Genomic DNA, 114,429 nt, shown 5'->3' with positions numbered 1-114,429 from the left:
CGCCCGCGTCTCCAGCGCCGAGATCAGATCATCCGGCAGCCCTCCGAGCCCATCCAGCGCGCCCAGCGAACCTGCGCCGGGCGACCGCCTGCCCAGAAGTCCCGACAACAGCCCGCTTGCAGGGGCGATCACCGGCGTCAGCACCTTCTCGCCATAGCGGGCGCGGAGCGTCGAGCGGAGGTCGCCGATCCCATCGGCCAAGCCGAGCGTGACAGAGGTTTCGCCGGCCCAATATTCGCCGGTAAAGAGGAAGTCGTCGGCGCCTTTCAGCCGCGCTCCCCGGCTCTGCTTGACCAGCGCGATGAAGATCTCGTGGATCTCGCGCTGGATCGTCTTGAGCCTCGCCACCTCTTCGGGCTTCTCGGGCAGGAACGGATCGAGCATCGCCTTGTGCTCGCCCGCGGTATAGAGCCGCCGCTCGACGCCGATTTTGCGGATCAGTTCCTGGAAACCGAAGCTGCCGCCGACCACCCCGATCGAGCCGAGGATCGACGACGGGTCGCAGAAGATCTCATCACCCGCACAGGCGATCATGTAGCCGCCGGAGGCCGCAACATCCTCGACGAACACCAGGACCGGCAGCTTCTTTTCGGCGGCGAGCTGCCGGATCCGCAAATAGATCTGGCGCGACTGCACCGGCGAGCCGCCAGGCGAATTGATCACCAGCGCCACCGCTTTGGCATTGCGGATCGCGAATGCGCGTTCGAGCGTTTTCGCGATACCGGTGAGCGTCATGCCGGGCCGCAGCGGCGTCACCGCGCCGATCACGCCCGACAGTCGCACCACCGGCACCACGGCCATGCCGCGCCGCAGCCGCGCCGGGAGCCAGCCCTCGAGCCTCTCAAGGAGACCCGGCAGTCCGGGGCGATCAATTCTTTGTTCACTCATTCCCGTTACCTCGAATTAACCGTTTTTTATCCCGCCACTGTCATCCACTGGTGGTGGAACGCCGCTTGCCTCGCGGTGTTCTAGCTGCAATCGCGCAGCGGAGAGCAAGATGAAAATCTATCTGCTGATTTTGCTGATCGGTACCCTGCTCGCGGCGGTCCACTTCACCGCGACACCCGAACGGCAGTCGGATACGCTCCCGCAGCAGTAGAGACCACGTCCGCGGCCCAGCACAGCATCCTCACTCGGCGAGCAGCAATATCCCCTTCCCCATCAGGCTCTCCTGAACCTCTTTAATAGGCACGCCTTGCTCGTCATTGAGCACCAGCGCGGCATGAAGTCGCGTCGGCGCACGCCCGCCCTTGACCGCGCGAACGAGGATGCGGCCGGCCACCGCGGTCACATCGGCGTGAACAGGAAGGATCTCAAGGCTGCCGAATCCGCGATCGAGCGCGGCCAGCACCTCGGCAATGCCATCGGCACGCCAGATCAGCGTCAATCCTCCACCCGATTTCAGGATGCGCCGCGCGGCATGGGTCCAGCCCTGCAAGGTCGTCACTGAGGCCACATGCGCGACCTCGCGCGCCCGGTCCGGCGAAGCGCGGTGGCGCCTCAAATCATTAAACGGCGGATTCATCAGCACGACATCGACGCTGTCAGGCGGCAGGCGGGCGGCGGCAAACGCTTCCGCCGATGCTTCGACGTCGAGCACGATCACGTCGGCGGCAATCGCATTGGCGGCGGCGTTCGCGCGCGCCAGTGCCGCGAGCTGCGCGTCGATCTCGATCAGCATCAGGTCGATGCCGGCAACGCGTTTGGCCACTGCAAGGCCGGCGGCGCCGACGCCCGCGCCGAGGTCGGCCACGCAGTCGCCCCGACGCGCGCGCGTGGCGGCAGCGAGCAGCATGGCGTCATGTCCGGCGCGGTGGCCGGACTTGGGCTGTCGGAGCAGCAATCGTCCGCCGAGAAATGCGTCCTCGGTGATATCTTCACTCATCGGCGCGCAATTCATGCGCGTAACCCGCATCGGCGAGCAGCTCGCGCGCCGCGCGGTTGTCGTCCTCATGGACCAGGATGCGCCGCGGGAGGATACCGAGCGACCCCTCGATGATGCTCATGTTCTGGTCCAGCACCAGGTGGTGGATATTGGCGCCGTCGAGCAATGCGGTGATCGCGGACACCAGCACCATGTCGTTGGTTCGGATCAATTCCCGCAAGTGTTCGTTCTCCATGTTCAGCCCAGCGCAGACCATGCGACAGATGTCAACAGGTTCATACTCTTGCCGCCCCAGCGCGCAGTTTCTATTGTAGTCTTCAGGCGCAGTGATCGATTTGCCGGATCACGCCCTAGGATAGTGTGATTTCGGCAAATTTGGAGACCAGCGTGGCGGTTATTGTCCCCTTTGAAAACCCGTCAAACGCTTCGATAGACCCGCTGGTCGCCCTGGTTGCCACCGACATGGAACGCGTCAATGCGACCATTCTGGCGCGGACCGGCTCCGAGGTCACCATGATCCCGGAGGTCGCCAACCACCTGATCTCCTCCGGGGGAAAACGCCTGCGGCCGATGCTGACATTGGCGATGGCCCAGCTCTCCGGCTATTCCAGCGACGGTCACATCAAGCTGGCGGCGGCCGTCGAGTTCATGCATACCGCGACGCTGTTGCATGACGACGTGGTCGACGAAAGCGAGCTCCGGCGCGGCAAATTGTCGGCGCGGATGCTCTGGGGCAACGAAGCGAGTGTCCTGGTGGGCGATTTCCTGCTCGGCCAGGCCTTTCGCATGATGGTCGAGGTCGGCTCGCTGCGCGCGCTCGACATCCTCTCCTCCGCCGCTGCCACCATCGCCGAGGGCGAGGTGATGCAGCTTGCCGCCGCCAAGAACACCGCCACCACCGAGGATGAATATCTCGCCGTGATCCGCGGCAAGACCGCGGAATTGTTCGCCGCCGCCTGCGAGGTCGGCCCCGTCATCGCCAACCGGCCGAAGGCGGAGCAGACCGCGTGCCGCTCGGTCGGCATGAATCTCGGCATCGCCTTCCAGCTCGTCGACGACGTGCTCGACTATGGCGGCAAGTCCGCCAAGCTCGGCAAGAACGTCGGCGACGATTTCCGCGAAGGCAAGATCACGCTGCCGGTGGTGCTCGCCTTCCGCCGCGGCAATGACAGCGAACGCGAGTTCTGGGTCCGGGCGCTGGAGCACGGCGAAATCCGCGGCGGCGATCTCGACCACGCCATCGGCTTGATGACGAAGCACCGCACGCTCGAGGACACTTTGACCCGCGCCCAGCACTACGGCGCCATGGCCGTCGACGCGCTGGCGCTGTTTCCGGCCTCGCCGATGAAGACCGCCCTCGAACAGGTCGTGGCGTTCTGCCTGGCGCGGTCGCACTGAGTGACGCGCAGGATGGTAGAGCGCAGCGAAACCCATCATCGTGCCGCAAGTACCGATGGGTTTCGCTTCGCTCCACCCATCCTACAAGTTGTCAGCTCAATAGGCCCGAATGCACCCACCACAACGGGTGCTCGCCGCGAAGCTTCTCGGCCGCGCGCTGGGCGTCGGCGGTGTTCTCGTAGATCGCAAAGCATGTGGCGCCCGAACCGGACATTCGCGCGAGCCAGGCACCATTGGTGGCGTTGAGCGCCGCGATCACCTCGCCGATCACGGGCTGAATGCGTACCGCCGGCGCTTCCAGATCATTCGAGCTGGCGGCAAAGGCCTCGACCCACTCATCGAGCGAGCCGCCCTGCTCCGGCCAGGGCGGCGCCTGCAACACCACGTCGGTGGCGCCGACCAGGAGGTCGCCAGGACGCAAGCCAAGCTCCGCGAACACGTCCTTGGTGGCGACGGGAATCCGCGGGTTGACCAGCACGCAAGGCATCTTCGGCAAGTTCAACGGCATCAGCGTCTCGCCGACCCCTGTCATGTCGCAGGCGTACGAGGCGACGCAGACCGGCACGTCGGCGCCGGTTTGCAGCGCGACGTCGCGCAGGCGGTCGTCGTCGAGGGCGAGACCGTTGAGGCGCGCCAGCAGCCGCAACGCCGCTGCGGCATCCGCCGACCCGCCGCCGATCCCGGCGGCCACCGGCAACACTTTCTCCAGCGCAAAGCGGCCGGTCTTCAGATCGGGAACGCGCTCGCCGAGCAGCCGCGCGGCCTTCAGCACGAGATTATCAGCGGTCTCGCCGCAGGCCTCCGCCATCGGCCCCAAGGTCGTAAGCTCGAGCTCTTCGCCGGGCGTCAGCGTCAGGCGATCGGCGCAATCGGCGAATGCCACAACGCTTTCGAGGTCGTGATAGCCGTCGACGCGCCGCCCGACCACCCGCAGCGTCAGGTTGACCTTGGCACGCGCGTCTTCAACTAGCGCCGGCATCGGCTAACTACCCCCAGAAGCAACCACCAACCGATCAGCCTCATCCGCCGCCCTTGCCGTCTTCTTTCTTCTTCTCGACGGCAGCAGCGTTATTAGGGGTGTCCTCCGGCAGGCCGTTCTCGAGCTTGGCTTCGATCTTCGGCAGTTCTTCGGCCTCGGGCTTGAGGTCGCGCGCATGTGCCCACTGGAACTTGGCTTCCAGCGTCCGGCCGACCCGCCAATAGGCGTCGCCGAGATGGTCGTTGATGGTCGGATCTTCCGGCTTGAGGTCGATCGCCCGCTCGAGCTGCTTCACCGCCTCGTCGTAATTGCCGATGCGGTAATAGGCCCAGCCAAGGGAATCCACGATGTAGCCGTCGTCGGGGCGCTGCTCGACGGCACGCTTGATCATCTTCATGCCCTCGTCGAGATTGATGCCCTGATCGATCCAGGAATAGCCGAGATAGTTCAGCACGTGCGGCTGCTCGGGCTGCATCTCCAGCGCCTTGCGCATGTCGGCTTCGGCCTTGCTCCACTGCTTGGAGCGCTCCTCGCAGATGCCGCGATAGTAGTGGGTGACCCAGGCGTTCTTGTCACTCGCCGCCGGCATCGCGTCGATTGCCTGCGTATAGGTGCCAGCGCAATCGGCGAATTTCTTGCGGCCACGCTCGATATTGCCGAGCGCCATGATGGCCTCGATGTCCTTTGATTCGGCGGTAAGCTCCTTCAGGATCTTGATCGCCTCCTCGCTGCGGTCGGCGGCATCGAGATCGGTGGCAAGCTGGATCTGCGCGTTGCGCTTCAGCGGCGATGAGGCCGGCACGCGCTCATAGATCTTGATCGCCATCTGCGGCTTCTTGACGCTCTCATAGAGGTCCGCGAGCGAGAGCAGCGCCAACGGATGGCTGGGCTGCAGGTACAGCGCAAGCTGCAGATAGACCAGCGCCAGATCCTCGCCACCGCGGCGCGTCAGCGTCGCGCCGATGCCGTAGAGCGCTTCGGCCGCACCGGCCTGCGCTGAATCGACCAGCGGCGACAGTTTCTTGCCGGCCTTGGTCTGGCGGATGCCCTCCTGCACCAGCGGATGGCGCGGCAGCTTCTTGTCGAAGGCCTCATAGAGGGACGCGGCCGCAGCCGCATCCTTGTTGCGCGACGACCAGCGCGCATATTCGTCCACGATCCGCAGCATGGAATCGTCGAGCTTGTAGGCGCGCTCGAAGCGGGTGCCGGCGTCCTTCTCCTTGCCAGCGAGCTCCAGGATCATGCCGGCGTGGAGATCCTTGAACAGCGGATACCATTCCGGGCCGGTGAGCTTGTCGATGTTGGCGACTGCCGCCTTGGAGTCGCCGGCGCCGTAGCTTGCCCAGCTTGCCAGCAGCGTCGCAACCAGGTCGGTGATCGGTCCGCGGATCGACTGGTTGACGTTGATCTGAGCGGCCGTGTATTTCTTCAGCTTCAAATCGCGTACGCCGACGACAAGCCGCGCCACGCGGTTCGACTTGTCCTGCGCGAGGATGCGGTCAGCCAGCTTGACAGCCTCGTCGATATCGCCTTCCGCCAGCGAGGAGATGAAGGCGCGGTCGAGCAGCTCGTTGTTCTTGGGATCTGTGCGGAGCGCTGAGCGGTAAAATGCTGCAGCGGACGCGGCATCGCGCTCGACGCTGGCGTGGCGGGCGGCGAGATAGCTGCCGGACGTAGTCAGCGATTTCAGGTCGTTCTTGGTCGGAAACTGCGCCGTGTTGTCTGAAGGATGATCCGGCGTCTGCGCATGGAGTACGCCAGGTGCGGCGAGCATGGCCAGGCTGAGAGCAGCAATCGTCCAGCGGTTAAAGCGTGTAGAAAGCATCACGGTTCGCCTTGCTCCAAGGGATTACGGCAGGATTTACGGCGGCGATCTCTTCGGATCAGTGTCGAATGCGAACCCAAGCGGCGGCATCCCGGCCAGCGACAATGCCGCTTTTGGCCTTCAACCGCAAGGATACGGGTGGCGAATCAATCAGCAGATTAGCCCTCAAAGCCACCGATTTGACCAGCAACACCGGAAACGCCTCCAGTGTGGCGGTATCGTGGCCGCTCCTCTCGGTTTATCGGGGTGTCCACTCACGCAATCGTGGTCGGAACGCCTCTCTGTTACATCGCCTCGTAATTGGGCCCTCCGCCGCCCTCCGGCGGAACCCAGGTGATGTTACCGTTCGGGTCCTTCACGTCGCAGGTTTTGCAATGGACGCAGTTCTGCGCATTGATCTGGAAGCGCGGACCTGAGGATTCCTCGACCCATTCATAGACGCCGGCCGGGCAATAGCGGTTGGAGGGGCCGGCATAGACGTCATGCTCCGACGTCCTCTGCAGGTTCATCTCAGCGACCTTGAGGTGGACCGGCTGGTCCTCCTCATGGTTGGTATTGGAGAGGAACACCGAGGACAATTTGTCGAACGAGATCTTGCCGTCCGGCTTCGGGTAGGCGATCGGCGTGTGCTGTTTCGCCGGATCCAGCGTCTTGCGATCGGGCTTTGAGTGCGACTGGGTTCCGAACAGCGAGAAGCCCAAGGTGTTGCACCACATGTCGAAGCCGCCAAGCGCAACGCCGACGATGGTGCCGAACTTCGACCACAGCGGCTTGACGTTGCGAACCCGATGCAGGTCCTTGCCGACCGCGGAATCGCGCCAGGCATTTTCGTATTCCACGAGCTCATCATTGGCGCGGCCGGCAGCGAGCGCCGCCGCCACATGCTCGGCGGCAAGCATGCCGCTGCCCATCGCATTGTGGACGCCCTTGATGCGCGGCACGTTGACGAAGCCGGCCGCGCAACCGATCAGCGCGCCGCCCGGGAAGGTCAGCCGCGGCACCGACTGGTAGCCGCCCTCGGTAATGGCGCGCGCGCCATAGGCGAGCCGCTTGCCGCCTTCCAGCACCGAGCGGATCGAGGGATGCGTCTTGAAGCGCTGGAATTCGTCGAACGGCGAAAGATATGGATCGTCGTAATTGAGATGCACGACGAAGCCGACGGCAACGCGGTTGTCATCGTAGTGGTAGAGGAACGAGCCGCCGCCGGTGGAATTGTTGAGCGGCCAGCCGAAGGAATGCTGGATCAGGCCCTTCTGGTGTTTGGCGGGATCGATCTGCCACACCTCTTTCAAGCCGATGCCGAATTTCGGCGGCTCGCTCTTCGCATCGAGCTGGTATTTCGCGATCAGAAGCTTCGACAGGCTGCCGCGCGCGCCTTCGGCGAACAGCGTGTATTTGCCGAGGAGCTCCATGCCGCGGGTGTAGGAGTCCTTGTGTGAGCCGTCCCTGGCGATGCCCATATCGCCGGTGGCGATGCCGCGCACGTTGCCGTTGTCGTCATAGAGCACTTCGGCGGCGGCAAAGCCCGGATAGATCTCAACGCCCAGCGCTTCCGCCTTCGGTGCCAGCCAGCGACAGACATTGCCGAGCGAGCCGATATAGCAGTGATGGTTGTTCATCAACGGCGGCATCATGAAGTTCGGCAGCCGGATCGCGCCGGCAGCCGTCATCCAGTAGAAGCGGTCGTCCTTCACCTGGGTCTTCAGCGGACAGTCGGCGTCCTCGCGCCAATCCGGAATCAATTTGTCGAGCGACACCGGATCGATCACCGCGCCGGAGAGGATATGCGCGCCGACCTCGGAACCCTTCTCCACCACGACGATGCTGAGATCGGGATTGAGCTGTTTCAGCCGGATCGCAGCCGAGAGGCCCGACGGTCCGGCGCCGACGATCACGACGTCGAATTCCATGGATTCGCGGGGCGGTAGTTCTTCGGTGCTCATGGTCTCTTCTCAGCCCGGTTGAGAACGCTTCTAATCCGTTAGGCTGCCTTGTTTCCGATTTTTGCGGCGAGGACAACCATTGAAATGCATTTCGCGATGGCGCGATGCATCCTAAATTGCGGGCGGAGGACTTGTATCCCACCATGATGCCCGAGCCTGCTCCTACCTTGAAGCAATTGCTGGCCTTTTATCTCGAGGCCGGGGTCGATTGCGCGCTTAGCGACGAACCGGTCAACCGGCTCGCGGAGCTTGAGCCTGTTCCCGCCGCACCGCCGCGCGAGGTGGCGCCGCTGCCGCGGGCGCAGCGGGATATGCCGCTTGCGGCGCCGGCAGTTCCGCGCAGCGAAATCACCGTCGCACCCGATGCGGCGATTGCGTCTGCACGCGAGGCGGCACGGACCGCGCCGACGCTGGAGGCGCTGCGGACCTTGCTCGAGAATTTCGACGGCTGTGCGCTGAGGCATACCGCGACGAAACTGGTGTTCGCCGACGGCAATCCGGCGGCGCGGGTGATGTTCGTCGGCGAAGCGCCCGGCCGTGACGAGGACATCGAGGGGCTGCCCTTTGTCGGCCGCTCCGGCAAGCTCCTGGACCGGATGATCGCGGCGATCGGGCTCGACCGCAGCAAGGCCTATATCGCCAACGTGATCCCGTGGCGGCCGCCCGGCAACCGCACGCCGACGCCGCAGGAGACACAGGTGTGCCTGCCCTTCATCCAGCGCCAGATCGAGCTCGTGAATCCCGACGTGCTGGTCACGCTCGGCAATCCCTCGACGCAGGCGCTGATCGGCACGCGCGAGGGGATCATGCGCACCCGCGGGAAATGGGTCGACTACGACACCGGCACGCGAGTGATCCGCGCCATCGCCACCTTCCACCCCGCCTATCTCTTGCGTTCGCCCTCCTACAAGCGGATGTCATGGCAGGACCTTCGCGCCATCGCGAAGGTGCTGGGGCAGCAAAGCTCCCCCTCATCCTGAGCGGCCTGCCTTACGGCCCTTTCGGCCGCACGATGGCCCAGCCGATCCGCAGCAGCGGCTGCCGGCCGTTGACCAGCCACTCGAAGGAACGCGGCACTTCCGGAACCAGGCCGGGGAAACGTTGCGCGATCTCCGGCGGCGGCGCGCCCGACGTATCGGACGCGCGCCAGACGATCAGCCCGCCGGTCTCGTTGAACTTCGCCGGCGAGAGCCAGGGCGTCCGCGGCGTTCCTTCGAGCAACAGATGCGGGCGCTGCGGGTCCATCGCGACCAGGCGCGCCAGTTCGGGATCGCCGGTCACCGCGCGCAGCCGCTGGTTGGTGCGCCGCTCGAAACTGTCAGCGAAGAAATGCGCGATTGCGGTCGCCGGCATCGAGGTCCGCACTTCGGCCGTGCTGACCCAGGGCACGAGCAGTGTCGCCGCAACCACCGCGGCGGCCGGCGCGGCAATCGCCGCCGCCCAGGCCGAGCGCAACAGCCGCTGACGGTAGAGGTGGATGAGATCGCCGGCGTTGACGATCACGGCCAGTCCCGAGAGCAGCAGCGCGACGCCCGCGCCGCCGACCACGTGGTCGAGCTTGAACAGGCCGGCGAGCAGGCTGCCGATCAGCGCCGGCGCGAAGGCGAAGAAATAGACGAACTGCCGTCCCAAGGGATCGACCGGCGGCCGGTGGATGATCGGCGCCTCCTCCGCCTTCCGGGCGAACCAGGGGGAGTTGAGGACCAGGAGCAGCGCGATGCCGGCCATCGACACCACCAGCCCGCCGAGCACGACGCCGGAGCGTATCGTCCGCGCGCCCAACTCCGTCAGTGCCGGCAGCGGCGGCAGCGTCAGAACATCCAACCGCATCAGCCAGACCAGGTAAGGCAGCGCCAGCACGATCACCACGAGCAGCGCGAACAGCGGATCGAACGACGCCAGCGTGCGCCGTCCGCGCGCGGTCGCCAGCGCAAAGACCAAGACCAGCAGGATCATCCCGATCGCCACCGGCGTTGTCAGCAGCAACAGGCCGCAATCGATCGACCAGGCGAACCAGGCGCTGCGCCGGTTCTGGCCGAACAATTGCCAGGAATGCAGCAGCAAAAGCGCCCAGAGCGGGCGCGCCAGCACGAGCGGGCCGAACTCGAGGCCGGGCGACGAGAAGGCCATCACCGTCATCGTGAGCAGCACCGCGAGCACGGCCTGCTGTCCGCCGACTATGGCGCGGCCAAGATGATAGAGGCTGACGAAGGTCGCGACCGCGCAAATCTGCGCCAGCAGATAGACGCCGAAAACGTGATTGCCGGCGGCGCGGAACGCGATGTCGGCCAGCCAGAACGCGAGCGGCGGGCCGAGATCGGTGCCGACCTGATATTCCCGGCCAAAGGCGAGCACGGTCGCAACGTCGCCGGGCGGGCTGCGATAGACCAGAAGCGGCACCAGGAGCCACAGCGCCGCCTGCGCCAGCACCACGATCCAAACCACCAGCCGCGGCCGGGCGCGGATCAGTTCGACGACCAGGGAGGTGAAACGCATGCGCCCAAAATGCCCAGAATCAGCCCTGTGTGCGGCCTCATTTGATTCCGAGATTTGATAGAGGCCGCACGCGATGGAGGCAACAGCGCTAGAGCATGATCCGGAAAAGTGTGAAGCGGTTTTCCGAAAAGATCATGCTCAAACAACAACCTAAAGCGCGATGATGATTCATCCTGATCGCATCGCGCTTCAGGCGGCCGTCGCTTCGGCCTCGATTGTCGGGTCGACCGTCTCGGCCGTAGGGTCCACCGTGAAGAGATCGGGGTCGATCGTTTCCGGGAAATGCTTCTGCCGGGCGGCGATCACGGGCGCGAAGAAGCTGCGGTGATGCGCGCTCGGCCCCAAGCGATCCAGCGCCTCCAGATGTTCCGGCACCGCGTAACCCTTGTGCTGCTCGAAGCCATAGCCCGGGCAATCCAGCGCCAGCGCGCGCATCAGCCGGTCCCGCGTCACCTTGGCGATGATGGAAGCGGCCGCGATCGACATCACGATCCCATCGCCGCCGATCACCGCCTCGCAGTCGCAGGTTACGGCGACCTTGTCGCGGCCGTCGACGAAGACATGCTGCGGCGCTTCGGGCAGCGCCTGCACGGCGCGCGCCAAGGCCCAGAGCGAGGCGCGCAGGATATTGTCGCGATCGATTCGCGCCGGCGAGGCGAAGGCCACCGCGAACGCCGACGTCGCGCAGATCTGCTCGAACAGCTCTTCCCGCCGTTCCGCCGTCAGCCGCTTCGAGTCATCGATGCCTTTCGGAATCCGCTTGGGATCCAGCACCACGGCCGCGGCGACCACGGGACCGGCGAGCGGGCCGCGCCCAGCCTCGTCGCAGCCGGCAACCGGCCACACCCCGCGCTTGATCAGCGCGCGCTCGCGCCGAAAGCTCGGCGGCGCCACTGCGATCACGCCCTTCGCCGGTTTGACCGGCTGTTTCTTCTCGGACTTGTCCCGAATCATGGGCGCGACTGTGCTGAAGCAGCCGCCCCGGCGCAACGGGGAACCCTACACTCGTCCCCATTATTCAATGAAGGTGTTTAGAACAGGCTCAATTGCTCGCCGCTTTGCTTCGGCTTGACGAAATGGTCGGTCGTCAGCTTCGAGCGGCGCTTGTTCAGGCCGAGTTTCTCGCAGGCGATCTCGAATCTGCGGCCGATCATCCAGGCCATCGGCCCGGTGCCCTTCATCCGCGTTCCCCACTGCGAGTCGTAGTCGCGCCCGCCGCGCATGTCGCGGATCAGGGTGAAGACGTGGCGGTAGCGGTCGGGATAGTTCGCGAGCAGCCACTCCCGGAACAGGTCGCGCACTTCCAGCGGCAGCCGCAGCAACACGTAGCTCGCTTCCTTCGCCCCGGCATGCGCCGCCGCATCGAGGATGCGCTCGATCTCGGAATCGTTCAGCGCGGGGATCACGGGCGCGACCATCACGGTGGTGGGAATGCCGGCATCCGCCAATCGCTTGATTGTTTCCAGCCGCTTCGGCGGCGTCGAGGCGCGCGGCTCCATGGTGCGCGCCAGCTTGGCATCGAGCGTCGTCACCGACAGCGCGACCTTGACCAGGTTCCGTTTCGCCATCCGCTGCAGGATGTCGATGTCACGCGTCACCAGTGCCGATTTGGTGACGATGCCGACCGGATGGCCGGCACGCTCCAGCACTTCGAGGATGCCGCGCATGATCTTGTATTCGCGCTCGATCGGCTGGTACGGATCGGTGTTGGTGCCGATCGCGATCATGCGCGGCTCATAGCCCGCCGCGGCCAGCTCCTTCTCGAGCAGCGCTGGCGCATCGGGCTTGGCAAGCAGCTTCGATTCGAAATCCAGTCCCGGCGACAGGCCGAGATAGGCATGCGTCGGCCGCGCGAAGCAGTAGACGCAGCCATGCTCGCAGCCTCGGTACGGATTGATCGAGCGATCGAAGCCGATATCGGGAGAATCGTTGCGCGCGATCACCTTGCGCGAGGTGTCGAGCGAGACGGTGGTCTTGAACGGCGGCAGTTCTTCCAGGCTCTGCCAGCCGTCGTCGAAGCTGACGCGCGCCTCGGCCTCATAGCGGCCGCTGGAATTGGATTGCGCGCCGCGGCCGCGCCGCCGTTCGCGCTCGATTGCGACCGCGAGTTCGGGAAACGCGGAAGGCGCACCCGCCGGTGTGGAGGGCGCCGTCACCGGCGGGTGCTTGAGGGCATGAGAGGATGCTCGGCTCATGTTCCCAAGCTAGCACGCCGCGAGAACAAATCAAGAACATATTTGCAAAATTCCACAGCCGCGCTGCCGCAAAAAACTGCACCCTCAGGCTGTTTTGATTGTGACAAGGTGATAACAGTTTCCAAGCTTTTCACCACTTTGAGCCAACGAAGCCTCAGATAATGCTGAGCGTGATTATTCCGACCGAGGGCGACGAGCGGGCTGCGGTCGCCACCCTTGCGGCGCTGGTTCCTGGCGCCGCGGCCGGAATCATAAAGGAGGTGCTGCTGGTCGATCGCGCCAAGGATCGCGCCAGGTCCGACGTGATCGAACGCGTCGCCGATGTCGCCGGCTGCCGCTTCATGGCGTTCGACGGCACCCGCGCCGCTGCGCTGGCGGCCGGCGCCCGCCAGGCGCGCTCGCCCTGGCTGATGTTCCTGCATCCAGGCGCAGTGCTCGACAACGGCTGGATCGAGGAGACCACCCAGTTCATCCAGGGCGTCGCCATGAGCGGCCGCCCACGGGCCGGCATCTTCCGCTACGCCCGCTCGCCCTATGCCGACACCCGCCTGCGCGACGGCTTCAAGTTCGTCGCCCGCATGCTGACCGGCCCGACCGCCGAACAGGGCCTCCTGATCTCACGCGATCATTACGAGCGGCTCGGCGGCTACCGGCCGGATGCCCGCCGCTCCGAAGCGAGGCTGCTGCGCCAGCTCGGCCGCTCCTCCCGCACCATGCTGCGCAGCCGGATCATGGTGGCGTAGGACGCCTCCCTCGTCATTCCGGGATGCGCCATAGGCGCAGGCCCGGAATCCATCGGGCCGCAACCCATATGGAGGAATGGATTCCGGGTTCGCGCGGAGCCTGTCATCGGGCCGCGCTTTGCGCGGACCCGTTGGCGCGCCCCGGAATGACAGTTCTGGCTGCATGTCTGATACTTGCCAAAGTCAAATAATTATTTGACAATAGCAACTATCGAGGTGCGCACGATGTCAGAGCCGGATACCGAAACCCAGGTCGCCGCGGTGCGGGCGTTCAACCGCTTCTACACCCGCAAGCTCGGCATGCTCGACCAGCATCTGTTGAAAAGCCCGCTCTCGCTCAGCGAGGCGCGGGTGCTCTATGAGCTGGCCCATCGCGAGGAGATATCGGCGAAGGAAATCGGGACCGAGCTCGGGCTCGATCCCGGCTATCTGAGCCGCATCCTCCAGAAATTCGACGAGGATGGGCTGCTCACCCGAACACCGCTGGCCTCCGACCGCCGTCAATACCAGCTCGGCCTCACCGCGAAGGGACGGCAGGCCTTCGCCAGGATCAACCGCGCCTCACATGACGAGGTTGCGGCGATGTTGATGCGGCTTGCGCCGGACGATCGCGTCCGCCTGACAGGGGCGATGGGCACCATCGAGCGGCTGCTCGGCGAGGCCGCAGCCCCCCGCGCGGTGCTGCGCGACCCGCGCCCGGGCGACATGGGTTGGGTGGTGCAGAGCCATGGCGCACTCTATGCCAGCGAATACGGTTTCGATTCAGGCTTCGAGGCGCTCGTCGCCGAGATCGTCGCAAAATTCCTGACCTCGTTCGACGCCTCGCGCGAGCGCTGCTGGATCGCCGATCTCGATGGAATGCCGGTCGGCTCGGTGTTCCTGGTCAGGCACTCCGACGACATCGCCAAGCTCAGGCTGCTCTTGGTCGATCCGGCCGGGCGCGGACAGCGCGTAGGCAAGCGGCTGGTCGACGAATGCATCACCTTTGCCAAGGCCTGCGGCTATCGCAAAATCACCCTCTGGACCCAGAGCATCCTGATCGCCGCGCGGAAAATCTATCAGGACGCCGGCTTCGTGCTGGTGAAGAGCGAGCCGCACCGCAGCTTCGGACAGGATCTCGTCGGCGAGACCTGGGAGCGGGCGCTGTGAAGCCGAGGCGTCGCGATCCACCGCGGCGCGTCACGCCGGAACGTCTCGCCTTCCATATCAGGCGCGCGCACGCGCTCCGGGCCGAGTGTTATCAAAGCATGGCGCGCGCCTTGTGGGCGCGGCTGATGAGGATCTTTCACAAGCGCTGATGTCGCCACCGGCGTCATTCCGGGGCGCGCGAAGCGCGAACTATGATGTGCAATTGCACATCAGAGAATCCATTTCGCCGCCTGCGCAAATGGCCCAATAGATTCCGGGCTCGCGCTTCGCGCGCCCCGGAATGACGACCGTGGTGAGACTAGGCCGTCGCGCCTTGCGCCTTCGGCCGGCGCAGGTGCTCGTCCAGCCGCGGCATGATCTCGACGAAATTGCAGGGGCGCGTGCGGTAATCGAGCTGGGCGGCCAGAATGCCATCCCAGCCGTCGCGGCAGGCGCCGGGCGAGCCCGGCAGGCAGAAGATATAAGTCGCTCCCGCCACCCCTGCGGTGGCGCGACTCTGGATCGTCGAGACGCCGATCTTGGCATGGCTCAGCATGTGGAAGGCGATCGAGAAGCCGTCCATCCGCTTTTCGAACAGCGGCTCGATCGCTTCGGGCGTGACGTCGCGGCCGGTGAAGCCGGTGCCGCCGGTGGTGATGATCGCATCGACACCCTCGTCGGCAATCCAGCGCTTCACGACGGCCCGGATCGCCTCGATGTCGTCGGTGACGATCTCGCGCGCCGCAAGCTTGTGGCCGGCGGCGGTGATGCGATCGGCCAGCGTCATTCCGGACCTGTCATCGGCGAGCGAGCGCGTGTCGGAAATCGTCAGCACCGCGATGTTGAGCGGAATGAACGGTTTTGATTCTTCGATCGACATAACGTTTCTCTCTCTGCTCCCTCTCCCGCTTGCGGGAGAGGGTCGGGGTGAGGGTATCTCAGCATTGGGACTCCCCGTGAGGAGAGAACCCTCACCCGGGGCTCATGCGCCGACCTCTCCCGCAAGCGGGAGAGGTGAGAGCTGTCCAACTCTCACAGCGCCCCCTGGCCAAAGGTGTTGCAGGCCGACACCGTGCCCTTCTGGTAGCCGGTCATGAACCATTGCCGCCGCTGCTGCGCCGAGCCGTGGGTGAAGGAGTCGGGCACCACCCTGCCCGTCGTCTGCCGCTGCAGCGTGTCGTCGCCGATCGCGGTTGCGGTCCTGAGCGCCGCGTCGATGTCGCCGGCCTCAAGGAAGCCCGGCCGCTTCTTCTCTTCGCGATTGACCCAGACGCCGGAGAGGCAATCGGCCTGCAACTCGACCTTCACCTGCAGCGCATTGGCCTCGGCCTTGTTGTCGGCCGCCTGTTGCAGCCGCGTCACGCGCGGGATGATGCCGAGCAGGTTCTGCACGTGATGGCCCGCCTCATGGGCGATAATATAGGCCGCGGTGAACTTGCACGCATTGCCTGAGCAGCCGCGGAAGCGCGTCTCGACCTCGCGGAAGAAGCCGGTGTCAAGATAGATGGTCTTGTCCGGCGGACAGTAGAACGGACCCATCGCCGACTGCGCCATGCCGCAGCGGCCGCCATTAGTGGCGTTGCGGAACAATACGATCTTCGGACCGGCGAAGGTCTGCCCGCTGTCCCGGAAGATCTCGCTCCAGCGATCATCGATCTCGCCCAGGATGCCGGAGATCATGCTGCCCATTTCGTCGGTCGGCGCGCCGCTCTTGCCGGACGCGGTGCGGCGGTCGGTCTGGTAGGTCGGCGCCTGTCCGCCGCCGGTCAGGATTTCGGCGCCGCCGATCAGGATGCGCGGGTCGATGCCGAAGGCATAGCCGAGCAGGCCAAGCACGATGATGGTGCCGATGCCGAGCCCGCCGCCGCCCATGGGAATGCCGAAGCCGCCACCTCCACCGCCAGATCCGCCCTCGTCGCGACGATCCTCGATATCGTCGCTGCGACGGAAATCATCGTAACGCATGGCGGTTTCCCCTCAGTCCTATCCTAGGTAAACGCGGAACAGACGTAAAATTTCCATTCCGTTAATCAATAGCCTGCCCGGCAAATATTGCCTAGTGCGATGCCGAGCCATCCGCGCATGGCTGATGCTGCGACGTCATCACGAATCGCGTGAGCTTCCCGGCGAACTCGATTCCCAGTTCTGATTCCGCCGTAGCTGGCGCAATCCGCATAATGCATGCTGCGAGGCAGCGCACGATTTCGAATCCGAAAATGCGCAATTGAGAAAACGCGCAATCGAAATGCGCAGAACTTGTCGTGCGGTATTTTCGATTAAGTCGATTTTTACTTTGGCCCGTCATGGTGTCGCCAGTCGGTTGTTTGGTCCCGCGTCGCCGACAGCGTCGCCTGAGTCAGAGTCTTGAGTCATGGTTGAGTCGCGTCGCGGGGCGTCTGCAAAGGCGCCCCGCACTAAATTTGAGTCCACGGCATCTGCTCGTATCGTCTTAGGCGATTGCGTCGCAGAGATGTCAAAGCTTGCAGCCGGCTCGGTCGATCTGGTCTTCGCAGATCCACCGTACAACCTGCAACTCAAGGGCGATCTCAAGCGTCCGGACGAATCCCATGTCGATGCCGTCAACGACGAGTGGGACAAGTTCTCCTCCTTCGCCGCCTATGACGATTTCACCCGCGCCTGGCTGCTCGCCGCGCGCCGCGTCATGAAGCCGTCGGCGACGATCTGGGTGATCGGCTCCTATCACAATATCTTCCGCGTCGGCGCGATCATGCAGGACCTCGGCTTCTGGCTCCTCAACGATATCGTCTGGCGCAAGTCGAACCCGATGCCGAATTTCCGCGGCCGCCGCTTCACCAATGCGCACGAGACCATGATCTGGGCCGCGCGTGATGAGAAGGCCAAGGGCTACACGTTCAATTACGAAGCGCTGAAGGCAGCGAACGAGGACGTGCAGGCGCGTTCCGACTGGCTGATCCCGCTCTGCACCGGCGAAGAGCGCCTCAAGGGCAAGGACGGCAAGAAGGTGCACCCGACGCAGAAGCCCGAGCAGCTTCTCGCGCGCGTGCTGCTGTCGTCGTCGAGGCCCGGCGATCTCGTGCTCGATCCCTTCAATGGCACTGGCACCACCGGCGCCGTGGCAAAACGTCTCGGCCGCCGCTACCTCGGCATCGAGCGCGATGCCGCTTATGCCGTCGCTGCCGAAGCGCGCATCGCCGCCATCGAGCCGCTGCCGCAAGAAACGCTCGCCCCGTTCATGACCGCACGCGAGGCCCCGCGCGTCGCCTTCTCCGAACTGATCGAGCGCGGCATGATCATGCCCGGCGCCAAACTGGTCGACGCCAAAAAGCGGGTCGGCGCCCTCGTGCGCGCCGACGGCGCCATCATGCTCGGGGACAAGGTCGGTTCGATCCACCGCATCGGCGCCGTCGCCCAGGGCTCGGGCGCCTGCAACGGCTGGACCTTCTGGCACGTCGAGACCAAGAACGGCCTCAAGCTGATCGACGAGCTGCGCGCCGAAATCCGCTCCGAGATGGCGGCGGGTTGAGCTCTTCTCAAATCCCTCCGTCATTCCGGGGCTCGCGCAAGCGAGAGCCCGGAATCCATTTCACCACTTGCGCCCGCGGCCCAATGGATTCCGGGCCTGCGCCTGTCGGCGCATCCCGGAATGACAAGGGAAGTCCTGCTCACTTCCGTTATGCCTCGGCGGAACAGAAAGCTACGCCTCACCGGACGTCACGATGACGCCGTGTTGAACGCTTTCGCCTTGATTCGGCGCCAACGCGGGGCTTACAATTCCGCCATCGGTCGCTGTTTCGATTGGATTGCTCGATGCGCAGACAATCCGAGACGTTGCTGCTTGTGCCGTTGTTGCCGATCTTCCTGATCGGCATGTTTCCGATATTGCTGATTGGCCTGCTCGGCTTTTTCGGCCTTGCCATTTTCGGGGTGCTGCTGGTCTCGGTCGGCCTCACGAGCGCGCTTGAAGCGCATAGCCACTTCACCGAGGACATCATCACGCACGGCTATGGACGGAGCAGCGAGCGTGCCGTCCAGGCCACCGATCTGCAAACCGCAACGCGCTTCGCCGTGCTCCTGGACGTGGTCGGCGTAGCCCTGATCCTCGCCAGCGTAGTCAGCTTGATCTATTTCGGCTGATCGCCAAGCGCCAGAGGCGCCCTTCATAAATTCATCGCTTGCGCGCCCTGCCGAATTCGGCGCATGAGTGCGGCCCGGGGTCCATCAGTCGGCAACAAAACAAACGGAGCCTTTCAAATGCTCAAGTTCTACTTCAATGGCGCACCGAACCCGAACAAGGTTGCGCTCTTCCTAGAAGAGTCCGGCCTGCCTTACGAACCTGTACCGCTCGACACCCGCAAGGGCGAGCAGTTCAAGCCGGAATTCCTGAAGGTCAATCCGAACGCCAAGGCGCCGGCGATCGACGATGACGGCGTGTTCGTGTTCGATTCCAATGCGATCCTGCTCTACCTCGCCGAGAAAACAGGAAAATTCCTGCCCGCCAACACGCCCGCGACCCGCGCGCAGACGCTGTCATGGCTGATGTTCATCGCTACTGGCCTCGGTCCCTATTCCGGACAGGCGGTGCATTTCAAGCATTTCGCGCCGAAGGACCTCGAATACGCCAACAACCGCTACCAGTACGAGGCGAACCGCCACTACAAGATCCTCGAGGATCACCTCGCCAAGAGCCGCTACATGGTCGGCGACAGCTACAGCATCGTCGACATGGCGTTCTGGGGCTGGGCACGCATGGCGCCGTTCGTGCTCGGTGACGAAGCTTACGCGAAATACCCGAACGTCAAGCGCCTCGTCGACGAGATCTCGGCGCGCCCGGCAGCCTCACGCGCGATCGCACTGAAGGACAAGTTCACCTTCAAGGCCGAGATGGACGAGGAGGCGAAGAACTTCATGTTCGGCCACCTCAAGACCAAGGTGGCGTGATCACATCATCTTCCGTCATTCCGGGGCTCGCGAAGCGAGAACCCGGAATCCATTTCACCACCTGCACATGCGGATCAATGGATTCCGGGCCTGCGCCTAATGGCGCATCCCGGAATGACGGAGGACGCTTCAACCCGCCGCACGAACCTGTGGCGCAGGGAACTGTCCCAGCGCCTTCTCGGTCAGCACTGAGTCGCAGTATTCCCTGATCTCCTTGATCTTGCCGTCCTCGAGCCGGAACACCAGGCAGTAGTCGTTGTCGTAGCGAACGCCTTGCTTGGTGACATTGTCGCCCTTGGCTTCGACCACGACATGGTCACCGTCGGCGATGAAACGATGTGCGACGGTGCGCGCCCGTTCTGCCAGCAGCGAACGAACATGACCATGGAGATCGTTGAGGATCGATTGCTTGCCTTTGAAAGTGCGCGACCAGGAATACTGTCCGGTCACCGTCCATGTCGCATCCTCGGCGAGGCTCGCGGTGAACAGCGCGCGGTCGCGCGCGGCGGGATCGGGATTTCCGGCGGCGGCAAAGATCTGCTGCATCAGTTTCTTGTTGTCGGCTGCGCTCATGGCGGCTTCTCCGGTTGCTGGTTGACTACGCCTTAGTTGTGCCGCGACGCAGATCATTCTTCAAATCGATAGCCAATATGATATCTATTCATGCGATGAATTTGAATTCGCTTGACCTCAACCTCCTGACCACGCTCGACGCGCTGCTGCGGGAAGCCAGTGTCAGCCGCGCCGCGATGCGCCTTCGTCTGTCGCAGCCGGCCGCAAGCCACGCGCTGCAGCGCCTGCGCGATCTGATCGGCGATCCGCTCCTGGTGCGGAGCGGCGCACGGATGGAGCTGACGCCGCGGGCACAGGCGTTGCGCGCGCCGCTGGCGCAGGCGCTCGACCAGGTGCGCTCGCTGTTCGTTCCCGACGCGTTCGACGCCATCAGCAGCGACCGGCATTTCCGGCTGATGATGCCGGACCTCGCGGTCGAACTGCTGATGCCACCGTTGATGGAGAAGATCACACGGATCGCGCCGCACGTGACGATCGACGTGGTGCCGTGGCGGGGACCTGCGATCTTCACCGCCGAATTCGCGCGCACCGTCGATCTCGTGATCTCGATCGGCGACGCTTTCAAGGGCTTCCACCGCCAGCGCCTCTATGTCGACTGCGACGCGCTCGCGGTGCGTCGCGGTCACCCCGTCGGCGCGAGGTTGAAAAAGCGCGAGGCGTTCCTCGCGGCAAGGCATGTCGCCGTGGTGATCCGCGGCCAGAACGAGGACCTGATCGATAGCTGGCTGCGCTCCAAGGGCATCGAGCGGCGCATCGCTCTCGTTGTACCGGGCTATATCGAGGCGCTGCATGTCACAGCCCGCACCGACCTCGTCGCCTTCGTGCCGCGCCGCCTGATCACAGCCCTCGCCAGGCAATTGTCACTGCTAACTGTGACGCCGCCGCTCGATCCCGGCATCGACGAGCAGCACATGTTCTATCCCACGCGCGCCCAGATGGACCCCGGCTCGATCTGGCTGCGCCAGTTGATGCTGGAAACGGGACGAGAACTGGGTACGCTGAAAACGTAGATTCGCGCGAAATGGATTCCGGGTGCGATGCTTCGCTTCGCTCCAGACGAATTCCTCATCCCGAGGAGTCGCGTTAGCGGCGTCTCGAGGGATGGGCTCCCCACTCTCCGTCATTCCGGGGCGCGCGCAGCGCGAACCCGGAATCCATTTCGCCGCATGCTCTGCGGTTGGATGGATTCCGGGCTCGATGCTTCGCATCGCCCCGGAATGACGAGTCGCGTTCGCGGAAATTTCTCCAATCCAATCAACGTGATTTGCCCTGTCCAGCCTTACGGCGAAAAACATTCCGCTTCCATCGTCGGGCAAATCAGTGATTTAACTCCGCGCGTCTCATCCAAATGAGGGGCGGCTCGCGATCGTCACGAACGTTGCGGTGAGATGCGGTGGACGCGGGTGTTGCGACTGACGAGCGTGACTATCCGTGGACGGCGAAGTCGTGTGGTTCTGGCGCCCCGACGCTGGCGCTAAGTTTTTTGCGCGAAGAAATTTGCGCGAGAGACGACGGTGGCAAGAAAGCCCGGTCACCGGGAAGAGCACGAAGTAAGCTGTAAACCACTGCGCAGGGAAAGCCGGTGTTGCTCCGGTTGACCTGTGGTCCTACCCCCGTGCTTTTTGTTGCACGGGGCCCACGGGTGCAACCGGCACCCGGCTTTCCCTGCGCCCTCACTTCAACGAGAGGGTGGAAGGTGACGCAAAGCTCGGGCGCAAAGCGCCGCGAGAATGCGGACTCACATCCCCTCCGCTGTTTGACAATTGAATCAGATCTATCCCCGCGTCCCGGGCTCCGTACTCCACTCTATCCCCTTACCCTGAGGAGGCCGCTCCGCGGCCGTCTCGAAGGGCGAGGCCACCGGTGGGGCCTCATGGTTCGAGACGCGCGTGCCGCGCTCCTCACCATGAGGGTCTCGCGATGGCGCAACCCGGTTAGTGCAAAGCGCTCACGCCTCCGCGTCGAGCACCTTCTTCACTGCAGGCCGCGCGGCCACGCGGTTGCGGTGATCGATCACTCTCGGCAGCGCCGCGAGATCGACGCCGTCGCCTTCGAGCCACTGCGCGATCGTGAACAGATAGATGTCAGAGATCGTGAAGGCCTCGCCCATCACCCACGGGCCTTTCAGCATGTCGCGTTCGATCAGCGCAAAGCTTGCGCCGACCGTTTTCGGGATCATGCGCTTCATGTCGGCAAAAGAGGACTCCTCTGTCGCCCAGCGATAGCCGCGCATCTTGTGGGCATGCGCGACATGCACGGTCGAGCAGAGATAGCTGTTGAACGCCTGCACTTGCGCGAATGCGAAGATGTCATCGAGCGGTGCCAGCTTCGCCTTCGGAAAACTCTGCGCGATGAAGGCGAGCACCGCGGGCGTCTCGGTGAGGACGCCCTGGTCGGTGACCAGCGCCGGCACTCGTCCCTTCGGGTTGATCTTGAGATAGTCCGGGCTGTTCTGCTGGTTGGTCTTGAAGTCGAGCCGTTCGACCGTATAGGGCGCGCCCGACTCTTCGAGCGCGATGTGCGAGGCGAGCGCGCAGGTGCCGGGGGCATAGTAAAGCTTGAGCATGTTCCATCCCTCGTTCAGAAGGACGCGAAGTTAACGGCGCGCTCTTGCCGCGTCCACCCCGCTCGGAACAAGGGAGATCAGCGAACGGCCTTCGCCGTCTCCACCAGGCGTGCGCTGGTCGATGCCGTGGCGAGCACGGCGCCGTCTTGCGCGGTCAGCCTGCCTTCGACAAAGGCGACGGTCTTGCCGAGCTGGGTGACTTTGGCCTCGCCGGTGATCGGTCCCGGCTTTGCGGGCGCCAGGAAATTCACGGTCATGGTGATGGTCGCGGTGTAGAGCTTGCCTTCGGTCATGACGAACACCGCAGGGCCCATGGTGTCGTCGAGCATCGCCGACAGGATGCCGCCCTGGATGAAGCCGGCCGGGTTGCAGAACTCTTCCCTGCCCTCGAAGCCGATTCGGATCCAGCCTTCATCCGGGCGCGCGTCGAGCAGCTGCCAGCCGAGCAGCTTGGCGCAGGGTGGCGTAGCGAGACGGTCAAGCGCGGTCGCGATCATGGGAGCCTCCGTTGGCTCCTACCTAACGCAGGCCTGCTGCCAGCATGCTGTCAGCAGCTTCACATGCCGAGCCCATGCGCAACCACCTTGCGCATCACGTTTGGAAACGCCTCATCGGCAAGGGTCGCGACCGGCACCCAGCGCATCCCCTCCGGCGCTCGCGTGCGCGCCGCAACGGTCGCGGTATAGACCGCCAGCTCGAGCGGAAAATGGGTGAAGACGTGGGTGACGACGCCGGCCTTGCGGTGCCAGCGCGCAACGCCCTTCAGCGGTGGTGCCTGCTCAAGCGCAGCCACATCGTCCTGCCCGGCCAGCCATTCGGAGGTCGGCACTTCCGTCATGCCGCCGAGCAGGCCCTTGTCGGGACGGGTGCGGACCAGCAGCTCATCACCGCGGGTGACGACGAACGCCGCACCGGAGCGCAGCGCGCCGGTCTTCTTCGGCGCCTTGCGCGGAAAGCTCTCCTGGTCGCCGCGGGCGCGCGCCGCACAGTCGTCATTGAGCGGGCACAGCGCGCAGGCCGGCTTCTTCGGCGTGCAGATCGAGGCGCCCAGATCCATCAGCGCCTGCGCGCTATCGCCGGCGCGACACTTCTCGTCGCCGGCGCGGGAAGGGCCAAGCAAAGTGCTCGCCAATTGCTGGATCAGCGGCTTGGCCTGTGGCAACGCCTCCTCGACCGCGAACAGCCGCGACACCACCCGCTCGATGTTGCCGTCGACTGGCATGGTGCGGCGGTCGAAGGCAATGGCCGCGATGGCGGCGGCCGTGTACGGCCCGATTCCCGGCAGCGTGCGAAGCCCCTCCTCGCTGTCAGGAAAGACACCACCATGGTCGCGCAGCACGGCGACGGCGCAGGCATGCAGGTTGCGCGCGCGGGAATAGTAGCCGAGCCCCGCCCACATCCGCAGCACGTCGCCCAGCGAAGCGCGCGCCAGCGCGGCGACGTCTGGCCAGCGGGAGACGAATTTCTCGAAGTACGGCCCGACCGCCTTGACGGTGGTCTGCTGCAGCATGATCTCCGACAGCCACACCCGGTACGGATCAGCCGGTTCACCCGCCGGAGCCCGCCACGGCAGACGGCGGCGATGCCGGTCATACCAGGCAAGCAGCAGGGCAGGCCGTGCGGCGGCTGTGTCAGGCGATGCATCACGTGGCTTGGTCCTGGCGGCTGCGCGAGAGCTCATGAGCCCATCTTAGTGTCGGAGCGCAAATCTCTCCACGTCGCGCCCGGGCCTGTCGCAGCCATCCACGTCTTTATTCCTGGGATCGTTGCGAAGTGATATGACAAACCATGGCAAAACCCGGTCCGATCAGCGCAAAGCCGCTCTCCATCCTGCTCAACGACGTCTTCTCGGACGCGTATGCCAGGCAGGGGTTCGCCGCGCGCGAACTGGTGACGCGGTGGGCGGAGATCGCGGGGACCGAGATCGCGCGGTTTTCCGAGCCGATGAAGATGCAATGGCCGCGGCCGGTGGAGGGGCAGCCGCAGGAGCCGGCAACGTTGGTGCTCCGGGTCGAGGGGCCAATGGCGCTGGAGATCCAGCACTCGTCGGACCGCATCCTCGAGCGGGTCAACCGTTTCTTCGGCTGGCACGCAGTCGGCCGGCTGGCGCTGCGGCAGGCGCCCCTCTCGCGCCGGGAGCGCCCGGCGCGGCCACGGCCGCCGGACGCCAGGGCGGTGGCGGCGGTCGAAAAGACCCTGTCCGCCGTGGAGGACGAAGCGCTGCGCTCCGCGCTTGCGCGATTGGGAGCCTCGATCAAGCGAAATTGAGGCTTTTTCGCGTGATTGGTATTCAAGCGCAGCATTGCCACAATCCCTATTTCAAGCTAGCGAAAGCTCGCTTTTTTCGACCTCTTTGGGCGTGACCGCGCCAATTCGGGAGCCGACCTTGATCATCACGCGCCGCGCCTTTACCGCTGCCCTGTCGCTGACCGGACTTGCCGCCCTGATCGGTCTTTCGCCGCTGCGCCTGATTTCTGACGCGATGGCGCAGAGCGCCGCCGATGTCGCCAAGCCGCAGTCGCTGCCGGACATGGCGCTCGGCCCGCAGAATGCCCCGGTGACCATCACCGAATACGCCTCGATGACCTGCCCGCACTGCGCGAATTTCAACGAAACAGTGTTCCCGAAGATCAAGTCGGAATACATCGACACCGGCAAGATCCGCTACGTGTTCCGCGAGTTCCCACTCGACATCAAGGCCGCCGCCGGCTCGATGCTGGCGCGCTGCATCTCCAAGGATGACGCGCCGAAATATTTCGCGGTCATCGACCTCTTGTTCCGCCAGCAGAACGACTGGGTGATGAAGAACACCACGGAGACGCTGACGCGAATCGGCAAGCAGGCCGGCCTCAGCCAGCAGCAGGTCGAGGAGTGCCTGAAGGACCAGGCGCTGCTCGACAAGATCGCCGCCGACCAGAAATACGCCAACGACGTGTTGAAGGTGAATTCGACGCCGACCTTCTTTATCAATGGCGAGATGCTGAAGGGCGAAACCTCGTTCGACGAATTCAGCAAGCGCATCAATTCATTGTTGAAAAGCTGATTCGTCCACAGCTATTCGAAACATCGGATAAACCAAGCAAAAGCCTTGGGAAAAGCCCGGGGCGGCGGTTGCCGGTACGCCCCGGCCTCGCCATTGTCGCGGCCATGAGGGCCGCAGCGAGCGGACCGCCTAGATACCGACATTGCCTTCCATGGTATTGTCACGGCAGGGAGATTCGCGCCCGGCTAACAGAGATTTGTGTTCATGAAGCTCACGCGCCTACGCCTCCACGGTTTCAAGTCGTTCGTTGAACCCACCGACTTCATGATCGAACCGGGCCTCACCGGCGTGGTCGGACCGAATGGCTGCGGCAAGTCCAATCTGGTGGAAGCGCTGCGCTGGGCGATGGGCGAAACCTCGCACAAGTCGCTGCGCGCCGCCGACATGGACGCGGTGATCTTCGCCGGTTCCGGCAATCGCCCGGCGCGCAACCACGCCGAAGTGGTGATGACGATCGACAACGCCGATCGCACGGCGCCGGCCGCGGTCAACGACAGCCAGATCCTGGAAATCTCCCGCCGCATCGAGCGCGAGGCGGGTTCCGTCTATCGTATCAACGGCCGCGACGTGCGTGCGCGCGACGTGCAGCTCCTGTTCGCTGATGCAGCGACCGGTGCAAGGTCGCCGGCGCTGGTGCACCAGGGCAAGATCGGCGAGATCATCCAGGCCAAGCCGGAACAGCGCCGCCGCGTGCTGGAAGATGCTGCCGGCGTCGCCGGCCTGCATGCCCGCCGCCATGAAGCGGAACTGCGGCTTAAGGCGGCCGAGACCAACCTCACCCGCGTCGAGGACGTGATCGGCCAGCTCTCCGGCCAGATGGATGGGCTGAAGAAGCAGGCGCGGCAGGCGATCCGCTACCGCGAGGTTGCGGCCAAGGTGCGCAAGTCCGAGGCGATGCTGTTCCACCTGCGCTGGATCGAGGCCCACGCCGACGTCAACGACGCCGCGCAGACCCGTGAACTTGCCGTCCGCGAGGCGGCCGAACGCACCCGCGAGCAGGCGGAATCCGCCCGCATCCAGGCGATCCGCGCCGCCGAACTGCCGGCGCTGCGCGAGGCGGAAGCGCGCGCGGCGGCGGGCCTGCAGCGGCTTAACAATGCGCGCGAAATGCTCGACCGCGAGGAGCAGCGCGCCAAGGAACGTGTTTCCGAGCTCGACCGGCGCCTGGCGCAGTTCGTCGCCGACATCGCGCGCGAGCAGCAGCAGACCGCGGACGCCGACGTCGCGCTGCAGCGGCTCGACTCCGAGGATGCCGAGCTGAAGGAAGAGATCAAGTCGCGGGTCGAGCAACGCTCCGGCGTCGACGAGCGCGTCGCGGAAGCGGAAGCCATTCTTGCCGAGACCGAGCGCCGGTTCGCCGAGCTGACCACAGAACTTGCCGACCTCACCGCCAAGCGCAACCAGCTCGAAGCCGGCGTGCGCAGCCATCGCGACCGGCTCGCCCGGCTGGACCAGGAGATCGCCAGCGTCCAGGCCGAGGAGCAGAAGCTCGCAGAAGAGACCGGCTCGCTCGGCGACATCGATGTGCTCGCTGCCGCGGTCGAGACCGCGCAGCAGACGCTCGCCGAGGCCGAAGCCACCGTGCAGGCGAGCGAGACCGGTCACGTCGTGGCCCGGCAGACGCTGGAAGCCTCCCGCAGCCCGCTGACCGATGCGGAAAAGCGCGTGCAGCGGCTCGAGACCGAGGCGCGCACCATCTCGAAGATCGTCAATGGCGAGACCAAGAACCTGTGGCCGCCGATCATCGACGGCATCACGGTCGCCAAGGGCTATGAGAAGGCGATTGGTGCCGCGCTCGGCGACGATCTCGATGCGCCCGTCGATCCCTCGGCGCCGATGCGCTGGACCAACGTCCCCGCCGGCGAGGACCCGGCGCTGCCCGAAGGCGTCGATTGCCTCGCCAACCATGTGCAGGCGCCGTCCGAACTCGCGCGGCGCCTCGCCCAGATCGGCGTGGTGACAAAGGAGCGCGGCGCGGAGCTGGTGTCGCAGTTGAAAACCGGCCAGCGGCTGGTGTCGCCCGAGGGCGATGTCTGGCGGTGGGACGGCTTTGTCACCGCCGCGCATGCCCCGACCGGCGCGGCGCGGCGCCTCGCCGAGCGCGCCCGCCTCGTCGATATCGAGCACGAGCTCGAGCAAGCCCGCGCCGAGGTGATCACCAAGCGGCAGGCGCTGGAGAATGCAGAAGCCGAATTACGCGCCGCTTCCGCAGCCGAGACCGCCGCACGCGAGGCGGCGCGAGCCGCGCGCCGCGAAGCCGATGCCGCGCGCGAACGCCATGCCGCCGCCGAGCGCGAGATCAACCGCCACGCCGCGCGCAAATCCGCGCTGACGGAAGCGCACAACCGCCTTGCCGCCGACCGTGCCGAAGCCGAGGCCGCGCAGGAGAATGCCACTGCGGCGCTCTCCGAACTGCCGGCGAGCGTGGAGACCGAAGGCCAGCTCGCCGCCGTCCGCGCCGAGATCGACCACCAGCGCCGCGTGGCCGCCCAGGTGCGCGCCGAAGCGCAGGCGCTGGCCCGTGAAGCCGAGCTCGCCGACCGCCGCGTGCAAGCGATCCTCGCCGAGCGCAACGAGTGGCAGAACCGCAAGGCAAGCGCCGCCTCGCAGGTCGGAACGATCGAGGCCCGCATCACCGAGGTCACGGCGGAGCGCGAGGAACTCGCCAATGCGCCGGAGGTGTTTGCGGAGAAGCGCAGCGCGCTGATCAGCGAGATCGAGTACGCCGAGAACGATCGCCGTGCCGCGGCCGACGCGCTCGCCGCCGCCGAGTCCGCGATGGCAGAGACCGACCGCGCCGCCAAAGCCTCGCTCGAAGCGCTCTCCAGCGCGCGCGAAGCCACCGCCCGCGCCGAGGAGCGGATGGAAGGAACTCGGCGTCGGCTCACCGATATCGAGCGCGAGATCCATGACATGCTCGAGGTCGAGCCGCGGGCGTTGGCCGGTCTTGCCGAGATCGAGCCGGGCGCCGAACTGCCGCCGGTCGGCCAGGTCGAGGAAGAGCTCGAAAAGATGCGCCGCGATCGCGAGCGCCTCGGCGCCGTCAATCTGCGCGCTGAGGAAGAGCTGCGTGAGGTGGAGACCCAGCACACCGCGCTCACCACCGAGCGCGACGACCTGGTGGAGGCGATCAAGCGCCTGCGCCAGGGCATCCAGAGCCTCAACCGCGAGGCGCGCGAGCGGCTCCTCACCTCGTTCGAGACCGTCAACAACCACTTCAAACGGTTGTTCGTCGAGCTGTTCGGCGGCGGCGAGGCTGCGCTGCACCTGATCGAGAGCGAAGATCCGCTCGAGGCTGGCCTGGAGATCATCGCGAAACCGCCGGGCAAGAAGCCGCAGACGCTGTCGCTGCTCTCCGGCGGCGAGCAGGCACTGACGGCGCTGGCGCTGATCTTCGCGGTGTTCCTGACCAACCCCTCGCCGATCTGCGTGCTGGACGAGGTCGACGCGCCCCTGGACGACCACAATGTCGAGCGCTTCTGCAACCTGTTGGACGAGATGACGTCGTCGACCGAAACACGCTTCATCACCATCACCCACAACCCGATCACCATGGCGCGGATGAACCGGCTGTTTGGCGTGACCATGGCTGAGCGCGGCGTGTCACAACTGGTCTCGGTCGACCTCGAAGGCGCGGTCGGTATCCTGGATCAGCACGTGGCGTGATCTCGCCCGACCTTCCCGTCGAACTCAAAGCGGCACTCGACGCGAAGCTGCAGGGCTTCTCACGCACCGAAGCGGCAAACCGCGCCGCCACAATCTCGCGGACCTACCGCGACGGCGGCGGCTCGGGCACCATCAAATCCGAGGCCGATGCACTCGCCTACGTCCTGGCGCGGATGCCCGCGACCTATGCCGCCGTTGTCGCCAGCCTGAACGCGCTCGTCGAGATCAAGCCGGATTTCGCGCCGACGTCGCTACTCGATATCGGCGCCGGACCGGGCACAGCGAGCTGGGCGGCGGCGCAAGCCTTCTCGTCGCTGCAACGGTTTGCCCTGCTTGATGCCAACCCCGCGTTGCGCGCGCTGGCGCTTGAGCTCGTCGGCACGCGGCTGCGCGATGCGCACTACGAGCTCGGGCCGGCCCGAAAGCTGCTCGCTGATGCGCAGCCGGCGGACCTCGTCGTCGCGAGCTACATGGTCGGCGAGATCGATGAGGCCGAGCGAACCGCGCTTGCCAGGCTGATGTGGGAGAAGACAAGCGAGGCGCTTGTGATCGTCGAACCCGGCACGCCTGCAGGCTATGCGCGCATCATCGCACTGCGGGCGCAACTGATCGCAGCTGGCGCGCATGTTGCGGCCCCCTGCCCGCATGACGAAGCATGCCCGCTCGAGGCGCCGGACTGGTGCCATTTCAGCCAACGGCTCTCCCGCTCGCGCGCGCATATGCAGGTCAAGGGCGCAGAAGTGCCGTTCGAGGACGAGCGCTTTTCCTATGTCGCGCTGACGCGGACGCCTAGCGCGAACCACCCGTCCCGCGTGCTGGCGCAGCCCGTCGTCGGCAAGGCGGAGGTGACCGCAAAGCTCTGCACTCCAAACGGCCTCTCGATTGCAAGGATCCCCCGCCGCGCCAAGGCTGACTACGCCCGCGCCCGGCGCTGGCGATGGGGCGACACTGTCACGGGCACTTGAACTAGTTCCCTGCCTGGCCCGACCAACGCATGCCGCCCGCTGGAGGCGGGCTGACGCGCGGCGCCATTTATCTCTTTGTTTGAGCATGATCTCCGCGCAAACGCTTCGCGTTTGTCGCGAGGGAAAACCGGTTTCCACTTTTCCGGATCATGCTCTAGGCTTTGCGTGTTGATCGCATCAGGAGTTTTTTCATGTCAACCGGTTGGATCGTTCTCGGCGTCATCGTCGCCCTCGTGCTGTTTGCGTTTGCCGCCTACAACCGGCTGGTCGCGCTGAGCCAGCGCGTCAACCAGGCCTTTGCCGACATCGACGTGCAGCTCAAGCAGCGCCATGACCTCGTCCCGAACCTGGTCGAAACTGTGAAAGGCTATGCGGCGCATGAGCGCGGTACGCTCGACGACGTGATCAAGGCGCGCAACTCCGCGATATCAGCACAAGGGCCGGCGCAGGTCTCCGCCGCCGAGAACCAGCTAAGCGGCGCGCTCGGCCGGCTGATCGCGCTGTCGGAAGCCTATCCGGACCTGAAGGCCAACGCCAATTTCCAGCAGCTCGCAAGCGAGCTCTCCGATCTCGAGAACAAGATCGCCGCCAGCCGCCGCTTCTTCAACAATGCGGTCCAGGAATACAACACCGGCATCCAGCAGATGCCGGCCGCTTTGTTTGCCGGAATGTTCGGCTTCACGCGCAAGGAGTTCTTCGACCTCGGCGCCAGCCGCACCGAAGTCGAGACCGCCCCGAGCGTAAAGTTTTAAGCGAGATGGCGCTTCATCTTCTCTGCTATTCCGGGGCGCGCGAAGCGCGAGCTATGATGTGCAATTGCACATCCGAAAATCCATCGTGCCGCAGGCGATGCGGTGAAATGGATTCCGGGCCTGCGCCTTGCGGCGCATCCCGGAATGACAGTGGTTAGCGGACATACATCATGGCCGCTTACGGTCTTTACACCCATATCGCATCGAACAGGTTCCGTTCGACGCTCCTGCTCGCCGGGCTGTTCGTCCTGATCTACGTGCTTGTCTATGCCGGCGCACTGGTCGCGGAAGTCATGATCGACCGCGGCCGCTCGGCCGACGATTATCTGATGCGGGCGCTGCACGACCTGATCTCGGCTTTCCCCTATGCCACGATCGGCGCGGCGCTCTGGATCGTGATCGCCTATTTCTTCCACCAGAACATGATCGACGCCGTCACCGGCGGCGAGAGCGTGACACGGCAGCAAGAGCCGCGGCTCTACAATCTCCTGGAAAACCTCTGCATCTCGCGCGGCATCCCGATGCCGAAGCTGAAGATCATGGACAGCCCGGCACTGAACGCCTTTGCGAGCGGGCTGAACCAGCGCCAATATTCTGTCACGGTCACCACGGGCCTGCTGCGGGCGCTGAACGACCAGGAGATCGAGGCCGTGCTCGGGCACGAGCTTACCCATATCCGCAACGGCGACGTGCAGCTGATGGTGATCGCGGTCATCATCGCCGGCGCAGTCGGATTCTTCGGCGAACTATTCTTCCGGGTGTTCACCAACCTGTCGTGGAATTCGACCGGCGGCTGGTCGTCCTCCTCCTCTTCATCGTCGTCGTCCTCCTCGTCTTCGTCCGATCGCAAGGGTTCGGGTGGCGGCGCGATCATCGTGATCATCATCGCCATCGTCCTGATCGTGCTGGCCTGGCTGTTGTCGCAGGTCGTCAAGCTGGCGCTATCGCGGTCGCGCGAGTACCTGGCCGACGCAGGATCGGTCGAGCTGACCAAGAATCCCGATGCTATGATCTCGGCCCTGCGCAAGATCGAAAACCGCGGCGAGTTGCCGGGCGCAACGTCGGCAGTGATGGAACTATGCGTGGACAACCCGCGAGAGGGCTTCGCAGATCTGTTTGCGACGCATCCGTCGGTGCAATCCAGGGTGGATGCATTGGTGAGGTTCGCCGGCGGCCATGATCCCGGGCAAGACCCCACGACCACTGCCGAAGAAGGTGCACAGGAACCGTCGGCGCCAGGCGAACTGCCGCCTTCCGTTCCGCGCGGCCCTTGGAGTGGGCCAGCCGAGCCAGCCAGCCCACAGCGGCAACCGCCGATTCAAGGTCCATGGGGCCGACATTTTTGATTGGCGTCACGCCCTTCAACTCATTAAGAAAATCCCTACCAAGCGCACTGCTTTGCGCTCAAGGAATTGAATTCTCCCTTGTTTCTGCCATGTTCGCGCCCAAAGCAGGAATGGGGACTTGCCGATCGCACCTGCGCGGTCGGGAGCGAGTGTCTTAAGGGATTTCCATGGCAAAGCCGGTCGTGATTGTGGTGGGCGCGGACAAGGGCGGGGTCGGCAAGACGACCGTGTCGCGGACGCTTCTGGACTATTTCAACGCGAACAACGTCGGAACTCGGGCCTTCGACACCGAATCCCCGCGAGGAACGCTGAAGCGCTTCCATCCGGAGATCACCGAGATCGTCGATATGACGACGACCTCGGACCAGATGAAAATCTTCGACACGCTGAACGCCGGCTCCATGGTCACCGTGATCGACGTCCGCGCCGGCCTGCTGTCGCCGGCGCTGGCCTCGCTCCGCGACATCGGCTTTCTGGATGCGGCCCGGTCCGGCCAGATTACCTTCGCCGTATTCCATATCCTCGGCCCGTCGATCGCCTCGCTGGACGAGATCGCCGAGACCGCCAATTTCATGAGCGGTGCGAAATACTTCCTGGTGAAGAACTTCATCAACGACACCCAGTTCTTCCAATGGGACCAGGCGACCTACAATTCCTATTTCCACCGGATCAAGGATGCCACCGACCTGACCATCCCGAAGCTCAACGAGATGGCCTATGAGCAGGTCGAGGTCGCTTCCGTTCCGTTCCTCAAATTCGTCGCCAACAAGGGCCCGCACGACGAAGCGGCGAACTATTCTTTCGTGCTGCGCGGCTATGTCCGGCACTGGCTCGCCAACGTCTGGAGCGAGTTCGACCGCATCAAGCTGACCGACCTGGTCGGCGCCAAGTCGGTCACGCGCGGCAGCGAAAAATAGTCGCGCCACCCGGGCATGCGGGGCTGGATTGGGCACGAAAATCGCCTGATATAGCAGGCGATGTCAGCCACGCCCATCTACATCATTTGTTCGCCTCGCCCCCAGGTCGGCAAGACCCTGGTCGCGCGGCTGCTCAGCGAATTCTTGCTGCTGAAGAACGGCGACGTGGTTTCCTTCGACATCAATCTGAAGGAGCCGTCGCTGCTCGACTACCTCCCCAGGACCACCGAGACGGCCGACGTCATCGACACCTATGGCAAGATGCAGCTGATGGATCGACTGATCATCAATGACGGGGTGGCGAAGGTGATCGACCTCGGCTTCCACGCCTTCGACGAATTCTTCAAGATGATCGACGAAATCGGCTTCATGAAGGAAGCGCTGCGCCGCCACGTCGCGCCGGTCATCCTGTTCGTCGCCGATATCGACCGCGTCTCCGCGCGCAGCTACGAGATGCTGCGCCGGCAGATCCCGCCACGGGCACTGATCACCATCGACAACGAATTCGTGGTGCGCGGCGAAGTGCCTGCGGCCATGGGTCACGGCCAGGTGCTGCGCTTCAGCGCGCTGCCGGTGTTCCTGAAGACCTACATCGACCGGCTGAACTTCTCCTTCACCGGCTATCTCCGGCACGAGAAGGACTCTTCCACCGAGTTGCATCAGTGGATCCGGCGGAATTACACGATCTTCCGCGATCTCGAACTGAGCTTGATGCTGCAGCGGTCCTGACTCTGCTCCCTCTCCCCGCTCTTCGCGGGGAGAGGGTCGGGGTGAGGGGCTGCCCCCGCGAATTCGATGGACGGGAGTATGCGGTGAGACCCCTCACCCGGCGCGGCGCGCCGACCTCTCCCCGCAAGAGCGGGGCGAGGTGACCTCTAATGCCCCTCGAAGGCCATTAGCGTGCGGACGGGAACGTCCATCGCGCGCAGCTTGGCGGCGCCGCCGAGTTCGGGCAGGTCGATGATGAAGCAGGCGGCGACGACATTGGCACCGATCTGGCGCAAGAGCTTGACCGCGCCCTCCGCGGTGCCGCCGGTGGCGATGAGATCGTCAACCAGGATCACGCGCTCGCCGGGATGCACGGCATCGGCATGCATCTCCATCTCGTCGAGGCCGTATTCGAGCGAGTAAGCGATCCGCACGGTGGTGTGCGGCAGCTTGCCCTTCTTGCGGATCGGCACGAAGCCGGCCGAGACCTGGTGCGCCACCGCGCCGCCAAGGATGAAGCCGCGCGCCTCGATGCCGGCAACCTTGTCGATCTTCGAGCCGGCCCAGGGATGCACCAATTCATCCACGGCGCGGCGGAAGGCGCGGGCGTCCGCGAGCAGCGTGGTGATGTCGCGGAACAGGATGCCGGGCTTCGGATAATCCGGAATGGTACGAACGGCGGCCTTCAGGTCGAGGTCAAACGTCATTGGTGTCTCGCTTTCGTCCTTACGAATCCGCATCCAGACGGAATGCGTTTTCCACGATGCGCAAGCCGACTTCGCCGCCGAGCGACATCAGCGATTCCGGGTGGAACTGCACGCCACCGACCGGCAGGCTCTTGTGCTCGATCGCCATCGCGATGCCGTCCTCCGTGGTCGCCGTCACCGACAATACATCAGGCACGCTCTGGCGCTCGACATAAAGCGAATGGTAGCGGCCGATCACGATCTCGTTCGGCAAATTTTGCATTAACCTGCCGCCCCGCACCTGGATGCGCGAGGGGCGCCCATGGGCGGGTTGGCCGAGCTGGCCGAGCTGGCCGCCGAAATATTCGCCGATCGCCTGCACGCCGAGGCATACGCCGAAGATCGGCAGCTTCTTCTCGATCGCGGCGCCGATGGTCTTCGAGATGCCGAAATCCTCGGGCCGCCCTGGACCGGGCGAGAGCACCAGCAAATCCCAGCTTTTCTGCTTCAGCATCTCCTGGGCATGGACGTGCCGGACCACAGTGACGGCGGCGCCGACCTGACGGAAATAGTCCGCCAGCATATGCACGAAGCTGTCGTCGTGGTCGATCAGGAGCACCTTCTTGCCCGAGCCGGTGGCATCGGGGGCGATGCTCGACAGCCGCTTCGGCGGGTCGCCGCGCAGCGCCTGGAACAGGGCTGCGGCCTTCACCTGGCATTCGCGATCTTCGGCCGCGGGATCCGAATCGAACAGACAGGTGGCGCCGACACGGACCTCCGCGAGCCCATCCTTCATGCGGATGGTGCGGATGGTCAGCCCCGTATTGATGCTGCCGTCGAAATTCACGCAGCCGATCGCGCCGGCATACCAGCGCCGCGGCGAGCGCTCGTGATCTTCCACGAACTGCATCGCCCACAATTTCGGCGCGCCCGTCACCGTCACCGCCCAAGCATGGGTGAGGAAGGCATCGAGCGCGTCGAAGCCGGGCCGCAACATGCCTTCGACATGATCTACGGTATGGAACAGTTTCGAGTAGGTCTCGATCTGCCGACGCGCCAAGACCTTGATGGTGCCGGGCACGCAGATGCGCGCCTTGTCATTGCGGTCGACGTCGGTGCACATGTTGAGCTCGAACTCATCTTTCTCCGAGTTCAGGAGCTGGCGGATTTGCTCGGCATCGCCGATCGCGTCCGAGCCGCGCGCGATCGTGCCCGAGATCGGACAGGTCTCCACGCGCCGGCCATCGGAACGGACGAACATTTCTGGCGATGCGGACACCAGGAATTCGCCCTCGCCGAGATTCATCAGCGCGCCATAGGGCGAGGGGTTGATACGGCACAGCCGCTGAAACACTTCCGCTGGAGACCGCTCGCAAGGCTCGGCGAACAGCTGGCCCGGCACCGCCTCGAACAGATCTCCGCGGGCGAAGGCGGCGCGCGCGACCTCCACGGTCGCCTGGTACTCGCCGGGCGCGTGATCGGCAAAACCTTGACGGTCGGTCTGGAGATAGCGGCTCTCGGCGGTCTCGCGCGGCAAGCCTTCGGTCGATTGGCCGTTCCAGGCGAAATCGTAAGTCAGCACCACGCCGCGGCCGGTGGCGCGGTCATAGGCGAGCAGCCGATCGGGCACGTAGAGCACGATGTCGCGTTGGTCGGCCTCGCGCGGCCGCTTCTGCACGAGGTCCTCGATCTGGAACACGAGGTCGTAGGCGAAGGCGCCGAACAGGCCAAGCAAGGGATCGGCGTTGGCGGAGAACGCTGCCACGAGATCGCGCACCAGCGACATCACGCTGGCGCGCCGGGTGCGCTGGTCTTCCTCGACCGGCGCTTCGCCGCGGACGATATGGCCCACGAGGCGCGCCGCACTCTTCTCGGTGATGACGACGCAGGGCTCGCGCAGGACCTCCGCGAGGAAGGCGATCAACACTTCGCCGCGCTGATTCAGCGCGGTCAGCGAGAAGTTCGTGCCGGCCGTTTCCAGCACCAGCGGCGGATCGGAGAAGCCGAGATCAAAGCTCTCGTACCGCCCGGGTACGGTCGTGCCCGAGGACAGCACAACGCCACGGCGGCGGTCGAGCAGATCGATGAGGTCATCGAGCCGCCCCGCATTGCCGGTGAACTGTTCGACCACGCGGGTGACCGCAAGCCCGCCATTGGCGCGGTATTCGCTTTTCGCCGGCAGAGAGAAGACTGTCCTGTTCATGTGTTCCTCTTACGAGACTTGACGAGGGAGCGCCACACAGGACAACCGAAGGGACCGTCGCACTGCGATGGCGACCTTCGACGATATTTTGAATGAAATCGCACCGGCCACCTATGAGAAGGTGGGCCACCAAAGACAGGATGGACGGGCAACGGTGTTCATGGGTCGCTAAACACCATCCGCCGGAGCCGATGTCAAGGGACGGGCGCGGCTGCTGGCCTGCCCAAAAATCCATCTTTTGGGTTTGAAGGCCCGCGAATTCGCGTAAGTTTGGCCCCAAGAGCATGATCCGGAAAAGTGGAAACCGGTTTTCCGAAAAGATCATGCTCAAACAAAGAGATGAGATCATGATTCGATTCCGTCTAATCGGATCATGATCTCAGAAGTGGCGGACCAACCGCTCCCGACGGACAACGGTGGAGGCGCATATGGGGCTATTAGGTCTCGGATATGCTGGGTTCGGCGCGGCCGAACTCGATGACTGGCGGGAGTTCGGCACCACCCTCGTCGGTCTGCAGGCGGTCGAGCGCGGCAACTCCCTGCTCGCCTTCCGGATGGACGACCGCAAACAACGCATCGTGATCGACCGCGCTGCTCCGGAAGGATCGCGCTTCTTCGGCTGGGAGGTCGCGGACGCGGCGGCACTGGGTGAACTCGCCGCCCGGCTTGAGCAAGCCGGCATCGCGGTGACCGCGGAGCCGCAAGCCCTCGCCGATGCCAGGCATGTGCGCAGCCTGATCTCCTTCCACGATCCCGAAGGCAACCGGCTGGAAGCGTTTTATGGCGCCGAGATCGACGCCACGCCGTTCAAACCAGGCCGTGCGATCTCGGGCTTCCGCACCGGCCCGCTCGGCCTCGGGCATGCCGTGCTGACGGTGCAACGCATCGATCCGATGATGGCGTTCTACGTCGACGTGCTCGGCTTCGGGCTTTCGGACTATATCTTAAAGCCGTTTCGCGCCTATTTCTTCCACGTCAACCCGCGCCATCACAGCCTGGCGTTGATCGAGACCGGGCAGAGCGGCATCCATCATCTGATGGTCGAGATGTTCTCGCTCGACGATGTCGGGCAGGCTTACGACGTCGCGCTCAACCAGCCCGACCGCATCGGCACCTCGCTCGGCCGCCACACCAACGACTTCATGACCTCGTTCTACGCCAGGACGCCGTCATCCTTCATGATCGAATGCGGCTGGGGCGGCCGCGAGATCGATCCGGCGACGTGGCAGCCCTACGAAATGCAGGACGGCCCGAGCCTGTGGGGTCACGAGCGCGTCTGGTTGCCGGCCAAGGACCGCGAGCTGGCCCGCGAGATGCGGATGCACGCCGCCGCCCAAGGCCGCCGCGCGCCGGTGCAGGTGATTGAGGGCAATTTCAAGCTGATGTCGGGCACCTGTCCGTGGTGGGACGGGATGAAGACGGAAGGGTGATCCTCCGCGTCGTCCCCGCGAACGCATGCGCACGCAGGGACCCATAACCACAGGCTGTAGTAATTTGGCGATATGTCCGTCTGCGTGCCACTTCCAACGGCCACGGAGTATGGGTCCCCGCGTTCGCGGGGACGACACCTGTGGTGATCGCAGCCAGTCTCAGCCCAAATGCTTCTTGAAGAAGTCCGTCGCCCTGCCCCACGCAAGCTCGGCGGCCTCGCGGTCATGCACCGACATGCGCTGCTCGTTGGCGAAGGCGTGCTCCGCGTCATAGCGGAAAATCTCGAGCGACTTGCCGGCGGCCTTCATGGCCTTCTCGAAGGCGTCCACCACCTGCGGCGTGCACCAATCGTCCTTGTTGGCGAAATGCGCCTGCAGCGGGATCTTCACGTCGGCCGGCTTTGCCGCCTGCTCCGGCGGGATGCCATAGAACGCGACGCCGGCCGTCAGTTCCGGAATCTTGGTAGCACCGATGATGGTCACCGCGCCGCCGAGGCAGAAGCCGGTGAGACCGACCTTGGCGCCGTTCCGCGCCAGATACTGCACGGCGCCGCGCACGGTCTGCGTGGTTGCATCCATGAAGTCGAGCGAGTTCATCTCGCGACCGGCAGCATCGGTGTCGTGATACGGCACCACCGTACCCTTGTAGAGGTCGGGCGCCAGCGCGTCGAAGCCGGCCCGCGCGAAGCGGTCGCACATGCCCTTGATCTGGTCCTGCAAGCCCCACCATTCCTGGATCACGACCACGCCCGGTGCATCGCCGCGCGACGCGTTGGCGAGATAACCGCCTGCGTCCTTTCCGTCCGGACGCTTGAAGGTGATGGTGGTGCCCATGAATTCCTCCGGGATGCTTCTGAGGGATTGACCGCCATTGTGACGGCTCAACGCGTGCGACGCAATCGCGCCAACAAAAAAGCCCCCGTCGTGGGGGCTTTTTCAATTCACGTTGCCGACAGCGCAATCAGTGCGCGTTGGCCCAGACTTTCTTCTTGGTGAAATACATCAAAATCGAGAACAGGATCAGGAATACGAATACCTGAAGCCCGAGCCGCTTGCGCGCTTCCATATGCGGTTCCGCAGTCCACATCAGGAAGGTCGTGACGTCGTGGGCGTATTGCGCGACCGTGGTCGGCGAACCATCGCTATAGGTGACCTGGCCGTCGCTCAGCGGCTTCGGCATCTTGATGGCATGGCCCGGGAAATACTTGTTGTAGTAGGAGCCCTCGGGAATGGTCACGCCGGCCGGCGGATTCTCCTCGAAGCCTTCCAGGATCGCCATGACGTAATCCGGGCCCTGCTCCTGGTACTGGGTGAAGAAGTCGAAGACGAACCAGGGGAAGCCGCGCTTGTAGGAACGGGCCTTCGTGATCAGCGACAGGTCCGGCGGGGCCGCGCCACCATTGGCCGCACGCGCCGCCTGCTCGTTCGGGAACGGCGACGGGAAGTAGTCGGCCGGCCGGCCCGGACGCTCGAACATCTCGCCCTGGTCGTTCGGGCCATCCTTGATCTTGTATTCGGAGGCGAACGCAGCGGCCTGCGCCGGCGAATAGCCGGGCCCGCCGGCATCGGCGAGGTTGCGGAACGCGACATAGGACAGGCTGTGGCAGGTCGAGCAGACCTCCTTGTAGACCTGCAACCCGCGCTGCACCGCGCCACGGTCAAACGTGCCAAAAGGGCCTGAGAACGACCATTTCTGCGCCGGCGGCGACGCCTGGCCCTCCTCGGCCTTGGCGCTTTGCGCACCGCCGACCAAGAGCCCGCCCGCAACCATGATCGCGATCACGGTCGAGACCATCGGTGCGGCCTTGCTGCCGGTCTTCGCCAGCACATCGTCGGCGATCGAGTTCGGCACCGGCCTCGGCGTCTCGATCCGAGAGAGCAGCGGCAGCACGATCAGGAAGTACGCGAAATAGCAGACCGTCAGGATGCGGCCAGCGATCACATAGATGCCCTCCGGCGGCTGCGCGCCGAGATAGCCGAGCAGGATGCAGACGACGACGAACATCCAGAAGAACTGTTTGGCCAGCGGACGATACTTCGACGACCTGGTCTTGGCGCTGTCGAGCCAGGGCAGGAAGGCCAGCACAAGGATCGCCGAGAACATCGCCATCACGCCGGCGAGCTTGTTCGGGATCGAACGCAGGATGGCGTAGAACGGCAGGTAATACCATTCCGGCACGATATGCGCCGGCGTCACGCCGGGATTGGCCGGAATGTAGTTGTCGGCCTCCATCAGATAGTTCGGCATGTAGAAGATGAACCAGGCGAAGAAGATCAGAAAGCAGGAGACGCCGAACAGATCCTTGATCGTCGCGTAGGGCGTGAAGGCGACCGTGTCCTTCTCGGTCTTGGCCTCGACGCCGGCCGGATTGTTCTGGCCCGCCACATGCAGCGCCCAGACATGCAGCACGACCACGCCGGCGATCACGAAGGGCAAGAGATAGTGCAGCGAGAAGAAGCGGTTCAGCGTCGGGTTGCCGACAGCGTAACCGCCCCACAACAGCGTCACGATGCTCTCGCCGAAATAGGGCACGGCGGAGAACAGATTGGTGATGACGGTGGCGCCCCAGAAGCTCATCTGACCCCACGGTAGTGCGTAGCCCAAGAAGCCGGTCGCCATCATCAGGAGGTAGATGATGACGCCAAGGATCCACAGCACCTCACGCGGCTCCTTGTACGACCCGTAATAGACGCCGCGGAACATGTGGATGTAGACGGCGAAGAAGAACATCGACGCGCCGCTGGCATGCATGTACCGCAACATCCAGCCGTAATTGACGTCGCGCATAATCAGCTCGACCGAGCGGAACGCGAGATCGGCATGCGGGGTATAGTGCATCGCCAGGATCACGCCGGTCAGGATCTGCACCGCCAGCATCATCGAGAGGATGGCGCCGAAGGTCCACCAGTAGTTCAGGTTGCGCGGTGTCGGATAGGCCACGAAGGAGGAGTGGATGAGGCCAAAGATCGGCAGTCGCCGTTCGATCCACTTCAAAGCGGGGCTGGTCGGCTGATAATCGGATGGTCCGCTCATTGATGCGTTCCTGAGAAGAAAGACGACGCAATCGGTCAAAGTCTCGGCAGCGCCGAAACTTAGCCGATCTGGATTTTGGTATCGGAAACGAACTGATACGGCGGCACCGCCAGGTTGGCGGGCGCGGGCCCCTGGCGGATACGACCGGAGGTGTCGTATTGCGAACCATGGCAGGGGCAGAAAAAGCCGTCGTAATTACCCTCATGGGCGATCGGGATGCAGCCGAGATGGGTGCAGATGCCGACCACGACCAGCCATTGCTCATGGCCGGACTTGATGCGGGCCTCATCGGTCTGCGGGTCGGGCAGGCTCGCGAGCGGAACGCTGCGCGCCTCCTCGATCTGCTTCTTGGTGCGGTGGCTGATATAGATCGGCTTGCCGCGCCAGAACACCTTGATGTCCTGACCCTCGGCAACCGGCGTCAAATCGACCTCGATCGGCGCACCGGCGGCGATGGTCGCCGCATCCGGGTTCATCTGATCGATGAATGGCCAGACCGTCGCCGCTGCACCCACTGCAGCAGCAGCACCCGTTGCAACAAAAAGGAAATCACGGCGTGTCGGATGGTCCGCCGAAGACGCTGTCGTCACGATTCCAAGCCCTTTCTTGTCTGCAGCCGGTGGAACCGCCCCGGCGGCGCCCATTGCGACCGGGAGGCCTGCCGGCGCCCGCGGCCCCCGCGGCGGCAGAAGACCATCGTCCCTCCTCCCTAACGGCGGAACGGCAGTCCAGAATCGTTCTATTGGCACCCTTGCCGGACGAGCGCAAGCCCGCTATCGGCTCGCAGGCGTGCAATGCACTAAATGAGCGACGAACGTTGTTTTCTTGAGACATTTCGTCGGGACTTAACCAAGCGCTACGGCCATGCAGATCGCGCTCTTCCAGCCCGATATTCCCCAGAACACCGGCACCATCCTGCGGCTGTGCGCGTGCCTGGATGTAGCAGCCCATATCATCGAGCCGGCGGGCTTTCCGACCTCCGACCGGCATTTCCGCCGGGCGGGAATGGACTATCTCGACCACGTCCGGTTGATGCGCCATGATTCCTGGACGAAATTCGAAGAATGGCGTCGCGAGGCGGGCTATCGGCTGATTCTGTTCACGACCAAGGTTGCCGGTTCCTACCTCGATTTTCGCTATGCCGCTTCCGATATTCTGTTATTCGGGCGCGAATCCGCAGGGGTCACCGACGCGGTGGTGGCCGCGGCCGATGCGCGGCTGGCGATCCCGATCAAGCCGCCCTTGCGCTCGCTCAATGTCGCGATGTCGGCAGCGATGGCGATTGGCGAGGCCTTGCGGCAGACCCGCAGCCTGCAGCTGAAGGAGTTTCCGTGAGCTACGCGGTCAAGGAGATTTTTCTGACCTTGCAGGGCGAAGGCGCGCATGCCGGCCGCGCCTCGGTGTTCTGCCGCTTTGCCGGCTGCAACCTGTGGAGCGGCCGCGAGCAGGATCGCGCCAGCGCAACCTGCCAATTCTGCGACACCGATTTTGTCGGCACCGATGGCACGCTTGGCGGGCGCTATGCGAGCGCCGCAGCGCTCGCCGATATCATCGCCGAGCAATGGACAGGCGATAATGTCGGCCGCTATGTCGTGCTGACCGGCGGCGAGCCGCTATTGCAGGTCGATGCGGCACTGATCGAGGCCCTGCATGCGCGCGGCTTTGCCATCGGCGTCGAGACCAATGGCACGATTGCACCGCCAGACGGGCTGGATTGGGTCTGCGTCAGCCCGAAGGCCGGCGCGGAGCTCGTGGTACGGAAAGGGAACGAATTGAAGCTGGTCTATCCTCAGGAGCACGCCGCGCCGGAAGATTTCGTCGATCTCGATTTCGAGCGCTTCTCGCTGCAGCCGATGGACGGACCTGACGCGATTGAAAACACCGCGCGCGCTGTCGCGTACTGCTTGCGACACCCGCAATGGCGGCTGAGCGTGCAGACGCACAAAACGCTGGGTATCAGATAGGAGCTGGACTTTCAGGATGTGGGAATTGACGAAATCATTCCGCTTCGAGGCTGCGCATGCGCTCTCCGGAACGACGCTTGGCGCGAGCAGCGAGGAGATCCATGGCCATTCGTTTCGCGCGGAAGTGACTGTGCGCGGCACGCCGGACCCAGCAACCGGCATGGTGCTCGACCTCGGCCTGCTCGAACGTTCGATGGCCGAGGCGCAGAAGACGCTCGACCATAAGTTCCTCAACAAGATCGAGGCGCTTGGACAACCCACCCTCGAAAACCTGTCGCGCTTCATCTTCGAACTGGTGCAGCATGCGGGCAAGGTCACGCGCGTCAGCGTGCACCGCGACAGCTGCAATGAGAGCTGCACCTATTTCGGACCGGAAGCCTGAAGTCATGGAAAAATCCGCCATCGAACAGCGCAAGGCGCGTGCAAGAACATGGTTTGAAGTGTTGCGTGACGATATCTGCGCAGCCTTCGAGCGGCTGGAGGACGACGCGCCTGCTTCGCTCTATCCCGGCGATGCCGGCCGCTTCGCGCGCACGCCGTGGGAACGCACCGACCACACCGGCAAGCCCGGTGGTGGCGGCGTGATGGCGATGATGCGCGGGCGCCTGTTCGAGAAGGTCGGCGTGCACTGCTCGACCGTGCATGGCGAGTTCGCGCCCGAATTCCGCGCCCAGATCCCGGGCGCGGCGGATGATCCGCGGTTCTGGGCTTCGGGCATCTCGCTGATCGCGCATCTGCACAATCCGAATGTGCCGGCGGTGCATATGAACACCCGCTTCGTCGTCACCACCAAGGCTTGGTTCGGCGGCGGCGCCGACCTCACACCGGTCCTGGACCGGCGGCGCACACAGGGCGATCCGGATACGCTCGCCTTCCATGCGGCGATGCAATCGGCCTGCGATGCGCATGTGCGGATCGCAAGTTACGAAAAATACAAGAAATGGTGCGACGACTATTTCTACCTGCCGCATCGCAAGGAAGCGCGCGGCATCGGCGGCATCTTCTACGATTGGCACGATAGCGGCGACTGGGACGCCGACCTCGCCTTCACCCAGGATGTCGGCCGCGCGTTCCTGAAGATCTATCCCGAACTGGTCCGGCGCAATTTTGCGACGGCATGGACCGCTGACGACCGCGAGGAGCAACTGATCCGGCGCGGCCGCTACGTCGAGTTCAATCTGCTCTACGACCGCGGCACCATTTTCGGCCTGAAGACCGGCGGCAATGTCGATTCGATCCTGTCGTCGATGCCGCCGCATGCGAAGTGGCCGTGAGATCGCCATCGTGACCAAATTTCCCCGCGCCATGCTGATCGACATGGACGACACCATCCTGTCGGCCTATGGCCGGCCCGAGATCGCCTGGAACACGATCGCGGCCGAATTCGCCGATGAATTGGCGCCGCTTGATCCGCCGGTGGTTGCAGCGGCGATCCTCGCTTTCGCTCGGAAATTCTGGTCCACGGCGGAGCCGATCTGGCGCCTGAAGCTCGATGAAGCGCGCCGCGAAACTGTCAGGGGCGGCTTGGCCGCGCTTCATGCGAGCGGCCACCGGTCCCTCTCAGACGATCTCGCGATCCGGATCGCCGATCGGTTCACAACGTTTCGCGAGGAAAGCATCTTCGTCTTTCCCGGCGCGCACGACGCGATAGACGGCTTGCGGGCACTCGGCATCAAGCTCGCGCTCGTCACCAACGGCGCCGCGCTGATGCAGCGCGCCAAGATCGAGCGCTTCGCGCTGTCGCACCGCTTCGATCACATCCAGATCGAAGGCGAGCACGGCTTCGGCAAGCCGGAAGAGCGCGCCTATCGGCACGCGATGGATGCGCTCGGTGTCAGCGCGCCGGACACCTGGATGATCGGCGACAATCTGGAATGGGAAGTCGTGGCGCCGCAGCGGCTTGGCATCTACTCTATCTGGATCGACGTGCACAGCGACGGTCTTCCCGCGGGATCGATCGTCAGGCCGGATCGGATCATCCGTGCCCTGACGGAATTGCTTCCCGGCGCGGATCGGTACGACGCTTGCGCTTCGCCCCGCAACCAATCCCCATCAAAATCCGATAGCGGCGGTAGTCCGTGATCGGACTGTCATGACAGCTCTGTAGCTTGCCCGCGTCAATCAAGGAAGGGTGAACCATGGAACTGAAGCCAGGCGATGTGGTGATGCTGAAATCGGGTGGGCACCCGATTACGGTGGCCGAAGTCAACGAGGACTCGGTCGAGTGCATTTGGATGGGTATCGACGGCGATCTGTTTCGGGAAACGCTTCCCCTCGCCGTCCTCGAAGCCGCCAATCCCGATGACGAGGAAGAGGACGACGACGAGGAAGAGGAAGAGGAAGAGGAAGAGGAAGAAGACAACGACGAGGACGAAGACGATCGCCGCAAGGGCAAGGTCGCATAAGCCTGCCTGCGATGCGGCCTGGCTCGCAAAACCGGGCGGCGTCGAAGTTTTGGCGCTCAGGGAAGGTGAGCAACCTTGTATCCCGGGTGGAGCGCAGCACAACCCGGGCTACTACGTTGCGTCAGCACCGATCAGATCATCACCATACCGCCCGTGACCACGGCGGTATCACAATCGGTTGTCGTGGGTGAAACGGGCGACGGTCTCATCGGCGATCGCCGAGAGCACGGTGCGGTCGAGCGGAAACTCCGCGGCAAGCCAAGCCTGCTCGGCCTGCGTCAGTAGATGGCCGAGCGCAGGCCCTTCGGCAATCCCGCGCGCAATGAAATCGGCCGCCTTCAGCGGAAATTTCGGCGCCTGCCAACGCTGCGGCAGGCGCGCCAGTTCGCGCCAATGACCGATGTCGTGGCTATCGCTCGTCCGCGCCCAAGCGAGCATCAGCCGGTCGAGATAGGCCGCCTCGCCGAGATGGTAGAGCCAGCGGCGCGCCGACGTTTCGTCGATGCTGGCGAGCTGCCACCAGCGATCCGCCATCGCTTCCAGCGCCTTCGCCTCCGCATTGGTGAGCCGCAGTTTTGCGGCCACGCGCCTTGCGTCCTCGATGATGGCGAGTGCGAGCGCGCCCAGCCGGCGGACCGCACTTGCCTCGAGGCCGAGCTCGCGCTCGGCCGCGATCATCGCTGCGAACGGCCCGGTATAGCCGACGCCGCCGAGGATCATCTGCAAGAGACCGCCATCGGCCATCGCAGTGACCGCGACCACCGCGCCATCGGCGATCACGAGCTTGAGCATTTCCATTCGCACGCGCTCCGCCGAAAGCTGCGCCAAACCGGCACGGCCTGCGATGCAGGCGAGATAACCGGCGCGATCGGGGTCGCCGGCGCCGTAAGCTGCATGCATGCGGAAGAAGCGCAGGATGCGCAGATAGTCTTCGGCGATGCGCTGACCGGGATCGCCGATGAAGCGCACGCGGCGAGCGGCGATATCGTTGAGCCCGCCGACATGGTCGTGCACCACGCCCTTGGCATCGACCGAAAGGCCGTTGATGGTGAAATCGCGCCGCTCGGCATCGCGCGCCCAGTCGCGGCCGAACGCGACCTTGGCCTTGCGGCCATAGGTTTCGGTATCCTCGCGCAGGGTCGTGACCTCGAACGGATGCTTGTCGACGACCAGCGTCACCGTGCCGTGCTCGATGCCGGTCGGCACGCTCTTGATCCCGGCGACCTTGGCGCGGCGCATCACCTCCTCCGGCGGCGCCGTAGTCGCGAGATCGATGTCGCCGATCGGTCTGTGCAACAGCGCGTTGCGCACGGCACCGCCGACCACGCGCGCTTCCTCACCATCGGCATTGAGCAGCGCGAGCACGCGCGCCGTGGGTCCCGATCTCAGCCATGGCGCCTGCTCAAGCGCGGGTGCGTGGGTCATTTCTCGGCTCCGGGCACGAGCTTGCCATTCTCGATATGCGCAGGGATATAGGTCGAATTCGGCGGCGCGCCCGAGAAGTGCGCGAGCATCATGAAACTGGCCACGACCAGGAGCAGCGCTCCCAGCGCCAGTTTCGCGATCAAAGGCAGCGGCCAGGAAGACTTCGCGAAGACGCCGGAGCGCGTTGCAATGAGGAACAAGGCATAGACCGCGAAAGGGATCAGGAAAATTCCGATCTCGGTCAATACCGGACGGATCATGGCATGTAGATCCGTTCGTACAACACGCGCAAGATCCCGGCTGTGGCGCCCCAGATATAGCGCTCGGCAAAAGGCATCGCATAATAGGAGCGCTCGATGCCGCGAAATTCCTTGCTGTGGAGCTGGTGGTTCGCCGGATTCATCAGGAACGAAAGCGGCACCTCGAACGCGTCGACGACCTCGCCCTCGTTGATCTTGAGCTTGAAGCCGGGCTTCACCCGCGCCACCGTCGGCAGGATGCGAAAACCAAATGCGGTGCCATAGAGATCGAGATAGCCGATCGGCTCGATGAAGTCGCGCGTGAGCCCGACTTCCTCGTCGGCCTCGCGCAGCGCGGCATCGAGCGGAGAGGTATCCGTCGCATCGATCTTGCCGCCGGGAAACGAGATCTGGCCGGCATGGCTGCTCAGATGCTCCGAGCGCTGCGTCAGCAGCACCGTCGGCTCATCGTGATCGACCACCGGGATCAGCACCGCGGCCGGCCGCACTGGCTGTTCGCGCGCGACGATCTCGAGCATGCGGTCGTTGCCGGAGTCGCCGGTCTTCGGAATGATGTTGGGATCGACCAGGCCGGGGGGGACGTCGAAACTCAGCCGCGCGCGGCTGCGCGCGAAAAACTCCGCCGAGTTGATCGCCGCCGGCTCCGTCTTCAGCATCGGCTCGTTCAAAGCGCGTCCCTCACCTCTTTCGCGTCCGCCATCGCAAAGAACGCGCCGCCAGATTCGATTCCGAACATCGGATGACCATCGACCATCCGCTCTTCCCCCATGTCAACAAGATCGTAGTAGAGCGGACGGGTGACTTTGGCCCAGAGATCGGCGCGGACATGCAGATATGGCGTGAGCCCGCCATCATCGGCCGGCTCGAAACGAAGGGCGTGGGCGGCGTCGCAATCAACCCAGTCGTCGACATTGGTACGGAACCTGAGCAGCCGCCCGCGCGTGTCCTTGTCCTTTTGCATCTCGACCGCAAGAAACGGCGCATCATCGACGCGGATGCCGACCTTCTCCACCGGAGTCACCAGGAAGTACTTGCCGTCCTCCCGTTTCAGGATGGTAGAGAACAGGCGCACCAGTGCCGGCCGGCCGATCGGTGTTCCCATGTAGTACCATGTACCGTCGCTGGCGATTCGCATGTCGAGATCGCCGCAGAATGGCGGATTCCATAAATGCACGGGGGGAAGACCCTTGCCTCCGGCGGATTTTGTGTTCGCGGCATTGGTGGCCGCGGCGGTCAGCCCTTCCAGGCCCTGACGGCTTATTTGCCCTTCGTTCGCCATGGTTTGCCTTAAGGTTGAGGGCCTTAATCTGGCACGATTGGTGCACGTACCCCAGATGTGCGCGGGATGCGGTTCTCGCCACATCGTGATGGCGTTCATACCCTGAAAACCCGTTAAGGTGGGGATAGTTTAATTCAACGAATACATGGCCTTCACTTATGCTTAGCATGGGGCCGATGACGTGACGACGCGAGGTTGCATCGTCAAGAAGGAGCACGGAATGGCTGGTGCAGAGAGTGTCGAAAAGCTGGAAGACGTGATCGTCCGCTCGGCCGAGCAGGTGGCTGGACAGATCCGTACGGCGAAAGAGGCGATTTCGACCGTTATTTTCGGCCAGGACCGGGTGATCGAGAACACCCTGGTGACGATCCTGTCCGGCGGACATGCGCTGCTGATCGGGGTTCCTGGCCTTGCCAAGACGAAGCTCGTGGAGACGCTCGGCATCACGCTCGGCCTCGATAGCAAACGCATCCAGTTCACGCCGGACCTGATGCCGTCGGACATCCTCGGCGCCGAGGTGCTCGACGAGAGCAGCGCCGGCAAGCGTTCGTTCCGCTTTATTGCAGGTCCGGTATTCGCGCAGCTTCTGATGGCCGACGAGATCAACCGCGCCAGCCCGCGTACCCAATCGGCGCTGCTGCAAGCCATGCAGGAGCAGCACATCACGGTTGCGGGCGCGCGCCATGATCTTCCCAAGCCGTTCCATGTGCTGGCGACGCAGAACCCGCTGGAACAGGAAGGCACCTATCCCCTGCCCGAAGCGCAGCTCGACCGCTTCCTGATGGAGATCGACGTCGATTATCCCGACCGTGAGGCCGAACGGCGCATTTTGTTCGAGACCACCGGCGCCGAAGAAACGCTGGCGAAGGCCGCCATGAACGCGGAACTCCTGCTCAGCGCACAGCGGCTGGTGCGAAGGTTGCCGGTCGGCGATTCCGTCGTCGACGCCATCCTGTCGCTGGTGCGCGCCGCGCGGCCCAATCCCGAAGGCGAGAAGCTGATCGCCTGGGGACCAGGCCCGCGTGCCAGCCAGGCCTTGATGCTCGCCGTCCGCGCCCGCGCCCTGCTCGACGGACGGCTCGCGCCCTCGATCGACGACGTGCTGGATCTCGCGGAGCCCGTGCTCAAGCACCGCATGGCACTGACCTACACCGCGCGCGCGGAAGGCCGCACCATTCCTGACGTGATCAGGCAATTGAAGACGCGGATCGGTTGATGGCCGCTGAGAACAAGCGCCTAGGCGAGGAGATTGTCGCGATCCGACGTGCCGATGGCGAAAGCCGATCGCTCGCCGTATCGCTGCCGCGCCTGGTGCTCGAGGCTCGCCGCATCGCCAACAATGTCATCCATGGTTTGCACGGCCGGCGGCGTGCCGGGGTCGGCGAGAACTTCTGGCAATATCGCCGCTTCGTCTCCGGCGAGCCGTCGCAGAACGTCGACTGGAGGCGCTCGGCGCGCGACGACCATCTCTACGTCCGCGAGCAGGAGTGGGAGGCAGCGCACACCGTCTGGATCTGGCCCGACCGCTCGCCTTCGATGGCATTCGCGTCCAAGCAGGCGCGCGATTCCAAGCTCGAGCGCGGCTTGATCGTCGCCTTTGCGCTGGCCGAATTGCTGGTCGCCGGCGGCGAGCGCGTCGGCATCCCGGGCCTGATGAACCCGACCGCGAGCCGCAGCGTGATCGACAAGATGGCGCAGGCGATGCTGCATGATGATGCGACCCGCGCCAGCTTGCCGCCGTCCTTCGTGCCGTCGGCGCTTTCCGAGATCGTGGTGCTGTCGGACTTCTGGTCGCCAATCTCGGAGATCAGAACCACGCTCGCCGGGCTGTCGGCCTCGGGCGCGCACGGCACGGTGATCCAGATCGTCGATCCCGCCGAGGAAACCTTCCCCTATTCGGGCCGCGTCGAATTCGTCGAACCGGAAGCGGGCAGTATGATCACCGCGGGCCGCGCCGAGAGCTGGGCCAGGGACTATGTCGCGCGCGTCACGCTGCATCGTGACGAGATCCGCGCCGAGACCAACCGGCTCGACTGGCTGTTCTCGATCCACACCACCAACCGCTCCGCGGCGGAGCTGCTCTTGTTCCTGCACAACGGCATGACCGTGAGCAAGGCCAGCGTACGGTCCACCGTGAAAGTGGGGCTCGGCGCATGATCGCAGGCCTGCCGCTGTCCTTCGCCGAACCGATGCTGCTGCTGGGCCTGGTGAGCCTGCCGGCGCTGTGGTGGCTGCTCCGCGTGATGCCGCCACGGCCGAGGCGCATCGAATTTCCGCCGACCAGATTGCTGTTCGATATCCAACCCAGGGAGGAGACGCCATCGCGCACACCGTGGTGGCTGACGCTGCTGCGCCTTGCCGCCGCCGCACTCGTCATCTTCGCCGCGGCCGGGCCGATCTGGAATCCGCAGACCGGGCTTGCCTCCTCCAAGGGGCCGCTCGTGATCCTGCTCGATGACGGCTGGAGCTCGGCCTCAAGCTGGGACGCACGGATCAGGGCCGCCGACGAATTGATCGCCAGTGCGGACAACGACCGCCGCGGGGTGGCGCTGGTGCCGCTATCGGAATCGCAGCGCGACATCGCGCTGATGCCGGCCGGCACCGCGCGCGTCGCGCTGCGGCAGTTCGCGCCGAAGCCCTATTCGATCGACCGCGTCGAAACGCTGCCCGCCATCGGCAGGTTCCTGAAAGCGACCGGCGACTGCGAGATCGCCTGGCTGTCCGACGGTGTCGACACCGGGCGCGGTCCGGAATTCACCGAAGGCCTCGGCAAGCTGATCGAGAACCGCACGCTGACGATCTACGAGGGCGGCGCGCCGTCCGCGCAGGCCCTCGTTGCCGCGGAGAATGCCGCAGCCAAGATGACCGTGAAAGTGCTGCGCACCGAAACCGGCATCACCTCCGGCACGGTGCGGGCGCTGGATGCCAAGGGCGCGCCGATCGGCGAGGCGCGCTACACCTTCGCCCCGCAGGATCGCGAGACCGAGGCATCGTTCGATCTCCCGGTCGAACTGCGCAACGACATCGCCCGGCTGGAGATCGCCGGCGAGCGCTCCGCTGGCGCGGTGCAGCTCCTCGACAAGAGGTGGCGGCGCCGTGCTGTCGGCATCGTCTCCGGCGCCACCAACGACACCGCGCAGCCGCTGCTCGCCTCGACCTTCTACCTTTCCCGCGCGCTGTCGCCATTCGCTGATGTGCGTCTTGACCGCGGCGCGCCGCAGCAGGCGATCGCCCAGTTCCTCGACCAGCGATTGCCGATGATCGTGCTGGCCGATGTCGGCACGCTGTCGCCGGAAATTCGCGAGCGGCTCAATGCCTGGATCGATCAGGGCGGCGTGCTGGTGCGTTTCGCCGGCCCGCGGCTGGCGCAAGCCGATGACGATCTGGTGCCGGTGAAGCTACGCCGCGGCGGCCGCATTCTCGGCGGCAGCCTGACCTGGGAGAAGCCGCAGCATCTGGCGTCGTTTACCGCCGACGGCCCGTTCGCCGGTCTTCCGGTGCCCAAAGACGTCACCGTGAGCCGGCAGGTGCTGGCCGAGCCGGATGCCGTGCTCGCCACCAAGAGCTGGGCGTCGCTGGAAGACGGCACGCCGCTGGTCACCGGCGAGCATCGCGGCAAGGGCGTGGTCAGCCTGTTCCATGTCGGCGCGGATTCGCGCTGGTCGGATCTGCCGATGTCCGGCACGTTCGTCGAGATGCTGCGGCGGCTGGTCGACATGTCCGGCTACACCTCGAAGCCTGGCGCGGGCGTCGCCGGCGAAGTCAAGGCCGAGACCGTGGCGCCGCTCCGCACGTTGGATGGCTTTGGCGTGTTCGGCCCGCCACCCTCGACCGCCAAGCCGATGCCGGCCGACTACCGCGACCGCGCAACGCCGGATCATCCGCCCGGCTTCTACGGCCCGGCCGACTCCCCGATCGCCGTCAACACGCTCGCGACTGCCGACCGCATCGCCCCGCTCGACACGTCCAGCCTGCGTGCACGGCGGGCAAGCTACACCAATGCCGAGCCGCGCGATCTCCGCGGCATCCTGCTGTCGTCGGCGCTCGGTCTGTTCCTGCTCGATGCGATCGTGGTCGCCATGCTCGGCGCCGGCCTTGCCGCGCTGTGGCGACGGCGCGCCGCTCCGGCCGTGCTGGCGCTTGCTTTCCTGCTGGCATTGATGGTGCCGTCCGCCACGCGCGCCGAGAACAGCGACGACTTCGCCATGAAAGCGGTTTCGCAGACGCGGCTCGCTTATATCGTCACCGGCAATGCCGATGTCGACTCCATCGTGAAAGCCGGCATGTCCGGGCTGACGCTGTTCCTGGCGCAACGCACCGCGCTGGAGGCCGGCGATCCCATCGGCGTCGATCCTGCACGCGACGAACTCGCCTTCTTCCCGCTGATCTACTGGCCGATCGTGCCCGGCGCGCCAAAGCCGCCGCAGGACGCCATCAACAAGATCGACGCCTATATGAAGCAGGGCGGCACCGTGCTGTTCGACACCCGCGATGCCATCGAGGCGCCGGCCGGCGACAATGGTGCCTCGCAGACGCCGGGCATGCAGACGTTGCGCGAGATCTTGTCCTCGCTCGACGTGCCCGAGCTCGAGCCGGTGCCGCGCGAACACGTACTGACCAAGACATTCTACCTCCTGCGCGACTTCCCGGGCCGCTTCAACTCTGGCCAGACCTGGGTCGAGACGCTGCCGCGCGAAGACGATGACGAGGCCGCGCAGCGGCCGGCGCGCGGCGGCGACGGCGTATCGCCGATCATCATCACCTCCAACGATCTTGCCGGCGCCTGGGCGATCCGGCCCGACGGTCAGCCGATGCTGCCGCTCACCCCCGGCGAGCCGCGCCAGCGCGAATTCGCGTTCCGCGCCGGCGTCAACATCGTGATGTACACGCTGACCGGCAACTACAAGGCCGACCAGGTGCACGCGCCGGCCCTGATCGAGCGCCTGGGACAATGACATGAATTACGGCATTGCCTTCACGCCGCTGGTACCCTCGCTCGTGCTGTGGCTCGGGCTTGCGGCGATTATCGTTATAGCGGCGCTGCTGTTGTTTTCACGCTCCCGCGGTGCATGGATACGCGTCGGGGCGCTGACGCTGATTTTGCTGGCGCTTGCCAACCCGTCCTTCACGCGCGAGGACCGTGAGCCCCTCTCCTCGGTCGCCGCCGTCGTGATCGACAAGAGTCCAAGCCAGAATTTCGGCACGCGCAACCAGGAGACCGCGAAGGCGCAGGAAGCGCTCGTCAACAGCCTGAAACAGATCAAGGGCCTGGAAGTGCGCGTTGTCGATGCCGGTCAGGCCGACGGCGAGACCGACGGCACCAAGCTGTTCGGCGCATTGTCCTCCGCATTATCAGACGTTCCGGTCGATCGTGTCGCCGGCGCCTTCCTGATCACCGACGGCCGTGTACACGATATCCCGGCGGGCGCCGCCGCCCTCGGCTTCCAGGCGCCGGTGCACGCGCTGATCACCGGACGCAAGGACGAGCGCGACCGACGGATTGCCATTTCGGCCGCGCCGCGCTTCGGCATCGTCGGCCAGACCCAGACCATCACCTACCGGCTCGACGACCAGGGCGTGACCGGCCAGAGCGCCAGGATCACCGTGCGTCGCGACGGCGAGGTGATCAACGAGCGCACCTTGCAGAGCGGTCAGACCGCCAATGTCGATATCGACATCAAGCATGCCGGTCCCAACATCGTGGAGATCGAGGCGTCGGCGCTCGACAATGAACTGACGCTGGTCAACAACCGCGCGGTGGTTGCGATCGACGGCGTTCGTGACAGGCTGCGCGTGCTGCTGGTTTCCGGCGAGCCACATTCCGGCGAGCGCACCTGGCGCAACCTCTTGAAGTCCGACGCCAGCGTCGACCTCGTGCATTTCACCATCCTGCGTCCGCCGGAGAAGCAGGACGGCACGCCGATCAACGAATTGTCGCTGATCGCGTTTCCGACCCGCGAACTGTTCCAGCAGAGGATCAACGACTTCCAGTTGATCATCTTCGACCGCTACGCCCGGCAGGGCGTGTTGCCGATCGCCTATTTCGACAACATCGCGCGCTATGTCCGTTCCGGTGGCGCGGTGCTGGTCTCCGCCGGGCCCGACTATGCCTCCACGACCAGCATCTGGCGGACGCCGCTCGACTCGGTGCTCCCGGCCGAACCCGTCGGCGTCACCGAGAAGCCGTTCTATGCGCATCTTTCCGAGGCGGGAAAGCGCCATCCGGTGACACGTGGGCTGGAAGGCTCGGGCAGCGAGCCGCCGCACTGGAGCCGCTTCTTCCGCGCCGTCGATACCCGCAACGCTAACGGCCAGCCCGTGATGACCGGTGCCGACGGGAAGCCACTGCTGCTGCTGTCTCGCTACGGCGAAGGCCGCGTGGCGCTGCTGCTCTCCGACCACATCTGGCTGTGGGCGCGCGGCTATGAGGGCGGTGGTCCGCATCTCGACCTGCTCAGACGGATGTCGCACTGGCTGATGAAGCAGCCTGATCTGGACGAGGAGGCGCTGCGGCTGCAGATCCAGGGCCACGATCTCGCCGTGGTGCGCCAGACCATGGGCGACAGCGTCCCGCCGGTCACCGTGACCTCGCCGAGCGGCGCGACGCGCGAATTGACGCTGACCCAGGGTGAGCCCGGTGAATGGCGTGCGACGCTTCCGGCTAACGAGCTCGGTCTGTGGCAGGCGACCGACGGCACGCTGAAGGCGCTGGTCAATGTCGGCCCGACCAACCCGAAGGAATTTTCGGAAGTCACGTCCACGACCGAGATGCTGAAGCCGCTGGCGCAGGCGACCGGGGGCGATGCTCGCCGCGTGGTCGATGGCGCCAGCCTGGACATGCCCCGCATCGTACCGGTGCGTGCGTCGAGCGTGTTCCGCGGCGAGGGCTGGATGGGCGTCAGAATGCGTGACGCCAGCGTCGTCAAGGGCGTCGGCGTGCTGCCAATGTTCGCAGGGATCATCGGCCTCTTGCTGCTGCTCGGTGCATTCGCCGCCACCTGGCTACGCGAGGGACGGTAAGCGAACACGCCATCGAAGCCGGCCACTGTCTCCCCCTCATCCCGAGGAGGCCGCACCGCGGCCGTCTCGACGGATGGGCTCAGGGCGAGATCGTGGCCTCATGGTTCTCAAGGCGATGCGCAGCATCGTCCGGAGACGCGCGAAGACGCGCTCCTCACCATGAGGGTCTGTCATCTGGTCGCCGTTGCAGCAATCACACAGCTCTTGCCGATCGTGCGACGCTCACCCAAGCCGCGGTTGACACCGCCATCTCCTTCCGATGTTATAATGTAACATCGGGACGGTTGGGGTACACTGTCGCGGGGGTGGGCGTACATTCGTGAAGTGGATTCGAAAACACGTCAAACTTGGCGCGCGGCTGGCGCTGCTCGCGCTCGCCGTTCAGTTTGTGCTGTCGTTCGGCCACTTCCATCCGGCGCAGGCCGCTCCCGCGCTGCAGACTGCAACATCGCAGAACGACTTCCTTCGTACGGCGGACCTCGTGGGCAAGGATGCAACGAGTCCGTCCGCCCACAAGCAGCAGCTTCCGCACCAGGATAACCACCAGCGGCCGGCCGACGGTTGCGCGATCTGCGCCGTTATTGCGATGGCGCGCGGCATGCTGTTCGCTACGCCGCCGGTGCTGTTATTGCCGCAGGCGATCGAACTCCTCCAGCTCACCACCGAAGCCGGCTTCGCCCATCTCGGCACCACCCATCGGGCGTTCCAGTCGCGCGCGCCACCTCTCTCCTGATCGATTGACCGAACTGCCTTCGCACGCCCGCTGGTCAAGCGAGATGCAAAGGACATCGCAATCGGTGCGTCGACTTGGCCGACGGCATCAGGATCAGGAAAATGGGATTCAAAAGAAAACGAGCATTCCACGTCGGTGGAGCAAGCTGGCTAGTACTATGCGCGTTCGGCAGCGGCGCGATCGCCCAGGATGCGCCCGCCTCGGCACTTGCAACGCAATTGCCGGATATCAACGTCACGGCGCCAAGCCCGATCGTGCGGCATCGCCGGACCGTCGCTCCGGCGCGCACCCCCGTTCGCGCCGCGCGCAGCACACCCGGCCGCAATCGCGAGCGCACGGCACAGGCGCAGCCTGCGCCGGCCGCACCGCCTGCCCCGCCGGCGCCACAGCAAGGTGTGCTGCCGATCGTGACCGACCAGTTCGCCACTGTCACCGTGGTCCCGAACGAGGAACTGCGCCGCGAGGGCGGCGCGACGCTCGGCGATGTCCTGTTCTCCAAACCCGGCATCACTGGCTCGAGCTTCGCGCCCGGCGCCTCCAGCCGGCCGATCATTCGCGGACTTGACGTCAACCGCGTCGGCATCGTCGAGAACGGTCTCGGCGGCGGAGGCGCGTCGGACCTCGGCGAGGATCATTTCGTCCCGATCGATCCGCTCGCAACCAACCAGATCGAAGTGGTGCGCGGCCCGGCGGCGCTGCGCTACGGCTCGACCTCGATCGGCGGCGTGGTCAGCGCCACCAACAACCGTGTTCCCGATGCGCTGCCGACCTGCGCGGCGGCGCCGTTCCAGACCTACGGCCTGCCGGTGAAGGCGCCGGTCGCAGAGGCCGCATCGTCATCCTGCATGAACGTCGAGACACGAACGGCGGTGAATTCGGTGGATCGCAGCGTCGAAGGCGGCGTCCTGCTCGACGCCGGCGGCAACAATGTCGCCGTGCATCTCGACGCCTATGGCCGCAAGTCCGGCGACTACGATATCCCGAGCTATCCTTATCTGTTCGACACCTCGAGGCCGGTGAACTACCGCCAACCGAACTCGGCGACGCAAGCGGATGGCGCCTCGATCGGCGCCTCTTATTTCTTCCAGGGTGGCTTCATCGGCGCTGCGGTTACGCAAAACGACGCGCTCTACCGGATTCCCGGCATCGATGGCGCCGATCACCAAACCCGGATCGACGGCCACCAGACCAAGTTCACCGTCAAGGGCGAGTACCGCCCGGATGCGGCGGCAATCGACGCCATCAGGTTCTGGGCCGGCGCGACCGACTACCACCACAACGAGATCGGGCTTGCCGATCCCGACGATCCCTCGAGCGTCGGCATCAGGCAGACGTTTACGAACAAGGAGCAGGAGGCCCGCGTCGAGGTGCAGTTGATGCCGTTCAACGCGCGCTTTGCCGAGGTGACCACGGCGTTCGGCGTACAGGGCGGCCACCAGGAATTGACCGCTCCGAGCCCCGACGACCCCGGGTCCCTGTTCAACGGCCTGTGGAATCCGAACAACAACAACCGCGTCGCCAGCTACGTCTTCAATGAGTTCAAATTCTCCGAAACAACCAAGGCACAGATCGCCGGCCGTATCGAGCATGTCGAGTTGCACGGCTCAACGCCCGATTTTCCGGCCGACTTCCTGCCTGACGGAAATCCGCAGTTCAGCACCGCGCGCAATCCGTCCTTTACGCCGAAGAGCGGCAGCATCGGGTTAATCCAGGACCTCCCCTACGACCTCGTCGGCAGCATCACCGCGCAATACGTCGAGCGCGCGCCGAAACCGGCAGAGCTGTTTTCGCGCGGCCCGCACGACGCGACCGCTACCTTCGACATCGGCAATCCGAACCTGACGATCGAGACCGCTAAATCGGTCGAGATCGGCCTGCGCAAGGCAACTGGGCCGTTCCGCTTCGAGGCGACCGCCTACTACACCCATTTCGACAACTTCATCTTTCGCCGGCTCACCGGCGTGATGTGTGACGAGGACTTCAATTCCTGCGGCGCGCCCGACGGCGAATTGAACCAGGCGGTCTATTCCCAGCGCAACGCCACCTTCCGCGGCGGCGAATTCCAAAGCCAACTCGATATCGGACCACTCAATGGCGGCATCTGGGGCATCGAGAACCAGTTCGACATCGTCCGCGCCACCTTCAGTGATGGCACCAACGTACCCCGCATTCCTCCGATGCGCGTCGGCGGCGGCGTCTATTGGCGCGACGCCAACTGGTTTACGCGCGTCAACCTGCTGCACGCGTTTGCACAGAACGACGTCGCTCCGATTGCCGAGACGCCGACGGCAGGCTACAACCTGCTGAGGGCGGAGGTCAGCTACAAGACCACGCTCGATCCGTCCTGGTTCGGCGCACGCGAGATGACGGTTGGCTTGGTTGGCAACAACCTGCTCAACGAAAACATCCGTAACTCCGTCTCCTACACCAAGGACCAAGTGCTGATGCCCGGCATCGGCGTAAGGGCGTTTGCGAATTTGAAATTCTAAAGCGCGATGAGATGAGGATGAATCATCATCGCGCTTTAGGTTGTTGTTTGAGCATGATCTTTTCGGAAAACCGCTTCACACTTTTCCGGATCATGCTCTAAGCCGGCTCGCCCCCTCTTTCGCGCCTTGCGGAAGAGGGGCTGGTGGCGACGCGTCCTACCGCGCCTTGCTCCAATCGGGGCCGATCGGACCGGAGACGTCGGTGAAAGCGTCCTCCACCAGCTCGGCTACCAGCAGGCGGTTGTAGTCGACCGGGCCGGGCATGGTCGCCCTGCCCTTCGGGATCACCTTGAAACCGGCGCGGCTGTAGTAAGCCTCATCGCCAACCAGAATCACCAGGCGATGCCCTTTGGCCTTGGCATCGGAGAGCGCGCGGTCGAGCAGCGCGCGGCCGACGCCGCGGCCGCGGAACGGCGGCTCCACCGTCAATGGACCCAGCATCAACGCCGGTGTATCGCCGATCATGACGGGCAATTGTCTGACCGAACCGACGAGGAGCGTGCCGATGCGCGCGGTGAAGGACAGATCGAGCAGATGGTCGACATGCTCGCGCAGCCGATAGGCGCTGAGCACGAAGCGGCCAGGCCCGAACGTGCGTTCGTGCAAACGCTCGATCGCCTGGGCGTCGTTCGCCGTTTCCGGCAAGATGGTCAGCGACAAATCACTCATGGTGAGGCGCGAGATAGCACCTGGATCGAGCGCGGTCCATCGCCGGCGTCATTTCTTGTTAATGGCCGGCTGGGACAGGTAGGCGAGCAGCTTCATCTCGCGGCGGCCGCGCGTCACCGTGTCCAGCACCAGCCCCGACGAGACCGACAGCATCGCCACGATCATCAGGCCGGTCGACAGCACCGCCGTCGGCAGCCGCGGCACGACCCCCTCCTCGATGAAGGTGATGATGATCGGGATCGCCAGCACGATCGAGATCAGCGCGAGAACCACCCCGATGCCGGTGAAAAACCGCAGCGGCTTTTCCGAGCGGTAGAGCCTCAGGATGGTTCCCAGAATCCGAAACCCGTCGCGCCAGGTGTTGAGCTTGCTGACCGATCCCTCCGGCCGGGCATAATAGGGCGTCTCGATCTCGCCGACCGGCAACGCCAATTCCAGCGCGTGGACGCTGAGCTCGGTCTCGATCTCGAAACCGTCCGACAGCACCGGAAAGGATTTGACGAAGCGGCGCGAAAACACCCGGTAACCGGACAGCATGTCGCGAAATGCGTGACCGAACACGGCGGAGAGGAAGCCGGTCAGCATCCGGTTGCCGGTGCGGTGGCCCCTTCTGTAGGCGGCCGCGGATTGATCGATCCGGACGCCGACCACCATGTCGAGATGGTCGTTCACCAGGGCTTCGATCATGCGCGGGGCGCTCGGCGCGTCATAGGTCGCGTCGCCATCGACCAGGACATAGATATCCGCATCGACGTCGGCGAACATCCGCCGCACCACATGTCCCTTGCCCTGGCGGCGCTCGCTGCGGACCTCGGCCCCGGCGGCACGCGCGATCTCGGCGGTGCGGTCGCGCGAGTTGTTGTCATAGACGAAGATCTGCGCCTGCGGCAGCGCCTTGCGGAAATCGGCAACCACAGTCCCGATCGCCGCTTCCTCGTTGAAGCACGGCACGAGCACCGCCACGCGCAATGTCGAAGCCGTCATCGCCACCGTCGCTGGCCGAGCCGTGACGTCCTCGCTCACCATCAGGTACTCGCTTTTTGCGGCAAGCCAACATCGCACGCGAGCTTCGGCGCCCAATGATCCAGCGTCGCGAACAATAACGTCCACAATGACAGCATGACGATCGGCATCAGGTAATAGGATGTGAAGATGGGGTGACTGATGAAGAAGATCAGGTTGATGACGAGGTTGAGTGCGACCACGGCAACAATCTCTTTTGTGGCGACGCGCCCCTCAGACCGCCACAACGCCACCACCCAGGCGATCGCTATCAGCAGCAACGGGAATTGCCCGTCTCGCACATATTGCTGCAGGACGGCCGCATTCAATTCCGGCGATACCGCGTCGACGCCGCCATAGGTGGTCGAGAACGGGCTTCCCGCATTGATCGCATTCGCGATCAGTGTCGGCGCCATGCCGATCAGGAACGCGATGCCGAACGAGAGCCCCTGCCAGAAGGTGTTCATGTTCCTCGCGCGTAGGAAGGCGATGAGGAAGAACACCGCATAGCCGGCCGACAAAAACAGGTTCGGCAGCCGGAAATTGACAGAGAGTCCGATCAGCAAGCCGACGAGCGATGCGAGCAGGATGCGACGGGCGCCTATATTGGCAAACAGCCGCGCCGTCAGGAATCCGGCCAGCGCGCAGACGACCATGGTCGGCGCCACGGAATAGCTGGCCTTGGTCGGATTGATCATCAGATAGAGCGCCACAATGCCGAACACGCCGGCGAGCGCGACAGTGGAACGCGTGGCAGCGCGGACGAGGCCAAGCAGCGCAAAGGCGAAAATCGCGACTGAGGCGGCGACATAGAGCGAGATCACCTGAAAGCCCGGCGGAAACAGTGCGAGCACGAAGCCGGTGCCTGGCGGATACTGCAGCACGACCTTGTTCAATACTGCCGTGAAGGTATGGCACGGCAGGCGTGCGGGATCGCCGGGATCCGGAAAGTGGATATCCTGGAGCTTGCGCAGCATGTAGCGGTCGTCATCCCGGGCGATATTCGTGTCCAAGCCGCTTGCCCCGAACCGCTGGAACAGGTGCGCTTGGCGGAGATAGCAGATGTCATCATAGACGCCGCGGCTTTCGTTCCATTTCGAGATCGTCCAGATGTTGCTGATCAGGATCAGCAGCAACACCACGCCGAGGGCGGTTTTCAATTGTTTCATCCAGCCCCTGTCGCGGCGTTCGATCTTCAAGGACGGCTCTTCTAGCACAAGCGGTCACTAGCGCCATGTGGCGATCGGCGCGCCGCCGCCGAGCACTTCGGCGATCCGCAGGCGGGTGCCGGGTGTGGTGTCGGCGGGCAATGCCGCCGGATCGAAGAAGCCGGTATCCACGATCTCATGGTTCGGCTCCGGCAGGCGGTCCTGGCGGTACTGCCTGATGATATAGACGGCGACATGGTCGCGGCGGGAGACGTGGCGGTTGAGGAAGACGCCGTGCAGTACCGGGGCGCCGGCAAGCTCGATGCGCCCCTCCTCCTCGAGCTCGCGCCGCAACGCTTCCATTAGCGTCTCCCCGACCTCGACGCCCCCGCCCGGCAGGTACCAGCCGCTGACATAGCTGTGCTTGACCAGGAACACCTTGTTCTCCTGATTAAGCACGACCGCGCGCACGCCGAGCGTCATGCCGCGGGCCAGCCGAAAATAGAGATGGAACACCCGCCTGAGCTGCGGCTCGTATCGCTTGCGCAAATCCATCAGGATCGTCACGAAAACCTCGACTGGAACGACAACGACGTTTGATCCTTGCGTGGAGGCCGCCCGCTTGCCAATAGAAAGCGGACCATCAGGGAATGACCATGCCGCGGCCGTATATCACGGACAAGCCAACAGGGACGGAATGATGGCGGCGTTTCGGTTGGCGCATCTGTCCGATCCGCATCTGCCGCCGCTGCCGGTGGCACGGCTGCGCGACCTCGCCGGCAAGCGCGCCTTCGGCTATCTGAACTGGACGCGCAACCGTCACAAATACCATCGTCTCGAGGTGCTGGATGCGCTGGTGGCGGATCTGCAGGGGCAGCACCCCGATCACATTGCGATTACCGGCGATCTCGTCAACCTGGCGCTGGAGACGGAGTTCAAGCCGGCCCATGCCTGGCTCGACAGCGTGGGCCCACCTGATCGCGTGACCGTCGTTCCCGGCAATCACGATACCTATGTGCGGGCGACGCGGCATCGCTTCGCCACGACCTTCGCCGAGTATCTGCGCGGCGATGGCGCAGATGGCGCCGCGCAGTTTCCGTTCCTGCGCCGGCGCGGTCCGGTGGCTCTGATCGGCACATCCTCCGCGGTGCCGACGCCGCCCTTGATGGCGACCGGATGGCTCGGCCACGCTCAGCTCGCAGCGCTCGAGCGGATGCTGGCGGAGTTGTCGACCGAGGGCGCATTCCGCGTGCTCCTGGTCCATCATCCCCTGCATTCGGATGCGCGCGTCAAGCGGCTCACGGATTCGCACAAGCTGCTCGATCTGCTCAAACGATACGGCGTGGAATTGATCCTGCACGGGCATGATCACATCCACTCCACGATGTGGTTCGACGGGCCGAGCGGCAAGATTCCGGCGATCGGCGTGCCGTCGGCTTCGGCGCTGCCCCGGCATCACTATCCGGCGGCGGCGTATAATCTGTTTTCGATCGAGCGCGACGGCAATGCCTGGCGCTGCGACCAAGTCGTGCGTGGGATCGGCGACGACCTGCGCGTCGGCCGTCTGCGCGATACGCGCTTGATGTGACGCCGCTAGAGATCGCCGAGGCTCGCGAACACCGCAAAGGCGAACAGTGCGAGCGCGCCGAGGATGAAGCCGAGCAGGAACATCCCGAACCCGCGACGGCGCCGCGGCGTTTCAACGGGCGGGGGCTTAGGCGCCGGGGTTGCTACCATCGCATGCTCACGCTCGATCATGCGGCGGGCGACATAGTCGGTGACGGCATCCACGATAACGGGCACGTCGTGCGATTCGGCGAGCACGATGCGGCCGAAACGGGTGTCCTGCACGAAGCGGTAGATGCGCTTGTCGCGCCCCATCACGATATGGGCGACCACATCGATCCACAGCCGCGGCGTCTCGCCCTGGCTGACGCCGCGGTCGAACAGATCGACCTTTTCCGGCACCTGCGCAAACAAAGGATCGAGCGCCTCGTTCAGGATCTCCAGCCGCGCCACCTCGGCATCGCGCAACTCGACTACGACGCCGGTGCGGTCAGCGGCCTCGATGCGCGCTTTCCGCAAGGCATCGCGCAATGTCGGCCGCATATCGCTCGCGGCATTGCCGGTATTCTGGGCGTCCGACATCGCTTGCGGCCTCGTCCTGATCGGTTAACCAGAGCTTAACCCTATCAGTAACGCTTACTTCCGCAAAGGCCGTTGGTTCCCAAGGGCTTATGGCGGCAGTTATCCCCAAGGGCCATCACGCGGGCGTCCCGAAATCAGACAGCCCCACCCGGAAATCCGGATGGGGCCGTCCGTCCTTGGACGTCTTCTTCAACACTGACCGTCGGCAGCCTCAGGCCAGGACGCGGGAGGGCTCTTCCACGATGGAGAAGCGCACGCCGGCCTTGTGGCGGTTCTCTTCCGATACCTCGCGCCAGCAGTCCTCCGCTTCCTTGCGGGTCTTGAACGGACCTTTGACCTGGGCCGAGCCTTCGACGAGCTTGTGGAAGTTCATCGAACCGAACTCACCGCCGATCACCCAGAAATTGCTGCCTTTGGTCATGATAGTCTCCTGTTGTCCGAGTGGCGTGATCAGTCTGGAATCCGACCAGACCCCAGACTGATCAATTCCACCGTTAGCCGAACTGGTTCATCGTGTTGTGGACGCCACCCGCCTTCAGCGCGGCTTCACCGGCGAAATATTCCTTGTGATCGTCGCCGATATCGGAGCCGGCCATGTTCTGATGCCTGACGCAGGCGATACCCTGACGGATCTCCTGGCGCTGAACATTCTTCACATAGCCCAGCATGCCCTGCTCGCCGAAATACTCCTTCGCGAGATTATCAGTCGACAGAGCTGCCGTGTGATAGGTCGGCAACGTGATCAGATGATGGAAGATGCCGGCACGCTTGGCTGAATCGGCCTGGAAGGTGCGGATGCGCTCGTCGGCTTCGATTGCCAGCGGCGTGTTGTCGTATTCCGCCTTCATCAGCTCGGCACGGTTGTACTTGCTGACGTCCTTGCCGGCTTCCTTCATCGCATCGTAGACCTGCCAACGGAAGTTGAGCGTCCAGTTGAAGGACGGCGAGTTGTTGTAGGCCAGCTTCGCGTTCGGAACCACCTTGCGGATCCGATCGACCATCTTGGCGATCTGCTCGATATGCGGCTTCTCGGTCTCGATCCACAGCAAGTCGGCACCGTTCTGCAACGAGGTGATGCAGTCCAGCACGCAGCGGTCTTCACCAGTGCCGGGGCGGAACTGATAGAGGTTGCTGGGCAGCCGCTTCGGACGCATCATCTTGCCGTTCTGGTTGATGATGACATCGCCGTTCCGAGCGTTGGCGGCCGTCACTTCCTCGCAATCCAGGAAGCTGTTGTACTGGTCGCCGATGTCGCCGGGCTTGTGGCTCACGGCGATCTGCTGCGTGAGGCCGGCGCCGAGCGAGTCGGTGCGGGTCACGACGACGCCGTCTTCGACGCCCAACTCGAGGAACGCGTGACGGCAGGCACGAATCTTCGCGAGGAAGATGTCGTGCGGCACGGTGACCTTGCCGTCCTGGTGGCCGCACTGCTTTTCGTCCGAGACCTGGTTTTCGATCTGCAGGGCGCAGGCGCCCGCCTCGATCATCTTCTTGGCGAGCAGATAGGTCGCTTCCGCGTTGCCGAAGCCGGCATCGATGTCAGCGATAACGGGCACGACGTGGGTCTGGAAATTGTCGATCTTCTCGATCAGCGCCTTTTCCTTTGCCTTGTCGCCTTCCTTGCGGGCTGCGTCGAGCGCGCGGAAGATATCGCTCAGCTCGCGCGAGTCCGCTTGGCGCAGGAAGGTGTAGAGCTCCTCGATCAGCGCCGGCACCGAGGTCTTCTCGTGCATCGACTGGTCGGGCAGCGGTCCGAACTCGGAGCGGAGCGCGGCGATCATCCAGCCGGACAGGTACAAATAGCGGCGATCGGTCGTGCCGAAATGCTTCTTGACCGAAATCAGCTTCTGCTGGGCGATGAAGCCGTGCCAGCAACCCAGCGACTGGGTGTACTTGGTGGGGTCGCCGTCATAGGCGGCCATGTCGGCGCGCATCAGCGCCGCGGTGTAGCGGGCGATGTCGAGGCCGGTCTTGAAGCGGTTCTGCAACCGCATGCGCGCCACGGCTTCGGCGGTCACACCGTTCCACGTGTCTTTGGTCTTGAGGAGCGCTTCGGCGGCTTCAATCTCGCTCAGATAGGAAGCCGGTCCCTGGATAGCCCGGTCGCTGATCCCACGTGGCTGGTAATTCATATGCGTGATCCTTGTCTTCGCCGTTCGTCTCAATCGACATTCTTGACAGTGCATTGCGAAATGCGTGTCAGGAGCTAAACGCGAAGCGCCGGGAATAGTACAGATACCTTGCATTCGAATGGTGATGTCATGTAACATATGTTCTTGTATGAAATGTCATTTTGTAATTTTTGTAAATAAATAGGTCAGGAACGCTGCCATGCCTGCCGACACTGGAAAAAAGCTGTTCGTCGGCCCTCGATTTCGCCGGATCCGGCAGCAATTGGGGCTGTCGCAGACCCAGATTGCCGAGGGGCTCGGGATTTCCCCGAGCTACATCAACCTGATCGAGCGCAACCAGCGCCCGGTAACGGCCCAGATCCTGCTCCGCCTGGCCGAGACCTACGACCTCGACCTGCGCGACCTCGCGACCGCCGACGAGGATCGCTTCTTCGCCGAGCTCAACGAGATCTTCTCCGATCCGTTGTTCCGCCAGATCGACGTTCCCAAACAGGAACTGCGCGACCTTGCCGAACTCTGTCCTGGCGTAACGCATGCGCTGCAACGGCTCTACGCCGCCTATACTGAGGCCCGCCGCGGCGAGACCCTGGTCGCGGCCCAGATGGCCGATCGCAACGAGGGCGCCCGCTTCGATGCCAATCCGATCGAGCGCGTGCGCGACCTGATCGAGGCCAACCGCAACTATTTCCCCGAGCTCGAAACGGCGGCGGAGAATTTGCGCGACGAGCTGAACGTGGCCGCCGACGCCCTGTTCGCGGCGCTTTCCTCGCGCTTGCGCGAAAAACATTCGATCGTCACCCGGATCATGCCGGTTGACGTGATGCGCGAGACGCTGCGGCGCTTCGACCGCCACCGCCGGCAGCTCCTGATTTCCGAACTGGTCGACACGCCGAGCCGCACTTTCCAACTCGCGCTGCAGATCGGGCTTGCCGAATGCGGAGGGAGCATCGATTCCATCGTCGGCCGCGGTGGCCCGCTCGACGATGCGGCGCGCCGGCTCTACCGCATCGCGCTCGCGAACTATTTCGCCGCCGCCGTGATGATGCCCTACCAACCCTTCCTTAGCGCGGCCGAGGCGCTGAGCTACGACGTGCATGTGCTGGCGCAGCGCTTCAACGCCGGCTTCGAGCAGATCTGTCATCGCCTGACCACGCTGCAGCGGCCGAACGCGCGCGGCGTGCCGTTCTTCATGCTGCGGGTCGACAATGCCGGCAACGTGTCCAAGCGCTTCTCCTCCGGCACGTTTCCGTTCTCGAAATTCGGCGGCACCTGCCCGCTGTGGAACGTGCATTCCACCTTCGACACGCCGGACCGGCTGCTCAAGCAGGTGATCGAGCTGCCCGACGGCACTCGCTATTTCTCGATCGCGCAGATGGTGCGCCGGCCGATCGCGCCGCACCCGCTGCCGCAGCCGCGCTTTGCGATCAGCCTGGGCTGCGAGATCCGCCACGCTTCGCGCCTCATCTACGCCGCCGGCATGGATCTCGAAAAAGCTGGGGGCACGCCGATCGGCGTCAACTGCCGCCTCTGCGAGCGCGAGAACTGTGCCCAGCGCGCCGAGCCGCCGATCACGCGCACGCTGATCCTGGACGAGAACACGCGGCGCGTGTCGTCGTTCGCATTTACGAATGCGCGGGAGTTGTGAGCGTCGGCGATCCCATGCTCGCACCGCTCTCGTCATTGTCATAAGCCGTAGCCGTTACTGGCACGCCTCGCACCGCTGTTGTCCCCGCGAAAGCGGACCCATAACCACAGGGAGGTGTTGTGGCGTGAGCAAGCGGTTGCAGCGGAGCACACCATAAACACCTGTGGTTATGGGTCCCGGGTCAAGCCCGGGACGACGTGGGGATAGGTTCTGATTCAACTTTCAAACAGCCGAGAGGATGTGAGTCCGCGTTCTCGCGGCATGATCCGCCCGAGCTTTGCGTCACTTTCCGCCCTCTCATTGAAGTGAGGGCGCAGGGAAAGCCGGGTGCCGGTTGCACCCGTGGGCCCCGTGCAACAAAAAGCACAGGGGTAGGACCACAGGTCAACCGGAGCAACACCGGCTTTCCCTGCGCAGTGGTTTACGGCTTACTTCGTGCTCTTCCCGGTGACCGGGCTTTCTTGCCACCGTCACTCTGCGGACACTCGATCCACAAAGCTTAGCGCCAGCGTCGGGCGCCAGAACCACACGACTTCGCCGTCCGTGAGTGCCGCGCTCGTCAGTCGCAACACTCTCGTCCACCGCATCTCACCGCACGTTCGTGACGATCGCGAGCCGCCCCTCATCCGCCGTGAGACGCGCGGAGTTAAATCACTGATTTGCCCGACGGGTTAAGTGATTTATTTTTCGCGCCAAGGCTGGACGGGGCAAATCGCATTGAAATCGCGAGCGAATTTTCTCTCCGTCATTCCGGGGCATCGCGAAGCGATGAGCCCGGAATCCATTTCGCCGTCTGCGCCTGCGGCCCGATGGATTCCGGGCTCGCGCCAAGAGGCGCGCCCCGGAATGACGGAGAGAGCGGTGAGCGTCACCCTGCCGGTTCGTCCGGATCGAGTGCGGCCTGGAAGCGGGCTGATGCATCGCCGGCTTCGCCGGCCGGACCAAAGACGGCGGCTGCCGTGATGTCCCTGGCGAGATGCGTGCATTCGAGCCAGATCAGATTCAGCATCAAGGGCGGTAGTTCGCGCGCCTGCTGCATGTCCCTGCAGCGGGCCTGTGCGCCGTCCATACCCCACCATTGCTGGGCGACCGTCACGACCTTGCGGAAGTTGCGCAAGGTGCCTGACGCCTTCGCGCGATCAACCCTGGCGAGCAGCGCGCAATGGTTCAGCCAGTTCAGCCCGGCGATGATTGCGATCGCAACGTCGTCGACCGCCCGTCCGGTGAAATCGATGACAGTGTCTTCGTGCGGCTGCTGGCGCAGGAAGCCGTCGATCATCTCGGCCTGGCGCGAAGGCTCCGTCAGAAGTGCGGAGTCGCGTCCCGGGATCATGGTCAGATAGCGCATCCCTTCCAGCCGCGTGTGGCGCCAGATCTCGCGCGGGGTGCCGCTGACATCATTCGGTTTGCGCTTGCAGGCGGGATAGACGAGATCGCCGTGGTCTGCCTTTTCGAGATATTTTGAGACGACCTTATCCAGCCCCTGCAACAGAGCATCGGCGCCGGCCCTGGCATCCAGGACCTCGTCTGACGGCACCTCTCTGCCCCAACCGAACAAGGCCATTGCTTGTTTCCGGCGTCATCCTCTGCTGTCGCGAGTGTAGCACCGGCGCGGCCGATTGCACTGTGCCAATCCGCCGTATTTTTCGGCAGAGGCCGGACCGCCGGTGGCGGGACTCCGGCGGAACCCCCCGCCTGCTCCCAGCGTTGTCGGGATGGGTGGCGCGCCCTCAAAGGTCGGGGCGACGGCCGGGCTGGGAGATGAAGAACTTTTCCGACGCGGCGTTCTCGCCGGAGGAGATCGAGCTCATGACGACGGCGCTGGACGCTTCGGTTGCATCATTGCCCGACCCCGTCCACGCCGCCCATGTCAATCTTATCGCCGAATCCATCCTGCGCACTGCCAATACGGGCGAGCGCGATGTCGCCGTGCTGAAGCGGATCGCGCTGATGGAGCTTCAGATCGCGCCGCGCGCGTGACGATGGCGTGCAACGCGTTGGCGCAGGGTTAGCGGTTGGCAAGCCAGATGATCACGCTCAGCATGACGCTGAGCAGTAGCGACGTCATCAGCGGAAAATAGAACGAGTAGTTCGACCGCTCGACATAGATATCGCCCGGCAGCCGGCCAAGCCCGAGCTTGCCGATCACCGGCCAAAGCAGTCCGGCGGCGAGGAGGATCAGTCCGAGGATGATCAGCGTGCGCTGCATCCGGCACCTCTCATTCGTAGGGCGGCTTGCTAATCCGCCCCACGAATATCGCTTAGCCCCACGGCCCACGAGGGGCGGACGTGCGGCCCCATGGGCTGCCAGAGGGATAACGCTGTCCGGCGGGCGCGCTCGCGCTACCGCCGCCGAGTTCGGCGGCGAGCTGCTGCAGCGCTGCGATACGGTTCTCGGTCGACGGGTGGGTGGCGAAGAGATTGTCGACGCCATGGCCCGACAGCGGATTGATGATGAACATGTGGGCGGTCGCGGGATTGCGCTCGGCCCCCCAGTTCGGCACCTGGTGCGCAGCATTCTCGATCTTCATCAGCGCGGACGCGAGCCACATCGGCTGGCCGGCGATGCGCGCGCCGAGATTGTCGGCGGCATATTCCCGGGTGCGGCTGATCGCCATCTGCACCAGCATGGCGCCAAGCGGCGCCAGGATCATCAGCGCGATCGAGCCGAGAATGCCCGGACCGCTGTTGTTGCGGTGGCCGCCGAAGAACATGCCGAACTGCGCCAGCATCGAGATCGCGCCGGCGATGGTGGCGGTGATCGTCATCAACAGCGTGTCGTGGTTCTTGATGTGCGCGAGCTCGTGCGCGATCACACCGGCGAGCTCCTCGCGGCTGAGCTGCTGCACGATGCCGGTGGTGACGGCGACCGCGGCATTCTCCGGATTGCGGCCGGTGGCAAAGGCGTTGGGCTGCGCCTCGTCCATCAGGAACACGCGCGGCATCGGCAGGCCCGCGCGACCGGCGAGCTCGGCGACGAGGCCGACGAGTTCGGGCGCGGTGCGCGCATCAACCTCATGGGCGCCGTACATGCTGAGCACCATGCGGTCGGAATTCCAGTAGGTGAATAGATTCATTCCGGCCGCAACCACCAGCGCGATCATCGCGCCGCTGGCGCCGCCGATGAGATAGCCGAGCGCCATGAAGAGGGCGGTGAGGCCGGCGAGAAGTAGGGCCGTCTTGAAATAGTTCATCTCGTTTTCCCCTGCGTCTTTGCGGAAAAACCACTGTTGCAGGCGGAGTTTAGGTAAGGATTTGCCTATGGGCGCCGCAAGGGGCAAAAGGTGCGTCGGGGCGACGCGGGAGGCACCTCCCCTGCGTCGTCCCGGCGAACGCCGGGACCCATAACCACAGGACTTCTTGATGTACTCCGCTGCAACCGCTTGCTCGCACCCCAACGATTTCCTGTGGAAACGATTTCCTGCGGATATGGGTCCCGGGTCAAGCCCGGGACGACAGTGGAGTGAGGGATAGCCCGAGCGCTAAGCTTCACGTAAAATCGTTGCTCTCTTTCGAATCCCTCCCTCCTGCCGGCGAGTTCTGATGTTCAAGACCCGATTTGCGATCGCGGCCGTCACGATGATTACGGCGTATTCATCTGCGGCCTCGGCGCAGCAATTGTTGCCGGCACCGACACGTCAGGCGCCGGCGGCGGCGCGGCCTGCGACGGTGCGCTCGGCGCGCGCGGCGGCTTGCCACAATGGCCAAAGCTTCGAGCGCTTTCTTGCCGATCTCAAGCAGCGCGCGGTCTCCGAAGGGGTGTCACAGCAGGCGATCGCGGAAGCCTCGCCCTACCTCGTCTACAACCAGGGTATCGTCAACCGCGACCGCGGGCAGCGCGTGTTCGGCCAGCTCTTCACCGCGTTCGCAGGGAGAATGGCCGCGCCCTACCGGATGCAGCAGGGACAGCAGCGCATCAAGACCTATGCGGCGGCGTTCGCGCGCGCGGAGAAGGAGTACGGCGTGCCGCCGGCTGTCATCGCGGCGTTCTGGGGACTGGAGAGCGACTTCGGCGCCAACATGGGCAATCTGCCGACGCTGCCTTCGCTGGTGTCGCTTGCCTATGATTGCCGGCGCTCGGAGATGTTCCAGAACGAGACCATCGCTGCGCTCAAGATCATCGACCGCGGCGATCTTACCGCAAACGAGATGCTCGGCTCCTGGGCCGGCGAGCTCGGGCAAACGCAATTCCTGCCGACGCACTATTTCAACTATGCCGTCGACTATGACGGCGATGGCCATCGCGACATGCTGCGCAGCGGCCCCGACGTGATCGGCTCGACGGCGAACTATATCGCCAATGGATTGAAGTGGCGACGCGGCGAGCCGTGGCTGCAGGAAGTGCGCGTGACCGCTTCCAACTTCCCGTGGGATCAGTCCGACCTCACGACAAAACTGCCGCGATCGAAATGGGCACAACTGGGAGTCACCTATCCGGATGGAAGGCCACTGGCGAATGACGACATGCCGGCGTCGCTGCTGTTGCCGATGGGACGGATGGGGCCCGCGTTCCTGGCCTATGCGAACTTCGCCGCTTACACCGAATGGAATAATTCGCTGATCTATTCGACCACGGCCGGCTATCTGGCCACCCGCATCGCGGGCGCGCCGCCGATGCTGCGGCCTTCGGGTGCCGTAGCGCAATTGCCGTTCCACGAGATCAAGGAATTGCAGCAGCTCCTGGTGCGCGCCGGCTTCAATGTCGGCAAGGTGGACGGCGTGCTCGGACAGGCGAGCCGCAGCGCAGTGAAGGCGATGCAGATCAAGCATGGATTGCCGGCGGATTCCTGGCCGACCGCGGAATTGCTGGCGCGGATGCGCGGGCGCGGCCTGCCGACCGAGGCAGCGATGCCGGCTGTGCGCTAGGAAATGATGGCGCCGTGACAGGGCTTCATGGAGAGTCGTTCATGCTGCGCCAATGCGGATTTGGAACAAATCTTCCTATGCCGGCGGCCCCTCGTCTTTGACGTCAGTCAAATGTCCAGAAAGTCCGCGGCTCGTCTGCGCAGGCTGAATAGCTGGGGCATTGCGCCCATCGCCGCCATGCACAATTCTTCCCTATCGTTCATTTCCGGAAAACCCCCGCCCATGAGCCAATCCTCAAAACTGTTCGAGCCCTTCAAGCTTGGTCCGCTGATGCTGCCCAATCGGGCAGTGATGGCACCGTTGACGCGCAATCGCGCGGTGCCGCCCGGCATGGTGCCGAGCCCGCTCGCGGTTGACTATTACGCGCAGCGCGCCTCCGCCGGGCTCCTGATCACCGAGGCGAGCCAGGTGTCTCAGCAGGGCCAGGGTTACCAGGACACGCCCGGCATCTATTCCGGGGAACAGATTGCGGGATGGCGGAAGGTTACCGATGCCGTGCATGCGCGCGGCGGACGCATCTTCATCCAGCTCTGGCATGTCGGCCGCATCTCCCACACCTTGCTGCAGCCGAACGGCGGCGCGCCGGTTGCGCCATCGGCGATCCGCGCCAAGACTAAGACCTTCGTGGGCGGCAGCTTCGTCGACGTCTCCGAACCTCGCGCGCTCGAGCTCGCCGAAATTCCGGGCATTATCGACGATTTCCGGCGCGGCGCGGCGAACGCGCTCGAAGCGGGCTTCGACGGCGTCGAGATCCATGGCGCCAATGGCTATCTGCTCGACCAGTTCGCCAAGGACGGCACCAACAAGCGCACCGATGCCCATGGCGGCGGAATCGAAAATCGCGCGCGGCTGATGCTGGAGGTCTCCAAGGCGGTCGCCGCGGAAGTCGGCGCCGTACGCACCGGCATCCGCATCTCGCCGGTGACGCCGGCCAATGGCGTCTCCGAGTCCAACCCGCAGCCGCTGTTCGATTACATCGTCGATGGGCTCAATGCGCTGAAGCTGGTCTACATCCATGTCATCGAGGGCGCGACCGGCGGGCCGCGCGATATCGCGCCGTTCGACTACGCCTCGCTGCGCAAGCGCTTCAAGCAGGCGTATATGGCCAATAACGGCTATGATTTCGCGCTGGCAAACAAGGTGCTGGAAACCGGCACCGCCGACCTGATCGCGTTCGGCAAGCTGTTCATCTCCAACCCCGACTTGGTCGAGCGCCTGAAGAAGGGCGCGGCGCTGAACGAGTGGGACAAGGCGACGTTCTACGGCGGCAGCGCGAAGGGATACACGGACTATCCGACGCTGCAGGCGGCGGAAGCGGCGCAGTAAGCTCCACACTCCGTCATTCCGGGGCAGCCCGCAGGGCTGAACCCGGAATCCATTCAACGGCGTTGCCGGCGGCCCGATGGATTCCGGGCTCGCGCTGCGCGCGCCCCGGAATGACGAAGGCCGGGATTTCTCCCGGCCTTTGTTTCTCTCCGTCATGCCCCGCGAAGGCGGGGCATCCAGTAGTCACCGGCACCAGCAATCATGCCGGAACGCCGATGTATACTGGATCGTCCGCCTGCGCGGATGATGACAGTGGTGTCACTCACTTCGCCTCGGCGCGCTTCGGCGGGGTGGCGGGCCACGATTTGATCAGCGTGTCGTAGTCGACCGTCTCGCCCTTCGGCTTCTCGTTGGCGAGCTTGCGCTGCGGAGCGATGGTGCCGTCCTTCTCGGCCTTGGCGAACCAGTATTCCGCCTTCTCCTTCTTGTTCAGCTTCGGGCCGCAGGCGCCCTGCACGCCGGACTTCTCGAGCCGCTCCAGCACCGAATCCTGCGCCGCAGCGAGCGCATCCATCGCGGCTTGCGGCGTCTTCGCACCGGACGACGCATCGCCGATGTTCTGCCACCAGAGCTGGGCGAGCTTCGGATAGTCAGGCACGTTGTTGCCGGTCGGGGTCCACTGCACGCGCGCGGGCGAGCGGTAGAACTCGATCAGGCCGCCGAGCTTCGGCGCACGCTCGGTGAACGACTTGTCCCAGATGTCGGACTCGCGGACGAAAGTGAGTCCGACGTGGCTCTTCTTCAAGCTCACCGTCTTGGAGACGATGAACTGCAGATAGAGCCAGGCCGCCTTGCGACGGTCCGGCGGCGTCGACTTCAACAGCGTCGCCGAGCCGGCGTCCTGGTAGCCGAGCTTCATGCCTTCTTTCCAGTACGAGCCGTGCGGCGACGGGGCCATGCGCCATTTCGGCGTGCCGTCGGCGTTCATGACGGGAATGCCGGGCTTCACCATGTCGGCGGTGAACGCGGTGTACCAGAAGATCTGCTGGGCGATGTTGCCCTGCGCCGGGACCGGGCCCGACTCCGAGAAGGTCATGCCCTGCGCCTGCGGCGGGGCATACTTCTTCAGCCAGTCGAGATATTTCACGATCGAGTAGACCGCGGCCGGGCCGTTGGTGTCTCCGCCACGCTCGACCGATGAACCGACGGGGCGGCAACCCTCCATGCGGATGCCCCATTCGTCGACCGGCTTGCCGTTCGGAATGCCCTTGTCGCCATTGCCGGCCATCGATAGCCAGGCGTCGGTGAAGCGCCAGCCGAGCGAGGGGTCTTTCTTGCCATAGTCCATATGGCCGTAGACCTTGACGCCGTTGATCTCCTTGACGTCGTTGGTGAAGAACTCGGCGATGTCTTCATACGCCGACCAGTTCACGGGCACACCGAGCTCATAGCCGTACTTGGCCTTGAATTTGGCCTTGTATTCAGGATTGGTGAACCAGTCGTAGCGGAACCAGTAGACGTTGGCGAATTGCTGGTCGGGCAATTGATAGAGCTTGCCGTCCGGCGCAGTCGTGAAGGACTTGCCGATGAAGTCGTTGACGTCGAGATAGGGATCGGTGACGTCCTTGCCCTCGCCCGCCATGTAGTCCGACAGCGCAATGGTCTGGCCGTAACGGAAATGCGTGCCGATCAGGTCAGAATCGTTGATCCAGCCGTCATAGACGTTCTTGCCGGACTGCATCTGCGTCTGCAGCTTCTCGACGACGTCGCCTTCCTGAATGGTGTCGTGCTTGAGCTTGATGCCGGTGATCTCGCTGAAGGCCTTGGCGAGCGTTCTGGCTTCATATTCATGCGTCGTGATGGTTTCCGACACGACATTGATTTCCATGCCCTTGAAGGGCTCGGCCGCCTTCGCGAACCACTGCAGCTCCTTCATCTGCTCGTCCTTCGAGAGCGTCGAAGGCTGGAATTCGCTGTCGATCCATTTCTGGTTGACGACGTCATCGGCGCGCGCCGGCGCGCTGACGACGGCGGCGAGCAGCGCGGCGGCGCTGGTCATCGCGAGTAGACGGCCCCTGGTCGCGGGAAGATTTTTTCTTCTCAAATGTCGCATGGCGATTCCTCCTGATATAGCGACAAAACAATTCAGGCCCGGGTTGGCCCCGGATCTGCCCTTCTTCACTTCCTCAGACGGTGCGGAAAATCACAACGGCCGTGGCAAGCGAAATCAGCGTGGCGAGCCACAGGCTCGAAATCTCGACGCCCTCCTCTCCGATTGGCAGCGTGTAGATGGAATCGGAGCCGACGACGCCGATCCAGACGAGATGGATGACGGCGGCGAGCACCAGCGAGATGAACAGACGATCGCCGCGCGTGGTCGGAATGCGAAGGACGCCGACACGCTCGGCCTCGGGATAGGCGACTGCGAGCCAGGTCATTACCAAAAGCGTGGTGCCGAGCAGCGCAAAGAAGATCGCGGTCGGCAGCGTCCAGGCCATCCATGCGATGCTTTCCATGGGTGCCTCCTATACTCGGCCAAGCGCGAAGCCGCGCGCGATGTAGTTTCGGACGAACCAGATCACGAGCGCGCCCGGGATAATGGTGAGCGCACCAGCGGCGGCGAGCAGGCCCCAATCCATGCCGGCAGCGGAAACCGTGCGCGTCATCACCGCGGAGATCGGCTTTGCGTCCACGGAGGTCAGCGTGCGCGCCAGCAACAGCTCGACCCAAGAGAACATGAAGCAGAAGAAGGCGGCGACGCCAATGCCGCTTGCGATCAAGGGTACCAGGATCTTGATGAAGAACCGCGGGAAGGAATAGCCGTCGAGGAACGCGGTCTCGTCGATCTCGCGCGGCACGCTCGAGACGAAGCCTTCGAGGATCCAGACCGCGAGCGGAACGTTGAAGATGCAATGCGCCAGCGCCACCGCCCAGGGCGTATCGAACAGGCCGATCGCGGAATAGAGGTTGAAGAACGGCAGCGCAAACACCGCGGCCGGCGCCATGCGGTTGGAGAGCAGCCAGAAGAACAGATGCTTGTCGCCAAGGAAGCGGTAGCGCGAAAATGCGTAGGCCGCCGGCAGCGCCACCGAGATCGAGATCACGGTGTTGATGACGACATATTTCAGCGAGTTGATGTAGCCGGAGTACCAGCTCTCGTCGGTGAAGATGCGCATGTAGTTCTCGATCGTCGGCTGGTGCGGCCACAGCGTCATGGTCGAGACGATCTCGCTGTTGGTCTTGAAGCTCATGTTGACGAGCCAGTAGATCGGCAACAACAGGAAGATGAGGAACAGCGAGATGATGATGCGGCGTCCGGGAATCGTGCCCATCACACAGCTCCCTCTTTTTGCGGCCGCTCGGCGCCGGCATTGGTCATGACGGTGTAGAACACCCAGCAGACGATCAGGATGATGAGGTTGTAGACCAGCGACAGCGCCGCGGCCTTGCCGAGATCGAACTGGCCGAGCGCGATCTTGACGAGCTCGATCGAGATGAAGGTGGTCGAATTGCCCGGCCCGCCGCCGGTGACGACGAACGGCTCGGTGTAGATCATGAAACTGTCCATGAAGCGCAAGAGCACCGCGATCAGGAGCACGCGGTTCATCTTCGGCAACTGGATCGCGCGGAACACCGCCCAGCGCGAGGCGCCGTCGATCTGGGCGGCCTGGTAATACGCATCGGGAATCGACTTGAGGCCGGCGTAGCAGAGCAGCGCCACCAGGCTGGTCCAGTGCCAGACGTCCATCACGATCACGGTCGCCCAGGCGTCGAGCTCGTTGGAGACATAGTTGTAGGGGATGCCGAGGCTGTTCAGCGTATAGCCGAGCAGGCCGATGTCGGGACGGCCAAAGATCTGCCAGATGGTGCCGACCACGTTAAACGGGATGAGTAACGGCAGCGCCAGGATCACGAGGCAGACTGCGACCGTCCAGCCCTCGCGCGGCATCGACAGCGCGACCACGATGCCGAGCGGGATCTCGATCGCGAGGATGATCGCGGAGAAGATCAGGTTGCGCCACAGCGAAGCGAAGAAGCGCTCGCCGAGGTCGGTCGAGGGATCGAGCAGCTCCTTGAACCAGCCGACGCCGTTCCAGAAGAACTGGTTGTTGCCGAAGGTGTCCTGCATCGAATAGTTCACGACCGTCATCAGCGGGATGACCGCCGAGAACGCCACCACCAGGAACACCGGCAGCACCAGGAACCAGGCTTTCTGGTTGACCGTCTTGTCCATCAGGCGACCCCCTCGACCAGGCGGCTGTCGGCATAGACGTGCACATGCGCAGGATCGAACACGAGCCCGGCCATGTTGTCCGGCACCGAAAATCCCGGCGGCACGCGCGCGGCGAACTTGGAATCGCCGACACGGACGCGGGCAAAGCGGATGCGGCCGAGATCGTCGATCCGCTCGATCATCGCCGACAGCAAGCCGGAGGCGGGCGGCGCGACGTCGACGAATTCCGGCCGCACGCCAATCTCGATTTTCGCTCCCGCGGGCAGCACGCCGTAATTGCGATGCAGGCCGATGGTGTGGCCATCGATCCGCGCTTCACGCCCGTCGACCTGCGCCGGCACGATGTTCATGCCGGGCGAGCCGATGAAATAGCCGACAAAGGTGTGCGCGGGCTTGTCAAATAGTTCGGCCGGCGTGCCGCTCTGCACCACGCGGCCGTCGTGCATGACGACGACGGTGTCGGCGAAGGTCAGCGCCTCCGTCTGGTCGTGGGTGACGTAGATCATGGTGAGATCAAGCTCGCGGTGCAGCGCCTTCAATTTCGAACGCAGCTGCCATTTCAATTCGGGGTCGATGACGGTCAGCGGCTCGTCGAACAGGATCGCGGCGACGTCGGATCGCACCAGGCCGCGGCCGAGCGAGATCTTCTGCTTGGCATCGGCGGTGAGCCGCGTCGCTTTGCGGTTGAGATAGGGCGCAAGGTCGAGCAGGTCGGCGATCCGCCTCACGCGGGCTGATATCTCCGGCTTCGGCACGCCGCGGTTCTTCAGCGGGAAAGCCAGATTCTCGCCGACCGTCATGGTGTCGTAGATCACCGGGAACTGGAACACCTGCGCGATGTTGCGCTTCTGCGTCGACAGCGGCGTGATGTCCTTGCCGTTGAACAGGATCTTCCCACGCGAGGGCGTCACGATGCCCGAGATCAGATTGAGCAGCGTGGTCTTGCCGCAGCCGGAGGGGCCGAGCAGCGCGTAGGCGCCGCCTTGCCGCCAGGTCATCGTCATCGGCTTCAGCGCGAAGGATTCCGGTGGCGCGTCATCGCCGCTGTAGGAGTGCGCGAGATCGACGAGGTCAATGCGGGCCATGCGTCATCTCCCTCAATTCCGGCCGGGAGCTGCGACCAGGCGATCGGCCAGGTCGAACACGAAGACGTTGTCGGGATCGAGCGCGGCGTTGAGTGCCTGCCCGGGTTGAAACTCATGCACGCCGTGCAGCACCGCGACCCAATTGGCGGAATCGCGCTGCAGGTGGACGAAGCTCTCCGAGCCGGTGATTTCGGTCACGCTGACGGTGGCCGGAAATACGTGACGGCCAGCGACGCCTTTCGCGACTTCGAGCTGGTGCGCGCGGAAGCCGACGCGATAGGCGCCGTCGGCGAGGTTCGCATAGAGGCCGGTCGCGGGCGCGCGCGTGCCGCCGGGATAGTGCACGGTGCCGTGCCGCTTCTCGATATTGACAATATTGAGCGGCGGATCGGAATAGACCTGCGCGACGCGCAGCGTCTGAGGCTGCCGATACACCTTCGAGCTGGAGCCGGCCTGCAGCACGCGGCCCTGCCACATGCAGATGGTGTCGCCACCGAGCAGCAGCGCTTCCGACGGCTCGGTAGTTGCGTAGACGAAGATCGCGCCTGACGCCTCGAAGATGCGCGGCAGTTCGGTGCGCAGTTCCTCGCGCAGCTTGTAGTCGAGATTGGCGAGCGGCTCGTCGAGCAGCACGAGGTCGGCGCCTTTGACCAGCGCGCGCGCAATCGCGGTGCGCTGCTGCTGGCCGCCGGAAAGCTGCAGCGGCGTGCGCTTCAGAAACGGTTCAAGCCGCAGAAGCCTGGCCGCATCCGCCACGCGCTTGTCAAGCTCCTCGCGCGGCCGCCCCTGCACGCGCAAGGGCGAGGCGATGTTCTCATAGACCGAGAGCGAGGGATAGTTGATGAACTGCTGATAGACCATCGCGACCGAGCGCTGCCGCACGTCGATGCCGGTGACGTCCTTGCCATCGACCAGCACGCGGCCGGTGGTCGGCTTGTCGAGCCCAGCGAGCAATCGCATGATCGAGGTCTTGCCCGAAAGCGTCGGCCCGAGCAGGACGCTGAGCGTGCCGCGCTCGAGCGTCAGCGAGACATCGTGAATGGCCGGGACGCCGTCCACGGTGCGCGTGACGTGGTCGAGCGTGACGCTCATGGCCGTCCTCCCGCTTCGCGTAGCGGACGTTCGCCGGACAGGCCATGAGCGACGATCCATTCGTCGAGCGCCGATATCTCGGCGGCCGACATCCTCAAGCCCAATTTGGAGCGGCGCCAGACGATGTCTTCGGCGGTCAACGCCCATTCGTTCGCCATCAGGTACCTGACTTCGCTTTCCGTCAAGGTGGCGCCGAAGGACTTTCCGAGATCGCCGATCGATTTCGCGTCGCCGAGTACTTTTGTCGCACGCGTGCCGTAGGCATGCGCGAGCCGGCTTGCATGCGCCTTCAACAGGAACGGATAATCGCGCACGAGTTCCGCAGCGAGCGCGTCGACCGCGGAGACATCCATGTCACCGCCGGGCAGCGGCGACTTGCCGGTCCAGCCCTCGCGGGCCTTATCCTCGCGGGGCGTGGCGCTGCGCAAATAGGGCGCGAGCCGCTCAAGCGCTTCTTCCGCCAATCGCCGGTAGGTCGTGATCTTGCCGCCATAGATCGAGAGCAGCGGCACGCCGCCAGGCGTATCGAGCTCGAACACATAGTCGCGCGTGGCGGCCTTCGCCTCGCTCGCACCGTCATCATAGAGCGGACGGACGCCCGAATAAGTCCAGACCACATCCTCCGGCTTCACCGGCTTCGCCAGATACTCGCTGACGGAGGCGCAGAGATAGCTGATCTCCTCCTCCGTCGCCTTCACCTTCGCGGGATCGCCATCATAGTCGCGGTCGGTGGTGCCGATCAGCGAGAAGTCATTCTGATAGGGAATCACGAAGACGATGCGGCCATCCGCGTTCTGGAAGATATAAGCGCGGTCGTGGTCGTAGAGTTTTTTCACCACGATGTGCGAGCCTTGCACCAGCCGCACTTTTGCGCGCGCGTTAACGCCGGCGCCCGAGGCCAGCACCTCCTCGACCCAGGGACCGCCGGCATTGACCAAGGCGCGCGCCCTCACCGTTCGGCGCGCGCCGCTGCCGCGGTCCTCGACCGTGACGGTCCAGAGGCCGTCGGCCTGCCTGATCTCGACGGCGCGGGTGCGCGTGCAGATCTCGGCACCGCGGTCGGCGGCATCGCGTGCGGTCAGCACAACCAGCCGCGCGTCGTCGACGAAACAGTCGGAATATTCAAACCCTTTGACGTAGCGATTCTTGATCAGGGGCTTGCCGACCTCATCGCGCGTGAGGTCCACCGAGCGCGTCGGCGGCAGCAGGTGGCGGCCACCGATATGGTCGTAAAGAAAGAGGCCAAGCCGGAGCAGCCAGGCCGGACGGAGGCCGGCGTGGTGCGGCAAGACGAAACGCAGGGGGCGGATGATGTGCGGCGCGATCTGCCAAAGGATCTCGCGCTCGATCAAGGCTTCGCGGACCAGGCGGAACTCGTAATATTCGAGATAGCGCAGCCCACCATGCACGAGCTTGGTCGACCAGGATGACGTCCCGCTCGCCAAGTCATTCATCTCACAGAGGAAAACGGAATTGCCCCGGCCCGCCGCATCGCGCGCGATGCCGCAGCCATTGATGCCGCCCCCAATGATTGCGAGGTCGAAAATCGGATCCAACAGACGCTTCCCCGGCCGCTCGCGTTCGCTTTGAGCGATTTCGCTTTCGGATTGGATTAGATCACAACGTAAAACGAAAGCAAACCGAAAATGGGGAACCGGCCTACGACTTGGGGATGAGAAGAAGTGAGGGCGGCAGCGGGCCTCATCCTTCGAGACGCCGCTAGCGCGGCTCCTCAGGATGATGGTTGAGAGGGTGGGGGTCATACACCAAGTCGCGCGCTCGACGGCGCGCCACGAGCGTAGTCTCTCCTCCTCATGGTGAGGAGGCGCGCCGCGGCCGATGAAGATGGGCACTATTGCTTCGCCGTGGCGCTATGACACCGGTGCCGAAAACGCGAGTGGCACGATGTTCATGCGCTGCGGCTGCCAGCAACACTACGCGGATCGGACGGTTGTGCTGACGAATCAACCATGGCATATTATGCCATAGCTATTCATGTTCTCGAACGGCCAGAGAGGACGCCGATGCCAACCAGAAACGTCGTGCTGACGAAACGCCAGGAAGAACTCATTGAAACCCTCGTCGAGTCCGGCCGCTACCAGAACGCCAGCGAGGTGTTGCGCGACGGGTTGCGACTGGTGGAGCAACGCGCCGCTGAGGATGCGAGCAGACTAAAAGCCCTGCGGGCGGCTGCTCGCGTCGGCATCGCCGCATTGGAGAGAGGCGAGTTCAAGGAATTCGCAACCGCAGAAGACCTGCACGCTTATTTGAATGATCTCTCGGAGAAGATTATTTCTCGAACGTCGGAATAGTCGCCTCATGGCCGAGCAGAAATGGCGTGTTCGTCTCGGCGCAGCCGCAGAGCTCGATTTTGCGAATATCCTGAAATGGACCGCCGAGAATTTCGGTCCTCGACAATCGCGAATCTATCGGGACACGCTCGTTCAGGCGATCGGCGAACTTGCGGACGGTCCTGACGTCGCGGGATCGAAGGCCCGAGACGAGATCATACGGGGTCTCCACACGCTCCCCGTCGCGCGACACGGGCGTCGCAGAAGCCATTTTCTGTTATACCGCGTAGCAACCAAACCGACGATCGAAATCGTCCGCATCCTGCACGACAGAATGGACCTTCAACGCCACATTCGATTGGGCACCGATGAGAGCGACGAATAGCACGCCGTGCAAGGCGCCCGCGGAAAGCTTCGCACAAATCCGGATAACCCAGCGCGCTCTGGCGTAGAGGCGAAAATGGCGCGCCAGCGCCGTCTCGAAGGGCGAGGCCGTGCTACACGCTCCGCAGTGTCACCGGCGCGGGCTCGGGTGTGGTGTCGTCGACATCGGCTGCCGGTTTGTCCATCGCTACGACCACCTCGATGCCACGCGTGTGGCAGATGCTCGCCAGTCCCGCTGGCAATGCGGTGTCGGTGACGAAGGTCTGGATCTGGCTGATATGGGCGATGCGGACCGGGGCGCTGCGGCGGAGTTTTGTTGAGTCCGCGACCAGCATCACGTTGCGCGCGTTGGCGATGATGGCCTGGGCGACCTGGACTTCGCGGTAGTCGAAGTCGAGCAGCGCGCCCTCCTCGTCGATCGCCGACGCGCCGATGATCGCGTAGTCGACCTTGAACTGGCCGATCAATTGCGTCGCGGTGGAGCCAACCACGGCGCCGTCGGCGCGGCGCACGGTGCCACCCGCCACCACCACCTCGATGCGGGGATGGCGGTAGAGCAGCATCGCGACATTGAGGTTGTTGGTGATAACGAGCATGTCCTCGTGCGAGGTCAGCGCGCTCGCGACCTCCTCCGTCGTGGTGCCGATATTGATGAAGAGCGAACTGCCGTTCGGAATGCGAGCCGCGGCCGCCGCCCCAATCGCCTTCTTCTCTTCGGCAGCGACGAAGCGCCGCGCCTCATAAGCAAGATTTTCCACCCCTGACGCGATGATCGCGCCGCCATGGATGCGCGTCAGCGAGCGCCGGTCGCAGAGGTCATTGAGGTCCTTGCGGATCGTCTGCGCGGAGACCTCGAAGCGTTTTGCCAGATCCTCCACCACCACGCGGCCAAAGGCGCGGGCGAGGTTGAGGATCTCGGTCTGGCGGTGGGTCAATACGGGCACGGCGGCACCTTGCGGTGTGGAACGCCCTATGGTGCGGCGGTTTGGTGCCGCGGTCAACGGCACTATCTCCACGCGCCGTCCGGGCTTGTGCGGCGCCGCGCTCCTTCCCCCTGAAAGGGGGAAGGTTGGGATGGGGGTCTGCTGCCGCGAGTCGCACTGTTCATGCGGAGAGAGTTGATCCCCACCCGGTTTGCGCCTGCGCGCAAACCGACCTCCCCTTTTCAAGGGGAGGTGATGGGCCGCCGCTTTCGCAGGGACGGAGAGGGCATCCTGGAATCTATGATGCCAATTTCAGCTCGCCTTCGGCAAGGCGGCGCGCAGCGCGTTCGGCTTCGCGGGCGTTGCGGAAGATCTGGCCCTCGAGTCGGTTGAATTGATGACTGGCCGCAAAGAAGCGATAGCCACGCTCATCGCGCACGACGATGCCGGCCGGATTGGAGCCGACTTCGATGATGTAGGTATCAGACATTTCCCAGTCCCAATTGAAGTGCGGGCCTATAACGTGATGTGAGCCTGATCGTTCCACAGATCTCGCCGCCGTGCCCTGCGAAAACCGATGCCCGGCGTCACGAAATATCCGCACTTGCTCCATCTTCCGGAGCACCGAATCACCTGCTCTCGCGAGATGTGGGATACGAGCGGCTGATAACAATCGTGTGTAAGCGATGAGACTAGAGTGTGATGAGGTCAGGCGGAATTGCATCAGTGACGGAAGCTACGCCCCCTCTCCCGCTTGCGGGAGCGGGTTGGGGTGAGATGCCTCCGCGATGGGACTTTCCGTGGAGAGAGAACCCTCACCCGGCGCGGAGCCTGTACTCGGACGGCGCGAAGCGCCGATCCGGGTGCGCCGACCTCTCCCGCAAGCGGGAGAGGTAAAACCAACCGCCTCCGGTGCTCTACGTCGCAAGCGTCGCGCCGTCGCGCGTGATCGGCTGCGGCCGGCCGTGGTCGTCGATCGAGACGTAAGTGAAATTGCCGTCGGTAACCAGGATCGACTGCCGGTCTTTCCGTCGCAGCACCCAGGCTTCGAGATGGACGGTGACCGAGGTGCGGCCGATCCGCACCAGATTGGCGTGCACGGACACGAGATCGCCGACATAGACAGCTTTACGAAAATTCATCGCCTCGATCGCGACAGTCACGGTGCGCGATTTCGCGACCTTCGAGGCGAACACGCCGCCGCCGAGATCCATCTGGCTCAGCAGCCAGCCGCCGAAGATGTCGCCATTGGCGTTGGTATCCGCCGGCATCGCCAGCGTGCGGATGCAGAGATCGCCCCGCGGTTCGTTCTCCGACAGCGGTACGGTGGTGTCAGTCACTTGAAACTCTCCCAGCCGGCATCGGGCGCAAAGCGGCCACCAAGCTTCTGAGCGAGCGCCTGCAGCGTCGACACCACATTCTCGACGCCGCGCGTGCGCGCGTAATTCAAAGGACCGCCGCGGAATGGCGCATAGCCGGTGCCGAAGATCATGGCGCCATCGACCACGTCGGCATTATCGACGATGCCTTCGCGCAAACAGGCGACGCAGACGTTCGACATCGGCAGCACCAGGCGATCGATCATTTCCTGCGTGGGCTCGGTGGTCAACGCCGGTGCAGAAGTCTTCTCTCGCTTGCCGTCCTTCCAGAGATAAAACCCCTTGCCGGTCTTGCGGCCGAGCTCACCCCTGGCGACCTTCTCGCGCAGCCATGCCGGCGTCGGCGGCAACAGGTCGCCGAATTTCGAGCGCAGCATGTCGCCGACATCGAGGCAGATGTCGAGGCCGACCTGATCGGCAAGCTCGATCGGGCCCATCGGCATCCCGAACTTCTTCGCCGCCGCATCGATGACTGATTTGTCGACCTTCTCGTCGAGCAGCAGCATTGCTTCCAGCATATAGGGCGTCAGCGCGCGGTTGACGAGGAAGCCCGGCGAGCTCTTCACCGGGAGCGGCAAGCGGTCGATGGCGCCGACGAAGGCAAGCGCCTGCTTCAACAGCTCGCCGTCAGTGCCGTCATGGCTGACGACCTCGACGAGCTGCAGTCGCGAGACCGGATTGAAGAAATGCAGGCCGAGCAAGCGCTCAGGCTTTCCGAGCGCCGCGCGCAGATCCTGCAGCGGGATGCTGGAGGTGTTGGTCGCAAGGATCGCGCCGGGCTTCATCTTCGGCTCGAGACCGGCATAGACCTTCTGCTTCAGCTCGAGCTTTTCCGGCACCGCCTCGATGATGAGGTCGGCATTGCGCACGCCCTCGCCGTCCATATCCGGGATCAGACGGTCATGCGCATCGCGCACGTCCGTACGCTTGCGGATGATCTTCCTGTAAAGATCGTCGGCGCGCTTGATCGCGCCCGCAACCGGCTCCGGCTTCATGTCCGAAAGCGTGACGCGCAGATCCCGCCCTGCGCACCAGGCAGCGATATCGCCGCCCATCGCGCCGGCGCCGATGACGTGGACATGCGTGATCCTATTGCCGCCTCCTGCGAGCTTCTTCATCTGCTCGCGCAGGAAGAAGACGCGGATCAGGTTCTGCGCCGTTGGCGTCACCATCAATTCGGCGAAGGAACGCTTTTCGGCCGCGAGCATTGCATGCTTCTCGCTGCCGTATTTCTCCCAGAGGTCGATCAGCGCATAGGGCGCGGGATAGTGCGCCTGTGGTGCGGCCTTGGCGGCCTCGCTGCGCATGCGGGAAGCAAGAAAGCCACGCACCGGACCGAAGTTCAGGAGCGTGTTGAGCGACCCGGGCCTGGCGCGTTTCAAGCGGCCGAACACGGCGTCCTTCACCGCGCTGCTGACATGGCGCTCCTGCGTCACCGCATCGACCAAGCCGAGCGATTTGGCCCGGCGCGCATCGATGGTCTTGCCGGTCAGCATCAGACTCATCGCCTGCATCGGGTTCACGAGCTGCGTGAAACGCACGGTGCCACCTAAGCCGGGATGCAGGCCGAGCATCACCTCGGGAAAGCCGAACCGCGCACCATCGATGGCAATCCGCGACTGGCAGGCCAGCGCGACTTCGAGGCCGCCGCCGAGGCAGAAGCCGTGGATCACGGCGACCGTCGGCACGCGCAGCGCTTCGAGCCGGTCGATCACCGCATGCGCCCGGCCGATCTCGGTTTCGACCACGCGCGCATCGCTGGCGCCGCGGAATTCGTTGACATCGGCCCCGGCGATGAAGCCGCTTGTCTTCGCCGAGCGGATGACGAGGCCGGTCGGACGCTGGCTTTCGAGCGAGGTCAGCACCGCATCGAATTCCTCGAGCACCTCGGCGTTCAGCGTGTTGGCGCTGGCGCCTTCACGGTCGAACAGCAGCCAGGCGATGCCGTCGCCATCGCGCGTCAATTTGAAATGCTTGTAGGGGCCGGCTTCCCGCGCAGGCCCGAGTTCGAGCACGCGCCCCTCGAGGACGTTCATGATCTCGGAATCCATGATCACACCGTCTCTATCAGCATGGCGCCGCCTTGCCCGCCGCCGATGCATTCGGTGGCAACGCCGCGCCGCTTGCCGAGCCGCGTCATCGCGTTGACGAGATGCAGCACGATGCGGTTGCCGCTGGTGCCGACGGGATGGCCGAGGCTGATGGCACCGCCATCGACGTTAAGCTTCGCATCATCGATCTGCCCGGCAGCACCATCGAGGCCGAGAATCTCGCGGCAGAATTTCTCGTCATTCCAGGCGGCAAGACAGCCGAGCACCTGCGTGGCAAAGGCCTCGTTCAATTCCCACGTCTCGACGTCCTGCAAGTTCAATCCATTGCGCTTCAAAAGCGCTGTCGCCGACAGCACGGGGCCAAGGCCCATGATGCCTGGATCGAGCGCGGCCCACTGGCTGTCGAGGATGACGGCCTTGGGCTTCAGCCTGTGCTTTGCCACCGCCTCTTCGGAAGCGAGGATCACCCAGGAGGCGCCGTCGGTGATCTGCGAGGAATTGCCCGCGGTGACCTGGCCCCAGGGGCGCTCGAACACCGGCTTCAATTTTGCCAGCGTCTCCGGCGTCGAGTCCGGGCGGACGCCGTCGTCGCGATCGTAGAACTTGCCGTCGCGCGAGAACGACGTCTCGACTTCGCCCTTCAGCCAGCCTTCGCTCTGGGCTTTCGCCAGGCGCCGGTGGCTCTCGGCAGCGTAAGCATCGGATTGCGCGCGCGTGATGCCGAAGAGATGGCCGACGACCTCCGCGGTCTGCCCCATGTTGAGTTCGGTGATGGGATCGGTGAGCCCACGCTCCAGGCCGATGATCGGCTTGAAATAGCCGGGGCGGAGCTTGAAGAAGGCGGCAATCTTCGCACCCACGCTCTTGGCGCCGGCAAGACCCGCAAACCAGCGCACGCCGGCATTGGGCCAGACCAGCGGCGCGTGGCTCAGTGCCTCGGCGCCGCCGGCGAGGATGAGATCGGCCGCGCCTTCGCGGATGTAGCGATAGCCGGTGTCGATCGACTGCATGCCGGAGCCGCAATTGATCTGCACGGTGAAGGCGACCATCTTCTCGCCCATGCCGAGTCGGAGCGCGGCGACGCGCGCCGGGTTCATCTCGTCGGCAATGACATTGACGCACCCGAGGATCACCTGGTCGAAAGCATCAGGCGCGAACGGCTGCCGCGCCAGCAGCGGCCGGCCGCATTGCACGGCCAGATCGACAGGCGTGAACGGCCCAGGACCAGCGCGCGCCTTCAGGAACGGCGTACGGCTGCCGTCGACGATAAAGACTGGTCGCGCCATCAGCTCGCCGCCCTCTGCTCTCCCAATTCCTGAAAGAACTGATGCACATCGGCGCCTTTCCTGTAAATCGGCGACAGCGCCTCGGGCGCGAAATCATCGACCTCGATCACCGCAGCGACGGCCGCGCGGGCGGCCACGAGCTTGTCGGCATCGGATTGGGTGATGACGCCCTTCTTCACCGCTTCGTCCGGATCTTGCAGCCGCGCGGCGCGCATATGCCTGACGATGTCTTCGGCAGCGCTGACCAGGCGGAAGGCCTTTTCCAGCCGTGCCACGCCGCCATCATCCTCGACGAAGGCCAGATCAGGCGTGATGCGGTCGCGTGCGGCCGACGGCTCCAGCACCAGCGCAGCGCATTGATGCACGACGCGGTCGGACGGCCCGAGCACGCGGGCGCCGAACGGCTGGATCAAGAGCTTCAGGATTACAGCCACGAACCGGTTCGGCAGGTTGGCGAGGATCTCGGCGAAGCGGTTCTCGATGGTCTTGAAGCCGCTTGCCATGCACCATTCGAGCGCAGCGAAATCCTCCTTCTGCCGGCCTTCGTCCTGCCAGCGCTTCAGCGCAGCCGAAAGCAGATAGAGCTCGGAGAGGATGTCGCCGAAACGGGCCGAGAGCATCTCCTTGCGCTTGAGCGCGCCGCCGAGCGTGAGCAGCGCCATATCGGCGCAAATCGCAAAGCCTGCGGAGTAGCGCGAAAGCTGGCGGTAGAATTTCGTGGCGTCGCCCGCGTCGGGCGCCGGCGCGAACAGGCCAAAAGTCCAGCTCCGCCCCATGGCGCGGAACTTGGTCTTGATGACGTGGCCGATGTGTTTCCACAACGCCTTGTCGAAGGCGTCCAAGCCTTTGGCGCGGTCGGCTTCGCCGAGCGCCGTCATCTCCTCCAGGAGATAGGGATGCGCGCGGATCGCGCCCTGGCCGAACACGATCAGATTGCGGGTGAGGATGTTGGCGCCTTCCACGGTGATGCCAACCGGCACCGCGCGGTGCAGATTGCCGAGATAGTTCTGCGGGCCGTCGATCACGGCCTTGCCGCCATGGATGTCCATGGCGTCGTCGATCGCAATCCGCATCCGCTCGGTCGCGTGCAATTTCATGATGCCGGAGATGACAGCGGGATGATGGCCGGCGTTCAGCGCGGCGCAGGTCAGCCGCCGCGCGGCGTCGAGCTGGTAGGCGGTGCCGACGATGCGCGCGAGCGGCTCCTCGACGCCCTCGAACTTCGAAATCGAGATGCCGAACTGCTCGCGGATGCGGGCATAGGCGCCGGTGGTGCGCGCAGCATAAGCGGCGCCGGCAGCCGACAGCGACGGCAGCGAGATGCCGCGGCCGGCGGCGAGCGCCGTCATCAGCATCTTCCAGCCTTGGCCGAGCCGCTCCTTGCCGCCGATGATGTAGTCGAGCGGGATGAAGACGTCGCGACCCCAGTTCGGGCCGTTCTGGAACACCTGCATCGCCGGCAGATGGCGGTGGCCGATCTGGACACCAGGCAGATGCGTCGGAATCAGCGCGACCGTGATGCCGAGCTCTTCCTGGTCGCCGACGAGATGATCGGGATCGTAAGCCTTGAACGCAAGTCCGAGCAACGTGGCAACCGGCCCGAGCGTGATGTAGCGCTTGTGCCAGTTGAGGCGCAGGCCGATCACCTCGTTTCCCTCGAAATTGCCCTTGCAGATAATGCCGGTGTCGACCATCGAGGCCGCATCCGAGCCGGCTTCGGGGCTGGTGAGGCCGAAGCACGGAACGTCGTGGCCCGAGGCCAGGCGCGGCAGCCATTTTTCCTGCTGCTCCCTGGTGCCGAAGCGCATCAGGAGTTCGCCGGGGCCGAGCGAGTTCGGCACCATCACGGTGACCGCCGCGGTCAGCGAACGCGAGGAGAGTTTGCGGACCACCTCGGAATGCGCATAAGGCGAGAAGCCGAGGCCGCCGAATTCCTTCGGGATGATCATGCCAAAGAATTTTTCGCGCTTGATGAAGTCCCAGACCTCGCGCGGCAGGTCGCGCAATTCCCAGAAGATCTTCCACTCGTCGAGCATCTTGCAGAGCTCGTCGACGGGGCCGCTCAGGAAGGCTTTTTCCTCTTCCGTCAATTCGGCTTGCGGATAGGCGAGCAGCTTCGACCAATCGGGGTTGCCGGAAAAGAGGTCGGCGTCCCACCAGACGTCGCCGGCTTCCAGTGCCTCGCGCTCGGTGTCCGACATGGTCGGCATCACGCCGCGGGCGAACCCGAAGATCGGCTTGGTGATGAAGTCGCGACGGAAACTCATGGCGGTATCCTCATGATCGGCGGCGCGTTCCGGCATATGTTAGCGGAATGTGGCCGACAGAAGTGAATACTTCGCTGGCAAATTGACGCGAATTGACGCGGCTGAGATAACGGCCGGAGCGCCGTGTCAGTTCCGGATGAGGTTCGTAGCCACGCTATCGGCGTCGGAAAATCGTGGGCAAAGCGTAGCGTGCCCACCATCCCGGGCGGAGTGTTGATGGTGGGCACGCTACGGTTTGCCCACCCTACGTCAGAACTAATCCGGGCGGACCATCTCGAACATGTTCTCGGGCCGGATCTCGAAATAGTCACCTCTCCGGCCGGCGCGGACGATGGGGCGGGCGGCCGCGGTCTGGTAGACGCCGTCCTTGATCATGGCCTTGTCGATGTGGACGGCGACGACTTCCCCGAGCGTGAGCCACGCCTGCGCCTTCTCGCCGTCGGCGCCCTGGAGCTGGACGATCTGCGTCAGCTTGCACTCGAAGGCGACCGGGCTCTCCGCCACCCGCGGCACGCCAACGATCTTGCTGGGGGCCGCCGTCAGGCCCGCGATCGCGAACTCGCTCACATCATGGGCGACATGGGCGGCGGTTGCGTTCATCTGCTTCGCCAGATCCATGGTCGCCAGATTCCAGACGAACTCCCTGGTCTCCTGGATATTGGCGACGCTGTCCTTCCAGGAGGTGGAGGAGAAGCCGATGATCGGCGGGACGTAGCAGAAGCCATTGAAGAAGCTGTAGGGCGCGAGATTGACGTGACCCTTGGCGTCGCGCGAGGAGATCCAGCCGATCGGCCGCGGAGCGATGATGGCGTTGAAGGGATCGTGCTTGAGGCCGTGGCCGTTCTTCGGCTCGTAATAATGCAGGTCTTTCGCGGTCACGCTGGGCTCTCTCGTGTTCGTAGCCCGGATGAAGCGAAGCGCAATCCGGGGCTATCACAAGCGGATGGACTGATCCCGGATTACGCGTCGCTTCATCCGGGCTACAAGCAGGCCAGCCTATTTACCACGCGGCGAGAGACCCGCGATCACAAAATCGATCATCTGGTCGATAGTCGGGCCAGGCTTGGTGGCGCATTGGGCGATCATCTGGGGGTGGAAGAAGCGCATCATCGCGGTACAGGCGCAGATTGCGGCGAGCGGCAGGTCGGGCGCCTCGAATTCGCCGGAGGCGACGCCCTGGGCGATCACTTGGCCAATGATGCTGGTGATCAGCTCGATATGGGAGACGCAGACCTCCCAGTCCTCCTGCATCGCGATCTCGACCATCTCGTGCAGCTTGGAATCACCAACATAGCGTTCGGTGTTCATCCGGTTGACGGTCTTCATCAACTCACGCAGGCGGGGGACCGCGGGTCCCGGCCGATCCGCGATCCGCTGCGCCTCAACCTCGACCTCGCCCATCAGCGTCCGCGCCACACCTTCGTGGATCGCCTTCTTCGAATCGAAGAAGCGATACACGTTGGCGGGGCTCATCCGGAGCTCCTTGGCGATATCGGCGACCGTCGTCTTCTGGTAGCCGATCTGGCGGAACAGCCGTTCGGCCACCACGAGAATCCGCTCCCGGGTGTCACTCTCGATATGTTCCGAAACCAGCGTCATCTGTCAGGACTCAATTCGTGTTACTGTTCAACTATTCAGCGGCCTCAGCAAGCGGAATTGCCGGGCGCGCATTGCCGTCATGCTGCGCCGCCGAAGCGGCTTTCTCGCCCGTGCCGCTCTCCTCCAGGCTCTTGCGGAACCATAGGGCATAAAGGCCCGGCAGGTACAAGAGCGTCAGGAAGGTCGCGACGAACAGGCCACCCATGATCGTGATCGCCATCGGGCCCCAGAACGCCGAGCGCGACAGCGGGATCATCGCCAGGATCGCGGCGAGCGCAGTCAACACGACAGGGCGGGCGCGGCGGACGGTGGCCTCCACGATCGCCTCCTTCCGGGTCAGGCCATGGGTGACATCGGTCTCGATCTGGTCGACCAGGATCACGGCGTTGCGCATGATCATGCCGGCGAGCGCGATCAGGCCGAGCAGCGCCACGAAGCCGAACGGCTGGTTGGCGACGTTGAGCCCGAGGGAGGCGCCGACAATGCCGAGCGGCGCCGTCAGGAACACCAGGAACAGGCGCGAGAAGCTCTGCAACTGGATCATCAGCAGCGTCAGCATCACCAGCACCATCATCGGGAAGAGCACGAAGATCGATGCATTGCCCTTAGCCGATTCCTCGAACGCGCCGCCTGGCTCGATCCGGTAGGCCGGCTCGAGATGGTTCTGGATGTCCTTGAGCTTGGGCGAGATCTGGTTGGTCACGTCAGGAGCCTGCACGCCGTCGACGACGTCGGATCGCACGGTGATCGCCATGTCGCGGTTGCGCCGCCACAGGATCGGCTCCTCATGCGCATACTCGATTTTTGCGATCTGCTGTAGCGGCACCGCGACACCATTGCGTGAGGTGATCGTGAGATCGCCGACGCGCCCCAGATCGAGCCGCTCGGACGGCACGGCGCGGGCGACCACGCCGACCTTCTCGATGCCGTCGCGGATGGTCGTGACCGGCGCGCCCGAGATCAACATCGACAGCGCCTGCGAGACCTCCTGCGGGGTCAGGCCGAGCGCGCGGGCGCGGTCCTGGTCGACGGCGAGCTTGAGGTAAGGCGACTGCTCGTTCCAGTCGAGCTGCACGTCCTTGAGGTTCGGGTTCTGCCGCATGACGTCGCGCACCTGATAGGCGATATCGCGCACCTTCTGGGCGTCGGGACCGATCACGCGGAACTGAACGGGGAAGCCGACCGGCGGGCCGAAATTGAAGCGGTCGACGCGCACGCGCGCCTCGTTGAGCGCGCCATTGGCCGCCGCATTCTCGATCTTGGCCTTGACGCGCTCACGCGCTTCGACGTCCTTGGCCAGGATCACGATCTCGGCAAAGGCCTCGTTCGGAAGCTGCGGGTTGAGGCCGAGCCAGAAGCGCGGCGAGCCCTGGCCGACATAGGCGGTGTAGGTCGCAATATCCTTGTCGCCCTTCAAGAGAGCTTCGGCCTTCTTGACCGCCTTCTCGGTCACGTTGAACGCGGTGCCTTCCGGCAAGCGAAGCTGCAGGAACAGCTCGGGGCGCTCGGAGAGCGGGAAGAACTGCTGCTGGACATGGCCGAAGGCGACGATCGAGGCGACGAACACGCCGACGGTCGCTGCCACCACCTTGATGCGGTGGTTGACGCACCACTGCACCACCGCGCGTAACCCGCGGTACATCCGGGTCTCATAGATCGCATGCGGATCGTGGTTGTGATGCACCTTGATGTTGGGCAACAGCTTCACGCCGATATAGGGCGTGAAGATCACCGCGACGAACCAGGACGCGACCAGCGCGATCGCGACGATCCAGAAGATGCCGCCGGCATATTCGCCGACGGCCGAATTGGCAAAGCCGATGGGGAGGAAGCCTGCCGCGGTGACCAGCGTGCCCGTCAGCATCGGGAACGCCGTGGATTCCCAGGCGAAGGATGCGGCGCGCATGCGGTCCCAGCCCTGCTCCATCTTCACCACCATCATCTCGACCGCGATGATGGCGTCATCGACCAAGAGGCCGAGGGCGATGATCAACGCGCCGAGTGTGATGCGGTGCAGGTCGAGCGACATCGCGTTCATGACGATGAAGACGATCGCGAGCACCAGCGGCACCGACATCGCCACAACGATGCCGGTGCGCCAGCCGAGCGCGAGGAAGGAGACGAACAGCACGATCGCGAGCGCCTCGATGAAGGAGTGCACGAACTCACCGACCGCATGCTCGACCACCTTGGGCTGATCGGCAATCTGCTCGACATCGATGCCTTGCGGCACGGCCTTCATGAATTCGGCGGTCGCCTTTTTGACCTCCTCGCCGAGCTCGAGGATGTTGGCGCCCTTGGCGGTGACCACGCCGATGCCGAGCGCGGGCTTGCCTTCCTGGCGCACGGTGAAGGTCGGCGGATCGACGAAGCCGTGGGTGACGGTCGCGATGTCGCCCAGGCGGAACACCCGGCCGTTGCTCTCGACAGGGGTTTCGGCCACCGCCTTTGCGCCGTCGAGCGCGCCGGTGACGCGCAGCGGCACGCGCTGCGAGGATGTCTCGACCGTGCCGGCCGGGGTTACGTTGTTCTGCTTGGCGAGCGAGTCGAACAGCGCCTGCGGGGTGATGCCGAGCGTGGCGAGCTTGGCATGGGAGAACTCGACATAGATGCGCTCGTCCTGGGTGCCGTAGAGGTCGACCTTGGTCACCCCCGCCACGCGCAACAGCCGCTGGCGGAAGCCTTCGGCCGCCTTCTTGAGCTGCGCGTAATCGGCGCCGTCGCCGGTCATCATGTAGAGGATGGAGTCGACGTCGGAAAACTCGTCGTTGACGACGGGACCGAGGATTCCCTGCGGCAGCTGGCCCTGCACGTCGACCAGCTTCTTGCGCAGGAGATAGAAGAGATAGGGCACGTCCTTCGGCGGCGTCGAATCGCGGAACGTCACCTGCATCGCCACGAAGGCGGGCTTGGAATAGGTCTGCACCTTCTCGAAGAACGGCAATTCCTGCAGCTTCTTCTCGATGGGGTCGGCGACCTGGGTCTGCATTTCGTTTGCGGTCGCACCGGGCCACATCACGGAGACGTTGACCACCTTCACCGTGAAGAACGGATCCTCGGCGCGGCCGAGGCGCTGATAGGAGAAGAAGCCGGCGGCGCCGAGCGCGATCATCAGGAACAGGATCAGGGTCGGATGGCTCACCGCCCAGCCCGACAGGTTGAAGCGCTTCATGTCACCCTCCAATATCCAGAACCGTTTGCGGCGAACGGATCAGAACGATAGCGACGCGACGACGCGGACCTTCTGGGCCGGGTCGAGCTTCTGCACCCCGAGCGCCACCACTTTCGCGCCCTCCTCGACGCCGCCGGCAATGACGACGCAGTTGCTCTCATAGGCCTTTACCTTGACCGGCTTCAGCGAGATCTCGCCGGCGTCGCTCACGACGTAGAGCGAGGGATCGCCGCCCTGGCTGTACAGCGCCGACAGCGGCAGCTTTGCCACGCGCTCGGTCTCTGCATCGGCGAGCGTCAGCGTCGCCGTCATGCCGAGCGAGACGTCGTCGCCGGCTTCTGGCAGCGAGAATTTTGCCAGATAGGTGCGAGTGGCGGGATCGGCCGAAGGCGCAACTTCGCGCAGCTTCGCCGCGTACTTCTTGCCCGCCTCCGACCACAGCGTCACGGTGGCAACGCCGGTCTTGGCGCGGCCGAGCAAGGTCTCGGGGATCGCGACCACCGCCTCCTTCTCGCCAAGCCGCGCCACGCGGATCGCGGTCTGGCCGGCGGCCACGACCTGGCCGGGCTCGATCAGGGTCGAGGTGACGACGCCGCGGGTGTCGGCGACGAGCGTTGCATAGGAAAGAGAATTCTTGGTCAGTTCGACCGAGCGTTCGGCGCGGTTGAGACGGGCGCGCGCCTCGTCGGCCGCGGCGCTGCTCTGGTCCAACTGCGCGTCCGTGGTCCAGCCCTTGGCCCGCAGATCCTTGGCGCGTTTCTCGGCGGCGGACGCCTGCGCCAGCACGCCGGTGGCGGCGCGCACTTCGGCTTCGGCCTGCTCGGCCTGCAGCTTCAGGTCGACTTCATCGAGGGTCGCGAGTGGCTGATCGACATCAACCGTCTGGCCGACTTCGACGAGGCGTTTTGCGACCTTGCCGGCGACCCGAAAGCCCATGTCGCTTTCGATCCGCGGCTTGATCGTGCCGACAAAGCTACGCTCAGGGGTTTCGGCCTCATAATGCACCATGGAAACCAGGACCGGACGCCCGGGGTCAGCCTTCTCCGCAGCCGTCTCGTTGCAGCCGGCCAGCGAAATCGCCGCCAGCGCCAGCAGCACGCCAGCTAGAAGCTTGTAATAATTCGCGAAAATCGAACGGGCGAACATCGGTCTCTCCATTGGCCTGATGCTTGGTGGAGAGTATTGATTGATCACTGACGAATGTCAATAATCGTCAGTAAACACCAATTCGTGAGGTCGGCCGTGATTGACGGTTGTAAATGCGGTGACGGCAGGGAGTCGGCCCGAACCGAGACTCCGTAGCCCGGATGGAGCGGAGCACAATCCGGGGTCTCGCCACGTTGATGGACCGGTCCCGGATTACGCTTGCACTTCATCCGGGCTACGGGCCGAGCAATGGTCCGTAGGACGGGTAGAGCGCAGCGAAACCCATCGATACGCGCGCGGGGGAAATGATGGGTTTCGCTGCGCTCTACCCATCCTACGAAGCTCTGCTACTTCGCGCTGGCGAATTCGGTCTTGGTCTCGTGGCTGCCGAGGAAGACGAGAAGGCCGGCTGCCAGCGGCAACAGCGACAGTACGAGCAGGCCGGTCGAGGTGTTGCCGGTGGCGTCCTTGACCCAGCCGATCAGGTACGGTCCGCCGAAACCGGCGAGGTTGCCGATCGAGTTGATCAGCGCGATCGCGCCGGCGGCCGCCGTGCCGGAGAGCCAGGCGGTCGGCAATGTCCAGAACACCGCGAAGGTGCAGAAGATGCCGATCGCCGCGATCGTCAGCACGACCATGGTGATGATGGGATCGGTCAGGTAGCTGGAGACGCCGAGCGCGAGCGCCGTGAGCAATAACGGCCCGCCGACATGGGCGACGCGCTCGCGGCTGGCGTCGGAGTGCCGTGCCCACAGCACCATCGCGATGGTGCCGAACAGATAGGGAATCGCGGTGACGAAGCCGGTCTGCGCGTTGGTGAGACCGAAGGCTTTCACGATCTGCGGCAGCCAGAACTGCATGCCATAGAGCGCGCCGACGAAGCCGAAATAGATCAGGCTCAGCGCGATCACCTTGGGTGAGGACAGCGCCTCGCCAAGCGTGAGATGCCGGACCGCCTGCTTGGCCGCGACCTCGGCCTGCAGCTTTGCCGCCAGCCATGCCTTCTGCTCCGCGGTCAGCCAGTTCGCCTTCTCCGGCTTGTCGGTGAGATAGAACCAGGTGACAATGCCAAGCAGCACCGAGGGGATGCCCTCGATAATGAACAGCCACTGCCAGCCCCTCAGGCCCATCACACCGTCGAGGCCGAGCAGGAGCCCGGAGACCGGCGCGCCGATCACGGTGGAGACGGGAACAGCTATGGCAAAAGCGGCAAGGAAGCGAGCGCGGTATTCGGCCGGATACCAATAGGTCAGATAAAGGATAATGCCGGGGAAGAAGCCGGCTTCCGCCACGCCGAGCAGGAAACGCAGCACGAGAAAACTCCACTCGCCGCTGACGGTCGCCATCAGCGCAGAGATCACGCCCCAGGTCACCATGATGCGGGCGATCCAGCGGCTGGCGCCGAATTTCTCCAGCGCGAGATTGCTCGGCACCTCGAAGATGAAATAGCCGATGAAGAAGATGCCGGCGCCCCAGGCAAACACCAGCGGCGAGAACTTCAGGTCTGCATTCATCGTCAGCGCGGCGAAGCTGAGATTGACGCGGTCGAGATAGGAGAAGAAGTAGGCCAGCACCAGGAACGGGATCAGGCGCGCCGAGATGGCGCGGATGGTCGAGGTCTCGATCTCGCTTTTCGCGGTCGCGGCGGAAGCGATGGTGGTGGCGGTCTGGCTCATGGGTCTCCCCCCGAGGGCTGTTATTGCTGTTGCGAGCGGGTTTTGAGCATCAGGCGCACGGTGTCAATCGGAATTGTGACAACGGCTCATCCGCGAGGAGCGCGCGTGGAGCGAGGCAGGCTCGGTCGCAAGCTTGCGCCCAGCGGCGGGCCGCGCTTTAGCTCCGTCTCCCAAGAGGCTTTCCCGACCATGATTGTCCGCATCCTGCTTTGTCTTTCGATCATCATCGCCGGCCTGGCGCTGCGCCGGTTTGGCTTCGGCGTCGACCTTCCGGCGTTCGTCGTGAAGTATGGAGGCTCGATGTTATGGGGGACGATGGTGTTCTTCCTCGTCGCGAGCGCCGCGGCGGGGTGGTCCCGGCGGACGGCGGCATTGGTCGCGCTTGCGGTCGCGGTCGGCGTGGAATTGTTTCGGCTGGTGCATACGCCGTGGCTCGACGCTTTCCGCCTGACGACCGCGGGCGCGCTGTTGCTCGGCCGCGTCTTCTCGCTGTGGAATATCGTCGCCTATGCCGCGGGGATCTTGCTTGGTGCGGCTCTGGATCGTTCTGCGATGTCAATCAAGGTGCGCAGGGCGGATTAGCGACAGCGTAGTCCGCCTACCCTTCTCGTCATTCCGGGGCGATGCGCAGCATCGAGCCCGGAATCCATGGTGCCACTTGAACATGTGGCTCGATGGATTCCGGGCCTGCGCCTGGCGGCGCATCCCGGAATGACGCCAGAGAGTTCGGCTCCAGGCTGTCCGCTACCGCCGTACCTTGCGCGTTTTCTTTGCAGCCTTCCTGGTCTTCTTCGCGGTCTTCTTGGCCGCCTTGGCTGAGCGCTTCTTGGCGGATTTCTTGCCGGCTTTGCTGGCCGACCTTTTCCGCGCGGTCTTCTTTGCCGCGGCCGCCGCCCGTCTTGCTCCGCCTGCCACCCGCTTGGGTGCCGCACGCCGCTTGCGCGGCGGGGCCGTTGCCAGCGGCGGCACCATCATCGGATCGGAGACGAGGCCGTCGGCCGCGAGCGGCACGTAGGTCGCCGTGCGCTCATCGGCTTTCGTCACCCCCTCATCCGGCTTCAACGCGTCGCTTGCGGTGCTGGCGACGCTCTTCACCGTATCCGTGAGCTTGTCGAGAATCGATTTGTCCTTGCCCATAACGCCTCCCTGAAATTTAGTCGCAACGAACTAACCGGCCGGAAGGCGGCCGGTTCCCGATGTGAAACTTAGAGTCGTATAGCGGGGATCAGTTCTCACCTTCGTCATTCCGGGGCGATGCGCAGCATCGAGCCCGGAATCCATAGCTCCGCCGGCGTACGTGGCACAATGGATTCCGGGCCTGCGCCTTGCGGCGCATCCCGGAATGACAGGGGAGAAAGTGACGAACGGAAACGATCGTCATCGCAAGCCAATGGCTTTGCGCATCCTCAATTCAGTTGCCGAGCTGGAAGCGTTCGAAGCGGTGCAGTTCTTCCTCGATGCGGGGTTTGAGGTCCTTGCGGGCACCTCGCTTGGCGCCGCTGCCGACCCAGCTCCATTTCTGCATCAGAAGCTTCTTGTCCGCCCGGTCGGTCTTCAGATCGATGGCGGCGACGATCTCGTCGCCGACCAGGACCGGCAGCGCAAAGTAGCCGAACAGGCGCTTTTCCTTGGGCACATAGGCCTCGAAGCGGTGGCCGTAACCGAAGAACAGCTCGGTGTGCTTGCGCTGGATGATGACGGGATCGAACGGCGAAAGGATGTGGACCAGTGCGGGATCCACCTCACCTGTCGGCTGCAGCACCTCGGGGCGGGCCCAATGCTCCTGCTTGCCGGCGCCTTCGAGCGCGACCGGCACCAGCTCCCCTCGCCGCAGGCGCGCCTCGATCAGGCGGCGCACCGGCTTCTTGCTGGGCGCATCGAGGTGGCAGATCGAATCCAGGCTGACGACACCCTGCGAACGCAGCGCACGGTCGAGCAGATAGGCGGTGATCTCGCGCGCCGAAGCCGGCTTCGGCGGCTTATCCCAGCCGAAATGCCGCGCCGTCAAGTCGTAGGTCTTCAGCATGCCGTTGCGCTCGCTGATCGTCAGCACGCCGGTGTAAAAGGCTAGCTGCAGCGCGCGCTTCGACGGCTTGCGGCTCTGCCAGAGATGCTCCTTCTCCACCAGCACGTCGTCGTCGATATCGCGGATGGTGAGCGGTCCCTCGCGGATCAGGCGCATCACCTTGCGCATGTCGGCGGGGGTGACCGAATTGAACCATTTGTGGCCCTCGCGCCTGTGCTGCCGCATCGCCGGCAGGAAGAAGCGCAGATCCCCGGCCGGCACATAAGAGAGGGCATGGGTCCAGTATTCGAACACGCTCCTATCGACGCTCTGGGCGTGGCGCAGATCGGCGCGGCGGTAGTCTGGAATGCGGCTGTAAAGGATGTGATGGTGGGCGCGCTCGATCACATTGATGGTGTCGATCTGCACATAGCCGAGATGTTCGACCGCAGCGGCGACCGCGGCCGGCCCGTCACCGAACGGCACGGGCGTATCGAGCCTTTGGGCGCACAGCCAGATGCGGCGGGCGTCCGTCCTGCTCAGGCGATGGGATGGAATCGGGCGGGGCATCACCCGCAATGTAGAGCATGATCCAGAAAAGTGGACGCCGGTCTTGCGAAGAGATCATGCTCGAAGGGAGCCATGAGGTCATGCTTGGATCATGATCTCACGCATTTGCGTCGCAGGGCAGAAGCAACGAAAGGCCGCGCCAGGTGGCGCGGCCAAAGCTGCAATCGTTCGTGGAGGACTACTTGGGCGCCGCCTGGGCCTCCAGGTAGTGCTTGCAGGCGCCGCGCATGTTGCCCTTGCTCATTTCGGCGTTGGCCTTGCTCATGCTCTTGGCGATCGCCATCTTGCCGGGCCCTTCCGGCATCGTGTTCATCGCGGCGGTCGACTTGGCCATGTTCTCCGTGGTGCAGGCCATCGGCTTGGCAAAAGCAGGTGCGAAGACGACAGTCGAGAACGCGGCAGCCAGGATCAATCGTTTCATTGGAAAAATCTCCCTTGGAATGAAACCGGCGACACACCAACCAATGCAATACGCATTGGCTGGTTGCCGTGCTTCCAGTGGAAAGTTATTTTTCTTGTATTGCAACGCGATGAAGCAGAGGCGAGCTGCGACCAGCGGTCGCGGTCGTCAGCCGATTTGCCGTCGGCACACAGGACGACCTTCCGGGATGCTTTTTGGTGCGCGGCAGCATCGCGCTTGCGGGCGATCCGTATCACGTTCGCTCCATTGAACCTGACCTATCGTCAGCGCGCCAAAACGCCAAGCGAGCCAATCCGGCTGGCGCATAGTTAGAGGATTTAGGACGATGACCCCCTTTCATGGAGTTTCCATCCTGGCGATCGGGGCCGCGCTGTCGATGACGGCCGGCCTGGCGTTCGCCGGAGACAGCGTCGTTCGAGCCGATCAGATCGTGAACGCTCTCACATCCAAGCCGCTGACCCGCGGCCTGTCGACGGGCCCGCAGCAGGTCGACACCGCGGCAACCGCCAAGGAGACGAGGTTCGTCGACAGCCTGCGCAACCGTCCGACCCGCTCGCTGTCGCTCGGCGAGCGCCAGGAGATCGCCGAGCTCGCCGCGACCAAACCGCAGATCAACCTCGAAATCCATTTCGACTTCAACTCGGCCGAAATCAGCAAGAGTTCGTCACAGGCGGTGCAGGAACTCGGCAAGGCGCTGTCGAATCCGAGCCTGAAGGGCTCGACCTTCGTGGTGGCCGGTCACACCGACGCGGTCGGCAGCGAGGACTACAACCAGCAGCTCAGCGAGCGCCGGGCCGACACGATCAAGAAATACCTGGTCGAGCGTTACGGCATCACCGGCTCCAACCTGGTCACGGTCGGCTATGGCGAGAGCAAGCCGAAGGATCCGAACGCGCCGCTCGCTCCGGCCAACCGCCGGGTGCAGGTCGTCAACATGGAAGCCAAGACGGCGTCGCAGTGATGTGGCGCAATCCGGGCAAGGCTACCGCTTGTCGAGCGAAAGTCGCCCTAGCCGCAAGTTCACCTCTCCCGTAGGGAGAGGTCGCGCCAAAGGCGCGGGTGAGGGGTTATGGTCCCTCGATAGAGCAAATCCCCTCACCCGGCGTTACACCGACCTCTCCCTACGGGAGAGGTGAACAGAGGCAGCGCCCGTCATGGACACAATTGACCTGATCTCATCAAGCTCTACGGCTTGTCGAGCATTTCCCTGATCCGCGCGGCGAGCACGGTTTGCGTCAGCGGCTTCTGCAACAGCGATACGTCGTCGTCCGTCCGATCCTGATCGTCGCCGACGGTATTGCCCGCATAGCCGGTCATGAACAGCACTTTCAGGTTGGGCTCGAGACGGTGCAGCTCATCGGCGAGTTCGCGGCCGTTCAGGCCGGGCATGATGATATCGGTCAGCAGCAGATCGACATGGAACTGCCCGGTCTTGAACAGCGCCAGCGCGACTGAGCCATTGGCGGCTTCGTGGACCTTGTAATTGAGGTCCTGCAGGGTCTCCACCAGATAGGAGCGCACACTGTCTTCATCCTCGACTACCAGGATCGTCTCATTACCAGCACTGCCAACGACTGGCGTGGCGCCCTCCTTGATAGGGGCGGCGGTGGCGGGCGGTGCCTGGTAGGCGGGCTTGGGGTCGGGCGGCTCGCCCCGCGCATGGGTGAGAAGCTGCTGCGTCAACACCGCCGCTCTCTGCGCGCTGCTCGAGGCATTTCCGATCACGCGCGCCAGCCGGTCGCGCTTGACGCCGCTGTCCGATTGGACGCTGCGCGCGGCGATTTCGAGGTTGCCGCTGATGACCGTTAACAGATTGTTGAAATCGTGCGCGACTCCGCCGGTCACCTGCTGCGACTGTCGCAGCAAGTCCTCGGCCTCACGGAGCTGCGAGGGTGAGGGCAGCGCCAAAAGCTTCGGCAGCAGCGGCCACAGCATGGCGGCGGTGACGATGGAGGCGGCGGCCGTCAACAATTTGACGATGCCCTCGATGCCATAGATCGGCACCCAGAGCGTGACGATCGACAGCACATGGGTAAAGCCGCAGAACAGGATGAAAAGCGCAAAAGCCCAGAAGACCCAGCCGAACGCGACGTCGCGCCGCTTTGACACGAAGATGGCCAGCGCCACCGGAATGGAGAAGTAGGCAGCCGCGATGACCGCATCGGAGATGACGTGGAGCCAGATCAGCCCAGGCTCCCACAACAGGCAAATCCCGTGCGGGGAAAGCGTTGACGAGTCGAAGAGGCGCTCGAGCATGACGGTCGTTCCATTGCCTTGAAGCAAGTCGATGGACCTACCCTTGCATACAAAAGTCCATGAGCGGTTACTGCCCGTCAAGCCTTGCCGCGGCAGCTCAGATCCAGTTCTGGAACAACATCAGCCGGTTGAAACTCGCCATCGAGGTACCGATAAAGGCCGCCGAGATCGGCAGCATGGCCACAAGGCCCAGCGCGCCGACGGCGACGAAGGCCCATAATAGCCAGCGCGGAGTCTGGCCGCGGGTCAGCGCATAGACCAGCGCAAAGCTCGCGGTGGTCGCCGCCGGCAGGTAGTAATAGATGAAGCCGAGCGTGCGCGGCAGCAACGCCCAGGCGAGATAGGGGCCAAAATAGAACGCCAGCACCAGGAACGCATCTGCCCGCCGAACGCTGATCCAGTCGCGCAAGGCGACCGCCAGCGCGGCGAGTGCCGGCCACAGGATCAGGGGATTGCCGAACAGGACCACGGCGGCGATGCGATCGTCATCGAGCTTGTCGAAGAGATACCAGACCGGGCGCACCAGGAACGGCCAGGACGGCCATGAGCTCATATAGGTGTGGCCGGCGATCGCAGTGGTGGTGTTGTCGGAAAAGATGCGGCGCTGCGCCTCCAGGATATCGGGAAACGAAAATCCGTAGAGCGGAACAAAGCTCGTGAGATAGACGATCGCGGGCAGCAGCACGAAGCATGCGACGAAGTGATGAGAACGGAAATCAGGCCAGACGTCCGGCCGGTACCAGTCCTCTGCTCTCGGGTCGGCGAACTGCGTGCGCCAGCCTTGCATCAGCCGGATCACGGCGACGATGGCGATGCAGGTCGCGAGCACGAACAGGCCGCTCCATTTGCAGGCGACAGAGAGGCCGGATGCGATCCCCGCTAGCGCAAAGTAGAGATGCGGCCGCGATCGCGTGAAGCCATAGGCAAACGCCGCGATCGCGAGCAGGCTGAAGGCGAGCGAGAAAATATCGAGCATCGCGATCCGCGACTGCACGAACAGCATCTGGTTGAATGCGGCGATCAGCGTTGCCGCGATCGCGGACGACTGCCGAGCGAACAACGCCAGTCCGCCGAGATAGACCGCGACCAGCGCCAGCGCTCCGAACAGTGCGGCGGGATAACGCCAGCCAAACGGATTGTCGCCGAACGTCCCGATCGACAGGGCGATGAACTGCTTGGCGAGCGGCGGATGCATCGGGTTGAGCATCGGCTGCGGCATCACCGGCTCCAGCATCTGCCGCGCTGCCGGCACGTAATGCACTTCGTCGAAGTAGAATTTTTCCGGCGCAGTGACGCCGATCAGGAGCAAGAGATGCGCGACGATAAAGATACTCGCCGCGGTGAGAGCAGTGCGCGCGGATGGAACGGAAGGTGATTCAGGCACGATGTGTTCGATCGCGGTGCAGCAATGAAGTCAAGTGTGAGCGCTGCCGATTTTTCTGTCCATCGGATTGAACGTATTTCGCGCCGATCGTCACCAAGAATCGGGGTCGCGGGACCCAGGATGAGAGGATAGATGGGTAGGGTGGGCAAACCAAAGCGTGTGGGCACGGCGCAAGCGCGCCTTGCCCACCCTACGCTTCCGCGCTACTACGCCGCCGATTTACCCTCATACGCGCGCCGCAGGGCCTCGATATCCAGCTTGACCATGCCGAGCATGGCCTGCATCGCGCGTGCTGCACCGGCCTTGTCCGGGCCGCCGACATATTTGGGCAGCGCGCTCGGCACGATCTGCCAGGGGACGCCGAAGCGATCCCTCAGCCAGCCGCATTGCTCGGCCTTGCCGCCATTGGCGAGCAGCGCGTCCCACAGCCGATCGACCTCGGCCTGGTCGGCGCAGTCGATCATGAACGAGGCGGCATAGGTGTATTCCATTTTCGCGCCGCCATTGAGCGCGATAAAGCGCTGACCGGCCAATGTGAACTCCACCACCAGCACCGTGCCCGCCTTACCGGCGGGACCGTCGATGATGTTCTTCTGGACTGACTCGATGCGGGAATCCGGCAGCAGCGAGACGTAGAGCTTCGCGGCTTCCTCGGCCTCGCCGTCGAACCACAGGCAAGGGGTAATCCTGGACATGAGAGACTCCTTTATGTGTTCGACAATCAGGCGCCGGCGGTTGCGGCCTTGGTGGCCGCCTCGACATCCATCCACATCACTTCCCAGATGTGACCGTCCGGATCCTCGAAGCTGCGGCCGTACATGAAGCCGAAATCCTGCTTTGGCCCAGGGTCGGCACCGCCGGCCGCACTCTTGGCCTTGCCTACGATATCGTCGACGGCGTCGCGGCTGTCGGCCGAAAGGCAGATCAGGACTTCGCTCATGGTCCTGGCATCGACAATCTTCTTGGGCGTGAACTGCCGGAATTTGTCATGGGTAAGCAGCATGGCGTGGATGGTGTCGGAAAACACCATGCAGGAGGCGGTATCGTCGGAGAATTGCGGGTTCTTGGCGGCGCCGATCGCCTGGTAGAAGGCGGTCGCGCGGGCGAGGTCGCTGACCGGTAGGTTCACGAAGATCAGTTTGGACATCAGGGGGCTCCTTCGCATGGGGTTCGGCCCAAGGACGGATGGGCTGGCGGGAGACCGACAAGGGGGTGAAAAAAATTGTTGGGATGGGAACCCAACCGCCCTTACGTCGCGATCGGCGTCGGCATGGTCAGGAACGACCGGGTCACGTGCCAGAACAATTGCCGGTTGATCGCGAGCACCACGGAATGGGCAGTGCCGGGAAGGATGGCGAACTGGCGATCGCCATTCGGCAGGCGGTTGAAGAACTCCTCGAGATCGGCGACCGTCGCAATGCCGTCATGGTCCCCGCGGATCAGGAGCACCGGGGCCAACACCTTTTCGGGATGCACCACCGGCAGATTGGCGGTCATATCGAGATAGGTCCCGGTCGGGACCTGGTCGCCGAACTGCAATTCCGCATCCGCCAGTGCTTCCATCACGGCCGGGTCGGAGGTGCCCGGCTTGTCACGGGTCGCGATCGAGCGGATCATGTCGCGGTCGCGCTTGCGCATATTGTGCGAGCGGAAATAGTCGAGCTGCTCGGCGCGCTTTGCCAGCGTCGGCGATCCCTCGCCCTTGTAGGTGAAGGCTGCGAACACCAGCCGATCGATGCGCTCGGGCGCCACCATGGCGTAGGCGCCGGCGCGCAGCGCGCCTGAGGACTCGCCGACGAAATGGTATTTCTGCCGGCCGGTCGCACCGGCGATGACCTCGACCGCGGCTTTCAAGTCCTCGACGCCGCTAGCGATATCGGAATTGCCGGAGGTGCGGCCCGACTTGCCGTAATTCTCGTGGTCCATGGTCCAGCAGTCGAAACCATAGCGGGCGAATTCGTTCATCACCGAATATTCGCCCTTGCCGGACACGCTGACGTCGAACACCCGCGAGGTCACCGATGAGCCGTGGACGAAGAACACCACCGGCCGCGACGGCTCGCCGGCCTGCGGCGCGCCGATCCGCTTGCGGTACATCCAAAGCGGAACATCGCCCTTCTTCGCCCAATATTCGCTGCTCCAGATCTCCTGACCCTGCGGTGGAACCACCGTCTCGGCCTGCGCCCGCGGGGCGCCGATCGCGTGGGCGGCAAGACCGGCACCGATGCCCTTGATGACCGTGCGTCGTAGGACCGCCTGTCCGGAACGTGCCATGGCTCGTCTCCCCGCTGGTTTCGGATTCTTTGTCCGATCGCAGGTCAAGAGATTAGCAGCGTTGGCGCGGCGTTGCGAGAGAGCGGGCGCGTTGTGCTCCCCGCGCTGCGAAACTCGGCGCACGATCTTGTGAACGTTGCCGCGGGAAGAAGTCGCGGACGCTCGGCAAGACTGAGCCTAGTCTGCGCCACGGCGAGACCGGACAAAACCCGGCGCAATGCAGGGAGCAATTCATGAGCAGCAATCTCACCGAAGAAGAACTTGCAGCCTTGATGCCGTCGGAACTTTGCCGATATCCGACACCGATCCCGACGCAGATCGTCTCCAGCGACGAGTTCTATCCCGATCCGCAGAACGAACGGCAGCGCGAGGTCGAGGCGCGGCTGCTCACAATGGCCGACGAGCTCGGGGCCAAGCAAGGCATGGACCGCCGCAGATTCTTCCAGACCGCGGCCGGCATGGCGGCCTCGTTCGTGGCGATGAATGAGGTCTATGGACCGCTGTTCGAGGTGAGCAAGGCCGAAGCCGCGACGCCGGCGCTGGCGCAAGAGCGCGCGGATTCGCTGAAAGACCAGTTCATCATGGACATGCACACGCATTTCCTGCGCGACGACACCCGCATCATGGGCTTTGTCGAGATGCGCAAGGCGGTCGGCAAGGCCGGCTGGAACAAGCAGCTCAGCGAGCACGAGCAGACCATCGAGGATCTGAAGTTCAACAACTACAAGAAGGAGATGTTTCTCGACTCTGACACCAAGATCGCGCTGATCTCATCGGCGCCATCAGACATCGAGCAGGACTGGTTCCTGACCAACGAGCAGATGGCGGACGCGCGCAAGAAGATCAACGACGAGGCCGGCACGCGGCGGGTGTTCTGTCACGCGATCTTCACCCCTAGCCAGCCCGGTTGGCTCGACAAGCTCGATGCGGCGCTGGCGCTGGAGCCGGAGTCCTGCAAGGGCTACACGATCGGCGACAACACGCACAAGGAGATCAGCCGCTATCCCTGGCGGATGGACGACGAGAAGGTCACCTACAAGGGCTACGAGAAGATGGTGAAGGCAGGCATCAAGAATGTCTGCGTGCACAAGGGATTGTTCCCGCCGGGCATCGAGAAGCAATATCCGAACCTGCGCGGCTTCGCCGACGTCGCCGATGTCGGGCAAGCTGCGAAGGATTGGCCGCAGCTCAACTTCGTGATCTATCACTCCGCCTATCGCCACGTCGGCGGCGACCCCAAGGTGGCGCTCGCCGAGTTCGAGCGCACCGGGCGCATCGCCTGGACAAGCGACCTCGCCGACATTCCCGCGCAGTATGGCGTCAACAATGTCTATGGCGATGTCGGGCAATTGTTTGCCACCACGCTGGTGGCGGAGCCGAATGTCTGCGCCGCGCTGATGGGCACGCTGATCAAGGGGCTCGGTGTCGACCACGTCTGCTGGGGCACGGACGCACTCTGGACCGGCGCGCCGCAATGGCAGATCGAGGGCTTGCGGAGGCTCGAAATTCCCGAGACGATGCAGAAGAAATTCGGTTATGCGCCGCTTGGTCCTGCAGATGGCCCGGTGAAGCGCGCCATATTCGGCGACAATAATGCCCGGCTCTACAACATCCAGCCCAAGCGCGCCATGCTGGAACTGAAAGGCGACCGCTTCGCGATGATGAAAGCCGAGTACGAGAAGACCGGGCCGGAGCCGTCGAATACGCGGTACGGCTATGTGGTGCCGAACGGGAACATCGATCACCGCGTGTTTGCGTAAATCCCACCGTCATTGCGAGCGCAAGCGAAGCAATCCATGTCGCCCTTGCGGAGGCATGGATTGCTTCGTCGTTGCGCCTCGCAATGACAGAAATTGCGGCGCGAGATTCCCGGTCCTCGCTTCGCGAGGCTCAATTCGCGCAACTAAATCCTTTGCATATTGGAAGCATTCCAGAGGGTTAGCGCTTCGTCACTTGCGCGTCATTTCCATGTAACGGCGCCGGGCCAACTTTCGCTCTCCGCAGCTGTCTCTTAGTCGCTAGCAGCGACGGTCAGTGCGGAGATCGCGATCGGCTGCTCCAATCATCAACAACGTGGAGGACGAAATGGCGTCAGGTTCCCTGAACATTATCCTTACCAACGATGACGGCTACAACGCGCCCGGCATTACCACGCTTTACAACGCGCTCGTGGCTGCTGGATTCAATGTTCACATCGTGGCTCCCGCAGTCAACCAGAGCGCACAAGGCAGTTCGCTCGGCGGCGCGGCGGCGCTTGATAACCCGATCGACATCACGGAATTCTCGCCCGGGAACTATTTTGTCGACGGCAAGCCGGCGACGTCGACGCTGACAGCGCTCAACGATCTCTTTGCTGGCGAGGCTCCCGACCTCGTCATTTCGGGAACCAACCGAGGCGACAATATCGGGCAAAGCGAAAATATTTCCGGCACGGTGAATGGTGCGGTTCAGGCTCTTTTCGAAGGCGTACCCGCGATTGCGGTTTCGACCGCATCGTTCAATGGCAGCTATGACACCGGCTTTGCCAACTCCGCGAATTTCATGGTCAACTTCCTGCAGGAGCTGCAGCAGGAGCAGACTCCAGGCCAGCCGCTTCTCCCGCCCGGCGAAGGGCTGACAATCAATGTTCCCGGCGATCCGTCGCTGGCCGGCGTCACGATTACGACGATCACGCCGGAATCGAGCGCCGCGTTCCCCTACGCTGAGACCTCGCCCGGTACATTCGCCGAAGGGTTCGTGCCGAACACCTCGCCCTCCGGCAGCCCTACCTCCGAAGCTTCGCAATTCCTGACCAATCACATCACCATTTCGCCGATCGACGGCAATTGGGGGGCGACCGAGGCTGTCCGCGACACGCTGGCAGTACGGCTCGGTTCGACGCTCACCACGCCGGCGGACGCGCCAACCCCTCTGAATATCGTGCTGATCGACGAAGACGGCTATGGCTCCCCCGGAATCACGGCAACTCGTGATTCACTACTGGCCGCCGGATACAACGTCACCGTGCTTGCGCCGGCGTCCGATCAAAGCGGTGTTGGTTCCGCCTTGTTCCTTGATCCGATTACAGTCACACAATACGACGCACAAAGCTATTCAACCGATAATGGCACTCCGGCAAGTCTGGTCGCGCTCGCGCTCGATCCGGAAGGTCTGTTCAATGGAGCGAGGCCGGACCTGATCGTGGTCGGCGCCGACCAGGGCAACGCCGTCGGCATCGAAAATGCAAACCACTCGGCTACCCTTGCCGGAGCGGTAACCGCCTTGTTCAACTACGGCGTTCCGAGCATCGCGCTCACGTCGGCAAGCGGCGCAGCCGCCGATCTGGCGACGAGCGCCAACTTCCTGACCAGCCTGATCGCGAACCTGCAACTGACGCAAGGCGCATCTCCGTCACTGCTGCCTGAAGGCACCGGTCTGAGCATCAACGTGCCGGTGGGCGCCACTGTTGGCGACTTCGCCTTCACGAATATCGATGCGGGCACCGATGCGAACCTCAGCGTGCTCGGCAACGATAATTTTGCACATTACTCGTATGGCGCGCCGGTGTCCGGCTCGGATCCGCATTCGGAGGGCGACGCGTTCAATGCCGGCAAGATCACGGTCAGCCCGATTGATGGAAGCTTCGCGGTTCGCGACAGCGACACTTACGACGCGCTCGCCGCGCTGATCGGCACGACCTACGGCAATCCGAACGATGCGCCACACACCGCGGGCGATCTGGCGATCGCTCTCAACGAGGGCGGCTCGGTCGTGCTGACGACCGCCGACCTGACCGAAGCCGATCCCGACAGCTCAGGCGCCGCGCTGAACTATAAGGTGACGGCGACCAGCCACGGCCAGGTGCTCGTGGATGGCGTGGCGGCCGCAAGTTTTAGCCAGGTCCAGCTCGAGGCCGGCCAGGTCAGCTTTCACCAGGACGGCAGCGAATCGACCACGGCAGGCTTTACGGTCAGTCTCGCCGACGGCAGCGGCCTGACTGCTGCAGCCACGGTGAATGCGGCCATTACCCTGCTCGACGATGCGCCGGTCTTCTCGTCTCCATCGTCGGTGTCGGTCGCGGAGAATCTTAGATTCGTCGAGACTGTGACGGCGACCGATCCTGAGAACGACGCGTTCGTGTTCTCGGTTACGGGCGGCAGCGACCGAGATTTGTTTGCAATCGACCCGCATACCGGCGCACTCAGCTTCTTGAAAATGCCCGATTTCGAAACGTCAAAGGACAGCGATGGTGACAACGTCTACGAGGTCCTGGTGGCAGCGACCGATGCACAAGGCGCCGTCTCCGAACAGGCGATCAGCGTTGCGGTAACCAATGTCGCCGAGCCAGGCAAGACGATCAATGGTACCGGCAAGAAGGATTGGCTCGCGGGCACGACAGGCAATGACACCATCAACGGCCGCGATGGCGCCGACACGATCGCCGCCGGCGACGGCAACGATCATGTGTGGGGAGGCAAAGGAAAGGACATGCTGCTGGGCGGCAATGGCAATGATTATCTCAAGGGCGGCGACGGCAGCGACGTGCTGAACGGTGGTGCCGGCAACGACATCATGTGGGGCAGCGCCGGACACGATACCTTCGTCTTCAACGGCGACTTCGGACATGATCGCGTGTCCGATTTCACCCACCAGGATGCGATCTCCTTCGACCACAGCGTGTTCAATAGTTTCCAAGACGTGATGGCGGCGGCGCATCGGGCCGGCCACGACACGGTGATCGAGGTCGACGCCTCGACCACCCTCACGCTGGAGCACGTCTTGCCCAGTCAACTCCACGCGAGCGACTTCTTGTTCACCTGACAAGACCTCCGACCGCCGGAGGCTGGGGCCGGTGCCGAGCGCGCCGGCCCCTTCGCGTGGACGAGGAAGGACCGGAACCTGCTGCGTATTCGACGCGGGGACGGAACGACCTTATTTCTTCTCCGCGGGATCGCGGTGCACGGGATCGACCCACAGCACCGTCTCCGGTTTCTCTACCGGCTCGATGTCGAGATTGATCGCGACCGCCTCGCCGTCGCTGCGGACCAGCACGCATTCGAGCACTTCGTCCGGGCTGGCGTTGATCTCCTGGTGCGGCACATAGGGTGGCACGAAGATGAAATCGCCGGGGCCGGCTTCGGCCGTGAATTGCAGATGCTCGCCCCAGCGCATGCGCGCCTTGCCCTTCACGACATAGATGATGCTTTCGAGGTGACCGTGATGGTGCGCGCCGGTCTTGGCGTCCGGCTTGATGGTCACGGTGCCCGCCCAAAGTTTTTGCGCGCCGACGCGGGCAAAGTTGATTGCGGCCTTACGGTCCATGCCCGCCGTCGACGGCACGTTCGGATCGAGCTGGTTGCCGGGAATGATGCGGACGCCGTCGTGCTTCCAGCGTTCGTCGTGATCGTGGGAATGGGAGTGCTCGTGCATGGCGGTGATCTCCGCTGTCTTCCAAAAAAAAATCTCGTAGCGAACGCTACCGAAAACCGTGACTACCCGCCAGTTGGAACAGCGTTCGCCTTACCGTCATGGCCGGACTTGCCCGGCCATGACGAAGAGAGAACCGGGTCCTACTTCACGGCCAACAATTCGACGTCGAACATCAGCGTCGCATTCGGCGGGATCACGCCGCCGGCGCCGCGCGCGCCATAGCCGAGATTGGGCGGGATGATGAGGGTGCGCTTGCCGCCGACCTTCATCGTGGCGACGCCCTCGTCCCAGCCGGTGATCACCTTGCGCTGGCCGATCGGAAATTCGAATGGCTCGTTGCGATCCACCGACGAGTCGAATTTCTTGCCCTTCTGGCCGTTCTCGTAAAGCCAGCCGGTGTAATGCATGACGCAGATCTGCCCGGGTTTCGGAGAAGGACCAGTGCCGACCACGCTGTCGGTGATTTGCAATCCTGAAGGTGTCGTCACGGTTTTTCCTGCTGGTTGGGCCGATGCCATTTTCGACATGGCAGGAATGGAGATCGCGGCCACGACGGCAGCGATGATCTTGACGATGGTGCGTCGTGTGGAGCGCATCGCAACTACCTTATTAGCTAGGACGGGGACGTCTCTAGCGCAAGGCAGGCGATTTCCCTAGCGCTTTTTCAGAACGCTATGCTTCGATCTTCTCCAATCGCACCGGCAATGTCCTGATGCGCTGACCGGTGGCATGGAAGATCGCGTTGCTCAGGGCCGCATTGGTGCCGACATTGCCGAGCTCGCCGAGCCCCTTTACGCCGGCCGGATTGATGTGCGCGTCGTCCTCCGACAGCAGGATCACGTCGACCTGAGGAATATCTGCGTTCACCGGGACGAGATAATCGGCGAGATTGTCGTTGACGTAGCGCGCATAGCGCTCGTCGAGCTCGGTCGCCTCATGCAGCGCCGAGGCCACGCCCCAGATCAGGCCGCCCATCAACTGGCTGCGCGCGGTACGCGGGTTCATGATGTGGCCGGCGGCAAAGGCGCCGAGCACGCGCGGCACCCGGACCTCATGCGTGAAGCGGTTGACGCGCACTTCGACGAAGTCGGCGCCAAAGGCATAGGCGATCCTGCCGCTGAAGTCGGGACCACCGACAATGCGCACCAGGCCGCTATGCATCGCGCGGAACGAATCCTGCGGCGCGCCCTCTGGCTTCCACTCGCCATACTCCTCGATGACGTTGACGCCGAGCGCATCGAAAGCCTTCTCGCGATCGAGCGGCTGGTCGCTGCGCGCGGCCCTGCCTGATGGCGTCTGGCCGACGCCGACAGTCTCCTTGGCCTTGTCGGAAAGGCTTTCGTTCGGCATCAGCGCCTTGAACAGCCGCTGCCTGACCTGGTCGCACACCATCATCACAGTCGAGCAGGTGCTCGCGGTCGAATTCGAGCCGCCGGCCACCGGCGCGGGCGGCAGATCGCTGTCGCCGATCACGACTGTGACCTTCTCGACGGGAACGTCGAGCCTCGTAGCGGCCGCCTGCGCGATGACGGTGTAGGCGCCGGTGCCGAGCTCGTGACCGGCAATCTCGACGCGCGCGCGACCATCATGCCGCAGCCGAACGCGGGCCGCGGCCGGCGCCATCTGGGTCGGATAGCAGGTGGTAGCGCAGCCATAGCCGATCAGCCAGTCGC

Annotated in this window: 104 protein-coding genes (2 of these 104 running past the window's edge); 40 read left to right on the top strand and 64 right to left on the bottom strand. The window is 64.0% G+C overall.

Annotated features, from left to right (window positions below):
• From J6497_RS04400 to J6497_RS04390, 3 genes are all read right to left on the bottom strand, one after another.
• On the bottom strand, positions 1-888 hold the 5' portion of the coding sequence (locus J6497_RS04400; protein ID WP_225703002.1) for a S49 family peptidase. It extends 24 nt beyond the left edge of the window; 888 of the gene's 912 nt are visible here — the first part of the coding sequence; its start codon is at positions 886-888; its stop codon lies beyond the left edge, outside the window.
• A gap of 241 nt (positions 889-1,129) precedes the next feature.
• A complete protein-coding gene (locus J6497_RS04395) occupies positions 1,130-1,885 on the bottom strand; it encodes a tRNA1(Val) (adenine(37)-N6)-methyltransferase (protein WP_225703001.1) in 756 nt (251 codons plus the stop codon).
• Positions 1,878-2,105 (bottom strand): putative signal transducing protein, encoded by a 228-nt coding sequence (locus tag J6497_RS04390; protein WP_225703000.1) that lies wholly within the window; start codon positions 2,103-2,105, stop codon positions 1,878-1,880. The genes J6497_RS04395 and J6497_RS04390 overlap by 8 nt, the downstream gene beginning before the upstream one ends.
• A 167-nt stretch (positions 2,106-2,272) precedes the next feature.
• Between J6497_RS04390 and J6497_RS04385 the strand changes: the two genes are divergently transcribed.
• Positions 2,273-3,283 (top strand): polyprenyl synthetase family protein, encoded by a 1,011-nt coding sequence (locus tag J6497_RS04385; RefSeq protein ID WP_225702999.1) that lies wholly within the window; start codon positions 2,273-2,275, stop codon positions 3,281-3,283.
• A gap of 91 nt (positions 3,284-3,374) precedes the next feature.
• On the opposite strand, the gene J6497_RS04380 is transcribed toward J6497_RS04385, so the two are convergent.
• From J6497_RS04380 to J6497_RS04370, 3 genes are all read right to left on the bottom strand, one after another.
• On the bottom strand, positions 3,375-4,262 hold the full coding sequence (locus J6497_RS04380; protein ID WP_225702998.1) for a 4-(cytidine 5'-diphospho)-2-C-methyl-D-erythritol kinase: 888 nt from the start codon (positions 4,260-4,262) through the stop codon (positions 3,375-3,377).
• Between the two features lie 40 nt (positions 4,263-4,302).
• The gene (locus tag J6497_RS04375) at positions 4,303-6,087 is read right to left on the bottom strand and encodes a tetratricopeptide repeat protein (protein WP_225702997.1); all 1,785 of its coding nucleotides are present in this window, start codon (positions 6,085-6,087) and stop codon (positions 4,303-4,305) included.
• Between the two features lie 284 nt (positions 6,088-6,371).
• The gene (locus J6497_RS04370) at positions 6,372-8,030 is read right to left on the bottom strand and encodes an electron transfer flavoprotein-ubiquinone oxidoreductase (RefSeq protein WP_225702996.1); all 1,659 of its coding nucleotides are present in this window, start codon (positions 8,028-8,030) and stop codon (positions 6,372-6,374) included.
• A 143-nt stretch (positions 8,031-8,173) separates the two neighbouring features.
• Here J6497_RS04370 and J6497_RS04365 point away from each other — a divergent pair, with 143 nt between their 5' ends.
• Complete coding sequence (locus tag J6497_RS04365; protein ID WP_225703222.1) at positions 8,174-9,010, top strand: uracil-DNA glycosylase; 837 nt, start codon at positions 8,174-8,176, stop codon at positions 9,008-9,010.
• A gap of 10 nt (positions 9,011-9,020) precedes the next feature.
• Here J6497_RS04365 and J6497_RS04360 read toward each other — a convergent pair whose 3' ends face one another.
• From J6497_RS04360 to J6497_RS04350, 3 genes are all read right to left on the bottom strand, one after another.
• Positions 9,021-10,526 (bottom strand): glycosyltransferase family 39 protein, encoded by a 1,506-nt coding sequence (locus J6497_RS04360; RefSeq protein ID WP_225702995.1) that lies wholly within the window; start codon positions 10,524-10,526, stop codon positions 9,021-9,023.
• A gap of 189 nt (positions 10,527-10,715) precedes the next feature.
• Entirely contained in the window at positions 10,716-11,480 is a 765-nt protein-coding gene (rnhB, locus tag J6497_RS04355; RefSeq protein ID WP_225702994.1) for a ribonuclease HII, read from the bottom strand.
• A gap of 77 nt (positions 11,481-11,557) precedes the next feature.
• Positions 11,558-12,721 carry a PA0069 family radical SAM protein gene (locus J6497_RS04350; RefSeq protein ID WP_225702993.1) on the bottom strand — a complete coding sequence of 388 codons (1,164 nt, stop codon included), beginning with the start codon at positions 12,719-12,721 and terminating at the stop codon, positions 11,558-11,560.
• Between the two features lie 161 nt (positions 12,722-12,882).
• Between J6497_RS04350 and J6497_RS04345 the strand changes: the two genes are divergently transcribed.
• Complete coding sequence (locus tag J6497_RS04345; RefSeq protein ID WP_225702992.1) at positions 12,883-13,464, top strand: glycosyltransferase family protein; 582 nt, start codon at positions 12,883-12,885, stop codon at positions 13,462-13,464.
• A 225-nt stretch (positions 13,465-13,689) separates the two neighbouring features.
• The gene (locus J6497_RS04340) at positions 13,690-14,613 is read left to right on the top strand and encodes a bifunctional helix-turn-helix transcriptional regulator/GNAT family N-acetyltransferase (RefSeq protein ID WP_225702991.1); all 924 of its coding nucleotides are present in this window, start codon (positions 13,690-13,692) and stop codon (positions 14,611-14,613) included.
• Positions 14,614-14,911: 298 nt separating this feature from the next.
• Here the strand turns inward: J6497_RS04340 and moaB are convergent, their stop codons facing one another.
• Both moaB and ypfJ read right to left on the bottom strand, forming a co-directional pair.
• The gene (gene moaB, locus J6497_RS04335) at positions 14,912-15,472 is read right to left on the bottom strand and encodes a molybdenum cofactor biosynthesis protein B (protein ID WP_225702990.1); all 561 of its coding nucleotides are present in this window, start codon (positions 15,470-15,472) and stop codon (positions 14,912-14,914) included.
• Positions 15,473-15,624: 152 nt separating this feature from the next.
• Complete coding sequence (gene ypfJ, locus J6497_RS04330) at positions 15,625-16,557, bottom strand: KPN_02809 family neutral zinc metallopeptidase (RefSeq protein WP_225702989.1); 933 nt, start codon at positions 16,555-16,557, stop codon at positions 15,625-15,627.
• A gap of 406 nt (positions 16,558-16,963) precedes the next feature.
• On the opposite strand from ypfJ, the gene J6497_RS04325 reads away from it, so the two are divergent.
• From J6497_RS04325 to J6497_RS04315, 3 genes are all read left to right on the top strand, one after another.
• The gene (locus tag J6497_RS04325) at positions 16,964-18,097 is read left to right on the top strand and encodes a site-specific DNA-methyltransferase (protein ID WP_225702988.1); all 1,134 of its coding nucleotides are present in this window, start codon (positions 16,964-16,966) and stop codon (positions 18,095-18,097) included.
• Between the two features lie 284 nt (positions 18,098-18,381).
• Positions 18,382-18,708, top strand: coding sequence for a hypothetical protein (locus tag J6497_RS04320; protein ID WP_225702987.1), 327 nt, complete (start codon positions 18,382-18,384; stop codon positions 18,706-18,708).
• 117 nt (positions 18,709-18,825) lie between these two features.
• The gene (locus J6497_RS04315; RefSeq protein WP_225702986.1) at positions 18,826-19,512 is read left to right on the top strand and encodes a glutathione S-transferase family protein; all 687 of its coding nucleotides are present in this window, start codon (positions 18,826-18,828) and stop codon (positions 19,510-19,512) included.
• Positions 19,513-19,641: 129 nt separating this feature from the next.
• Here the strand turns inward: J6497_RS04315 and J6497_RS04310 are convergent, their stop codons facing one another.
• Positions 19,642-20,085, bottom strand: coding sequence for a nuclear transport factor 2 family protein (locus J6497_RS04310; RefSeq protein WP_225702985.1), 444 nt, complete (start codon positions 20,083-20,085; stop codon positions 19,642-19,644).
• 95 nt (positions 20,086-20,180) lie between these two features.
• Here J6497_RS04310 and J6497_RS04305 point away from each other — a divergent pair, with 95 nt between their 5' ends.
• The gene (locus tag J6497_RS04305) at positions 20,181-21,095 is read left to right on the top strand and encodes a LysR family transcriptional regulator (RefSeq protein WP_225702984.1); all 915 of its coding nucleotides are present in this window, start codon (positions 20,181-20,183) and stop codon (positions 21,093-21,095) included.
• Between the two features lie 938 nt (positions 21,096-22,033).
• Here the strand turns inward: J6497_RS04305 and J6497_RS04300 are convergent.
• The 3 genes from J6497_RS04300 to mutY form a co-directional block, all read right to left on the bottom strand.
• Positions 22,034-22,651, bottom strand: a complete 618-nt coding sequence (locus J6497_RS04300; RefSeq protein ID WP_225702983.1) for a glutathione S-transferase family protein — start codon at positions 22,649-22,651, stop codon at positions 22,034-22,036.
• Positions 22,652-22,728: 77 nt separating this feature from the next.
• Positions 22,729-23,148 (bottom strand): PaaI family thioesterase, encoded by a 420-nt coding sequence (locus tag J6497_RS04295; RefSeq protein WP_225702982.1) that lies wholly within the window; start codon positions 23,146-23,148, stop codon positions 22,729-22,731.
• Positions 23,149-23,207: 59 nt separating this feature from the next.
• Positions 23,208-24,332, bottom strand: coding sequence for an A/G-specific adenine glycosylase (gene mutY / locus J6497_RS04290; RefSeq protein ID WP_225702981.1), 1,125 nt, complete (start codon positions 24,330-24,332; stop codon positions 23,208-23,210).
• A gap of 107 nt (positions 24,333-24,439) precedes the next feature.
• Between mutY and J6497_RS04285 the strand changes: the two genes are divergently transcribed.
• The 8 genes from J6497_RS04285 to J6497_RS04250 all read left to right on the top strand — a co-directional run bounded on the left by J6497_RS04285 (position 24,440) and on the right by J6497_RS04250 (position 34,069).
• Positions 24,440-24,919 (top strand): DUF721 domain-containing protein, encoded by a 480-nt coding sequence (locus J6497_RS04285; protein ID WP_225702980.1) that lies wholly within the window; start codon positions 24,440-24,442, stop codon positions 24,917-24,919.
• A gap of 118 nt (positions 24,920-25,037) precedes the next feature.
• Positions 25,038-25,694 (top strand): DsbA family protein, encoded by a 657-nt coding sequence (locus J6497_RS04280; RefSeq protein ID WP_225702979.1) that lies wholly within the window; start codon positions 25,038-25,040, stop codon positions 25,692-25,694.
• Positions 25,695-25,898: 204 nt separating this feature from the next.
• Complete coding sequence (gene smc / locus J6497_RS04275) at positions 25,899-29,360, top strand: chromosome segregation protein SMC (RefSeq protein WP_225702978.1); 3,462 nt, start codon at positions 25,899-25,901, stop codon at positions 29,358-29,360.
• Positions 29,357-30,325, top strand: a complete 969-nt coding sequence (locus J6497_RS04270) for a small ribosomal subunit Rsm22 family protein (RefSeq protein ID WP_225702977.1) — start codon at positions 29,357-29,359, stop codon at positions 30,323-30,325. The genes smc and J6497_RS04270 overlap by 4 nt, the downstream gene beginning before the upstream one ends.
• A gap of 191 nt (positions 30,326-30,516) precedes the next feature.
• Complete coding sequence (locus J6497_RS04265; protein ID WP_225702976.1) at positions 30,517-31,077, top strand: LemA family protein; 561 nt, start codon at positions 30,517-30,519, stop codon at positions 31,075-31,077.
• A gap of 170 nt (positions 31,078-31,247) precedes the next feature.
• Positions 31,248-32,423 (top strand): M48 family metallopeptidase, encoded by a 1,176-nt coding sequence (locus J6497_RS04260; protein WP_225702975.1) that lies wholly within the window; start codon positions 31,248-31,250, stop codon positions 32,421-32,423.
• Positions 32,424-32,590: 167 nt separating this feature from the next.
• Entirely contained in the window at positions 32,591-33,340 is a 750-nt protein-coding gene (locus J6497_RS04255) for a P-loop NTPase family protein (protein WP_225702974.1), read from the top strand.
• Positions 33,341-33,400: 60 nt separating this feature from the next.
• On the top strand, positions 33,401-34,069 hold the full coding sequence (locus J6497_RS04250) for a P-loop NTPase family protein (RefSeq protein WP_225702973.1): 669 nt from the start codon (positions 33,401-33,403) through the stop codon (positions 34,067-34,069).
• Positions 34,070-34,215: 146 nt separating this feature from the next.
• Here the strand turns inward: J6497_RS04250 and J6497_RS04245 are convergent, their stop codons facing one another.
• Both J6497_RS04245 and J6497_RS04240 read right to left on the bottom strand, forming a co-directional pair.
• The gene (locus J6497_RS04245; RefSeq protein ID WP_225702972.1) at positions 34,216-34,755 is read right to left on the bottom strand and encodes an adenine phosphoribosyltransferase; all 540 of its coding nucleotides are present in this window, start codon (positions 34,753-34,755) and stop codon (positions 34,216-34,218) included.
• Positions 34,756-34,774: 19 nt separating this feature from the next.
• Positions 34,775-36,937: an anthranilate synthase component I gene (locus tag J6497_RS04240; protein ID WP_225702971.1), complete on the bottom strand. Its 2,163-nt coding sequence runs from the start codon at positions 36,935-36,937 to the stop codon at positions 34,775-34,777.
• 428 nt (positions 36,938-37,365) lie between these two features.
• On the opposite strand from J6497_RS04240, the gene J6497_RS04235 reads away from it, so the two are divergent.
• Positions 37,366-38,367 carry a VOC family protein gene (locus J6497_RS04235; protein ID WP_225702970.1) on the top strand — a complete coding sequence of 334 codons (1,002 nt, stop codon included), beginning with the start codon at positions 37,366-37,368 and terminating at the stop codon, positions 38,365-38,367.
• Between the two features lie 159 nt (positions 38,368-38,526).
• Here J6497_RS04235 and J6497_RS04230 read toward each other — a convergent pair whose 3' ends face one another.
• The 3 genes from J6497_RS04230 to petA form a co-directional block, all read right to left on the bottom strand.
• Positions 38,527-39,201, bottom strand: coding sequence for a dienelactone hydrolase family protein (locus tag J6497_RS04230; protein ID WP_225702969.1), 675 nt, complete (start codon positions 39,199-39,201; stop codon positions 38,527-38,529).
• Positions 39,202-39,328: 127 nt separating this feature from the next.
• Positions 39,329-41,401, bottom strand: coding sequence for a cytochrome c1 (locus tag J6497_RS04225; RefSeq protein ID WP_225702968.1), 2,073 nt, complete (start codon positions 41,399-41,401; stop codon positions 39,329-39,331).
• 59 nt (positions 41,402-41,460) lie between these two features.
• Positions 41,461-41,991, bottom strand: a complete 531-nt coding sequence (gene petA / locus J6497_RS04220) for a ubiquinol-cytochrome c reductase iron-sulfur subunit (RefSeq protein ID WP_225702967.1) — start codon at positions 41,989-41,991, stop codon at positions 41,461-41,463.
• A 274-nt stretch (positions 41,992-42,265) separates the two neighbouring features.
• On the opposite strand from petA, the gene J6497_RS04215 reads away from it, so the two are divergent.
• From J6497_RS04215 to J6497_RS04190, 6 genes are read left to right on the top strand one after another with little or no spacing between them, the layout of a single operon-like run.
• Positions 42,266-42,736 (top strand): tRNA (cytidine(34)-2'-O)-methyltransferase, encoded by a 471-nt coding sequence (locus tag J6497_RS04215; RefSeq protein WP_225702966.1) that lies wholly within the window; start codon positions 42,266-42,268, stop codon positions 42,734-42,736.
• Positions 42,733-43,365 carry a 7-carboxy-7-deazaguanine synthase gene (gene queE, locus J6497_RS04210; protein WP_225702965.1) on the top strand — a complete coding sequence of 211 codons (633 nt, stop codon included), beginning with the start codon at positions 42,733-42,735 and terminating at the stop codon, positions 43,363-43,365. Before J6497_RS04215 ends, queE begins: the two co-directional genes overlap by 4 nt.
• Positions 43,366-43,381: 16 nt before the next feature.
• Positions 43,382-43,747 (top strand): 6-pyruvoyl trahydropterin synthase family protein, encoded by a 366-nt coding sequence (locus J6497_RS04205; protein ID WP_225702964.1) that lies wholly within the window; start codon positions 43,382-43,384, stop codon positions 43,745-43,747.
• 4 nt (positions 43,748-43,751) lie between these two features.
• On the top strand, positions 43,752-44,639 hold the full coding sequence (hemF, locus tag J6497_RS04200; RefSeq protein WP_225702963.1) for an oxygen-dependent coproporphyrinogen oxidase: 888 nt from the start codon (positions 43,752-43,754) through the stop codon (positions 44,637-44,639).
• A 31-nt stretch (positions 44,640-44,670) separates the two neighbouring features.
• Entirely contained in the window at positions 44,671-45,447 is a 777-nt protein-coding gene (locus J6497_RS04195) for an HAD family hydrolase (RefSeq protein WP_225703221.1), read from the top strand.
• A 56-nt stretch (positions 45,448-45,503) separates the two neighbouring features.
• On the top strand, positions 45,504-45,770 hold the full coding sequence (locus J6497_RS04190; RefSeq protein ID WP_225702962.1) for a YodC family protein: 267 nt from the start codon (positions 45,504-45,506) through the stop codon (positions 45,768-45,770).
• Positions 45,771-45,938: 168 nt separating this feature from the next.
• Here the strand turns inward: J6497_RS04190 and J6497_RS04185 are convergent, their stop codons facing one another.
• From J6497_RS04185 to J6497_RS04170, 4 genes are read right to left on the bottom strand one after another with little or no spacing between them, the layout of a single operon-like run.
• The gene (locus tag J6497_RS04185) at positions 45,939-47,195 is read right to left on the bottom strand and encodes a CCA tRNA nucleotidyltransferase (RefSeq protein WP_225702961.1); all 1,257 of its coding nucleotides are present in this window, start codon (positions 47,193-47,195) and stop codon (positions 45,939-45,941) included.
• On the bottom strand, positions 47,192-47,455 hold the full coding sequence (locus J6497_RS04180; RefSeq protein WP_225702960.1) for a DUF6111 family protein: 264 nt from the start codon (positions 47,453-47,455) through the stop codon (positions 47,192-47,194). The genes J6497_RS04185 and J6497_RS04180 overlap by 4 nt, the downstream gene beginning before the upstream one ends.
• Positions 47,452-48,111, bottom strand: coding sequence for a CoA pyrophosphatase (locus J6497_RS04175; RefSeq protein WP_376708162.1), 660 nt, complete (start codon positions 48,109-48,111; stop codon positions 47,452-47,454). The genes J6497_RS04180 and J6497_RS04175 overlap by 4 nt, the downstream gene beginning before the upstream one ends.
• 8 nt (positions 48,112-48,119) lie before the next feature.
• On the bottom strand, positions 48,120-48,734 hold the full coding sequence (locus J6497_RS04170; RefSeq protein WP_225703220.1) for a DUF1285 domain-containing protein: 615 nt from the start codon (positions 48,732-48,734) through the stop codon (positions 48,120-48,122).
• Between the two features lie 220 nt (positions 48,735-48,954).
• Here J6497_RS04170 and J6497_RS04165 point away from each other — a divergent pair, with 220 nt between their 5' ends.
• The 6 genes from J6497_RS04165 to J6497_RS04140 all read left to right on the top strand — a co-directional run bounded on the left by J6497_RS04165 (position 48,955) and on the right by J6497_RS04140 (position 58,976).
• Complete coding sequence (locus tag J6497_RS04165) at positions 48,955-49,950, top strand: AAA family ATPase (RefSeq protein ID WP_225702958.1); 996 nt, start codon at positions 48,955-48,957, stop codon at positions 49,948-49,950.
• On the top strand, positions 49,950-50,891 hold the full coding sequence (locus J6497_RS04160; protein WP_225702957.1) for a DUF58 domain-containing protein: 942 nt from the start codon (positions 49,950-49,952) through the stop codon (positions 50,889-50,891). The genes J6497_RS04165 and J6497_RS04160 overlap by 1 nt, the downstream gene beginning before the upstream one ends.
• Positions 50,888-53,689 (top strand): DUF4159 domain-containing protein, encoded by a 2,802-nt coding sequence (locus tag J6497_RS04155; protein WP_249793358.1) that lies wholly within the window; start codon positions 50,888-50,890, stop codon positions 53,687-53,689. Before J6497_RS04160 ends, J6497_RS04155 begins: the two co-directional genes overlap by 4 nt.
• A 1-nt stretch (position 53,690) precedes the next feature.
• On the top strand, positions 53,691-55,754 hold the full coding sequence (locus J6497_RS04150) for a hypothetical protein (RefSeq protein WP_225702956.1): 2,064 nt from the start codon (positions 53,691-53,693) through the stop codon (positions 55,752-55,754).
• A gap of 319 nt (positions 55,755-56,073) precedes the next feature.
• Entirely contained in the window at positions 56,074-56,487 is a 414-nt protein-coding gene (locus tag J6497_RS04145) for a DUF2946 family protein (protein ID WP_225702955.1), read from the top strand.
• Between the two features lie 101 nt (positions 56,488-56,588).
• Positions 56,589-58,976 (top strand): TonB-dependent receptor, encoded by a 2,388-nt coding sequence (locus J6497_RS04140; protein WP_225702954.1) that lies wholly within the window; start codon positions 56,589-56,591, stop codon positions 58,974-58,976.
• A 156-nt stretch (positions 58,977-59,132) separates the two neighbouring features.
• On the opposite strand, the gene J6497_RS04135 is transcribed toward J6497_RS04140, so the two are convergent.
• From J6497_RS04135 to J6497_RS04120, 4 genes are read right to left on the bottom strand one after another with little or no spacing between them, the layout of a single operon-like run.
• On the bottom strand, positions 59,133-59,645 hold the full coding sequence (locus J6497_RS04135; RefSeq protein ID WP_225702953.1) for a GNAT family N-acetyltransferase: 513 nt from the start codon (positions 59,643-59,645) through the stop codon (positions 59,133-59,135).
• 48 nt (positions 59,646-59,693) lie between these two features.
• Complete coding sequence (locus J6497_RS04130; protein WP_376708161.1) at positions 59,694-60,671, bottom strand: glycosyltransferase family 2 protein; 978 nt, start codon at positions 60,669-60,671, stop codon at positions 59,694-59,696.
• Complete coding sequence (locus tag J6497_RS04125) at positions 60,671-61,846, bottom strand: hypothetical protein (RefSeq protein WP_225702952.1); 1,176 nt, start codon at positions 61,844-61,846, stop codon at positions 60,671-60,673. Before J6497_RS04125 ends, J6497_RS04130 begins: the two co-directional genes overlap by 1 nt.
• A gap of 27 nt (positions 61,847-61,873) precedes the next feature.
• Complete coding sequence (locus J6497_RS04120; RefSeq protein ID WP_225703217.1) at positions 61,874-62,350, bottom strand: NUDIX domain-containing protein; 477 nt, start codon at positions 62,348-62,350, stop codon at positions 61,874-61,876.
• Between the two features lie 145 nt (positions 62,351-62,495).
• Here J6497_RS04120 and J6497_RS04115 point away from each other — a divergent pair, with 145 nt between their 5' ends.
• Entirely contained in the window at positions 62,496-63,383 is an 888-nt protein-coding gene (locus J6497_RS04115) for a metallophosphoesterase family protein (RefSeq protein WP_225702951.1), read from the top strand.
• A 5-nt stretch (positions 63,384-63,388) separates the two neighbouring features.
• On the opposite strand, the gene J6497_RS04110 is transcribed toward J6497_RS04115, so the two are convergent.
• The 3 genes from J6497_RS04110 to J6497_RS04100 form a co-directional block, all read right to left on the bottom strand.
• On the bottom strand, positions 63,389-63,943 hold the full coding sequence (locus J6497_RS04110) for a hypothetical protein (RefSeq protein WP_225702950.1): 555 nt from the start codon (positions 63,941-63,943) through the stop codon (positions 63,389-63,391).
• 211 nt (positions 63,944-64,154) lie between these two features.
• Positions 64,155-64,364, bottom strand: coding sequence for a DUF4170 domain-containing protein (locus tag J6497_RS04105; RefSeq protein WP_225702949.1), 210 nt, complete (start codon positions 64,362-64,364; stop codon positions 64,155-64,157).
• A gap of 73 nt (positions 64,365-64,437) precedes the next feature.
• Complete coding sequence (locus J6497_RS04100; protein ID WP_225702948.1) at positions 64,438-66,075, bottom strand: isocitrate lyase; 1,638 nt, start codon at positions 66,073-66,075, stop codon at positions 64,438-64,440.
• Between the two features lie 199 nt (positions 66,076-66,274).
• Between J6497_RS04100 and J6497_RS04095 the strand changes: the two genes are divergently transcribed.
• Complete coding sequence (locus J6497_RS04095; protein WP_225702947.1) at positions 66,275-67,720, top strand: helix-turn-helix domain-containing protein; 1,446 nt, start codon at positions 66,275-66,277, stop codon at positions 67,718-67,720.
• Between the two features lie 868 nt (positions 67,721-68,588).
• Here the strand turns inward: J6497_RS04095 and J6497_RS04090 are convergent.
• On the bottom strand, positions 68,589-69,284 hold the full coding sequence (locus J6497_RS04090; protein WP_225702946.1) for a hypothetical protein: 696 nt from the start codon (positions 69,282-69,284) through the stop codon (positions 68,589-68,591).
• A gap of 197 nt (positions 69,285-69,481) precedes the next feature.
• Between J6497_RS04090 and J6497_RS04085 the strand changes: the two genes are divergently transcribed.
• The gene (locus J6497_RS04085; protein WP_225702945.1) at positions 69,482-69,700 is read left to right on the top strand and encodes a hypothetical protein; all 219 of its coding nucleotides are present in this window, start codon (positions 69,482-69,484) and stop codon (positions 69,698-69,700) included.
• 28 nt (positions 69,701-69,728) lie between these two features.
• On the opposite strand, the gene J6497_RS04080 is transcribed toward J6497_RS04085, so the two are convergent.
• Entirely contained in the window at positions 69,729-69,929 is a 201-nt protein-coding gene (locus J6497_RS04080) for a DUF2905 domain-containing protein (protein WP_225702944.1), read from the bottom strand.
• Between the two features lie 52 nt (positions 69,930-69,981).
• The gene (htpX, locus tag J6497_RS04075; protein WP_225702943.1) at positions 69,982-70,914 is read right to left on the bottom strand and encodes a zinc metalloprotease HtpX; all 933 of its coding nucleotides are present in this window, start codon (positions 70,912-70,914) and stop codon (positions 69,982-69,984) included.
• A 349-nt stretch (positions 70,915-71,263) separates the two neighbouring features.
• Between htpX and J6497_RS04070 the strand changes: the two genes are divergently transcribed.
• Entirely contained in the window at positions 71,264-72,586 is a 1,323-nt protein-coding gene (locus tag J6497_RS04070) for a lytic murein transglycosylase (protein WP_225702942.1), read from the top strand.
• Between the two features lie 222 nt (positions 72,587-72,808).
• On the top strand, positions 72,809-73,912 hold the full coding sequence (locus tag J6497_RS04065) for an alkene reductase (protein WP_225702941.1): 1,104 nt from the start codon (positions 72,809-72,811) through the stop codon (positions 73,910-73,912).
• 262 nt (positions 73,913-74,174) lie between these two features.
• Here J6497_RS04065 and J6497_RS04060 read toward each other — a convergent pair whose 3' ends face one another.
• From J6497_RS04060 to glpD, 7 genes are all read right to left on the bottom strand, one after another.
• Positions 74,175-75,911: an ABC transporter substrate-binding protein gene (locus J6497_RS04060; RefSeq protein WP_225703216.1), complete on the bottom strand. Its 1,737-nt coding sequence runs from the start codon at positions 75,909-75,911 to the stop codon at positions 74,175-74,177.
• Positions 75,912-76,038: 127 nt separating this feature from the next.
• Positions 76,039-76,368, bottom strand: a complete 330-nt coding sequence (locus tag J6497_RS04055) for a DUF2160 domain-containing protein (protein WP_225702940.1) — start codon at positions 76,366-76,368, stop codon at positions 76,039-76,041.
• Positions 76,369-76,377: 9 nt separating this feature from the next.
• Positions 76,378-77,184 carry a carbohydrate ABC transporter permease gene (locus J6497_RS04050; RefSeq protein ID WP_225702939.1) on the bottom strand — a complete coding sequence of 269 codons (807 nt, stop codon included), beginning with the start codon at positions 77,182-77,184 and terminating at the stop codon, positions 76,378-76,380.
• Entirely contained in the window at positions 77,184-78,086 is a 903-nt protein-coding gene (locus J6497_RS04045) for a carbohydrate ABC transporter permease (protein WP_225702938.1), read from the bottom strand. Before J6497_RS04045 ends, J6497_RS04050 begins: the two co-directional genes overlap by 1 nt.
• Positions 78,086-79,171 carry an ABC transporter ATP-binding protein gene (locus J6497_RS04040; RefSeq protein ID WP_225702937.1) on the bottom strand — a complete coding sequence of 362 codons (1,086 nt, stop codon included), beginning with the start codon at positions 79,169-79,171 and terminating at the stop codon, positions 78,086-78,088. Before J6497_RS04040 ends, J6497_RS04045 begins: the two co-directional genes overlap by 1 nt.
• A 12-nt stretch (positions 79,172-79,183) precedes the next feature.
• The gene (locus J6497_RS04035; protein ID WP_225702936.1) at positions 79,184-80,263 is read right to left on the bottom strand and encodes an ABC transporter ATP-binding protein; all 1,080 of its coding nucleotides are present in this window, start codon (positions 80,261-80,263) and stop codon (positions 79,184-79,186) included.
• Positions 80,260-81,819 carry a glycerol-3-phosphate dehydrogenase gene (glpD, locus tag J6497_RS04030; RefSeq protein ID WP_225702935.1) on the bottom strand — a complete coding sequence of 520 codons (1,560 nt, stop codon included), beginning with the start codon at positions 81,817-81,819 and terminating at the stop codon, positions 80,260-80,262. Before glpD ends, J6497_RS04035 begins: the two co-directional genes overlap by 4 nt.
• A 468-nt stretch (positions 81,820-82,287) precedes the next feature.
• Between glpD and J6497_RS04025 the strand changes: the two genes are divergently transcribed.
• Positions 82,288-82,575 carry a type II toxin-antitoxin system ParD family antitoxin gene (locus J6497_RS04025; RefSeq protein ID WP_225703215.1) on the top strand — a complete coding sequence of 96 codons (288 nt, stop codon included), beginning with the start codon at positions 82,288-82,290 and terminating at the stop codon, positions 82,573-82,575.
• Positions 82,535-82,939: a type II toxin-antitoxin system RelE/ParE family toxin gene (locus J6497_RS04020; protein ID WP_312010213.1), complete on the top strand. Its 405-nt coding sequence runs from the start codon at positions 82,535-82,537 to the stop codon at positions 82,937-82,939. Before J6497_RS04025 ends, J6497_RS04020 begins: the two co-directional genes overlap by 41 nt.
• Positions 82,940-83,051: 112 nt before the next feature.
• Here J6497_RS04020 and J6497_RS04015 read toward each other — a convergent pair whose 3' ends face one another.
• From J6497_RS04015 to J6497_RS03965, 11 genes are all read right to left on the bottom strand, one after another.
• A complete protein-coding gene (locus J6497_RS04015; RefSeq protein WP_225703214.1) occupies positions 83,052-83,882 on the bottom strand; it encodes a DeoR/GlpR family DNA-binding transcription regulator in 831 nt (276 codons plus the stop codon).
• A 277-nt stretch (positions 83,883-84,159) separates the two neighbouring features.
• Positions 84,160-84,351: a hypothetical protein gene (locus J6497_RS04010; protein ID WP_225702933.1), complete on the bottom strand. Its 192-nt coding sequence runs from the start codon at positions 84,349-84,351 to the stop codon at positions 84,160-84,162.
• Positions 84,352-84,778: 427 nt separating this feature from the next.
• Positions 84,779-85,201, bottom strand: coding sequence for an acyl-CoA thioesterase (locus tag J6497_RS04005; RefSeq protein WP_225702932.1), 423 nt, complete (start codon positions 85,199-85,201; stop codon positions 84,779-84,781).
• Positions 85,198-87,291 (bottom strand): 3-hydroxyacyl-CoA dehydrogenase NAD-binding domain-containing protein, encoded by a 2,094-nt coding sequence (locus J6497_RS04000; RefSeq protein ID WP_225702931.1) that lies wholly within the window; start codon positions 87,289-87,291, stop codon positions 85,198-85,200. Before J6497_RS04000 ends, J6497_RS04005 begins: the two co-directional genes overlap by 4 nt.
• A gap of 2 nt (positions 87,292-87,293) precedes the next feature.
• Positions 87,294-88,577: an acetyl-CoA C-acetyltransferase gene (locus tag J6497_RS03995; protein WP_225702930.1), complete on the bottom strand. Its 1,284-nt coding sequence runs from the start codon at positions 88,575-88,577 to the stop codon at positions 87,294-87,296.
• Positions 88,577-90,844 carry an acyl-CoA dehydrogenase gene (locus J6497_RS03990; RefSeq protein WP_225702929.1) on the bottom strand — a complete coding sequence of 756 codons (2,268 nt, stop codon included), beginning with the start codon at positions 90,842-90,844 and terminating at the stop codon, positions 88,577-88,579. The genes J6497_RS03995 and J6497_RS03990 overlap by 1 nt, the downstream gene beginning before the upstream one ends.
• Positions 90,845-91,099: 255 nt before the next feature.
• Positions 91,100-91,723 (bottom strand): flavin reductase family protein, encoded by a 624-nt coding sequence (locus tag J6497_RS03985; protein WP_225702928.1) that lies wholly within the window; start codon positions 91,721-91,723, stop codon positions 91,100-91,102.
• Between the two features lie 117 nt (positions 91,724-91,840).
• Positions 91,841-92,443 carry a TetR/AcrR family transcriptional regulator gene (locus J6497_RS03980; RefSeq protein WP_225702927.1) on the bottom strand — a complete coding sequence of 201 codons (603 nt, stop codon included), beginning with the start codon at positions 92,441-92,443 and terminating at the stop codon, positions 91,841-91,843.
• Positions 92,444-92,474: 31 nt separating this feature from the next.
• Entirely contained in the window at positions 92,475-95,615 is a 3,141-nt protein-coding gene (locus J6497_RS03975) for an efflux RND transporter permease subunit (RefSeq protein ID WP_225702926.1), read from the bottom strand.
• Positions 95,616-95,654: 39 nt separating this feature from the next.
• Positions 95,655-96,761 (bottom strand): efflux RND transporter periplasmic adaptor subunit, encoded by a 1,107-nt coding sequence (locus J6497_RS03970; RefSeq protein WP_225702925.1) that lies wholly within the window; start codon positions 96,759-96,761, stop codon positions 95,655-95,657.
• A gap of 347 nt (positions 96,762-97,108) precedes the next feature.
• Positions 97,109-98,437 (bottom strand): MFS transporter, encoded by a 1,329-nt coding sequence (locus J6497_RS03965; protein WP_225702924.1) that lies wholly within the window; start codon positions 98,435-98,437, stop codon positions 97,109-97,111.
• Between the two features lie 189 nt (positions 98,438-98,626).
• Between J6497_RS03965 and J6497_RS03960 the strand changes: the two genes are divergently transcribed.
• The gene (locus tag J6497_RS03960; RefSeq protein ID WP_225702923.1) at positions 98,627-99,019 is read left to right on the top strand and encodes a ribosomal maturation YjgA family protein; all 393 of its coding nucleotides are present in this window, start codon (positions 98,627-98,629) and stop codon (positions 99,017-99,019) included.
• Between the two features lie 162 nt (positions 99,020-99,181).
• Here the strand turns inward: J6497_RS03960 and J6497_RS03955 are convergent, their stop codons facing one another.
• The 4 genes from J6497_RS03955 to J6497_RS03940 form a co-directional block, all read right to left on the bottom strand.
• Positions 99,182-99,574: a hypothetical protein gene (locus J6497_RS03955; RefSeq protein WP_225702922.1), complete on the bottom strand. Its 393-nt coding sequence runs from the start codon at positions 99,572-99,574 to the stop codon at positions 99,182-99,184.
• Between the two features lie 274 nt (positions 99,575-99,848).
• Positions 99,849-101,012 (bottom strand): winged helix-turn-helix domain-containing protein, encoded by a 1,164-nt coding sequence (locus J6497_RS03950; protein ID WP_225702921.1) that lies wholly within the window; start codon positions 101,010-101,012, stop codon positions 99,849-99,851.
• 178 nt (positions 101,013-101,190) lie between these two features.
• Positions 101,191-101,433 carry a hypothetical protein gene (locus J6497_RS03945; RefSeq protein WP_225702920.1) on the bottom strand — a complete coding sequence of 81 codons (243 nt, stop codon included), beginning with the start codon at positions 101,431-101,433 and terminating at the stop codon, positions 101,191-101,193.
• Positions 101,430-101,669: a hypothetical protein gene (locus J6497_RS03940; protein WP_225702919.1), complete on the bottom strand. Its 240-nt coding sequence runs from the start codon at positions 101,667-101,669 to the stop codon at positions 101,430-101,432. Before J6497_RS03940 ends, J6497_RS03945 begins: the two co-directional genes overlap by 4 nt.
• A gap of 89 nt (positions 101,670-101,758) precedes the next feature.
• Between J6497_RS03940 and J6497_RS03935 the strand changes: the two genes are divergently transcribed.
• Positions 101,759-102,394 carry an OmpA family protein gene (locus J6497_RS03935; RefSeq protein ID WP_225702918.1) on the top strand — a complete coding sequence of 212 codons (636 nt, stop codon included), beginning with the start codon at positions 101,759-101,761 and terminating at the stop codon, positions 102,392-102,394.
• Positions 102,395-102,618: 224 nt separating this feature from the next.
• On the opposite strand, the gene J6497_RS03930 is transcribed toward J6497_RS03935, so the two are convergent.
• The 5 genes from J6497_RS03930 to J6497_RS03910 form a co-directional block, all read right to left on the bottom strand.
• Entirely contained in the window at positions 102,619-103,689 is a 1,071-nt protein-coding gene (locus tag J6497_RS03930; RefSeq protein ID WP_225702917.1) for a response regulator, read from the bottom strand.
• Between the two features lie 97 nt (positions 103,690-103,786).
• Positions 103,787-105,073 carry a phospholipid carrier-dependent glycosyltransferase gene (locus J6497_RS03925; RefSeq protein WP_376708160.1) on the bottom strand — a complete coding sequence of 429 codons (1,287 nt, stop codon included), beginning with the start codon at positions 105,071-105,073 and terminating at the stop codon, positions 103,787-103,789.
• Between the two features lie 206 nt (positions 105,074-105,279).
• The gene (locus tag J6497_RS03920; RefSeq protein WP_225702916.1) at positions 105,280-105,768 is read right to left on the bottom strand and encodes a VOC family protein; all 489 of its coding nucleotides are present in this window, start codon (positions 105,766-105,768) and stop codon (positions 105,280-105,282) included.
• Positions 105,769-105,794: 26 nt separating this feature from the next.
• The gene (locus J6497_RS03915) at positions 105,795-106,220 is read right to left on the bottom strand and encodes a VOC family protein (protein ID WP_225702915.1); all 426 of its coding nucleotides are present in this window, start codon (positions 106,218-106,220) and stop codon (positions 105,795-105,797) included.
• Between the two features lie 101 nt (positions 106,221-106,321).
• On the bottom strand, positions 106,322-107,347 hold the full coding sequence (locus J6497_RS03910) for an alpha/beta hydrolase (RefSeq protein ID WP_225702914.1): 1,026 nt from the start codon (positions 107,345-107,347) through the stop codon (positions 106,322-106,324).
• A gap of 233 nt (positions 107,348-107,580) precedes the next feature.
• On the opposite strand from J6497_RS03910, the gene J6497_RS03905 reads away from it, so the two are divergent.
• Both J6497_RS03905 and J6497_RS03900 read left to right on the top strand, forming a co-directional pair.
• The gene (locus J6497_RS03905; RefSeq protein ID WP_225702913.1) at positions 107,581-109,107 is read left to right on the top strand and encodes an amidohydrolase family protein; all 1,527 of its coding nucleotides are present in this window, start codon (positions 107,581-107,583) and stop codon (positions 109,105-109,107) included.
• A gap of 325 nt (positions 109,108-109,432) precedes the next feature.
• Entirely contained in the window at positions 109,433-112,147 is a 2,715-nt protein-coding gene (locus J6497_RS03900) for a 5'/3'-nucleotidase SurE (RefSeq protein ID WP_225702912.1), read from the top strand.
• A gap of 111 nt (positions 112,148-112,258) precedes the next feature.
• On the opposite strand, the gene J6497_RS03895 is transcribed toward J6497_RS03900, so the two are convergent.
• The 3 genes from J6497_RS03895 to J6497_RS03885 all read right to left on the bottom strand — a co-directional run.
• Positions 112,259-112,756, bottom strand: a complete 498-nt coding sequence (locus J6497_RS03895) for a cupin domain-containing protein (RefSeq protein WP_225702911.1) — start codon at positions 112,754-112,756, stop codon at positions 112,259-112,261.
• Positions 112,757-112,896: 140 nt separating this feature from the next.
• Positions 112,897-113,352 carry an FKBP-type peptidyl-prolyl cis-trans isomerase gene (locus J6497_RS03890; RefSeq protein ID WP_225702910.1) on the bottom strand — a complete coding sequence of 152 codons (456 nt, stop codon included), beginning with the start codon at positions 113,350-113,352 and terminating at the stop codon, positions 112,897-112,899.
• A 76-nt stretch (positions 113,353-113,428) separates the two neighbouring features.
• Positions 113,429-114,429 carry the end of a xanthine dehydrogenase family protein molybdopterin-binding subunit gene (locus J6497_RS03885; RefSeq protein ID WP_225702909.1) on the bottom strand. Its footprint extends 1,291 nt past the window's final position, so 1,001 of the gene's 2,292 nt are visible here — the last part of the coding sequence; its start codon lies off the right edge, out of view; the stop codon is at positions 113,429-113,431.

The organism is Bradyrhizobium cenepequi, from assembly GCF_020329485.1.
Lineage (GTDB): Bacteria > Pseudomonadota > Alphaproteobacteria > Rhizobiales > Xanthobacteraceae > Bradyrhizobium > Bradyrhizobium cenepequi.
The sequence above is the reverse complement of the archived record's forward strand: the minus strand, read 5'-3'. Positions and strand labels throughout refer to the sequence as shown.

What these genes read in the sequence shown, in the direction of transcription:
- J6497_RS04395 (WP_225703001.1), bottom strand. Translation starts at nt 1,885, where the DNA reads ATGAGTGAAGATATCACCGAGGACGCATTTCTCGGCGGACGATTGCTG.
- J6497_RS04380 (WP_225702998.1), bottom strand. Translation starts at nt 4,262, where the DNA reads ATGCCGGCGCTAGTTGAAGACGCGCGTGCCAAGGTCAACCTGACGCTG.
- J6497_RS04375 (WP_225702997.1), bottom strand. Translation starts at nt 6,087, where the DNA reads ATGCTTTCTACACGCTTTAACCGCTGGACGATTGCTGCTCTCAGCCTG.
- J6497_RS04370 (WP_225702996.1), bottom strand. Translation starts at nt 8,030, where the DNA reads ATGAGCACCGAAGAACTACCGCCCCGCGAATCCATGGAATTCGACGTC.
- J6497_RS04365 (WP_225703222.1), top strand. Translation starts at nt 8,174, where the DNA reads ATGATGCCCGAGCCTGCTCCTACCTTGAAGCAATTGCTGGCCTTTTAT.
- J6497_RS04360 (WP_225702995.1), bottom strand. Translation starts at nt 10,526, where the DNA reads ATGCGTTTCACCTCCCTGGTCGTCGAACTGATCCGCGCCCGGCCGCGG.
- rnhB (WP_225702994.1), bottom strand. Translation starts at nt 11,480, where the DNA reads ATGATTCGGGACAAGTCCGAGAAGAAACAGCCGGTCAAACCGGCGAAG.
- J6497_RS04350 (WP_225702993.1), bottom strand. Translation starts at nt 12,721, where the DNA reads ATGAGCCGAGCATCCTCTCATGCCCTCAAGCACCCGCCGGTGACGGCG.
- J6497_RS04345 (WP_225702992.1), top strand. Translation starts at nt 12,883, where the DNA reads ATGCTGAGCGTGATTATTCCGACCGAGGGCGACGAGCGGGCTGCGGTC.
- J6497_RS04340 (WP_225702991.1), top strand. Translation starts at nt 13,690, where the DNA reads ATGTCAGAGCCGGATACCGAAACCCAGGTCGCCGCGGTGCGGGCGTTC.
- moaB (WP_225702990.1), bottom strand. Translation starts at nt 15,472, where the DNA reads ATGTCGATCGAAGAATCAAAACCGTTCATTCCGCTCAACATCGCGGTG.
- ypfJ (WP_225702989.1), bottom strand. Translation starts at nt 16,557, where the DNA reads ATGCGTTACGATGATTTCCGTCGCAGCGACGATATCGAGGATCGTCGC.
- J6497_RS04325 (WP_225702988.1), top strand. Translation starts at nt 16,964, where the DNA reads ATGGTTGAGTCGCGTCGCGGGGCGTCTGCAAAGGCGCCCCGCACTAAA.
- J6497_RS04320 (WP_225702987.1), top strand. Translation starts at nt 18,382, where the DNA reads ATGCGCAGACAATCCGAGACGTTGCTGCTTGTGCCGTTGTTGCCGATC.
- J6497_RS04315 (WP_225702986.1), top strand. Translation starts at nt 18,826, where the DNA reads ATGCTCAAGTTCTACTTCAATGGCGCACCGAACCCGAACAAGGTTGCG.
- J6497_RS04310 (WP_225702985.1), bottom strand. Translation starts at nt 20,085, where the DNA reads ATGAGCGCAGCCGACAACAAGAAACTGATGCAGCAGATCTTTGCCGCC.
- J6497_RS04305 (WP_225702984.1), top strand. Translation starts at nt 20,181, where the DNA reads ATGAATTTGAATTCGCTTGACCTCAACCTCCTGACCACGCTCGACGCG.
- J6497_RS04300 (WP_225702983.1), bottom strand. Translation starts at nt 22,651, where the DNA reads ATGCTCAAGCTTTACTATGCCCCCGGCACCTGCGCGCTCGCCTCGCAC.
- J6497_RS04295 (WP_225702982.1), bottom strand. Translation starts at nt 23,148, where the DNA reads ATGATCGCGACCGCGCTTGACCGTCTCGCTACGCCACCCTGCGCCAAG.
- mutY (WP_225702981.1), bottom strand. Translation starts at nt 24,332, where the DNA reads ATGAGCTCTCGCGCAGCCGCCAGGACCAAGCCACGTGATGCATCGCCT.
- J6497_RS04285 (WP_225702980.1), top strand. Translation starts at nt 24,440, where the DNA reads ATGGCAAAACCCGGTCCGATCAGCGCAAAGCCGCTCTCCATCCTGCTC.
- smc (WP_225702978.1), top strand. Translation starts at nt 25,899, where the DNA reads ATGAAGCTCACGCGCCTACGCCTCCACGGTTTCAAGTCGTTCGTTGAA.
- J6497_RS04265 (WP_225702976.1), top strand. Translation starts at nt 30,517, where the DNA reads ATGTCAACCGGTTGGATCGTTCTCGGCGTCATCGTCGCCCTCGTGCTG.
- J6497_RS04260 (WP_225702975.1), top strand. Translation starts at nt 31,248, where the DNA reads ATGGCCGCTTACGGTCTTTACACCCATATCGCATCGAACAGGTTCCGT.
- J6497_RS04255 (WP_225702974.1), top strand. Translation starts at nt 32,591, where the DNA reads ATGGCAAAGCCGGTCGTGATTGTGGTGGGCGCGGACAAGGGCGGGGTC.
- J6497_RS04250 (WP_225702973.1), top strand. Translation starts at nt 33,401, where the DNA reads ATGTCAGCCACGCCCATCTACATCATTTGTTCGCCTCGCCCCCAGGTC.
- J6497_RS04245 (WP_225702972.1), bottom strand. Translation starts at nt 34,755, where the DNA reads ATGACGTTTGACCTCGACCTGAAGGCCGCCGTTCGTACCATTCCGGAT.
- J6497_RS04240 (WP_225702971.1), bottom strand. Translation starts at nt 36,937, where the DNA reads ATGAACAGGACAGTCTTCTCTCTGCCGGCGAAAAGCGAATACCGCGCC.
- J6497_RS04235 (WP_225702970.1), top strand. Translation starts at nt 37,366, where the DNA reads ATGGGGCTATTAGGTCTCGGATATGCTGGGTTCGGCGCGGCCGAACTC.
- J6497_RS04230 (WP_225702969.1), bottom strand. Translation starts at nt 39,201, where the DNA reads ATGGGCACCACCATCACCTTCAAGCGTCCGGACGGAAAGGACGCAGGC.
- J6497_RS04225 (WP_225702968.1), bottom strand. Translation starts at nt 41,401, where the DNA reads ATGAGCGGACCATCCGATTATCAGCCGACCAGCCCCGCTTTGAAGTGG.
- J6497_RS04215 (WP_225702966.1), top strand. Translation starts at nt 42,266, where the DNA reads ATGCAGATCGCGCTCTTCCAGCCCGATATTCCCCAGAACACCGGCACC.
- J6497_RS04205 (WP_225702964.1), top strand. Translation starts at nt 43,382, where the DNA reads ATGTGGGAATTGACGAAATCATTCCGCTTCGAGGCTGCGCATGCGCTC.
- hemF (WP_225702963.1), top strand. Translation starts at nt 43,752, where the DNA reads ATGGAAAAATCCGCCATCGAACAGCGCAAGGCGCGTGCAAGAACATGG.
- J6497_RS04195 (WP_225703221.1), top strand. Translation starts at nt 44,671, where the DNA reads ATGCTGATCGACATGGACGACACCATCCTGTCGGCCTATGGCCGGCCC.
- J6497_RS04190 (WP_225702962.1), top strand. Translation starts at nt 45,504, where the DNA reads ATGGAACTGAAGCCAGGCGATGTGGTGATGCTGAAATCGGGTGGGCAC.
- J6497_RS04185 (WP_225702961.1), bottom strand. Translation starts at nt 47,195, where the DNA reads ATGACCCACGCACCCGCGCTTGAGCAGGCGCCATGGCTGAGATCGGGA.
- J6497_RS04180 (WP_225702960.1), bottom strand. Translation starts at nt 47,455, where the DNA reads ATGATCCGTCCGGTATTGACCGAGATCGGAATTTTCCTGATCCCTTTC.
- J6497_RS04175 (WP_376708162.1), bottom strand. Translation starts at nt 48,111, where the DNA reads ATGCTGAAGACGGAGCCGGCGGCGATCAACTCGGCGGAGTTTTTCGCG.
- J6497_RS04170 (WP_225703220.1), bottom strand. Translation starts at nt 48,734, where the DNA reads ATGGCGAACGAAGGGCAAATAAGCCGTCAGGGCCTGGAAGGGCTGACC.
- J6497_RS04165 (WP_225702958.1), top strand. Translation starts at nt 48,955, where the DNA reads ATGGCTGGTGCAGAGAGTGTCGAAAAGCTGGAAGACGTGATCGTCCGC.
- J6497_RS04160 (WP_225702957.1), top strand. Translation starts at nt 49,950, where the DNA reads ATGGCCGCTGAGAACAAGCGCCTAGGCGAGGAGATTGTCGCGATCCGA.
- J6497_RS04155 (WP_249793358.1), top strand. Translation starts at nt 50,888, where the DNA reads ATGATCGCAGGCCTGCCGCTGTCCTTCGCCGAACCGATGCTGCTGCTG.
- J6497_RS04150 (WP_225702956.1), top strand. Translation starts at nt 53,691, where the DNA reads ATGAATTACGGCATTGCCTTCACGCCGCTGGTACCCTCGCTCGTGCTG.
- J6497_RS04140 (WP_225702954.1), top strand. Translation starts at nt 56,589, where the DNA reads ATGGGATTCAAAAGAAAACGAGCATTCCACGTCGGTGGAGCAAGCTGG.
- J6497_RS04135 (WP_225702953.1), bottom strand. Translation starts at nt 59,645, where the DNA reads ATGAGTGATTTGTCGCTGACCATCTTGCCGGAAACGGCGAACGACGCC.
- J6497_RS04130 (WP_376708161.1), bottom strand. Translation starts at nt 60,671, where the DNA reads ATGGTGAGCGAGGACGTCACGGCTCGGCCAGCGACGGTGGCGATGACG.
- J6497_RS04120 (WP_225703217.1), bottom strand. Translation starts at nt 62,350, where the DNA reads ATGGATTTGCGCAAGCGATACGAGCCGCAGCTCAGGCGGGTGTTCCAT.
- J6497_RS04115 (WP_225702951.1), top strand. Translation starts at nt 62,496, where the DNA reads ATGGCGGCGTTTCGGTTGGCGCATCTGTCCGATCCGCATCTGCCGCCG.
- J6497_RS04110 (WP_225702950.1), bottom strand. Translation starts at nt 63,943, where the DNA reads ATGTCGGACGCCCAGAATACCGGCAATGCCGCGAGCGATATGCGGCCG.
- J6497_RS04105 (WP_225702949.1), bottom strand. Translation starts at nt 64,364, where the DNA reads ATGACCAAAGGCAGCAATTTCTGGGTGATCGGCGGTGAGTTCGGTTCG.
- J6497_RS04100 (WP_225702948.1), bottom strand. Translation starts at nt 66,075, where the DNA reads ATGAATTACCAGCCACGTGGGATCAGCGACCGGGCTATCCAGGGACCG.
- J6497_RS04095 (WP_225702947.1), top strand. Translation starts at nt 66,275, where the DNA reads ATGCCTGCCGACACTGGAAAAAAGCTGTTCGTCGGCCCTCGATTTCGC.
- J6497_RS04090 (WP_225702946.1), bottom strand. Translation starts at nt 69,284, where the DNA reads ATGGCCTTGTTCGGTTGGGGCAGAGAGGTGCCGTCAGACGAGGTCCTG.
- J6497_RS04085 (WP_225702945.1), top strand. Translation starts at nt 69,482, where the DNA reads ATGAAGAACTTTTCCGACGCGGCGTTCTCGCCGGAGGAGATCGAGCTC.
- J6497_RS04080 (WP_225702944.1), bottom strand. Translation starts at nt 69,929, where the DNA reads ATGCAGCGCACGCTGATCATCCTCGGACTGATCCTCCTCGCCGCCGGA.
- htpX (WP_225702943.1), bottom strand. Translation starts at nt 70,914, where the DNA reads ATGAACTATTTCAAGACGGCCCTACTTCTCGCCGGCCTCACCGCCCTC.
- J6497_RS04070 (WP_225702942.1), top strand. Translation starts at nt 71,264, where the DNA reads ATGTTCAAGACCCGATTTGCGATCGCGGCCGTCACGATGATTACGGCG.
- J6497_RS04065 (WP_225702941.1), top strand. Translation starts at nt 72,809, where the DNA reads ATGAGCCAATCCTCAAAACTGTTCGAGCCCTTCAAGCTTGGTCCGCTG.
- J6497_RS04060 (WP_225703216.1), bottom strand. Translation starts at nt 75,911, where the DNA reads ATGACCAGCGCCGCCGCGCTGCTCGCCGCCGTCGTCAGCGCGCCGGCG.
- J6497_RS04055 (WP_225702940.1), bottom strand. Translation starts at nt 76,368, where the DNA reads ATGGAAAGCATCGCATGGATGGCCTGGACGCTGCCGACCGCGATCTTC.
- J6497_RS04050 (WP_225702939.1), bottom strand. Translation starts at nt 77,184, where the DNA reads ATGGGCACGATTCCCGGACGCCGCATCATCATCTCGCTGTTCCTCATC.
- J6497_RS04045 (WP_225702938.1), bottom strand. Translation starts at nt 78,086, where the DNA reads ATGGACAAGACGGTCAACCAGAAAGCCTGGTTCCTGGTGCTGCCGGTG.
- J6497_RS04040 (WP_225702937.1), bottom strand. Translation starts at nt 79,171, where the DNA reads ATGGCCCGCATTGACCTCGTCGATCTCGCGCACTCCTACAGCGGCGAT.
- J6497_RS04035 (WP_225702936.1), bottom strand. Translation starts at nt 80,263, where the DNA reads ATGAGCGTCACGCTCGACCACGTCACGCGCACCGTGGACGGCGTCCCG.
- J6497_RS04025 (WP_225703215.1), top strand. Translation starts at nt 82,288, where the DNA reads ATGCCAACCAGAAACGTCGTGCTGACGAAACGCCAGGAAGAACTCATT.
- J6497_RS04020 (WP_312010213.1), top strand. Translation starts at nt 82,535, where the DNA reads ATGATCTCTCGGAGAAGATTATTTCTCGAACGTCGGAATAGTCGCCTC.
- J6497_RS04010 (WP_225702933.1), bottom strand. Translation starts at nt 84,351, where the DNA reads ATGTCTGATACCTACATCATCGAAGTCGGCTCCAATCCGGCCGGCATC.
- J6497_RS04000 (WP_225702931.1), bottom strand. Translation starts at nt 87,291, where the DNA reads ATGGATTCCGAGATCATGAACGTCCTCGAGGGGCGCGTGCTCGAACTC.
- J6497_RS03995 (WP_225702930.1), bottom strand. Translation starts at nt 88,577, where the DNA reads ATGGCGCGACCAGTCTTTATCGTCGACGGCAGCCGTACGCCGTTCCTG.
- J6497_RS03990 (WP_225702929.1), bottom strand. Translation starts at nt 90,844, where the DNA reads ATGAGTTTCCGTCGCGACTTCATCACCAAGCCGATCTTCGGGTTCGCC.
- J6497_RS03980 (WP_225702927.1), bottom strand. Translation starts at nt 92,443, where the DNA reads ATGACGCTGGTTTCGGAACATATCGAGAGTGACACCCGGGAGCGGATT.
- J6497_RS03975 (WP_225702926.1), bottom strand. Translation starts at nt 95,615, where the DNA reads ATGAAGCGCTTCAACCTGTCGGGCTGGGCGGTGAGCCATCCGACCCTG.
- J6497_RS03970 (WP_225702925.1), bottom strand. Translation starts at nt 96,761, where the DNA reads ATGTTCGCCCGTTCGATTTTCGCGAATTATTACAAGCTTCTAGCTGGC.
- J6497_RS03965 (WP_225702924.1), bottom strand. Translation starts at nt 98,437, where the DNA reads ATGAGCCAGACCGCCACCACCATCGCTTCCGCCGCGACCGCGAAAAGC.
- J6497_RS03960 (WP_225702923.1), top strand. Translation starts at nt 98,627, where the DNA reads ATGATTGTCCGCATCCTGCTTTGTCTTTCGATCATCATCGCCGGCCTG.
- J6497_RS03955 (WP_225702922.1), bottom strand. Translation starts at nt 99,574, where the DNA reads ATGGGCAAGGACAAATCGATTCTCGACAAGCTCACGGATACGGTGAAG.
- J6497_RS03950 (WP_225702921.1), bottom strand. Translation starts at nt 101,012, where the DNA reads ATGCCCCGCCCGATTCCATCCCATCGCCTGAGCAGGACGGACGCCCGC.
- J6497_RS03945 (WP_225702920.1), bottom strand. Translation starts at nt 101,433, where the DNA reads ATGAAACGATTGATCCTGGCTGCCGCGTTCTCGACTGTCGTCTTCGCA.
- J6497_RS03935 (WP_225702918.1), top strand. Translation starts at nt 101,759, where the DNA reads ATGACCCCCTTTCATGGAGTTTCCATCCTGGCGATCGGGGCCGCGCTG.
- J6497_RS03930 (WP_225702917.1), bottom strand. Translation starts at nt 103,689, where the DNA reads ATGCTCGAGCGCCTCTTCGACTCGTCAACGCTTTCCCCGCACGGGATT.
- J6497_RS03920 (WP_225702916.1), bottom strand. Translation starts at nt 105,768, where the DNA reads ATGTCCAGGATTACCCCTTGCCTGTGGTTCGACGGCGAGGCCGAGGAA.
- J6497_RS03915 (WP_225702915.1), bottom strand. Translation starts at nt 106,220, where the DNA reads ATGTCCAAACTGATCTTCGTGAACCTACCGGTCAGCGACCTCGCCCGC.
- J6497_RS03910 (WP_225702914.1), bottom strand. Translation starts at nt 107,347, where the DNA reads ATGGCACGTTCCGGACAGGCGGTCCTACGACGCACGGTCATCAAGGGC.
- J6497_RS03905 (WP_225702913.1), top strand. Translation starts at nt 107,581, where the DNA reads ATGAGCAGCAATCTCACCGAAGAAGAACTTGCAGCCTTGATGCCGTCG.
- J6497_RS03900 (WP_225702912.1), top strand. Translation starts at nt 109,433, where the DNA reads ATGGCGTCAGGTTCCCTGAACATTATCCTTACCAACGATGACGGCTAC.
- J6497_RS03895 (WP_225702911.1), bottom strand. Translation starts at nt 112,756, where the DNA reads ATGCACGAGCACTCCCATTCCCACGATCACGACGAACGCTGGAAGCAC.
- J6497_RS03890 (WP_225702910.1), bottom strand. Translation starts at nt 113,352, where the DNA reads ATGCGCTCCACACGACGCACCATCGTCAAGATCATCGCTGCCGTCGTG.